Raw genomic sequence first — 107,587 nt, forward strand, 5'->3', positions numbered from 1 at the left:
GACCCGGCCAAACGCAGGGAACCCGCACCACAAACCTCATAGCGTCACGACCGTCTCACTGGACTTGAAATCTTCCGACCGGCAGTCCACTTCGGGTCTGGTCGCACGCCGTCCCTCTCCGTTTGTTCCGGTTACCCATCTGCCAGACAAGGCCGTGACCGTGCCAGCATCATTGGCAAGAAGATTGCCATTAAGTTGCCTAGTCTGGCAACCTTGTTGATCCGCACTGGGCGTGACACGAAGGTGGACAGATGACGCGCGACCGCTCCCTCGACATAGCCGTGACCGGGGTCTTTGGCCGGTTTCCCGGCTCAGCCGACCTGGCGGCGTGGTGGGAGGCCCTCGTCGAGGGACGGGTTCTTACCACGCGGTACGACGAGCGGAGGCTGCGCGAGGCCGGAGTGCCGCAGAGCCTGATCGACGACCCCGAGTTCGTACCGGTGCACGGGCACCTCGACGACGCCGACCGCTTCGAGAACGCCCTGTTCCGGGTGAGTCCGCGCGAGGCCGAGATGATGGACCCGCAGCACCGGATGATGCTCGAATGCGCGTGGGCGGCCCTGGAGGATGCCGGGACCAGCCCTCTCGGCACTCCGCTCACCACCGGCGTGTACGCCTCTGCCAGCGGCAGCGGCTACCTGCGCGCCATGCTGGCCGGCGGCGGGCTTGACCCCATCACCCTTGAGGACGCCATCCACGGCAACGAGCCGGACTTCATGGCGAGCCTCATCTCGTACAAACTCAACCTGACCGGCCCCGCGGTCGCGGTGCAGACGGCCTGCTCCTCCTCCCTGGTCGCCCTCCACACCGCCGTCCAGGCGCTCTTGAACGGTGAGTGCGACCAAGCCCTCGTCGTGGGCGCCGGCGTCGCCTACCCGCAGGCCGGCCACCTCCATGTGGCCGGCGGCATCCACAGCGCGGCCGGGGCCTGCCGGCCGTTCGACGAGCACGCCGACGGCGTGGTCGCGGGCTCCGGCGTGGCCTGCGTCGTCCTGCGGCGCCTGGCGGACGCGCTCGCGGACGGGGTGGAACCGTACGGTGTCGTCCTCGGCACGGCCGTCAACAACGACGGCTCGGCCAAGGCCGGCTACTACGCTCCCTCCGCCGGCGGACAGGAAGCCGTCATCCGGGCAGCCCTCGACGCCGCGGACGTCGACGGCGCGAGCATCGGCTACCTGGAGACGCACGGCACCGGCACCCGCGTCGGCGACCCCATCGAGTGGTCCGCCGCCTCGTCGGCCCTGCGCGCCGCGGGCGCCGCCCCGGGCCAGGTGGCCGTGGGAGCGCTCAAGGCGAACACCGGCCACCTCGACAACGCCGCCGGGCTCGCCGGACTGATCAAGGCCCTGTTCGTCGTGCGCGAGGGCATCGTCCCGCCGGTCGCCGGATTCACCCGGCTCAACCCCCTGCTGGACACCGAGGACTCGCCGCTGTACGTCCCCTCCGCCATGGCGCCGTGGTCCGGCCCTGAGCCCAGGAGGGCTGGGGTCAGCTCCTTCGGGGTGGGCGGCACGAACGCGCATGCAGTCGTCGAGGCGCCGCCTGCCCCCGCGCCCCGGCCCGACGGGCGGGACCAGTCGCGCGCTGGGCACCTCGCGCTGCTCTCCGCCGCGGACGGCGAGGCCCTGGCGCGCTCCGCCGACCGCCTTGGCCGCCACCTGGCCGCCCACGCCCCGGCCCCGGCCGACGTCACGCACACCCTTGCCACCGGCCGGGCCGCCCTGCCCGAACGCCTCGCCGTCGTGGGCGACGACACCGCGGACCTCGCGCACCGCCTCACCGCCGGCGCCGGGGTGGTCCGCGGCCGTGTCCCCGAGACCGGCCCCGCCCCGCTGGTCTTCGCCTTCCCCGGCCAGGGATCCCAGCGCCCCGGCATGGCACTCCCGTTCGCCGAGACCCTGCCCGGCTTCGCCGAGGCCCTCGCCGATTGCCTCGGTGCCTTCGAGCCCGGCCTGGCCGCCGAAGTCGAACGAGCCATGCACGACCCTGCGTTCCCCGAGGAGGAGCTCGCCCGGACCCGGCTCGCCCAGCCCGCCCTCTTCGCTGTCGAGTACGCCGTCGCCGTCGCGCTGCGCGGCCTCGGACTGGTCCCGCAGGCCGTGATCGGCCACAGCCTCGGCGAGATCACCGCGGCCTGCGTGGCGGGCGTACTGGAACTGGCCGACGCCGCCCGGTTCGTGGCCTTGCGTGGGCGCGCCATGCAGGACTGCCCGGAGGGCGCCATGCTGGTCCTCGGCTGCGGTGAGGACGCGACCCGCGAACTGCTGGCCGCCGGCGGCCTGCCCCTGGAGGTCGCCGCCGTCAACGCCACGGACAACACGGTGGTGGCCGGTCCTCCGGAGGCCGTCGCTGAGTTCGAGACGTGGCTCGCCGGACGCGTCGCCACACACCGGCTGCGCACCACGCGGGCCTTCCACTCGGCCCTCGTCGAGCCGTCCGTACCGCTGCTCACCGCGGCGCTGCCGGAGACTTCCGTGCACGCGCCGGCCGTCGCGTGGGCCGTCAACGACGGCCGGCTGCTGCTGCCCGGTACCGAGGTCGCCGCGGACTCCTTCGCCTCCGCCGCCCGCAACCCCGTCCGGTTCGCCGGGGCACTCGACGCCCTCGCCCGGCACCTGCCCGGCGCGCTGATCGTGGAGGCCGGGCCGGGCCGGGCGCTGTCGGCCATCGCGGAGGCCGCGGACCTGACCGCCGTCCCGCTCGCCGCCGGCCGCATCGCCCGCGCCGAGGACGTCCTCGCCGCTCTGGGTGCCTTGTGGACCGTCGGCCAGCCGCTCGCCGCCGACCGGCTGTACGCGGGGGGCCGACCCGTACGCCTGCCCGGCTACTCCTTCGAGGGGCCACGCCGGACCGCCCCCGAGGCCGCGCCGCCATCGGACACCCGTGGACGCGTCGCGGGCGCCCCCGGGCCGACGACCCCGCAGGCGGAGTCCACCGGCTCAAGGCAGGCGCAGGCCGCGGCGCCGGACCCCGCCGACGTGCCCGCGCTGGTCGCCGGGCTCTGGGCGGAGCTGCTCGGCCATCAGGAGATCACCGCCGACGCCGACTTCTTCGCCCTCGGCGGTGACTCCCTGCTCGTCACGCGCCTCGCGCGCAGGCTCGGCGCGGCACTCGGCGTCCAGACCCCGATCCGCGATCTGCTCCTCGCCCGTACGCTCGCGCGCCAGACGGAGGTCGTCGCCGCCCTCGCCGCCAAGGCGCCGGTCGCCGCCGGAGCCGGCTGACGTACGCCGCCCGAGCGCACGTAAGCCGCCCCCCGGATGATCCGGGGGGCGGCTTACGTGCGTGGGCCGGGAGCCGCGGAGGTCAGGCCTCCTCGGTCACCGAGAGCTCGGTCCGGGGGACGCCCGGAGCCTCGAAGCCGAACACCTGGCCGTAGACGGAGAGCTCGGCGTGAAGGCAGTCGATGACGGTCTGCGCCATGCGGAAGCCGTGCTGCTCCTCCTTGAACGCGAGGTACGCGTGCGGTACCCCGCTGTGCCGCATCCGCTCCAGGAAACGCTCGGCCTGGACTGGTGGGCACACGGCGTCCTCAAGCCCCTGCAGCAGCACGAACGGCGCGCGCACCCGGTCGGCGCGCCGCAGCGGCGACACCTCCGCGTAGCGGGCGGCGGCCTGCGGCCACGGGCCGATGAGGCTCTCCAGGTAGCGCGACTCGAAGTCGTGCGTGCCCTGCGCGCGCCACTCCTCGGGATCCAGGAGCGGGAAGTAGATCCCGGCCACCCGGTACAGCTCCGGTTCGGCGGCCAGCGAGGCCGCAGCGGTCCAGCCGCCCGCGCTGCCGCCGCGGATGCCGATGCGCCGGGGGTCGGCCTTCCCCTGCGCGACCAGGCCGCGGATCGCGGTTGCGCAGTCGCGCACGTCGACCACGCCCCACGCCTCCCGCAGCCGTTCGCGGTAGGCGCGCCCGAAGCCGGTGGACCCGCCGTACTGGACGTCCACCACGCCGATGCCCCGGCTGGTGAAGAAGGCGGTGGAGAGATCCGCCACCAGCTGGCTGCGGGTGGTGGGGCCGCCGTGTGCCTGCACCACGTACGGGGGCAGCTCCCCCTCCGGAGCGGTGAAGCCGGGGTTGTGCGGCGGGTACACGTACGCGTGCACCTCCTCTCCCTCCGGGCCGCGGAACACCGCGTGGTAGCCCGGGGGCAGGTGTGCGGCGTACGAGGTGTCCGCCGCGCGCAGCACCTCCGGCGCTGCCCCGTCCGGCCCGATCAGCAGCAGCTCGCCCCGGCTGCGCGGGCCGGCGGCCGAGGCCACGACCCGGCGGCCGTCGGTGGCAAGCACCGCCCACTCCGTGAGCTCCTCGCGGTCGTCCAGGTCCGTCAGTGTGCCGTCGGCCTCCAGGAGCGCGAGCCGCCGCGCGCCCACCCCGCGCGTCACGAACATCCGGCCGCCGCCCACCGGCAGGAACCACTGGGCGCCGATGCGCCAGAGCGCCTCGCCGAACTCCTCCTCCCGTGCGCACAGCGGGCGTGCGGAGCCGTCGAGGTCCAGCTCGTGGAGGTTCCACCAGCCGGTGGTGTCGCTCAGCACATACAGCACGCCGGCCCGGTCCGGGGCCCACTCCGCCTGGCTGACGGCGACGCCGGGTCCGCCCGCCAGTACGCGGGCGGGGCCCAGCGCACCGTCCCGGCCGACCGGCGCGACCATCAGCTCCGTGCCGTCCCAGGGCATCCGCGGGTGGTCCCACCCGAGCCAGCAGGCGTACCGGCCGTCCGGGGAGACCTTGGGTCCGGTCATCAGGTGGTGACTCGCGGCCAGGACCCGCACGGCCGCCGGGTCCGCGGCCGCGGCGCCGTCCAGCGGCAGGGCGACCAGGTCGCGGCGTACCTCGGTGCGGTCCGTGTCGAGGGCCACCTCGCGCAGGCACCAGACCTCATTCCCGACGAGGGAGAAGTCGGCATAGGCGGCCCCGCCCGGCAGCGCCGGCTCCGGACTGATCGGCTCCGGACTGATCGGCTCGGGACGTCCGCCGGGCACGGCCCGGTACACCCGCTGGTCGTCCCAGTGGGTGAACACGAACCCGGCGGCGGGGTCCGCCCCCAGGGGCAGCCATGGCCGGCCTCCGTACTCGATGACCCGGGTGCGCACGTTCCACCCGGGCCCCAGCGCGTCACCGACCGAACCGTCGGGCGTACGGCGCACCAGCGCCACACGTCCCGACTCGCCGGGGCGCCACTCGGTCCACCAGACCTCTTCGCCGATGAAGGCGGACCACTCGACCTTCTTCTGCCCTGCGGCGGCGGCGTCGGCGCCGATCGGCGAGGTCCAGGTTCCGTAAGGGGACGTGCGCACCTGTGTCTCCGTCATGTTCGAGGTCGGGATCTCCGTGTCCGAGCAGCGCCTGCCGCTCAGTCCAGGCCCGTGCTGTAGGCGGTGGTGTCACCGCGCAGGGCCACGCTGGGCCGGCCGTCCACGCCGACCGGGGTGGGGGCCACGACGGTGACGCGCTCGCCGCGGCGGTACTGGTTTCCGTAGTCGTAGATGGCGTAGTGCGCCGTCGACTGGTTGTCCCAGATGGCGATGTCGCCGACCCGCCACTGCCAGCGCACGGTGTGCTCCGGCTTGGTCAGGTACTCCTGCATGATCCGGATCAGGTCGCGGGAGGCCTGCGGCGGGTAGCCCACCACCCGGCGGGCGAACCCGCCGAGCAGCAGCGAGCGTTCGCCCGTCTCGGGGTGGACCCGGACCGCAGGGTGCTCCGCCTCGTACGGAGTCGAGATGTAGGCCCCGCGCTCGATGACGGTGTCGTCGGTGAAGTCGCAGTCGTTGCTGTGGACGATCCGCAGCTGGTCGGCGAACTCGCGCAGCTCTGCCGGCATGCTGGCGTACGCCGACGCGGCGTTGGCCCACATGGTGTCACCGCCCGCCGGGGGGATGACCTTGCTGTGCAGAAACGCGAAGGCCGGGGGGCGTTCGATGAACGTGAGGTCCGTGTGCCAGTGGTTGGCACGGGTGCCCTGCTTCGAGTCCATCTCCCGCAGGTTCGGGCGGCCTTCGGGGGCGTCGTAGATCGGGTGTCCGAGCGTCAGCTTGCCGAAGCGCGAGGCGAAGGCGGTCTGCTCGGCGTAGTCCAGGTCCTGGTCGCGCAGGAACACCACCTTGTGCTGGAGCAGGGCCGCGCGGATCGAGGCGATCGTCTCGTCGCTCAGTTCGGCGCCCGCGTCGACGCCGCCGATGACGGCGCCGATGTTGCCGGCGAGCGGAGTGACCGTCACATCCGTCTGCGCCTGCAGGGTTTCAGTCATGACTCTTGCCTTTCACCTGAGGATTCCGGACCACCGGCGTTCTGGTGTGCCGGATCAACGTGCCAAGTTTGACAAGAGGTTGCCATGAGTGTGACTCCTCTGGCAATGTCTCTGGCGTGAAGCTCCTGAAGACGCGGACCGGCCGTGCGCCGTCTCGACGAACAGTGGAGGACTCCTGATGGCCACGCCGATACTGACCGCCCCGCCCGGGCCCTCGGCCGGCACGTCCCGCCCCGCCGGAGAGGGCGAGTGCCTGCCCGCCGGTCCGCGGCCGCCGGTGCACGAACTCGTCGCCGGGCTCGCCCGGACCGGCCCCGCCCGCACCGCCGTCAGCTGCGGCGCGAGCAGCATCTCCTACGGGGGCCTCGACGCCTGGGCCGCCGGTGTCGCAGCCGCGCTCACCGAGACGGGCGTCCGCCGCGGCGGACGCGTCGGCGTGCTGGTCGAGCCGTCGCTCGCGATGGTCGCCGCCGTGCTCGGCGCGATGCGCTGCGGAGCCGCGTACGTACCCGTGGACCTCTCCAACCCCGACCTGCGCCTGGCCGAGATCCTGACGGACGCCCAGGTCGACGCCGTCCTCGTCACCGACGCCACCCGGCCTCGCCTCACCGGGCTCGACGTCCCCCTGGTCGATGCCGACTCCACCCGGGAACCGGCGGCCGCCCCCGCGGGCGGAGCGGCTCGCGCTCGCGAGCCGGAATCGCCCGGTGTCCCTGTCGCGGCCGACGACGCGGCGTATCTCATCTACACCTCCGGCAGCACCGGCGAGCCCAAGGGTGTCGTCGTCGAGCACGGCCAGCTGGCGGCCTCCACCCTGGCCCGCCGCATGGTCTATCCCGGCCAGCCCGTCTTCCTCCTCGTCTCCCCGCTCGCCTTCGACTCGTCGGTGGCCGGGCTCTGGGGCACCCTCACCGCGGGCGGCCACCTGGTCGTCGCCACCCCGGACGAAGTCCGTGACCCAGAGCGGCTGGTCGGACTCGTCGAGCGCCACCAGGTCACCCAGCTGCTGTGTGTGCCCTCCCTCTACAGCGTCCTGCTCGACGCCGCGCACTCCCTCGGCGGCGAGCGCCTGCGCTCCCTCGACACCGTCGTCGTCGCGGGCGAGGCCCTGCCGCCAGAACTCGTCGACCGCCATTTCGCCCTACGTACCGGCCCCACCGCGCTGGTCAACGAGTACGGCCCCACCGAGGCGACCGTCTGGGCCAGCTACCAGCGCTTCGACGCCCCCGGCCCCGTCTCCATCGGCCGGCCGGTCCCCGGTGCGACGCTCCACCTCCTCGACGAGAAGCTGCGCCCGGTGCCCCCCGGCGCCGAGGGCGAGCTGTTCATCGGCGGCGCCGGGGTGTCCCGCGGCTACCACGGCCGGCCGGAGGCCACCGCCCGCGCCTTCCTCGACGATCCGTTCACGGACACGCCCGGCGCCCGGATGTACCGGACCGGCGACCGCGTCCGCTGGAACGCCGACGGCACCCTCGCCTTCCTCGGCCGCCGCGACCACCAGGTCAAGATCCGTGGCCACCGGGTGGAACTCCCCGTGACCGAGGCGCGGTTGTCCGCCCTGCCCGGCGTACGCGAGGCCGTCGTCGTCCCGGACACCGCCGGGAGCGCCCTGACCGCCTTCGTCCTCACCGCGTCCGATCCCGCGCCGTCCCCCGAGTCGCTGCGCGAGCAGCTGGCCGCCCGGCTGCCGGCCGTCATGGTCCCCGCCCGGATCGTCCGGCTCGACGCGTTCCCCCGCACCGTCAACGGCAAAGCGGACAGGTCGGCCCTGCAAACCCGGGCCGACGAATGGCAGCCCCTGCCCGGCGCCGCGCAGGCTGCCGCGCACACCCACGCCGCTGAGTCGGCGCCCCAGGGTGATCTGACCGCACAGGTCTCCGCCGCCTGGGCCGAGGTCCTCGACGCCCCGCACGTGCCGCTGGACGTCAATTTCTTCGACCTCGGCGGCCACTCCCTGGCGATGTTCAAGCTCCGCGAGGCCCTGGAACGCCATACCGGCAAGCGGCCGCCGGTGATCGCGCTGTTCAAGCACACCACCGTCGCCGCGCAGGTCGCGATGTTGCGCGACGGCGACGGTTCATCCGAAAGCGCCGGCGCCGCCGCCTCGGCCGAGCGCCGCGCCGCCGCGCGCCGCGCCCGCGCCCTGCGCGCCCGCCGGCAGGACCAGACCCAGGAGGCCGCCAAGTGACCACCGACCTCACGACCGCCCCGCACCGCACGGGCGCCGACACCGACCTGTGGCTGCAGCGCACCGCTCCCGTGACCGACCCGGTCGCCCGCCTGATCTGCTTTCCGCACGCCGGAGGATCCGCGTCCTTCTTCCACTCCTGGGGCAACCGGATCCCCGGGGTCGAGGTGTACGCCGTCCGCTACCCCGGCCGCGCCGATCGCCTCGCCGAGCCGGTGGCGACCGACCTGCGCGAGCTCGCCCGCGCCGTCGCCGACGCAGTGGCCCCCCTGGCCGACCGCCCGCTGGCCCTGTTCGGCCACAGCATGGGCGCGCCGATCGCCCTGGAGACCGCGGCCGCGCTGGAGGCCCGCGGGATCGACCCGGTTCACCTGTTCGCCTCGGGCTCCCGCAACGCCCCGTACCCGTCCGCCGAGGACTGGGCCGACCCGGACGAGGACGACGACCCCGCTGTCGTCGAACGGCTCCTCACGCTCGGCGGCACCGATCCCGAACTGGCAGCCGACCCCGAGTTCCAGGAGCTGGTCCTGCCGTACGTCCGTGCGGACGCCGCCCTGTTCCACGCCTACACTCCCGGCGCCGATGCCGGCTCGGCCCCGAGCGTGCGGTGCCCGGTCACCACCCTCACCGGGGACGCCGACACGGACGCCGACTGCCGCCCCTGGAGCGAGCTGACCACGGGCGGCGTCCGTGAACATGCCACCCAGGGCGACCACTTCTACCTGGTGGCGTCCCCTCCCCATGCCCTGATCCGGAACACCCTGGCTCCTGTGCACCGGGTCGACTGACCGGCATCACCGACGGACGCCGGCTCGATCTGCCGGGCGCGGTGCTGGTGACGGCGGGGCTCGCGACACTGGCGTACGGGATCTCGCAGACCGAGGCCGCGGGCTGGACGGCGACGGCCACGCTGGTGCCGCTGGTCGCCGGGCTCGCCCTGATCGGGCTGTTCCTCGCCGTGGAGGCGCGGACGGCGGCGCCGCTGATGCCGCTCGGACTGCTCGCGCGCCGCCCGGTGTCCTCGGCGAACGTGTCGATGTTCCTGTGCGGCTCCTCCATGTTCTGCAGGCGGTTCTTCATGACGCTGTACGCGCAGAACGTGCTCGGCTGTACGCCGCTGGAGGCCGGTCTGGCACGCCGCGGAGGATCTGGTCCAGTCGACGCTCGAACAGGTCTATGTGGCCTCGCGCAGGGTCGGCTCGGCCGACGAACCGGAGGCGTACGTACGGCGCGTGATGACACGGACCTGCAGGCCGGCGCGATCCCGCTGGAGCCGGACACCGACGGTCCCCAGCGGCTGGTGATCGGCCAGGTGGCCAAGTCGGCCCAGCAGGTCCCGTGCCGGTGGGAGGACGGCTCCGCCACCGAGGTGAGCCGTGCACCTGAGGGCGAGGTGGTCAGCACCGACGAGGAACTGATCCGCTCCGCCGGGGGTTCACCGGTGGACTGGTTCGTGTGCCTGGCACCGAAGGGGACGTCGTACGAGTCGTCGGGGGTGACCAAGTGGTGAGTGGGGAAGCACCGGGCTCCCGCCAAGCCGCCCGCCGGCCTCAGTCCGACGGTGGTTCCGGGTCGGCGGTCCGGGCGGCGACCGCCTCCAGCGCCGGGTCGATCACCGTCTCTCCGGTCAGCACTCTGCGGATCGCCCTGGCCAGCTCCTCCACCGGACCGTCCTTCACCAGGAAGCCCGCGGCGCCTGCTGCCAGGGCCCGCCGGAGATGGCCGGGCCGGCCGTAGGTCGTCAGGATCAGTACCCGGCAGTCCGGCACCTGGTCGCGAAGGTCGGCCGCGGCGTCCAGGCCGCCGCGGAGGGGCAGTTCGACGTCGAGGAGGGCCACGTCGGGGCGGTGGACGAGGGCGGCGTCCACGACGGCGTCGCCCGCACCGACCTGTGCCACGACCTCCAGGTCCGGTTCCATCCCCAGCAGCAGCGCGAGCGCCCCGTGCGCCATCCCCGGGTCCTCGGCGAGCAGCACCCTGATGGACTTGGCCGGGCGGTGATCCCGGGACATCTCGTTCACGGCCCAAGGGTAGGGCGACGGGGCGGAACCCGCGCGAGGACCTGTTCTGACATGCCGTCAGGAGCCTTCACAACTGCAGGGCGCTCGGCTATAACGAGGGCGCCGGACTGGAACGCGTTCTAGGCCCTGTGGTCACATTCCCGTCGTCCGCCCAGCGTTCCGGATCCGCCCATGCGCGACCTCGGTGCGGCCGACGGTGCGGACGACCGCGCCGAGGTCTCAGACCCTCAGGAGCCCCATGCCCATCGACGCAGCGAAGGCCGTAGCCGCCGAACCCCGGTCCGGTGAGATCTCCTGGACCGCCAAGGACGTACAGCTCTACCACCTCGGCATCGGCGCAGGCCTCCCGGCCACCGACCCCGACGAGCTGCGCTACACCCTGGAGTCCCGGCTGCATGTGCTGCCCAGCTTCGCCACCGTCGCAGGATCCGGCGCACCCGGAGTGATCAGCGGACTGTCCATGCCCGGCGTCGAGGTCGAGCTGGCCCGCGTGCTGCACGGCGGACAGAGCCTGGAGATCCACCGCCCGCTGCCCGTCGAGGGCACCGCGACGACCACCTCGCGCATCGCCGCCGTGTACGACAAGGGCAAGGCCGCCGTCCTCGTCCTGCGCACCGAAGTCGCCGACGCCGAAGGGCCGTTGTGGACCAACGACTCGCAGATCTTCGTCAAGGGCGAAGGGGGCTGGGGCGGCGACCGGGGCCCCTCCGCCCGCCCGGAGCCGCCCACCGGTGAGCCCGACAAGACCGTCGAACGGCCGATCCGCGAGGACCAGGCGCTGCTCTACCGTCTCTCCGGCGACTGGAACCCCCTGCACGCCGACCCCGAGTTCGCCGCCAAGGCCGGATTCGAGCGGCCCATCCTGCACGGCCTGTGCACCTACGGCATCACCCTCAAGGCGGTCGTCGACACCCTGCTGGGCGGCGAGGTGGGCCGGGTGCGGTCGTACGCCACACGGTTCGCCGGGGTCGTGTACCCGGGGGAGACCCTGCGCATCCGTATGTGGGACCGGGGTGACGCCGTCCGGGTCGCCGTCACCGTCGTCGAACGGGACGACGCGCCCGCCCTCACCGACACCGTCGTCCACCACGCTTGAGTCCATCGAGGGGAGCCGCACCATGCGCGCAGCCGTACTGCACGAGACCGGCCAGGACAAACTGGAGGTCCTCGACGATGTCGAGGCGGTGGGTTTCGGTCCCGGCCGGGTGAGGATCCGGGTGCGGGCGACCGGCCTGTGCCACTCGGACCTGTCCGCGATGAACGGCGTCCTGCCCCAGCCGGCGCCCTTCGTGCCCGGCCATGAGGGCGCGGGGGAGATCCTCGAAGTCGGCGAAGGCGTCAGCAACCTGAAGCCCGGCGACCGGGTCGTGGTCTGCTGGCTGCCCGCCTGCGGCGCCTGCCCCGCCTGCAAGCGCGGCCAGACCGAGCTGTGCCTGGCCGGTTTCATGAACGCCGGCACCCCCAACTTCAAGCGCCCCGGCGGCGATGTCTTCGGCTTCGCCGGCACCGGCACCTTCGCCGAGGAGGTCGTCGTCGACGCCGGCTGCGCGGTGCCGATCCCGGAGGACGTGCCCTTCGACATAGCCGCCCTCATCGGCTGCGGGGTGACGACGGGCCTCGGCGCCGCGATCAACACCGCCGACATGGAAGCCGGTTCCTCGGTCGCCGTCATCGGCTGCGGCGGCGTCGGCATCTCCGCGATCCAGGGCGCCCGCCTCAAGGGCGCCGCCGAGATCGTCGCCGTCGACCCCGTGCTCAGCCGTCGCGAGGCCGCGCTCACCTTCGGCGCCACGAAGGCCGTCTCGCCCGACGAACTGCCGGGCGCCAAGCAGGAGATCACCGGCGGCGAGGGCTTCGACTACGTCTTCGAGGTCGTCGGCAAGTCCGCCACCGCCCGCACCGCCTACGAGAACACCCGGCGCGGCGGCACCCTGGTGATCGTCGGCGCGGGCGCCATGGACGACTTCCTCCAGCTCAACATGTTCGAGCTGTTCTTCGACGAGAAGCGGATCCTGCCGTCCCTGTACGGCGGCGGCGACGTGCTGCGCTCCTACGAGCGGACCATCGACCTGTGGCGGGCCGGCCGCATCGACCTGGCCGGGCTGATCACCCACCGGGTGCCCCTGGCCGAGATCAACGAGGCCCTCGACCAGATGCGTACGGGCAGCGCGCTGCGTACGTGCATCGAGCTGTGATGACCACGCCGCTGGCGGGGTTGACCGCGATCGTCACCGGCGCCGGCAGGGGCCTCGGCCGCGCCGAGGCGCTGGAGCTCGCCCGGCTCGGCGCGGCCGTCGTCGTCAACGACTACGGACAGCCCGGCCGGGACGGCTCCGGCGAGTCCTCCGCCGGGCCCGCGGAGGACACAGCCGCCGAGATCCGCGCCGCGGGCGGACACGCCCTCGCGCACACCGGAGATGTCGCCGACTTCCAACAGGCCGCCAGACTCGTCCAGTTGGCGATCGAGGAGTTCGGCAAGCTGGACATCCTCGTCAACAACGCGGGGATCCTGCGCGACCGTATGGTCTTCTCCATGTCCGAGGAGGAGTGGGACTCGGTGATCCGCGTCCACCTCAAGGGCCACTTCAACACCACCCGGTTCGCGTCCGCGCACTGGCGCGAGCGGTCCAAGGCGGCGGGAGGGCCGGTGTACGGGCGGATCGTGAACACCTCCTCGGAGGCGTTCCTCGCCGGATCCGCCGGACAGCCCAACTACGCGGCCGCCAAGGGCGGAATCGTCGGCCTGACCACCTCCACGGCCCTCGCCCTCGCCAAGTACGGGGTGACGGCCAACGCCATCTGCCCGCGGGCGCGGACCCGGATGACGGAGGACGTGTTCCAACCGCCGGGTGCCGAGGGCCTCGACCCGCTCGCCCCCGAGCATGTCGCTCCGCTCGTCGGCTACTTGGCCTCACCCGCCGCCGCCCGGATCAACGGCCAGCTCCTCGTCGTGCACGGCGGCATGGTCGCGGTCGTCGAACGGCCCCGGGTGCGGGCGCAGTTCGACAGCAAGCAGGACACCTTCAGCTACGACGAGCTGGACGCCGTACTCACGGAGCACTACGCGGACCGGCCACCGGGGGAGACGTTCGCGGCGGCGGAGGTGCTGGGGCTGAAACGGGCGTAGACGGCGTGGACGCGGACACAGAGCGACCCCCGCACCTCTCACGAAGTGCGGGGGCCGTTCAGGCCGCCGTCTCGGTCTGCTCCACCGGCTTGCGGTGGCGGCCGCGCGGGGCCGCCTCACCGTCGTGGGACGAGACCGGACCGCGGTGCCTGCCGTGACCGGCGTTTTCATGGGCCTCAGCGGGCTGCTGGGTCATAGTGGCGTCGCTCATCGGAAGAAATTCACCCCGTCAACATGATCTTTCAGACAGCCGGGCGAGTCTAACCGTCACACCTCGGGCCGAATCCAGCCGCACACGCCGACCGCCACTACTTCGTTACAAGGCGTCCCAATGGCGCCTGTTGCAAGGGCACGGGGCGTGCCGCGACGGGCTCCGGGGGATCCGTGTCCGCCGGCTCCTCGGCGCCCGGCGCACCAGCCGCCGACGACGCCGCACCGTCCCGGACCGGATCCCCCGAAGCGTCCTCCCCCTCCCCAGCGGGAGTCATGGGTGCCAGTCGGTCCACCCCACAGGGCACCTCGCCGGTGGCATACGGCAGCTGCAGCTCCCCCTCCCGCGTCCACAGCCCCGCCCCCGCCAACCACCCCTCGGGCGCCGGAAGATGACGCATCTGCCTCTCGGCGGGCCGCCACACGCCGAGCCAGCTGCCGAGCGGGCCGTGCACCCGCAGCGCCACCCCGCAGCTCTCCGGCATCAGCACCTGCCCCGGCTGGATCGCGAACGGCGTCACCGTGCAGTCGGGCACCCGCAGACACTCCGGGAACCGCACCGGCAGGGTGCTGCCCAGTACTCCCCACCCCAGCCGCGGCCGCTGCCCCGGCTCCGGCGCGTCCGAGCCGATCAGCAGCAGTCCGCTGTCCGGGTCCGCGAGCAGCAGCCGGTCGTCGCTGTCCGCCGCGATCTGGAGCAGCGGGGACACCTCACCGGCGCGCTCCAGGTCGACCACGACGGCCTTGGTCCGCCCGCCGACCTCCCGGTCCAGCACCAGCATCCGCCCGGTGCGGTCCAGCCACACCCCGCCCGAGCAGCGCCCGGGGATCTCGGCGACATGCTCGGGCCCGAAGGCACCGCCCGCCACCAGCCACACCGTGCTGGTGTGCCGGCCGACAGCGAGGGCGTACGCCTTGCGCCCGCACGGCGCCGGGGGCAGCAACCGCAGCCGGGAGCCGGGCTCGGGGCACTCCACCGCGCCGATCAGCAGCTCCCCCGTGCCGGGCCCGGTCGGATAGAGCAGCGTGAAGACATGCCGTCCGTCGGTGGGCCGCCGGATCAGGACACGTCCGTCGCTCATCGGCTGCACCTCGGTGCCGGGCTCCTCCGGCTGGTTGCCGGGCAGCGGCACCGCGTACGGCTCGGGTCCGTCCAGCGTCCAGCGCTCCGGGAACCAGCAGTCGCCGTCCAGTGCGAGGCGGGCGGCGTAGGCTCCGTCCGCGGTGATCGCGCACCCCGCCCGCGGCGCCTCGGACTCAGAAGCGGCGGGTTCGATGGCACAGGCCGTCATCGTCTGGTCACCTCCGGCGACGAAGCTAGTTTTCGTACGCACAGACGTGGGACCGGCAGGCTTCCGCTTCACACATAAGGGTGTTCAAGGAACGATTCGCCTGAGGAAACGGGGACGGATGTGCTGAGCGGGGGCCGTGACGCCCGGCGGGCCCCGCGAAGGCCCTGCGACGGTTCTCGGCGAAGACCCGGCGACGGTTCTGCGGCGCAGAACAGCCAGGTAGCCTTTTCCCCGTGCCCCCTCTGTCTGAAGTCATCGCCGCGCTGGAGAACCTGTGGCCCGCCGAGCGGGCCGAGGCCTGGGACGCGGTCGGCACCGTGGTGGGCGACCCCGGCCAGGAGGTCACCCGGGTCCTGTTCGCGGTCGACCCGGTCCAGGAGATCGTCGACGAGGCGGTGAAGCTGGACGCCGACCTGCTGGTCACCCACCACCCGCTCTACCTTCGCGGTACGACGACGGTGGCGGCCTCGCACTTCAAGGGCCGGGTCGTGCACACCCTGATCAAGAACGACATCGCGCTGCACGTGGCGCACACCAACGCGGACACGGCGGACCCGGGTGTGAGCGATGCGCTGGCCGGCGCCCTGGACCTCCGTGTTGTAGGGCCGCTGGTGCCCGACCCGACCGACCCGTCCGGACGCCGCGGCCTCGGTCGTATCTGCGAACTGGACCACCCGGTGACCGTCCGCGAGCTTGCGGAGAGGGCCGCCGCGCGGCTGCCCGCCACCGCGCAGGGCATCCGGGTCGCCGGCGCCCCGGGCGCCACCGTCCGTACCATCGCCGTGAGCGGCGGCTCGGGCGACAGCCTCTTCGACGCCGTACGAGCGGCGGGCGTCGACGCCTTCCTGACCGCGGACCTGCGCCACCACCCGGCGTCCGAGGCCGTGTCCCACACCCCTCTCGCGCTGCTCGACGCGGCGCACTGGGCCACCGAGTGGCCCTGGTGCGAGCTGGCCGCCGCCCAGCTCGACGAGATCTCCGACCGCCACGGCTGGGACCTTCGCGTCCATGTCTCGAAGACGGTCACCGACCCCTGGACCAGCCACTCCCCTTCACCTGGAGCCCCCAACTGAACGCCGCGCCCGCCGACCAGATCCGCCTTCTCGAAGTCCAGGCCCTCGACGTCCGCCTCCAGCAGCTCGCGCACAAGCGCCGGTCGCTGCCCGAGCACGCCGAGATCGAGTCGCTGACCAAGGACCTCACGCAGCTGCGCGACCTGCTGGTGGCCGCGCAGACCGAGGAGAGCGACACCGCCCGCGAGCAGACCAAGGCCGAGCAGGACGTCGACCAGGTCCGCCAGCGCGCCGTCCGTGACCAGCAGCGCCTGGACTCCGGCGCGATCACCTCCCCGAAGGACCTGGAGAACCTCCAGCGCGAGATCGCCTCCCTCGCCAAGCGCCAGGGTGACCTGGAGGACGTCGTCCTGGAGGTCATGGAGCGCCGCGAGTCCGCGCAGGAGCGGGCCGCCGAACTGACCGAGCGCGTCGGCTCCGTACAGGGCAAGATCGACGACGCGACCGCCCGCCGCGACGCCGCGTTCGAGTCCCTGGACGGCGAGGCGGCCACCGTGACGAAGGAGCGAGAGGTCATCGCGGGCGCGATCCCCGCCGACCTCCTCAAGCTCTACGAGAAGCTGCGCGAGCAGCAGGGCGGCATCGGCGCGGCCAAGCTCTACCAGCGCACCTGCCAGGGCTGCCGCCAGGAGCTGTCGATCACCGACATCAACGACATCCGCGCCGCGGCTCCCGACACGGTGGTGCGCTGCGAGAACTGCCGCCGCATTCTGGTGCGTACGGCGGAGTCGGGTCTGTAAATCGGGTCCGTAAGGAGCTTGGGGCGTGCGGGAGTTCATCGTCGAGGCGGACGGCGGGTCACGGGGCAACCCGGGGCCCGCGGGCTACGGAGCGGTGGTCTTTGACGCTGCTACGGGTGAGACGCTGGCGGAGCGGTCCGAGTACCTCGGCGTGGTCACGAACAACGTCGCCGAGTACCGGGGCCTGCTGGCCGGCCTGCGAGCCGCCTTCGACCTGGACCCGACCGCGACCGTGCATGTTCGCATGGACTCCAAGCTCGTCGTGGAGCAGATGTCGGGGCGCTGGAAGATCAAACATCCCGACATGAAGCCGCTGGCCATGGAGGCGTCACGGGTGTTTCCACCGGAGCGGGTGACGTACGAGTGGATTCCCCGGGAGCAGAACAAGAGGGCGGATCGGTTGGCCAACGCGGCTATGGACTTGGGGACTTCAGCCCCGGTGCCCTCCGCTTCCGCCGTGAAGGCGGAGGCCGATGTCCGCGCCGCGAAGACCGTCGCCGCCCCCGGCTGGGCTCCCGCCGACATGGGCGCGCCCGCGACCTTCGTTCTGCTGCGCCACGGCGAAACCGCGCTGACTCCGCAGAAGCGGTTCTCGGGGAGCGGCGGCAGCGACCCCGTGCTCTCCGACATCGGCCGGGACCAGGCCGAGCGGGTAGGAGCAGCGCTGGCCCGGCGCGGGACCATCCAGGCCATCGTGGCGTCGCCCCTCGCCCGTACCCGGGAGACGGCGGCGGCCGTGGCCAGGCGCCTCGGCCTTGAGGTGACCCTCGACGAAGGCCTGCGCGAGACCGACTTCGGCGCCTGGGAGGGCCTCACCTTCGGCGAGGTCCGCGAACGCTACCCCGACGACCTCAACGCCTGGCTCGCCGACCCCGAGGCCCGCCCCACCGGCGACGGCGAGAGCTTCACCGAGACCGCCACCCGTATCGCCGCCACCCGCGACAAGCTGATCGCCGCCCACGCGGGCCGCACGGTCCTCCTGGTCAGCCACGTCACCCCGATCAAGACCCTCATACGGCTCGCCCTCGGCGCCCCGCCCGAGTCCCTGTTCCGCATGGAACTCTCGGCGGCCTCCCTGTCGGCGGTGGCGTACTACGCCGACGGCAACGCGAGCGTACGGCTCTTCAACGACACGTCCCACCTGCGCTGAGCCCCGCCGCGGCCCGGGCCAGCGCCTCGATCCGCGCCCAGTCCCGAGCGGCGACCGCATCCGCGGGAAGCATCCAACTCCCGCCCACGCACCCCACGTTGGGCAGCGCCAGATACTCCGCCGCGGAGTCGGCCCCGATCCCCCCGGTAGGACAGAACCGCGCCTGCGGCAAGGGCCCGGACAGCGACTTCAGATACGCGGTCCCGCCGGCGGCCTGCGCCGGAAAGAACTTCATCTCCCGCACCCCGCGCTGCAACAGCGCGACGACCTCGGATGTGGTCGACACCCCCGGCAGGAACGGCACCCCGGACGCCCGCATGGCCTCCAGCAGTACGTCGGTCCAGCCCGGACTGACGAGAAACCGCGCCCCGGCGCCGACCGCCTCGGTCACCTGCTCCGGGGTGATGACGGTTCCCGCACCGACGACGGCGTCCGGCACCTCGTCCGCTATTGCCCGGATCGCGTGCAGCGCCCCCGGCGTCCGCAGGGTCACCTCGATCGCGGGCAGCCCCCCGGCGACGAGCGCCCGGGCGAGCGGCACGGCGTCGGCCGGATCCTCGATGACGACGACAGGGAGGACGGGGGCGAGGTCCAGCACGGAGGTCATGCGGACATCCTGCCGTCGCCATGCACAGTGCGCAAAGGTCATTGCGCAACGTGCAATGAAGCTCAGTGGATCTCGTCCACCAGCACATCCAGCGACCAGGCTGTCCCCGCCTTGTTCGGTGCGGTGGCCTCCACCTCGTACCCGAGGTCCCGCAGCGCCTCCACCAGCTCGGCAGGCCCGGCCGGCCGGGTACCGGCCGTCAGCAGACTCCGTACGATCCGCCCCTTCGTCGCCTTGTTGAAGTGGCTGACGACCTTCCGGGTCGGGGCGTGCAGCACCCGCACGCTGGCCGTCCGCCCGGCGATCTCGCCCTTGGGCTTCCAGGCAGCCGCGTAGGCGGCAGACCGCAGGTCGAGCACGAGCCCGTCCCCGGCGGCTTCGGGAAGGGCTGCCGCCATAGCCGTACGCCAATGCGAGCTCAGCGCCCCGAGCCCCGGCAGCTTCACGCCCATAGAGCACCGGTAGGAGGGGATCTTGTCGGTGACCCGTACGGCACCCCACAGCCCGGAGAACACGAGCAGCGACCGCGCGGCTCGCCTCTTCGCGGCGGCGTCGAGGGTAGCGAGGTCGAGGGCGTCGTAGAGGACACCGGTGTAGATCTCGCCGGCGGGCCGCGCACCGGCGTTCTTCAGATCAGCGTTCTTCGTGACCTCGCCGCTCAGCCCTTCGCTCAGCCCGAGGACTTCGCGCGCTTTCTCCTCATCCCCCGCACACAGCTCGACCAGTTCGTCGAGGACGGCCGCACGGGCCTCGGCGAGCCCCGGCAGCGACAACGACTCCAGCTTCAGCGGGGCGCCACGGCCGGAGGACGCCTTGCCTTCGGACGGCGGCAGCAGGACAAGCACGGGTGGATCTCCTTCTGTAGAGCTCGGCCACAGCGTACGGCGTGCCACCCGGCGGCCCCCGCCCTACGCTCGCTGTATGCCCCGCCGCCACATCCGCGTGACCGGCGCCCCCGAAGCCCCCCTCCGGGCCGCGCTCGCAGAGTTGCGCACCGAACTGGACGTATCCGAGACCTTCCCGCCCGAGGTCCTGGCCGAGGCCGAGAGGGTGGCCCGCGACCCCGCGCTACCGGTGGAGGACGCCACGGACGTCCCCCTGGTCACCATCGACCCACCCACCTCGACGGACCTCGACCAGGCGATGCACCTGTCCCGTCAGGGCACGGGCTACCGCGTCCGGTATGCCATCGCAGACGTGGCTGCCTTCGTCGTAGCGGGATCGTCGCTGGACCGCGAGACCCACCGCCGCGTGACGACCCTCTACTTCCCGGACACCCGCATCCCGCTGCATCCGGCGCTGCTCAGCGAGGGCGCGGCGAGCCTGCTGCCGGGCCAGACCCGCCCGGCGGTGTTGTGGACGATCGACCTGGACGCGGAGGGCCGCCCGCTGGCAGTGGACGTCCGCCGGGCGCTGGTCCGCAGCCGGGCGAAGCTCGACTACGCGGGCGTACAGAAGGAGATCGACGACGGGACGGCGGAGGAGCCGCTGGCGCTGCTGGCCGAGATCGGCCGATTGCGGGAGGGCCTGGAGGTCGACAGGGGAGGCATCTCCCTGAACGTCCCCGAGCAGGAGATCGTAGAGCGCAACGGCGGCTACGAGCTGACGTACCGCGCCCCGCTCCCCGCCGAAGGCTGGAACGCGCAGGTCTCGCTGCTGACGGGGATGGCAGCGGCGGATCTGATGCTCTCGTCCGGCACGGGGGTGCTTCGCACGCTCCCGGCGGCCCCCGACGGAGCGGTAGGCCGCCTCCGCCGTACCGCCCACGCCCTGCACATCGACTGGCCGCACCACGTCTCGTACGCGGAGCTGGTCCGCACCCTGGATCCCCGGGTCCCGCACCACGCGGCGTTCCTGCAGGAGTGCACGACACTGCTGCGGGGCGCCGGCTACACGGTGTTCAAGGACGGCAAGCTGCCGGACATCGCGACCCACTCGGCGGTGGCGGCGCCGTACGCCCACTGCACGGCACCGTTGCGCCGCCTGGCAGACCGCTTCGCGTCCGAACTGTGCCTGGCGGCGGTGGAGGGCGGCCCACCACCGGAGTGGGTCCTGTCGGCCTTGAACGCGTTGCCCGACGAGATGGCGACCGGCTCCCGCCGTGCCGGGACGGTGGAGCGGGCCTGCGTGGACATCGTCGAGGCGGCGCTGCTGAAGGACAGGGTGGGGGAGGTCTTCGACGCGTACGTGGTGGATGTGGACGAGCGGAGGCCGGGGGTCGGGACGGTGCAGTTGGAGACGCCGGCGGTGATAGGGCGCATCGAGAGCGGCGACGGGGCGTTGCCGCTGGGGGAGCGACTGCGCGTACGCCTCACGCAGGCGGATCCGGTGGCTGCGAAGGTGCGTTTCGCTCCCGCGTGACGATCTGGACGGTCCGCCGGATGGCTTCGGCTTGAGCCGGGGCGAAGTCGGCGTAGAGGGCGCGGAGGAAGCTGTTGTCGTGGTCGAGGGGAGCGGCGGGCATGAGTTCGCCCGGGAGGCAGTCGACGAGGGCACGAGCGGCCTCGTCGACACGGGGATCGTCGGGTTCGGCGTCGGCGAGGTCGTCGAGGAGGGCGTAGGCGGCACGGGCCCGCTCGACACCACCGGGGTCTTCCATGGCGGCACTCATGATCCCCGACAGCCGCTCGCGCTCCTCCGGACCGGCGGTGGTTTCGATGAGCGCGAGGATCTCCCGGTCCTTGGCGGCCATGGGGGAGTCGGAGAGATGGGCGGTACGCCGGAAGAGGGAAGCAAGCTCGGGCGAGACAGGCCCCTCGACGGAGATCCCACCCTCGGATTCCAGCAGCGCCCGCAACCGAGCCCGCCGCTCGCGAAGGGCGGCCTCCTGCCGGGCAAGATCCTCATCGAGCTCGCTCAACACCTCGGCGAGATCCTTCCCGACGTCATCGGCAAGCACATCCCGCACCTCGGCCAGCCCGAGCCCCAACTCGGTGAGCCGCCGAATCCGCGCGAGCACGACGGCGTGGCGCAGCGTGTAGTCCCGATACCCATTGGGGAGCCGCTCCGGCTCCGGGAGCAGCCCGAGGTGGTGGTAGTGCCGGACCGTGCGGGTGGTGACACCTACGGCGTCGGCGAGCTCTCCGATGCGCATGGGAACAGTAGAGACCTTGACGTGGCGGGAGGGTCAAGCACGCCGAGTCCTGACGGTGCCTGTGCTGGTGTGCCACGATCGAGGGAACGGTTCCCGATCTCACGTACAGGTGATCAGCCGATGTCCGAGTCTGGCGAGCGACCGAAGGAGGGGCGTGACATGACTGCCATGGCCCATGAGCCGCTCACGCAGGAACAGGTCCTGCTGGAGGGCTTTCTCGCCCTGGACACCCCGGAGGGATTCCGGGCGGAGCTGATCGAGGGGGAGATCGTAGTGACACCGCCGCCGGACGGGGATCACGAGAAGTACATCAGCCGGATTGTGAGGCAAGTGATCAAGCTGTCCCGGACCGAGATGGATTTCTCCGGGAACAAGGGGCTGAGGCTGAAAAGCGGGGAAGGGTGCCCGAAAAACCACGTGATCCCTGACGTCACCTTCGCTCGCATCGACGTAGACGCCTTTGGAGGCGCCGGTTCCTGGATGCCCTGCGATGGCGTTGCCATGGTTTTGGAGGTGACGTCCGCCAAGCCAAGGGCCGACAGGGAAGCCAAGCGCCGCTGCTACGCCCGAGGCGGCATCTCCCTCTACTTGCTTGTCGACCGTGACTCGTCCTCGATCACGCTCTTCAGTGACCCGGAGAAGGACGACTACCGGGAGCACTGCACCCGCCCGTTCGGCAAACCCCTCACGCTCCCCGCCCCCTTCGCCTTCGACCTGGAGACGACGGATCTCCTCTGAACGCCTAGTAGCATGGTCGACACGGCAGACGAGCCGGGCGGGCGGCCGCGTGGAGGTTCTTGGATCTCCCCGAGGAACGTCCGGGCTCCACAGGGCAGGGTGGTGGCTAACGGCCACCCGGGGTGACCCGCGGGACAGTGCCACAGAAAGCAGACCGCCGGGGACCGCAAGGCCCTCGGTAAGGGTGAAACGGTGGTGTAAGAGACCACCAGTGCCCAGGGTGACCTGGGCAGCTAGGTAAACCCCACCCGGAGCAAGGTCAAGAGGGAGCACCCCGGTGCTCCTGCGCGGACGTTCGAGGGCTGCCCGCCCGAGTCCGCGGGTAGACCGCACGAGGCCGGCGGCAACGCCGGCCCTAGATGGATGGCCGTCGCTCCGAGGTCCGCGAGGATCCGGAGTACAGAACCCGGCGTACAGCCTGACTCGTCTGCCGCTCCACATTTCCGCAGGTCAGATGCCATGTTTGCCAGCTGAACAAACCCTCGGGGTCGAATCCGGGGCGAATCCAACCGCAGGTATCGTCGTTTCTGTCTGTTGCCCATGCGGCATACCCTGACATTCAGGGTGTCAAATGCGGTCCTAGGTCGCTCTGCAGCAGACATCTCGGATTCTGATGCGCTCGGAAGTACATGTACGAGGTGTCCTCTTGTCGACCTGCTCTGGCTGAACTTGAGCACCGATGGTGCGTCCTCCGGTGAGCCGTGCCTGGGCCGGGAAGAGTGGCATTGCTCGCGGCATATCGAGACAGCCTTCGATGGCGCCCTCCCGGGTGGCGCGGGACGCGCCGGACTGAACCCCCCGTGCGGCGGTGAAGGCTGCCGTGAAGGGGTGTGTGGGCTTGTGCGCGGCGCGGGCTTGGTGCGGTGGTGGTCAGGTTCTCCTGCGTGACCGCCGCGATTTGCTGTCGGCGTACACCTGAACGCGGCCCTGACAAGATTTTCCGGGAAGCTGGGGTGTGCCGCCATGCACCGGTGACGCTCCATCACGGGGAGCGTCGCCGGGGCAAGGCCATGAGGATGACGCGGTGGCGGATCGGCGGAACCCCGCGTGGTCGGCCATGATCCGTTTCTGGAGCTTCAGATTTCTGTGATGCGGCCTTCGTCGGCGCCAGAGTTGAACGGGGTGGTGATGCCCTGCACGACTGGGGGCTGGTCCTCGCGGATGGCGTTGGCCAGGCTGGCCAGTGCGGGAAGACGGGATGTGACGAGTTGGTGGAGCCAGTCCGGTAGCGAGGTGGCATCGCGGGCGTCGAGCATGGCGGCGAACTGACGCGCCAGGTCATGGATTCGGTGCAGGTCCGGGCAGTGCTCGAACAGCCGCCGGAGTGCGTCGGCTGCGTGCAAGCTGGGGCGGGATGGCGCGGTGGTGATCCACCGGGCGACTTCACGGGGCGAAGGTGGCCCTTCGCGTGGGTGTCGATCTGCTCCTGCCGAGAACCACTGGTTCCTGGCGAATGCGGCGCCCGGTCACGCAGCCCGCGACTTGATCGTGGACGACACGCGCGTCATGCTGTGTGCGTGTCACTGGTTCGGTCGGCAGGTCTGCAGAAGTTCCGGCAGTGCGTCGAGGAGCTGGGTGGAGACGCGGAGGCGTATGCCCGGCGGGCGGGGCTGCCGGTCGAGGCGCTGGACAGCGATGAACTGCTCGTGCAGGACCACGCCCTGGCCCTGGTGCTGGAGCATGCCGCGGCCGACCTGGGCTGCCCGGACCTGGGGCTACGCGTGGGCGAGGCGCAGGACTTCCGGATGCTGGGCCCGCTGTCGGTGGCGATCCAGCACTCCCCCTCGGTCGCCGACGCGCTGGAGTGCACCTCCCGCTATCTGTTCGTGCACGCCCGCGATCTCAGTGTCTCGCTGGTCGACGACCCGGACGGCGCCCGCGGAGTCGTGGGGCTCAGGTATGCCTTCGACACGGGCGTGCGACCGCTGCCGCAGGCCACGGACATGACTGTGATGTTCGTGCACCGCGCGGTGATATTCCTGGTGGGCGGGCCTTACGGTCTGCGGTCGGTCGACCTGCCCCACCAGCCCGTGGCGCCGCGATCGCGCTACGAGGAAGGCTTCGGCGCCCGGGTCCGCTTCGGCCGCGATCACGCGCTGCTGAGGGTCCCGTCGAGCCTGCTCTCGCGGCCGCTCGAAGGGGTCGACGAGACGTTGCGCCGCCTGGCGATGGCCTTCCTGGACCGCCACTCCCTTGAGGCCGGGCCGGTGATGACGGCGAGAGTGCGCGCGGTGCTCGACCGGTCCCTGGGGACCGGATCCACCGAACTCGTCGATGTGGCCCGGGTGCTGGCCGTGCACCCGCGGACGCTGCAGCGGCAGCTCGCCGCGGAAGGGCAGTCGTACGCCTCCCTCCTCGACGGTGTCCGGCGGGCCCGGGCGCGGCTCTACCTCACGACGACGGACATGCCGCTCGCCCAGATCAGCCACCTCGTCGGGTTCTCCGAGCAGGCGGTGCTCACCCGGTGTGCCCGGCGGTGGTGGGGCCGGACGCCGAGCGTCCTGCGCCGCGAGGCGCGGGCGGGGCGCTGAGCCTTCAGAGGGACGGGGCGGGAAGGGTGAGCACGGCGATGTCGTCCTCGTGCAGGCTGCCGGCCACGACGGTGCCCTGGTGTTCGGCCACGCTGGTCACGAAGCCGTACGAGCCTCCCCCACTCTCGGCTTCGCTCGAGCGGGAGGTGCCCCCACCGGTGCGGAGGTCGTGGACGAGGCGGCCGTCGAGGTCGAAGGCCATCACCCAGGCGACCGGGGTGGGCTTGGGGCGTACGGCCTCCGGCAGGTTCCACAGCAGGAGGCGCAGGAACCCCGGCAGCGGCAGCAGCTTGTCCAGCAGGGTGTTGCGGGGCGCGGCGACGGACACCCACACGAGGCCGTCGCTGCCCAGGCTCATGTTGTCGGGCAGTCCCGGGAGGTTCTCGACGAAGGGTTCGACGGTGCCGGCCTTCGGGCCGGTGAGCCAGTACCTGCTCACCCGGTACCCGGCGGTCTCGGCCACCAGCAGGTGCGAGGCGTCCGGGGCGAGGACCAGGCCGTTGGCGAACTTCAGGTCGCCGCGCAGGACGGTGACGTTGCCGTCGGGGTCGCGGCGGACGAGCAGGCCGGTGCAGGAGTGCTCGATGATGTCGCCCAGGTAGTGCTCCAGGTTCCAGCGGCGGGTGGAGACCGTGAACCAGATGGTGCCGTCCGGGCCTTCGACGACGTTGCTGGCGAAGGTGAGCGGCCGGCCCGCGACCGTGTCGACGAGGACCTGCACCGATCCGTCGGCGGACAGGCGCAGCAGTCCGCGGTCGTGGTCGCAGACCAGGACACTGCCGTCGGCGGCCGGTTCGAGCCCCAGCGGCCGGCCTCCGGTGCGGCCCACGACCGTCCGGGCGCCGGTGGCGAGGTCGAGGCGTACGACGCTGCCGTCCCCGAGACCGGCGAGCAGACGACCCTGCCCGTCGAAGATCACGTCCTCCGGGCCGTGGTCCCCGGTCGCGACCCGGCGGGCGACGGTGAAGCGTGCCGTGACGCGGGTGCGGCCAGCATCCGCCGGGGCCGGGGGTGGCGTCCAGCGACGGGGCGAGATCAGACGGCGGTTCAGGCTCATGGACGGCTCCCCACCTGGGCGTCGGCGGCCTCGGCCGGCATCCGTGCGGCCGCGGCGATGATGCGCCGGCAGCGCAGCTCCAGCAGGACGACCGCGACGCCGAAGAAACGGAACTGCTTGTTCGTGGTCTGCCGGCTCAGGTACCGCTGGTAGACCTGCTGGGCGATGACGGCGACGCGGAAGAGGCCGAAGACCTGGTACCAGGCCCATTCGCGGCGGGTCACGCGGGCGCCGGTGCGTGCGCAGTAGTGGGCCACGACCTCCTCGCGGGTCATCATGCCGGGCAGGTGGGTGGGCTGGCGGCGGAAGGCCTGCATGTGCGGGCCGTCCTCGGCCTGTATCCAGTACCCGAGGCCGCTGGCGAGGTCCATGAGGGGGTCGCCGACGGTGGCGAGTTCCCAGTCGAGCAGACCGACGGGCCGTGTGGGGTCCTCGGGGTCGAGTACGACGTTGTCGAACCGGAAGTCGTTGTGGACCAGGGTGTGCGGGCGGTCGGCGGGCTGGTGGTCGGCCAGCCACCGCATCACCCGTTCGAAGGAGCCGACGTTCCAGGTGCGGGCCCTGCGGTAGCGCTCCGACCAGCCCTCGACCTGGCGGCGGACGTACCCGTCGCCCTTGCCGAGGTCGGCGAGTCCGGTGGCGGCGAGGTCGACGCGGTGCAGGTCCACGAGCAGGTCGATGACGTTGCGGCACAGGGCTGCGGCGCCTTCGCGGTCGAGCACCACACCGCGCGGCAGGTCCTTGCGCGGGATCGGACCTGCCAGCCGTTCCATGACGTAGAACGGGGTGCCGATCACCGACGGGTCCTCGCACAGTGCGACCGTGCGCGGCACGTACGGCAGGAACCATCCGAGCTGGGTCTGGATGCGGTGCTCGCGGCCCATGTCGTGGGCGCCCTTGTGGTGGCTGCCCTTGGGGGGCCGGCGCAGGATGAGGTCGCCGTCCGGGTAGGCCAGCAGGTACGTCAGGTTGGACACGCCTCCGGAGAACTGCCGTACCTCGGGAAGCGCGGACAGGTCGATGCCGGTGCGGTCCGGCGTGGCGTTCCCGGCGAGCCAGGCCGCCACGGTGGCGACGTCGAAGGCGTCTTCGTCGCGGACCGCACGGGTTCCGGAGATGCGATCCGAGGATGTCGGCCCGGCCATGCTGCTGTCGCTTTTCGTCACGTGAGCCTCCGTACGACGCTCAGGGGCAGGATCTTCAGGGCGATCCCGAGCGGCGCCCACGGCCACGCCGGGACGTAGGCCCTGACCCGGCGTTTTTCGATGGCCTCGACCATCGCGCGCACCCCGGGCTCGGTGTCGACCATGAACCGGGTCCTGTTCTCGACGTGGGCGTTCATCTCCGAGCGGATGTAGCCGGGATGGATGACCGAGACGTCGAGGCCCCGGATCCGCTCGGAGCGCAGGCCCTCGGCGAGGGAGGCGAGGCCGGCCTTGGTCGCCGCGTAGGTGGTCATGGACTTGCGCATGCCGCGCAGGGCGGACATGGACGAGATGAGCACGAGATGGCCACGGCCCTGGCGGCGGAAGATCTCCAGGGCGGCTTCCGCCTGGGCCAGCGCCCCGACGAAGTTCGTCATGGCCGTCGCCAGATTGGCGCTGGCCCACCCCGTCCCGAGGGGAGCCCCCTTGCCGATGCCGGCGTTGACGACGACCCGGTCGATCGTCCCGAAGGACTGGGCGAACGCGTGGAACACGGCCGCGACCGCGTCGCCGTCGGTGACGTCCAGGGCCGCGGTCTCCACCCTTCCGCCGGTCGCCGTGCGGATCTCCGTGGCGAGCGCGTCGAGCCGGTCGGTGCGCCGCGCACACAGGGCGAGGTCGTAGCCCAGTGCGGCGAACTGACGGGCCATCTCCTCTCCCAGACCCGAGCTCGCCCCGGTGATGAGGACGACACCCTTTCCGCTACGGCCGCTCATGCGCGCTCCTTGCTCAACCCGGTCGTCTCCTGACGCAGTTCGGTTCGCCGGATCTCTGCTCCAGAGGCGAGCATCTGGCGGTCGTAGAGGGGGCGCGCCAGCCGCTTCGTCCAGTGCGCCAGGCGCGCGGACCGGTCGGGCAGGACGAGGAAGCGGCGCGCGTCGATGCCTCGCAGCACCCGGGCGGCGACCTCGCCGACGCCCAGGGGCGCCCGGGTGATCAGCTTGGCCGCCACCGCCTCCATCAGCGGGTCCTCCCCTCCGAGCGAGTTCGCCAGGTTCGTACGGAAGAACGACGGGCACACCACACTGACGTCGACGCCCCACGGGCCGAGTTCGTGGCGCAGGCTCTCGGAGAGGGCGACCACGGCGGCCTTGCCGGCGCTGTACGAGCTCATCGCCGCCGGGTGGACCAGCCCTGCAAGGGACGCGATGTTGACGACATGGCCGTGCCCTTGCGTCTTGAACAGCGGGGCGAAGGTGCGGCAGCCGTGCACGGCGCCGAGCACGTTGACCTCCAGCACCCGCCGCCAGTGCGCGTCGTCCAGGCGGTCCACTCGGCCGCCGGCGGCGATGCCGGCGTTGTTGACCAGGACGTCGAGCCCGCCGAACTCGCGGCGGACGCGTTCCAGGGCCTCGGCCCAGTCCGCCGGTGAGGTGATGTCCAGCCGCTGGTAGAGCGCGCCGGCCGGAACCTCGGCCGGTGTGGCGCGGTCGGTGACGAGGACGCGGTCACCGCGCTCGGCGTACGCGGCCGCGAGGGCCGCTCCGAGGCCGGAGGCGCCTCCGGTGACGAGGACGGTGCGCCTGCTTGCGGCGCTGCTCGCGCGGCTCATCGGGTCGCCCCGTGCTTGCCGAGCTCGACGCGCGCGACCACGCTCTTGTGCACCTCGTCGGGGCCGTCGGCCAGCCGCACGGCCCGGGCCGCGGTCCAGGCGCCGGACAGCGGGAAGTCGCTGGACAGGCCGGCGCCGCCGTGGATCTGCATGGCGAAGTCGATCACCTGCTGGGCGACGTTTGGCGCGGCTACCTTGATGGCGCTGACCTCGCTCAGCGCACCCTGGATGCCGACGGTGTCGAGCTTCCAGGCCGCGTCCAGGACAAGCAGCCGGGCGGAGTCGATCGCGATCCGTGCCTCGGCGATGCGCTCCCGGTTGCCGCCGAGGTTCACCAGCGGCTTGCCGAACGCGGTGCGTGCCAGGCCGCGCTCGCAGGCCAGGTGCAGGGCGCGTTCGGCGAGGCCGATCATGCGCATCGCGTGGTGCACCCGGCCGGGGCCGAGGCGGCCCTGCGCGATCTCGAACGCCCGCCCTGGACCGGCGACGATGTTCGCCACCGGAACGCGGACGTCGGTGAAGGAGATCTCGCCGTGTCCGAAGGGCTCGTCGAAGAAGCCCATGGTGTCCAGCATCCGCTCGACCTTGACGCCTGGGGCGTCCCGGGGCACCAACACCATGGAGTGCTGTGCGTACTTGGGCGCGCCCGGGTCGGTGAGCCCCATGACAATGAGGACCTCGCAGTCCGGGTGCCCGATGCCGGTGGTCCACCACTTGCGGCCGTTGACGACGACCTCGTCCCCCTCGACGACGGCCGTGAGCCGCATGGTGGTCGCGTCCGAGGACGCCACGTCCGGCTCGGTCATCGCGAACCCCGAGCGGATCCGCCCGCCCAGCAGCGGATCCAGCCAGCGGTTGCGCTGCTCCTGGGACCCGTAGCGGAGCAGGACTTCGGCGTTGCCGGTGTCGGGGGCGTTGCAGTTGAACACGTACGGAGCCAGGAAGGACCATCCGGTGGCCTCGGCGATCGGGGCGTAGTCGACGTTCGTGAGCCCGGTGCCGCCGTGAGTGCCGTACCGCTGCGCGTAGGGGCCTTCATGGCCGGCGGGCAGGAACAGGTTCCACAGTCCTCGGTCCCTGGCCTTGCGCTGCAGCTCGCGGACCTCGTCGGGCACCTGCCAGAGGTCCGCCGCGCTGCCGGTCCGGCGGGCCTCGCCCTGTCGGCGGTGGAGCTCGTGCTCAACCGGAACAATCTCTTCCTGGATGAAGCTCCGCACGGCCTCGGTGAGTTCGGCCGCGCGGGGAGAGGGGCTGAAGTCCATGGCCACCACGGTAGGCAGAGGCGGCGGCATGCTCTTGACTCCACGCGACAGATTTTTGATCTGACACGACACCTCAAGAAGGGACCGAGTCCTCTTAGCTGGGCACTGGGCTACTGAACCGGTGTGGCGACCAGGACACCGGCATGACTCTCTCCGCGGACCGGACCAGCCTGGCCGCTGCCCCTCACCACCACCACTCCCTTCCCGAACGAGGAGGGAAACCGGAATACGCCGGAAACGTGCCATCGGCCGCCGTGATCAAGCCTGACGGCGAGCGGCGGGGTCGCGCTCGGCGACGTGCCGGGCGACGGCGTCGACGCCGGGGCGGGCGTAGCGTTCCAGGGAGCGGACGGAGGCGTGCCGGGAGCAGGCCAGCAGCATCGGGGTGAAGGTGCCGCCCTCGGCGTCGTGCGTGAGCGCGGAGTGCCGCAGCCGGTGCAGGGTCCAGCCGTCCAGGTCCTCGATGTCATCGTGCGAGGCCAGCGGGTTGGCCAGCAACCGGGTGGACTCCTCGAAGATCTCCTCGGCCCGCCGGTAGGAGAGCCTCGCCCGGCCGGTCTCCGGGCACATGTCCAGCGTCGGTGTCCCGGCCGGGGCCTTGCAGTCGGTGAGGAACAGGGGGCCGCGGGTGCGGCGGGCGATCAGGCGGGCAGGAGCTGGGGGTGCCGGACGGCAAGTGGATCCACTCGGTTGCCCCGCCCTTGGCGGTGATCTTCCCGCGCTTGTCCTGCGGGTACAGGTCCTCCACGTTCAGGCACAGCACCTCATCGGCCCGGGCCGCGGACTCGTAGAGCATCTTCCAGAACGTCTTCTCCCGCAGGGCGACGTCCAGGCGCCATAGGGCGGCGATCTGGTTCTCGGCCAGGGCCTTGGTGCGGTCTGGCGGTACCGGCCGCCGCTCGATGCCGATCGTCGGATCGCCTTCGATCCAGCCCTGGCGCTGCCACCAACCGAGCGCCTTGCGCACGATGGACAGCTCCCGGTTGACGGTGTCGGCGTCCATCTCGTCCGCCCGTGCCGCCGCCAGCTCAGCCAGCACATCCGGAAGTACTGGGTCGTCGATCGCGGCCACCGGGAAGATGGGCGGCTTCGCACCCCGGCGGGCCCGGCCGGTCGGCGCCGCCTCGCCGGCGAACATCCATCCCCACGTCGTCAGCGAGATCCGGTAGATCCGCGAGGAGGACTTCGCGATACCCGCACCGGTGAGGGACCGCTCGACCGCCGCGGTGTACGACGCGGGCGGGGCGGACAGGGGCACCACCCAGGCGCGCGGCAACCTGAGCGCGCCCCGGCCCCGAGTTCGGTCACTCGTTCGATCGCCATGCCCGCCCCGCCCTCCCGGCTCTGCCGCAGTAAATGCGTACACCTCGCCCCGGCGGCCGGAATGGCCCGTCGCTTGATCCCGATAGGAGGTCCGCCGCAGTAAATCCGGCATTTACTGCGGCTGACGTGGGGCTGCCGCCAAGGCCTCGGTCGCCTGACCGAACTGGGCTCTGCCGTGCGAACTACACGGACCCCCGAGTGTCGCTCTCGGCTGCTCGTCGCTTGGCCGTGGCTTCGGGAGCGGAGGGCCGGCTCGGTTAGACAGCCCGCCGGACAACTTCCCTGCTCAGCAGATCCCTGCAGAAGCTGCGCCCAAGGGGCAAGGTGTTTCAGGCTCGAGGTGTCCGTGATTCCGCCTCATCCCGGCCACGGTCAAGGCTGATCGTCCCTTCTGCCGCCAGACGTTCCACGTGGTCGTCCGCGTACCCGAGTTGCCTCACGATCTGGGCGGTGTGCTCGCCGACGCGGGGGACGTCCAGGTGCTGTCCCAGCCGGTTTCCCGCCATTTCCAGGGGCAGGGCCGGCAGTGGAGTGGTGCGTCCGTCGGCCAGGGTGACGTCGATCATCGCGCCGGGCGAGCGCAGCTGCGGATCGTCGAAGAGATCCTCGGGACGAAGGACGGGAGCGCAGGGGATCCGTATCCGCTCGCACTCGGCTATGGCCCGTTGGCGTGTCAGCCCCCGGAAGAGGGTGCGCAGTTCCGGAAGAACGGCATCACGTGCTTTGACCCGCTGCTCGTTGGAGGCGAGTGAGGGATCCGAACCCAGTTCGTGCAGCCCGAAGGCCGTACAGAAGGCGCGCCACTGCGTGTCGCTGACCACGCCGACGAAGATCTGCTCGTCGTCGGCGGTCTCGAAGACGTCGTACACCGCCCAGGCCGACAGCCTCGCGGGCATGGGGGAGGCCGGGGTGCCGGTGACGGCGTACTGGGCCATGTGCTGGGCGACGAGGAAGGCGTTGTTCTCGAAGAGGGAGCTGCGGACCAGCTGTCCGTGTCCGGTGCGGCCTCGTTCCTGGAGCGCCGCAAGGATCCCGATGGCGGCGAACATGCCTCCCATGATGTCGTTGACGGAGGCCCCGGCGCGCAGCGGACGGCCGGGCGGGCCTGTCATGTAGGCGAGGCCGCCCATCATCTGGACCACCTCGTCCAGTGCCGCCCGGTCCTCGTAGGGGCCGTTCAGGAAGCCCTTGAGCGAGCAGTAGATCAGCCCGGGGTTGGTCTGCTTCAGGTCGTCGTAACCGAGTCCGAGGGCGTCCAGCCGGCCGGGCCGGAAGTTCTCTGTCAGGACGTCGGCACGGTCCACGAGATCCCTGATCAGTTCCCGTCCTTCCGGGGTGGCCGGGTCGACCGCGAGGCTGCGCTTGTTCCGGTTGTAGGTGGGGAAGAACCCGGCGCCGGAGCCGGGCAGGCGGCGCGTCTTGTCGCCGGTTCGCGGAGGTTCCACCTTGATGACGTCGGCTCCCAGATCGGCGAGCACGAGGCCGCACGTGGGGCCCATGACCATGTGCGAGAACTCGACGACACGGATGCCCTGCAGTGGCAGTCCCATGGTCAGGCGGCCTTTCGCTGGGCGGCGTAGGCGAAGCCCTTGGGCAGACCGGCCTCGGCGACGTGTCCGTACAGCGGTTCGCCGGGCAGGCCTTCGGATATCAGCGCACGCGCAGCGATCAGCCGTTCAAGGTCGATGCCGGTGCGCAGCCCCATGGATTCGAGGAGGTGTACGAGGTCTTCGGTGACGATGTTGCCGCTGGCTCCGGGGGCGTAGGGGCAGCCGCCGAGGCCGGCGAGGGAGGCGTCGAAGGTGGTGACTCCCGCTTCCAGGGCGGCGACGACGTTCGCGAGCCCCTGGCCCCGGGTGTTGTGAAGGTGGGCGCCGCCCGCCTTCTCGCCCAGTTCCCTGCGAAGGCGGCCGAACAGCCGCTTGACCTGGGCGGGGTTGGCATAGCCGGTGGTGTCGGACAGGCCGACCGAGTCCGCGCCGGCCTCCGCCAGCCGGACGGCCAGGGTGATGACCCAGTCCTCGGACACCGGCCCCTCCATCGTGCAGCCGAAGGCCGTCGACACGCCCACCTCGACGTCGAAGCGCTGCCGGGCGGGCGTCTCGTCGCGCAGGGCACAGACGCGGCGCACCTCTTCGACCGCCTCTTCCGGGGTTTTGCGGATGTTGGCCATGCTGTGCTGTCGGGAGGCGGAGACCGGCATGGTGAGCTTGGGGGTACCGGCGGCGAGTGCCCGCTCGGCGCCCTTCAGGTTGGGCACCAGGGCGAGGACGGTCAGCCCCGGGATCCTGACCGCTTCCCGGACGACGTCGGCGGCGTCCGCCATCTGAGGCAGCAGTCTCGGGGAGACGAAGGAGCCCACCTCGATCTCGGGGAGTCCCGCCGCGGCGAGGGCGGCGATCCAGCCGTGCTTGACATCTGTCGGCATGGGCCTTGCGACGCTTTGCAGACCATCACGCGGTCCGACCTCGCTGACCAGGACATCTATGCCGGATTCGGCAGTCATCTGTACTCCTCACAGAGGGGTCGTCCGCTGCGCTGCGGACCGGTTGCGGTGTGGTGCGGGGCGCGCCCGGGCGCGGCAGGTGGCGGTCTCGGCGGCGCCGAATTCGCCGACTTCGCCCCCTTGCCAGTGCGGTGGCGGGTGCTTAACATCCCTGCAATGCGTTGTACCGCCTGATGAGCCGAATGTACCACCAGGCGAGTCGGCCGAGGCAAGGGTTCAGGTCTCCGGTTCTCGTCCGGCCACAGACACCAGCCGTCTTCGGCAAAGACACCAGCCGTCTTTTCGGGACGGCGGGAATCGCGAGGAAGCGATGGAAGGCCAGATGAACGTCACCACTCCCGCCGAGCCCGTTCCGGCGGCGCAATCCACACCACGCCCACTCGGCGACCCCCTCGTCGTCCTGCGGTCCGTCGACAAGCACTTCGGCGCGCTGCACGTCCTGCAGGACGTCAACCTGACGGTCCACCAGGCAGAGGTCGTCGTCGTCATCGGCCCGTCCGGTTCCGGCAAGTCGACCCTGTGCCGGACCATCAACCGGCTGGAGACCGTCGACAGCGGCACGATCACGCTGGACGGACTTCCGCTGCCCGCCGAGGGAAGGGAGCTGGCGCGCCTCAGGGCTCAGGTCGGGATGGTCTTCCAGTCCTTCAACCTGTTCGCCCACAAGACCGTGCTGCAGAACGTCACCCTCGGCCCGGTCAAGGTACTCCGGAAGAACAAGGAGCTCGCCGAGCGGCAGGCCCGTGAGCTGCTGGACCGCGTCGGTGTCGGCAACCAGGCCGACAAGTACCCGGCCCAGTTGTCCGGCGGACAGCAGCAGCGAGTGGCCATAGCCAGGGCCCTGGCCATGGAGCCGAAGGTGATGCTCTTCGACGAGCCGACCTCGGCCCTCGACCCCGAGATGATCAACGAGGTCCTCGACGTCATGACCACCCTGGCCAGGGACGGGATGACCATGATTGTCGTCACGCATGAGATGGGCTTCGCCCGCAGGGCGGCGGACCGGGTGGTCTTCATGGACGGCGGCCGGATCCTCGAGGAGGCCTCACCCGAGACGTTCTTCACCACCCCGCGCACCGAACGGGCCAAGGACTTCCTCTCGAAAATCCTCGCCCACTGAGCGCTCCGCGGGCTGTGCCGACCTCCGGCTCCGCCGCGATATGCCGTCGGTTCGTTGCGGCGCCGTTGTGGGTGGTCACGCGGTACCTGGCGCCCCTTTGGGGCGCTGCCGAACCGCAGCGGGATCAACCCCGACCCGCTGAGAGCCCCGCCGCCATCGTATGACCCCGTCCCCTCCCCATCAGACGAACGGAATCCCCATGAGAACGTCCCGCATCATCAGCGCGCTGACCGCAACGACGGCGCTGGCCCTGGTCGCCACCGCCTGCGGCGGGGGCAGCACGGCATCATCCAAGAGCGCCCCCCAGCCGGTCTCCGCCCCGTCGTTCGCCCCCGGCACCACCATGGCCGACATCGTCAAGGCCGGGAAACTGCGGGTCGGAGTGAAGTTCGACCATCCGCTGCTCTCGCAGAAGAATCTCAAGGGTGACCTCGAGGGCTTCGAGGCCGACACGATCCGCTACATCGCCGCCCAACTCGGCCTGAAGTCGGATCAGATCGAGTTCGTCGAGACTTCGGGCACCAACCGTGAACAGTTCATCGAGCAGCACAAGGTCGACATGGTCGTGGCGACGATGTCGATCACCGACGAGCGCAAGAGGGTCATCGGTTTCGCCGGACCCTACCTCTCGGTCCGGCAGGACCTCCTGGTGAAGAAGGGCAACCCCGAGGGCCTGAAGGACCCGCAGACCCCGGCGGGCAAGAAGATCTGCTCGACGCTCGGCGGTGCCGTCTCCCAGGTCACCCGGGAGCAGTACCCGAAGGCGAAGCTGGTGGAGTTCGACGTCTCGTCCAAGTGCGTCGAGGCGCTGAAGAACAACTCGGTGGACGCGCTCGCCACGCAGGATCTGATCGGTGCCAGCTATGTCGCGCAGGATCCGGACAGCTTCCAGATGCTGAACAAGCCCTACGGCGCGGAGAAGTGGGGCGTGGGTATTCGCAAGGGGGACAAGGCCTTCTGCGAGTTCATCGACGGGGCGCTGGACAAGTTCGCCAAGGACGGCTCGTTCAAGAAGGCCTGGGACAACAGCCTCGGCAAGTTCGTCGGGACCGAGCAGAAGCTGCCCGAGCCCGAGCCCTGCTCCTGACCCCCGCATCCGAGGAGGTGCCCGATGTCCGCAGTGCTCGACAATCTCGATGTCTTCTGGTCCGGGTTCCGCATCACACTCCTGCTCACCCTGCTCTCGTCGGCACTGGCGCTGACACTGGGGACGCTGCTAGCCGCGTTCCGTGTGGCGCCCGTGCCCGTTCTGCGCGCCGTCGGGGGCGGCTACGTCGAGACCGTACGCAACGTACCGGCCATCGTCGTGTTCTTCTTCGTACTCTTCGGACTGCCGCAGATCGGTGTGCAGCTGTCCTTCATGACCTCCGCCGTCACCGCGCTGACCGTCTACTACGCGGCGTTCTTCTGCGAGGCCGTCCGCTCCGGCATCAACGCCGTGCCGGTGGGACAGGCCGAGGCGGCCCGGTCCGTCGGCCTCACCTTCGGCGCCTCGCTAAGGCTGGTCATCCTGCCCCAGGCGCTGCGCAGCGTGATTCCGCCACTGATCAACGTCTTCATTGCCCTCGCCAAGACCTCCGCGGTCGCCAGCGCGTTCGGCGTGGCCGAGCTGCTCAACGCCATGCAGCGGCTCGCCAACAGTGAGAGCGCCTCAATCATCGCGATCCTGCTGACCACCGCTCTGCTGTACCTGGTCATCACCATTCCGGCAGGGCTCATCGCCCACCGGATCGAACGGAAGGTGGCGATCCTGCGATGACCGCCGTCCTGTACGACGCGATGGGCCCGCGGGCACGGCGCAGAGTCCATCTCGGCACCGCCGTGGGGGCGGTGCTGGCAGCCGGACTCCTGGCCGTCGTCCTCACCCGCCTGAGCAGCCACGGCCAGCTGTCGGCCGATCGGTGGAGCATTCTGTTCAACGCCGACCTGCGGGACCTGCTGCTGGAAGGGCTGCTCGCCACCGCGCGGGTCGCCGGCGTCTCACTGATCCTGTCGCTCGGCTTCGGCATGCTGCTGGCCTGCGGACGACTGGCGCCGCAGCGGTGGCTACGCGCGCCGCTGCGCGTCTGGGTGGAGGTCTTCCGCGGTCTGCCACTCCTGCTGCTGATCTTCTTCATCTTTCTCGGCGCTCCGGCGCTGGGTATGGACGTGTCGACCTTCTGGGCGCTCACCCTGGGGATCACCCTCTACCAGAGCGCCGTGATGTCCGAGATCATCCGGGCCGGCATCCTGTCCCTGCCGCGCGGCCAGTCGGAGGCGGCGGCGGCCATCGGGCTCGGCGGCGCCGCGACCATGCGGATCATCGTGCTGCCGCAGGCCGTCCGGCTGATGCTCCCCGCGCTGATCAGCCAGATGGTGGTCCTCCTGAAGGAGACCTCGCTGGGGTTCATCATCGGTTACACCGAGTTGCTGCGGAACGGCAGGATCGCGGTCGAGTATCTGGGTGGCGCGTACGCGATCCCCGTGTACACCGGGATCGCTCTCGTCTACCTCGTCGTGAACCTTCTGCTATCAGCGCTCGCCCGTACGGTGGACCGGCGCACGCGCCGCTGAGGCCGCCGCCATGCTTGAGCGGGGGTGCCGTCCCGGCCTGGGGACGGCACCCCCGCTCAAGCATGTGCCGGGAACCCGGACAGTCAGTGGGCGGGGGCGGGGCTGCTCAGCGGACGGCGGTGGCGTTGGCCGGCGAGCCGACTCCGCCACGGAGATTGAGGGGCTTGGCGGTGAGCAGGCACGTCCAGCGGTCGTCCCGCGCACACACCGCGGCAAGCGGGCCGAGCCGCCACAGTTCACCGACCGCCAGGCCGAGCAGCGCGATGAGCTGCTGGTGCATCATGCCGTGGTCAGTCTCCCCGCCGAACGGCGAGTCCGATCGGGCAGGAAGCATCTCGAAGGCGTAGGTGTCGGAGACCACGGCCGCGAAGTGGTGATCCCACAGCCAGGCCAGGACTTCATGAGTCTGTTCGACGCCGGTGAAGCGGCGCTCGGCGCGGACGCGCTCCTGCTGCCCGGTTCCAGCCGTCTGGTACCAGTCCGCCCAGCCGGTGTGCAGCAGCAGCACGTCACCCGGTTGGGGTGTCACGCCCTGCTTGTCGAGAGCGGACTGAAGGTTCGCGGCGCTCACACCCCTACCCTCCGCATGCTCCGCCGCGGCGGAGACGTCGAGCAGCAGCCCGCGTGCGACGATTCCCCGCTCGGCCCAGTGGTGTATGCCCAGATCGTCGCCGTCAGGGACACCATTGTAGAAACCGTGCACATGATGGCGGCGATGCCGCAGACCGTCGAGCTGGGTGGACGCCTGGAGGTAGAAACCGTCGAGCAGGTCGTCACGGTGATCCGCATGGCGGCTGAAGACGCGGTGAACGGGAGCGCGGCGGGTCGGGGCGAGCGGCGGGTCGAAGGCGTCGAGCGGATAGTCGAGCGTGAACGATTCGCCGGTACGCACGCAATCGGCGGCGGCCCGGGCCTGTTCGGGGCCGACCAGGTTGAGGGTGCCGATCCGGTCATCGGCCCCGAACAGGCCCCAACTGGAGCCGGGCGGGGCGTCCCCGCGTTCCAGCAGCTCGGCGTAACGGGGAAGATGCATGGGCGGTCTCCCAGAACAGGCTCCCGCGGCAGCGGCAGCGGCAGCGGCAGCGATGGCGGGAGTCAGGCCGTGCTGTCTCCCGTGACGACGGACAGTGGCTGCTCACGGAACACAGGTGCGTCGGCACGGCTGCGTCCGTCACCGCGTGGTACCGGAGTACGGGAGAGCACGCGACGTCCCCTCACGAACCGCCACCGATGAACCGCAGCTCCGACAAGCGCTTCGCGGCCTCGGTGAGCGGGGCGACGAATGCGGCGACCCGTTCCTCGGTGAAGCGAGTGGTCGGTCCTCCCAGACCCAACGCGCCGACCACCTGTCCGTCGGTGTCGGTGATCGGGGCGGCCACCGCGGAAACCCCCGCGGCGCGTTCGCCGTGGCTGACCGCCCAGCCCTGGGCGGCCGCCGTACGCACACGCTCCGCCAGTACGGTCTCGAATTCGGCCCCCAGACCGGACGCAACGGCGGTGCGGTCCACCTGCTGCGGCGAAACACCTGTCAGGAGCACATGCCCCGAAGCGCCGGCCCACAGCGGCATCTCCTCGCCGACGCGTACCACGTGTCGCAATTGCTGAGTCCCCTCATGCTGGGCGATGCACACCCGGGACGTGCCCTGACGGACGTAGATCCGTGCCGACTCTCCTCCCGAGTCCGCCGACAGTTGCTCCAGGCAGGCGAGCGCCTCGGGCGGCAGCTGCCAGGCGGCATGGGCCAGCCGAGCCCAGCGCAGCAGCCCCGGCCCGGGAGTGATCCTTCCGTCGCCGCGAGTCCACAGCAGTCCTCGCTGCTCCAAGGTGGCCACCAGCCGTACGACCGTGGACTTGGCCAGGCCGGTCGCGTCGATCAGCTCACGCACGCTGCGAGAACGATGCGTGTCATCGAAAAGCATCAGCAGATCCAGCGCACGCAGTACGCTGCGCACTCCATCGCCCTGCGTTTCCGACCCTGGGGCCTGCATGGACTGCCTCCCGTTCCAAGGACGTGGTCTTCGGCGCTACGCGGCGCATGACGTCCCTCGCGAGTACTCGCCCGCGCGCGTATCAAAAGACTCGATGTAGCCTACCTGACGGATCAAACGTACTGACAGGTGGTACTTCGAAGTCGTGGACGGGTGTTCAGCGGCCCGCAGCCCCGGTGAACGTCCCCGGGTTCGGTCCATGGTCATCACCTTGTTTCAGGCTGATCCTGCGGTTCCTGGCCGGCCGGTTCTAGACACCGGCTTCTCTGCGCTGAGGTTCTCGGCGGGTCTCGCACTGCCTCTCACCGATCCCGCTGCTGGTGCTGGACGGGCAGCACATGAACCACACCGTCGCTACCGGCGGAGTGCCGTAGCTGCTGGTTCTTGACCTCCAGGACGTGTACGACCCGAGCCAGCTGCTGGAAGTCGGTACGCAACTGGTCGTGCTCGGCGCGCAGGCGGGAGAGTTTCTGCTGCAGTTCGTCGTTCCTCTGCTTCAGGTCGTCGACGACCTTTGGGCGGGCGTCCTGCATCCGGACGAGGGCGTAGAACAGGTCTTTGAGCCCCGTGTGCTTGTGGGTGAGTTTGTTGCGCGTGAGGCACCGGTCACGCGGCCATCCGCAGCCGGCCCACTGCCTCGTTCTCGGGCGGCTCCATGTCCAGGTGCCAGGTCCCGAAGCGGCGGGTCTTGCTGGTGATGTACGGGGTGACGGTGGCCAGGTCCACCGCCTCCCACCCCTCGTCGATGAGGTCGTTGGCCACCTTCGTGATGTCCACGGCGGTATGAAAAATGAGGCAGTTTGCCAGCAGCTCGTTGAACTTGATGGTCTTCTCCTGGTGGTCCGGGTCGTCGTTTCCGGCGTATTCCGACTGCCCTCCAACGAGACCCTTCGGTCCTACGTTGCGCGGCTCGCTCTGCTCAACGCGGCAGGTCAAGGTGCCGGTCGGTGACCTGCTCACTCCCCTGGGGGACTCGGACAGGAAGAACTGCAGTCGCTGCAAGCCCGACATCCCCGCACCGGCCACCGGCTCCGCCCCGGCCAGGCAGGTGATCGTCTTGTTCCGCTCCCGCGGCGCCAGCAACCCGGCCAGATACTCGCGAAACCCCGCCGCTGGGCCAGGCTGAAGAAGAGGTCGTCGAACCGGGCCGCGTACTCCTCCAACGGCCCCGGCGCGGGCGGACACGTCTGGCGAGCAGTCATTTCGAGCCGCCAGAAAGGGCAGTTGGCTCCGTCTACCGGCCTACGGCCAACCCGGCCCGCCGTCAACCCACCCCACCGCCGGATTCAGCGAACTACCGGTGATCGGTCGCTCGCGCAGACGGTGCGGCAGCGGTCCGGGACATTGCCGGGGAGGCGTCGAACAGCGCGTGGACGGCCGAGTGGACCTGGGTGGCGACCACGTCGGCGGTGGAGATGTCGAGCTTGCCGTCGAGGTGCAGGAACGCGAGGCCGTGGACGAGGGCCCACACCGTGGTCGACAGGGCGTCCGCGTCGACGTGGGGGAAGGTGGCGCGGACGATGCCGCGCAGGTACTCCCGGATGGCCGCGGTGGCAGCGACTCGTTCCTCGCTGGTCGGGTCGCAGGGCTCGGCGAACATCACCCGGAACAGGGCCGGGTGATCGAGCGCGAACCGGACGTAGGCGACGGCGACCGCGGCGAGTTCGTCGGGCGTTGAGGGTGCGGGATGGGCCTTGGCCAGGTATCCGGCGAGTTCGCGGTATCCCTCGGCGGCCACCGCGGAGACGAGGGCATCCCGGTCGGCGAAGTGGCGGTAGGGGGCCGTCGCGGAGACACCGGCGCGCCGGGCGACCGCGCGCAGCGAGAGGCCGGCGCTGCCGTCTTCTTCCAGGAGTTCGCGTGCGGCATGCAGGCAGGCGGCGCGCAGATCGCCGTGGTGGTACGTGCTGGCCTGCGGCACAGGTCACACTCCCCAATGTTTACGGTGCTTACATTCTCGCCTAATGTGAACGGCGTATACATCGTAGGTTACAGACACGAAAGGGAGGACTTGGATGGCCAGCGAGCTGTTCTCGCCGCTGCTCCTGCGCTCCGGCCAGGTGTTGGTCAACCGGATCGCGAAGGCCGCGATGGAGGAGAACATGGCGGACGACGGACAGCTGCCCGGTCGGCGGTTGCTGACGCTCTACCGGCGCTGGGCCACCGGCGGCACCGGACTGTTGATCACCGGGAACGTCATGGTGCATGCCGAGGCGCTGACCGGCCCCGGAGGCGTCGTGCTCGACGAGAACGCGCCGTTGGAGCCGTTCACCGAGTGGGCCAAGGCCGGCAAGTCCGGTGGCGGCACCATATGGATGCAGATCAACCACCCCGGTCGGCAGGTGGCCTCCGACATGCCCGGCGTCGTGTGGGGCCCCTCCGACGTCGGCGTGGACCTGGGCCGGCACAGCGGTCGCTTCGGCCGTCCGACCGCCATGAGCGCCGCCCAGATCCATGCCACCGTCACCCGGTTCGCCGTCACGGCCCACCGTGCCGAGCTGGCGGGTTTCGACGGCGTGGAGGTCCACGCCGCCCACGGCTACCTGCTGTCGCAGTTCCTGTCTCCGCTGGTCAACAAGCGCACCGACCAGTGGGGTGGATCGCTGGAGAACCGCGCCCGGCTGCTGCTCGACGTCGTGCGCGCCGTCCGTGCCGCCGTCTCGCCGTCCTTCGCGGTCGCGGTGAAGCTCAACTCCGCCGATTTCCAGCGCGGCGGATTCGACGCCGATGACGCCCGCCAGGTCCTCGAGCTGCTCGCGCCTCTCGGCGTCGACATGGTCGAGCTGTCCGGCGGGAGCTACGAGAGCCCGGCGATGACCGGCCGCTCCGCCGACTCACGCACTCAGGCGCGGGAGGCCTACTTCCTGGACCTGGCGCGGGACCTGGTGAGGACCAGTCCCGTTCCGCTGATGCTCACCGGAGGTATCACGCGGCGCGCGACCGCGGAGGGGGTACTGGACAGCGGTGTGGCGGTCGTTGGCATGGGCACCGCCCTCGCCGTCACCCCTGACCTGCCCGACCGCTGGAGGAACCGACGCGAAGCCGACCGGCAGATGGTGCCGGTGAACTGGTCCGACAAGGCCCTCGCCTCGGCCGCGGGCATGGCACGGGTGCGCCACCAGTTGGCCCGGCTCGCCCGCGGAAATGACCCCAGGCCCGGGATCCACCCGATGTACACCCTGCTCTCCGACCAGTGGAAGCAGCGTGGGGCGCTGCGCCGCTACCGTGCCTGGTTGTCGGCCCTGCCGGACGCCGAGGCGGTGCGCCGCCCCGCGTAGCGGGACCAACGGTGCCGCCGGCCCCGGGAGAATCCCAGGGGCCGGCGGCAATCACCCGAGTACGTTCGCCAAGCCGTCACCAGCATCACCGCGCAGCGTCCGCACCGGCTCACCGCCTACAACATCACCGTCGTCCTCGCGGCCGAAGGTCCACACCATTAGCCGGCCGCCCAGTCACGGATGAGCCGTATCGTGCGCCCGGTCCGCTCCTCGTGCAGATAGTGGCCGGTGTCGGGCCAGTACTCGACGCGTGAGCCGGGCACCCACAGCGTGCCACGCTCCCACTCGGCGGCCTTCGGACACGTCCACACCGTCAGCGCGGGCTGCGGGCGGCGGCACAGATATGCCTCACTGTGCGGGCGGGCGCCCACGGCGCCAGGGTCGGTGTACATGCCCGCGTAGGCCTGGGCGACGACGTGGTCGGGGGTGCCGAGCATGGTGCGGACGTGCTCGGTGCGGAGGCCGGGCGGGGCCTGCGGCGAGAAGGCGCCCGCCACGAAGGAGGCGGCGGCACGGGCGCCGTGTTCCCGGTACTCCGCGAGACGCACGGGGATCTCCGTGACCTCGGCTTCGTGCGCGCCGTGGGCGGGGTCGAGGGCGATGACCGACCGTATGGTCCGCGGGTGGCGGATGGCGAGCAGGTTGACGACCTGGACGCCCATGGAGTGACCGACGGCGACGACCGGACCGGTGTCCAGGGAATCGATCAGCGCGGCCAGGTCCTCCGCCATCTCGGCCGGTGTGTTGCCCTCGTCCGGCACCTCGGAGCGGCCGTGGCCGCGCAGGTCGGGGACGAGGACGCGGAACCCGTCGGCCAGCGCTTCGGCGTGCGGCGACCACTCCCGGCCGTCGCCGCCCCAGCCGTGCACCAGCAGCAGCGCGGGGGCGTCGTCCGGACCGAGACTGGTGCAGAAGAGGCGGATGCGGCCGAGGTCGAGGAGTGTCATGCGTGGTCGTCCGGGGTGGTGCGGTAGGTGGCGTGGGTGAAGTCCGCGTGCACGCCGGAGCAGTCGAGGTCCTGGACCCACAGTCCCAGCATCGCGCCGGTGAAACCGAGGACCCTCAGCTGTCCGTCGTGGAACTCGTCGGCGTGCTCGTCCGACAGGACGGTCGCGTCGAGGTCGCGCCGCAGTGCCTGGGGACCGCTCGGGCCACCTCCGTCGGTGTCGTACGAGAAGTGCAGGCAGGGGCCGTCGAGTTCGGCGCGCAGTACGGTGGGGCGCCCTGGTTCCAGAGGGATGCTGGGCTGGTGTGCGGTGAGCTTTCCGGCCTCGCAGCTCAGCGCCCGCAGCACGGGGGAGCCGTCGTCCTCGGCCGTGACGTACAGGTAGTGCCAGTTGCGGGTGTTGTAGTAGGCGGTGAGTCCGGCCATGTGGTCGGGGGTGCGGGGCGCGAAGGTCAGCGCGGTCTCGAAGGAACAGCGCCGTGCGGTCACCCGCCGGGCGACCAGGCTGGGAGTCCGACGGCCCACAGGGGACTGACCGCCCCGGATGCGGAGCCGCCCGGGCATCGGTTCCACCCACTCCTGATCGGCCGGGCGGCGCAGGGTGGACCAGTCGGAGCCGAGCGCCGGGCCGTCGAAGTGGTCCGTGGCGGGTGGCTCCGGCACGGGGGCGGGCGGAAGGTCCGGCGCCGGTACGGTGACGGCGGGAACCGCGCCCGCGATGCGCGGCCAGCCGTCGTCGGTCCAGGTCACGGGCTGCAGGGAGGTCTCCCGGCCCAGCACGCACCGGCCGCGTTCGGTGAGGGGGCGGGCGGTGATGTGGGCCGCGTACCACTGGCCGGTCGCCGTCTCGACGAGCGAGCAGTGCCCGGCCTTCTGGAGCTCCAGAGCCGGATCGTGCCGGGAGGTCAGCAGCGGTCCGGACGGGTCGGGCTCGTACGAGCCGAACAGGTCCCGCGAGCGGGCGACCGCCGCTCCGTGCTCGTAACCGGTGCCGCCCTCGGCGTGGACGAGGTAGTACCAGCCGTTCCGGCGGTAGAGGTGCGGCCCCTCGGCGACCCCGGCAGCGGTGCCCACGGAGATCGTCCGGATCTCGCCGAGCAGCCTGCGCGCCACACGGTCGTACTCCTGGAGCTCGATCCCGGCGAACGACTCCCGCTCCGGGCGCCAGTCGAAGCGCATGTTGAGCAGCCAGCTGCGCCCGACACCGCCACCGTCATCGTCGTGGAACAGGGACACGTCGAAGCCCCGGCCGTGCAGCGGCACCGGTTCGGACCAGGGGCCCTCGATGGACGGGGCCGTGGCCAGGTAGTTGGGGAGGTCCTTCCATCCTTCGGCATAGGTGTCGACGACGGTGAAGACCAGGTGGAACAACCCGTCCGCGTAGGACAGGCCGGGCGCCCAGATCCCGCCGGAGTCCGGGACGCCGGTCAGGTCGAGCAGCCGCCGGCTGTCCAGGACCCCGCCCAGCGATCGCCAGTGCACCAGGTCCCGCGAGTGGTGGATCCGGACGCCCGGGTACCACTCGAAGGTGGAGGTGGCGATGTAGAAGTCGTCGCCGACCCGCAGGATCACGGGGTCGGGCTCGAAGCCGCGCAGGACGGGGTTGTGGATCACGAAAAGCTCCGCCGGGTGAGGGATCAGAGGGGAACAGCAGGGGGGCGAAGCCGACGTGGTCGCACTGGAAGACCGCGCCCTCCGGCCGGATCATCTGCCGAGGGTGAGCTGGGTGTGGGCCTGGTCGCGGCCGCTGTCCACGCACTGGCCGGTACCGCTCAGCACCCGGGTCAGCTTGCAGCGGCTGTGCCCGTTGAACGCTTGGCAGCGGCGTCGTAGCCCGAGGTGTCGGTTGCGGATCACCCCCATGGCCGTCATGGCCTTGCTGGAGTTGGTGCCCGAGCGGCGTCGCCGAAGGCGTTGATCAGTGGGATGGAAGACGTTCTTGAACGGGAGCTGGGTGTCCTTGCCGATGATGGACGTGAGCGCGGACGACCAAGGTGATTGCGTGAGCCTCGGGCGTGAAGGCGGCTCCGGTGGCCGCCGTCGCGATGCCGAGAGCGGTGAGTTGGAGGAAGCGGCGTCGGCCGGGGGCGGTTCCGTGCGGAGCGGACGCGCGTCACGCTCGGTGCGCCGACGATCCGCCCCTCGTCACGCGGGCCGATCCCGGAGGCAGTCGTCCTCACTTGAGGCTGCCCATGAGGATTCCACTACGCCAGTACTTCTGAAGCGCGAACATGAAGACGGCCAGCGGAACGATCGACAGCAGGGACCCCGTGAGGACGAGGGTGTTCATGTCACGCGCACTCTGGGCCTGCTGGAGCCAGGAGTAGAGACCCAGGGTCACAGGGAAGGTGCGCTCCCCGTTGAGCATGAAGAGGGGGATGAAGAAGTTGTTCCAGATGTTGACGAAGTCGAGCATGAAGATGGTGATGCCGCCGGTCCGCATCAGCCGCAGCGCGACCGAGGCGAAGATCCGGAACTCGCCGGCCCCGTCGATGCGGGCCGCCTCCATCAGCTCCGTGGGCACGGAGCTGTCGGCGTACACCTTGCCGAGGTAGACCCCGAACGGGTTGATGAAGTACGGGATGAGCACCGACCAGATGGTGTTCGTGATGCCGGCCTCGGCGAAGACCAGATAGAGCGGAAAGGCCAGCAGAGTGCTCGGCAGCAGGGAGGCGCCGACGATGACGGCGAAGAGCGCGCCGCGGCCGGGGAACCCGAATTTCGACAGGCCGTACCCGGCGGCGAGCGAGACGAGGGTGGAACCCGCCGCCCCGAGGGTGGAGTAGAGGACCGAGTTGCCCACCCAGCGCAGGAACACACCGTCGTGGTAGGTCCAGATGCCCTGGAGGTTGTCGCCGAGGTGGTTGGAGGAGAACCACAGGCCGAACGTCGAGTAGAGGTCGGTCTGGTTCTTGGTGGCGGAGACGATCAGGAACCAGGTGGGGGCGAGCGAGTAGAGCAGGAAGAGGATCAGCAGGCCGGTGGTGAGCGCCACCGCGCGGCGGGAGGGGCGCGCGCCGCCCCCCGAGGCTGCCGGGACCTTCGTCACGCTGGTCACCTCGGTGGCCCGCACGGCCTGGGTGGCGCTGCTCATGACACCTTCCTGTTCGTGATGCGGTAGAAGACGAAGGCGAGGATGCCGGTAACGACGGCCAGCACCAGCGATTCCGCGGCGGCGTACTGGTAGTCGCCGGTCTTGAAGGCCTTGTCGTAGATCTCCATCATCGGCGTGAAGTCGGTGTTGATGGATTCCGGTGCGATCTGCCGCAGAATCAGCGGCTCCCCGAACAGCTGAAGTCGGCCGATGAGCGAGAACATGCCGGTCAGAACCAGGATCCCGGTGATGTTGGGCACCTTGACCGACCAGGCGATCCGCCATTCCCGCGCCCCGTCGAGCCGCGCGGCCTCGTACAACTCGCGGGGCAGTGCCTGCAGCGCGGCGGAGATCAGGATCATGTTGAAGCCGATCCCCTGCCAGGTGAGCAGATTGCCGAGGGAGAGGTACGTGTTGAGGCCGCCGAAGAACTCGATCGTCGTGCCGGCGCGTTGTGCCAGGTCGAGCAGCGGGCTGCCCGTCGGGCTGTAGAGGAACAGCCACATGAGGGTGGAGACCACGGCGGGCACGACGTACGGGATGAGCAGCGCCGCGCGGAAGAAGCGCACGGCGCGGGCGGCGACACCGTCCAGCAGCAGGGCGAGCAGCAGGGCGATGCCCAGCATCACCGTGATCTGCACCGCGCCGAACAGCAGGGTGCGCCCCATGCTCGCCCAGAAGGCGTTGTCCCCGAGGACGGAGGCGAAGTTGGAGAAGCCGGTGTAGACGACCCGTGTCGGGCCGAAGCCGAGGCCGGTGCTCTTCTTCCGGTACATGCTCTGGTTGAGGGCATAGCCGATCGGCAGGACGTAGGTGGCCAGGAAACCCACAAGGAAGGGGAGCGTGAACAACAGCCCCTTGTAGGCCCCCTTCCGGCCGGCCCGGCGGGGGGAGGGCCGCCGGGCCGGCAGGTCGTTGGCGACCTTCGGCGGTCGCGTCAGGGTGGACACGGATGTCTCCAGGTGAGGTGCGTCGGCTGGCTCCGGGCGGGGTGGGTCAATTGGCCGCGACGGCCTTGATGCCCTTGCCGTCGAGGTCGTCGAGGGTCCACTTCTGGAGACTGGTCAGCATCTCCTTGACCGTGAGCTGCTTCTGCATGACCTTGCCCCACTGCTTCTGCATCTCGGAGTACATGGCCGCGTAGTCGGGGCCGTACTGCCACTGATCGCTGACCCGGGAGGCGGCCGTGGTGATCACCTTGGCGCTGTCGGACTTCCCGTCGAACATCTCCACAGGGATGATCTTGTCGACGTACGGGGAGACGTCGGTGACCGCGGGGAAGAGACCGGACTTGGAGGCGGGGTCGGTGAGCGTGGTCAGCGACTCCTTGCTGCTGGACAGCCAGGCGGCGAACTGCACGGCTCGGTCGGGGTACTTGCAGCCCTTGAGCACGGCAGTGGTGTCGAAGTCGCTGGAGGTCTTCGGGTCGGCGACGTCGAAGACAGGGGAGTCGGCGAGCTCCCACTTGCCCCGGGACTTCGGGAAGTTCTCGTTGTAGATGGGCAGTTGCCAGGTCGAGGTGCCCATCAGGATGGTCTTGCCGGTGTCCCAGGTCTTGAAGACGCCCGGGTCGGCGTAGGACGCGTAGGAGGAGATGCCGCTGTCGACCAGCTGCTGGACGACGTCTCCGGCTTCCAGGGCTTTCGGGGAGGTGAAGCCGATCTCCCAGTGGTCACCGGCCACCTTGTACCACTGGGCACCGGCCTGCCAGGACAGACCGACCAGGGTGCTCGGGTCCTCACCCGCCATGTTCCAGATCTTGACGTTCTTGTTCTCCTGCTGCGCCTTCTTCCCGACAGCGATCAGGTCGTCCCAGGTCGTCGGCACCTTGAGGCCATACTTTTCGAACAGGTCCGCCCGGTAGGCGATGAACCCCGGCGAGGAACCCATCGGAACACCGAACGTCGTGCCGCCCGGGCTCACCGCGTTCCACGCCGCGGGGATGTACTTCGACCTGTACGGCGCGGCGACCTTGGTGATGTCGGTGAGCAGGCCGTCCGCCGCGAAGCTCGCCAGGTTCATCCCGTCCATCTTGGAGAGGCACGGAGCGGTGCCGGCGTTCACCGAGGCGCGCAGCTTCTGGTACGCGGTGTCGCCCGCCGCGTTGACGAACTTGACCTGGGTCTCCGGGTGCTCCTTGTTCCACACCTTGGTCTGGGCCTCGACACCCTCGGTCCAGCTCCAGAACTCCAGGGCGACCTTTCCCTTCGTCACCTTCGTGGGCTTCGCGGCGGAGTCGGAGTCGTCACCGCCTCCACAGGCGGCCAGCAGGAGGGACAGGGACGCAGCGGCGGCCACCGAGGCGAGGGCTCTGGTACGGAACTGGGACATCGGGTCCTCCACGGAAGGGAACGGGGACGGCGCTCGCGGTGGGGACCGGCGCGGTCGGTGGTGAGACAGGGGAGGGATGCGATGGACCGCGATCCCGGACGGTAACCGTTTGCCGTGGACCGTAGGACGAGAGGAGCCAGAACCACAAGAGGCAGAGCGGGAATGTTTCGTCAAACTTTCAATAGCGTTACCTCTCACCCGAACCGACCTGCATATTTCACAGTAGACGTCACATTGAGTAGCGCGATGTCTCGCTGAGGTGCCCACCGAATGAGTATTGACCTGTACCGAGACGACTCCGTAGCGTGGAATACGTTTACTGCATCTGATACGTCTCCCCCTTCCCGTGCCCGAAGCAGGAGCACCATGCCCACGTCACCGCTGCCCCCTGCCGTGTTCGCGATGAACCCGGTGCATTTGTCGGAACTGTTCCCGCCGCACCTCATGGCCCGGCTGCGGGAGCTCGTGACGATCGACCCGCGCCTGATCGTCCGGGACTTCACCGATCCCGGGGCGGCCCTCGCGCTGGCGGAGACCGAGGTGCTGATCACGGGCTGGGGCTGCCCCCACCTCGGCGCCGCCGTGCTGGACGCCGTCCCACGGTTGCGCACCGTCCTGCACACGGGCGGCAGCGTGCGCAACATGATCGGGGACGCGTTCTGGGAGCGCGGGCTCACCATCTCCAGTGCCGTGTACGCCAACGCGCTGCCCGTGGCGGAGTACACGCTCGCCGCGATCCTGCTCACCGGAAAGGACGCCTTCAGGCTCCGGGAGCGCTTCCGGGCCGAACAGGTCTACCCCGCACCGGACGAGTACGCGGACGTCGGCAACGTAGGCCGTCGTGTCGGAATCATCGGCGCCTCGCGAGTGGGCCGCCGGCTGCTGGAACTGCTGCGGCCCTTCGACCTCTCGGTCAGCCTGTACGACCCGTACGTGGACGACGCCGAGGCGAGGGCGCTCGGTGCCGTACCGCTGCCCCTCGACGAACTGCTGCGCACGAGCGACATCGTCAGCGTGCACGCGCCCGAGATCCCGGAGACCCACCGGATGCTCAGCGGTGAACGGCTGGCGCTGATCCGCGACGGGGGCGTACTGATCAACACCTCGCGCGGCGCCCTCGTCGATACCGCCGCTCTCACCGACGAGCTGGTCGGCGGCCGGATCAGCGCGGTGCTGGACGTCACCGAACCGGAGCCGCTGCCCGCGGACTCCCCGCTCTACCGACTGCCGAACGTCTTCCTCACCCCGCACATCGCCGGCTCCCTCGGCAACGAGCTGGCACGCCTCGGAGGCACCGTCGTCGAGGAACTGGAACGTCTCGCCACCGGCCTCCCACCCGCCCACGGTGTCCGCCGCGCGGAGCTCGCGACCAGCGCCTGACCCTTGCGTCCGGCTGCCGCGCGTCTCGCTGCCGCGCGGGCGAACAGACGGGTCAGGACGCATCTTCACGGACCAGGCCGCATCTGAAAGGAAACCCGCACATGTCCGAATCTCTTCAGCGCAGATCCCTCCTCAAACTGGCCGCCGCCACCACGGGTGCCGTCACCGCGGGCTGGTGCTGGCAGGCCGATCCCGCCCGCGCCGCGGAGCGCGCGGAGTCCACCGCCGACGCGGTGAGCGGGACGGGCGCACTCGACACGCTCGTCCTCGGCGACACGGCATCGGCGTCGGCTCACGCACTCACCGCCACGCTCTCCGACGTCGTCACCGGCGGCCTCGGCCAGTCGGCGCGGATACTCAACCCGAAGGACACCGCGGACTTCTGGGGCGGCACTCTGGCCGTGACCATGGCCTGCCGTCCCACGGGCACCACCTACGTGACGATCAAGCTGTGGGGGTCGGACTCCGGCGAGGATCTGGGACGTCTGCAACTGTTCGCCGCGGGCAAGCAGGTCGGCCACTACCACCTGGGCGCTGTCGACCCTCTCGACATCGCCGCCGATGACCCCCGCACCCCGGAACGGTTCTACTTCCACACCCTGCCGCTGCCCACCGAACTCACCGGGGGCCAGGACTCCGTCAAGCTGGAGATCCGTTCCATGGGCCGGATCGCCGGATACGCGCAGTCCGCCGCCGACTACTACAAGCCCATGGAGCGCCCCAGCCGCGGCGTCTACCGCCTTTACACCCACCACGAGCCGTACTTCGACCTCACCGGGGACGACCTCACCGGTGTCCTGCCCGCCCTGGAGGCGCGCCCCTCTCCGGGCAGCGAGGTCGTGGACACGGTCGACGCCCGCGTGGTGGCCCAGGCCGCGGCCGAGGCCTCTCGCACCGCGCCGCAACTGGACCTCTGGTACCTGGAGTTCCTGGCCCGTGCCTACGCGATGCCGTCCACCGCCGCGTACCGCAACAGCGCCGTGCCCCTCCAGATCACCAGCAGCCTGGACGCCGTGTACTGGAAGTACCTCGCGGACCAGAAGGTGATGACGGACTCCAGCCAGCAGTGGATGGGACTGGGCCGGATGGGGCTCGTCCTGCTCCTGACCGGTGCCGACGCGCTGAATCCGCTGCTCGACGAGCCGGTCATCGGCTCACCCGCCACCATCGCCAACCCCGGGTTCGAGTTCGGCGGCTCCCTCCCCACCGGCTGGCGCGCTGTGACCTGGTCGGGCACGGGCACCGTCACCCGCGACACCACCGTCGCGCGCGGCGGCGCGGCCTCGGCGAAGGTGACCATCCCCTCCTCGGGCACCGTGGGCCTCGCCCCCGGCGCCAGGATCCCTCTGGAGCAGGGCACCTACACCTATGGAGCCTGGATCAGGACCGACGGCGTGGGCAGCAACGGCGCCTACCTCGACGTGCTCTTCTTCGACTCCTCCGGCGCCCTGGTCGGCGGCGACAACAAGTTCTTCGCCGCCGCGGGCACCCACGACTGGCAGCAGGTCACCGCCACCCTCACCACGCCCGCCACCGCGACCCAGGCCGAGGTGCAGGTACGCCTGGCGACCGCGGGCACCGCCTGGTTCGACGACCTGACGCTCACGCCGCCCGCCACGGCGACCGACAAGCCCGTCATACGCCGCGACGCGTGGACGAAGATGCTGCTGGACAGCCGCGAGTACTGGCGGCAGAGGTTCCCCCAGTACACGAACCAGGCCATCATCTGCGCCATCGGCCTCTACCTCGCCGACCGGGGTCTCAGCTTCCTCGGCTCCGCCGACGCGTGGGGCGAGACCAAGGCCCGCGACTACGTCTACCAGTCCGTGGGGCTGACCCCCTGGCTCGGCCCGGAGAACGCCGACGGCACCCCGAAAAAGCCCCTCGGCGGCTCCTACTACCAGGTCACCAAGGCCGGCATCTCCAAGGAACTCGGTTACGCCGGAAACTACGGAGAGCTTCAGGACTGGCTCGCCCTCCTCTATGACGCGGTCATCGGCATCGGCGGCGTCGAGGACGACACGCTGCGCGACCATCTGGTCAAGATGACGAAGGCCCGTACGCTCTTCCACCACCCGGCCCTGGACGCCGACGGCTACCGGACGATGCGCGTCGAGGCCGTCGTCGGCTGGCGCGACCCCGAGTACCCCGGGGCGGTCGCCTACGACGAGGGCAACAAGTGGGACGGACACCCACTGCGGCTCGCGGCACTGCTGAAGGACCCGGACCTCACCGCTTACGGGAAGCAGTCCATCGCGGACAACCAGTTCTTCCACGTGCTCCAGGAGACGTACGACCTGGGGTCCTCCTCGCGCACCAACCTCAACCTCCTCTCCACCGCCGACGACTACGCGTACATCAGCGGCGCCACCGGCAGCGGAGCCCTGCTGCCCATGACCCCGGGGCAGCCGGACTTCGTCTTCAGCGACGAGGAGAACGGCCTGGTCGCGGTCAAGCACGGGGACGAGATCCTCTACGCCTCGCTGTACTGGCGGGCGCGCTGGGGCGTCAACCGGCTCGCCCGCGTACACCACATCACCGCCGACGGCATCGAGCGTTCGGCGACCGTGTGGCAGGACGTCAAGTACATCGCCGACGGCCGGGCCCACACCGAGCCCGACTGGGTCAACTTCGAGTTCGCCGTGGGCGACCTGGTCATCCCCGACGGCGGCTTCCCGCCCCCCGGGGACACACTGCACCAGGCGTTCGCCGGACAGGTGCTGCCACTGGCCAAGGCGCCCGATGACGTGCCGGACTCCCCCCTCGGCACGGAGACCCCGTTCGCCGGGCGAGCCTCCTTCTACCGGTGCGTCTACGGCCCCTACCTGATCGCCATGAACACCACCGCCGACCGCAGCTACACCTTCACGACGCAGGGCTTCGGGGCGTCCGTGAACCTGGTCAGCGGGGCCAAGGTGGGAGGCAACACCCAGCTGTCCGTGAAGCCGGGCACGACGGTGGTGCTGCGCAGGCTCTGACGGTTCTGCCCTGGCCCGCGCGGGGGGAGGCCGTTGGGGGGGCTCGGGGCTGTGCGTGACGTCGGACTTCAGGACCCGCTTGCGGTCTTGAAGCCCGACGGTGCCCAGGCCGAGCAGTCTCACAGGCCCTGCGGGGTTGTGCGAAAGGGGCAGGGACAGGTGGCCGGTGCCCCAGCGCAGGTAGGTGACGGACATGGCGGCGGACTTCAGAAGGCACGAGGATAGAAAACGATTACTGCAAAGGGCCACTAGTGCCCACCTCTTTTCCCCGCAAGAGAAGTCTGATGCAGTAACGTCGAGCTGTGATGGTCAACGGAAACGGTCCTCAAAAGACCAACGAACCCAAACGGGCCAAGCGCCGCCGGAGCACCACCGACGGCAGCGACCGGCCCAGCACGATTCGTGATGTCGCCGCCCAAGCGGGCGTCTCGGTAGCAACCGTTTCCCGCACCCTCGCCGGCAACTACCCCGTCTCCGACACCACCCGCGCTCGCGTCATGGCGGCCGTGGAGTCGCTCCACTACGCGGTGAACGTCCACGCCAAGGCGCTGTCCGGCCGGGTGGCGGGCCCCATCGCGCTGGTCATCCGGGACATCACGGGGCCGTCGCTGGCCCATGTCGCCGCCGGGGTGGAGCAGGAGGCGGCGGACCGGGGCAGACTGAGCCTGGTCTGCACCACCCATGGCGACCCGGACCGCGAGAGCGACGTCGTGCAGCTGATGCGCGAACAGCACGCGGGCGCCGTCATCCTGGTCGGCGGAGCGGTACAGGACGACGCCTATCACGAGCGCATGGCCGTGTACGCCAGAGCCCTGCACGCCGCGGGATCCCGGCTGGTGCTGGTCGGCCGTCCACCGCTGCCCGACAGTTCTCCGGCGACGGTGGTCGAGTACGACAACCGCGGGGGCGCCTTCCAGGCAGCCGACCACCTGCTCACCGCCGGGCACCACCGCATCCTCTTCCTGGGCGGCACCCCTCAGCTGAGCACGGCGGAGCAGCGCCGGGACGGCTACCTGCACGCGCTGCGCGCCCACGGCGTGCCCCACGCCGGCGAACTCGACGTGCCGGGCCCGTACACCCGCGTCTCGGGCTACCAGCGCACCCGCCAAGCCCTGGACGCAGGCCTGGACTTCACGGCGGTCCTCGCGGGCACCGACATGGTGGCGACCGGTGCGCTGGCAGCCCTTCGCGAGGCCGGTCTCGACGTCCCCGGCGACATCTCGCTCGTAGGCTTCGACGATGTCCCCTTCGCCGCCGACCTCAGCCCCGCGCTCACCACGGTCCGTGTGCCCTACGAGGACCTGGGTCGCACCGCGGTCCGACTGGCGCTGGAACGCGAGGAACGCCTCGCGGCCGACGACCACGTGGTGCTGAGCACCCAGTTGGTGATCCGCCAGTCGGTACGGACGCTGCGATGACGAGATGCGAGGACCTCTCACCACGGACAAGCCGTCGGCTTCCTTCCGGCTCATGGCCATGACGCCCGACTCACCCGTGATCGCCCTGCTGGACGTGCAACACGACAGGCCAGGACCGCGCGTCGACCGCTGCGCTGTCGCGCGACCGGCAATCACCTCGCCATCGCGGCTCAGCGATGCTGCTCCCCCGTGTTAGGGCCCTCGTACGCCGGACCCCCGGCTCTGGCCAGGGCCCGGCCCACCAGCGTGTGCTACGCAGGCGTGGCGTGCACAGCGCGCCGGCGGCAGCAGACGGCTGTGCGGTGTGCCCATCGCTCGAGCGCCGTGTCCGACCTGCTCCTGTCGGGGCCGGTCGGACACGGTGACGTACGGAGAGCTCGCCTGGCTACACCTTGCCGTCCGCGAGCTTCCACTCCCGGTGCAACGTGCCGAGAGGGATGGGGTATTGGAGGACAGGGGTGCCGAAGACGGACAGCTGGAGCACCAGGGTGCCGCTCAGGTCGACGCCGCCGTAGAGCGTCCAGGCGCCGGTCGCTCCGATACCGGGCTTGGTCTCGGAGCCGACCGGGATGGTGCCGGTGACTGTGCCCGCGGCTTCGGCACGCAGGTACGGGGCCAGGTCGGCGGAGACGCCCACGGCGCCGTACAGGCCGACGGAGGGCTGTACTCCGAGGGCCGCCTTCACGCGTCCGGCGGCCGTGACGGACGTGCGGACCGGAGTGCTCGCCGTGTGGGATTCGCTGACTGGTGTCCAGCCCTTGCCCGTGACGAAGGTGCCGCCCGCCTTGAAGTCGCCCTTGAAGTTCTGCTGGACGTCGACGGTGACGCTGCCATCCGCACTGACCTCGAAGTAGCAGGTCAGATCGAGGTTCACCACGACGGGAATCGGGCCCACTTGGATCACGGGGTCGGCGTGCAGCTTGGCGAACGGCACCCGGAACGGCTTCGCGGAGGCGGCGACGCGTCCCTTGAGCGCCCACTGTGAGGACCAGTCACCAAAGACGCCGAGTGAGGCCGCTCCCGGTCCGGAACCGGTGGAGCCGGTCGAGGCCCCGCCGTCGTAGGAGAAGTCGACCTCGGGTGCGACCTGGACGAACCCGGACACCGATGCCGCCGCCGAGGCCGGTGCCCCCTCGGCCGTGGCGACCTTCGAGGCGACATCGACCCGCAGGCTGCCGAGCGGCACCTTCGTGCCCTCGGGACCGGAGTGGATGGCTCCCGTCTTCGCCCAGGAGACCTTCACGTCGGGCAGCAGGCGCTCGACGTCGAAGGAGGCGGGGTCGACGGGGACGGTGCCCTTGGCCTGGCTGTCCCCGAGCAGGGTGTCCAGGGTCGTCGGTGCGGTCTGCACCTCGGTGCCCTTGGCTGTCTCGCCGATCACTTTGGTGACCTTGACGAGGAGTCCGTCCGGTGCGCCGGGCGCGGGTGCGCTGGCGATGACGTCGCCGACGGCGGTGGGTCGGGGGGTCGCGGTGCCGCCGGGCGTCACGCTCGGCGACGGCGAGGAACCCCCGCTTCCGGTAGAGGATATGACGGCCCGTCGGGTACGGCTGTCGTACGACCTGACCTTGAGCGAGGTCTTGCGTGCTTTCCCGTCGCCCGTGCCGGGCCGCGCGACGGCGGTCGAGGCGGGCGCCGCCGCGGGGGCGCCCGCCACGGCGAGGCGCTGGTCCTTGTCCGCAGTCGCGGTCGCGGAGGTGCCGGCGTCCGGTATCCGTTCGGCGGCGGCGGCGGGGGAGTCGGGGTCTGCGGAGCAGCCGGTGGCGAGGAACAGGGCGGAGGCGGCGAGGGCGGGCACGAGGGCGCGCAGGGGCCGCTTGCGAATGCGCAAGATCAGTCCTGGGGAGTGGGGGGTATTTGGAAGTTACCGGCGGGTACGGTCAACCGGATGTGAGCATGCCATGAAGGTCTTCAGGTCACCACTTCATCCGGAGTGACCTGTGCCACGGCCACAGGGGCATCAACCCACCTTCCAAAACAGCGAGTTGGCACCTCGTCAGGCAGTGGCGTCGGGCGGGGTGACGGTTGACGAATCCGCCGGCCGGGCTGCACGGAGGAGGTGGGGCGCATTCGGCCGAACGCCTCCGGGGCACCTCAGTACCTCGGCATGCACCAGGACGTAGCCCCTTTCTTTCGTCTCCGCCACCTATGATGTGTGCGCCGCTTACATTAGACGACGATGTAAGCACCGTGAACATTGAAGAGAGTGACCTGCGTCACAGGCCAGCGCTCACAGTGCGGGCCTTCTAGACCGCGCCCTAGCCGGTCGTCGGCGGTACGACATTCGCGTTGGCCGGGGCGTCTGTCCTGCTGAGGATGAAGGCACCTCGGAGAGCGGCGTGAGAATGGGGCGAATTGCCCAAGCACAACTGCGTGAGGCTGTCGGCGTAGGCGAAGGCCACTCCGGAGACCACGGCCAGGGTGACATGGGAAAGGAGCACTTTCATGCGTCCCGCGCGGTGGCTGCCGGCCAGACGGCCGGCCGGCGAGAGCGGGCCGGTGCGGTTCTGGCTGTCCGACCTGCCCTCGGGGATGGCCCTGGCCACGCTGGTGCGGCCGGCCAAGCTGCGCTGGCGCATCGAGGACTACCGGGAGATGAAACAGGCCCTGGGGTCGGCCCACTTCGAGGACCGTACCTGGAACGGCTGGCACCACCACGTCGTCCTCTTCTCCGCCGCCCACCGGCCCAAGCCCTCCTGGCTGGCGCAATGGCCCGTATCAGCACAGCCGCCGCAGTTGGTCTCCCGGGCCGCGGACCCACGGCTACTCTGTATACAGAGGGATGTGCGACGGAATGGACAGGGAGTTTCATGGCTCGGGCGACCGGCAAGGCTGAAGTGGTCTACGAGCGGCTGAGGGGTGACATCGAGTCGTTTCGTCTGCGTCCGGGGGCGAAGCTCAGCGAGATCCAGCTCGGTGAGGAATTGGGTGCCTCACGGACGCCGGTGCGAGAGGCCATCCGGCGGCTGGCACGGGAAGGGCTGGTCGACTTCGTGCCGGGCGAGGTGGCCCGTGTGGCCCCGATCTCTCTGGGCGGTGTGCGCGCCCTGTTCGAGTTCCGGATGTTGCTGGAGCCCCAGGCAGTGTTGTCCGTCGCCGCGGCGGGAGCCGGCGACGAGCGGGTGCTGCCTCCCTTCCGTGAGCTGGCGCAGCGCCTGGAAGACTTCGACGCGTCCTTCCGTGCGCGTGATACCGGCGAACAGGCCCGTTCGTACCAGGAGTTCTACGACATCACCGAGGCTTTCGACCAGGCGGTCATCGCCGCGTGCCGCAACCCCTATCTCGCCCGGACGATCCGCGACCTGCGCAGCCAGACCGTGCGCCTGCGCCACCTCTCGCACAGCGGTCCACTGCGGATGCTGACGTCGCTGGAGGAACATCGCGCGATGCTGAAGGGGATCACGCAGGGGGACGCGCAGACCGCGGAGGCGGCCTGTCGGCACCACCTCGCACAGACTCTGCAGGCGCTGATCGACAGCCTGACCACCCGGGATCTGCCGTTCAGCAACGATGTCCAGCTGGACGTCGTCGGCTGAGTCGCCGCTCGGTGTTCTGACCAGCCGCTGAGTTCTTCACGACCTGCGGCTGTATTCCTGCGGCCCATGATGTATACAGGTATGGATACAGAACCTCTCGAAGGTGAGGCCGTCAGATGCCGCATACCGTCGCGTCAGTGGACTTGCTCCAGTTCGCCTCCGCTGCCACCGAAAGCCACGGAGTACCGGCCGCCGACGCCCGTCTGCTCGCGGACACGCTGGTGACCGCGGAGCTGTGGGGGCACGCGTCCCACGGGATGTTGCGGCTGCCGTGGTATCTCGGCCGTATCGCGAGCGGCGCCACCGCGAAGGTCGCCGCCCCCGAGGTCGTGAGCGACAACGGGGCGGTCCTCGTGGTCGACGGTCGCGACGGTCTGGGCCAGGTGCTCACCGACCGCGCGGTGGCCTGGGGTGTGGAGCGTGCCCGCGAGCACGGGATCAGCGCGGTGGCGGTGCGCAACTCCGGCCACTTCGGCACGGCCGCCTACTTCACGCGCAAGGCCGCCGAGCAGGGATGCGTCGCGATCCTGGCCACCAACGCCAGCCCGGCAATGGCTCCCTGGGGAGGCAAAAAGAAGAGGATCGGCACCAACCCGTGGTCGATCGCCGCGCCGGCCGGCCGCTACGGCATCGCGGTGATGGACATCGCCAACACCGCGGTCGCGCGCGGCAAGATCTACTACGCCAGGGAGCGGGGCGAGCCCATCCCCGAGGGATGGGCCGCGGACGCCGACGGCGTACCGACCACCGATCCGCGGCGCGCGATCGAGGGGCTGATCCTGCCGATGGCCGGCCACAAGGGCTACGCCATCTCCTTCATGTTCGACGTGCTGGCCGGAGTCCTCACCGGCAGTGCCTTCGGATCCCAGGTCGTGGGCCCCTACCAGCCCACCGGCCGCAGCGGAGTCGGCCACCTGCTGCTGTGCATCGACATCCGCGCCATGGCCGACCCGGCCGAGTTCGCACAGCGCATGGAGGTGCTGGTCGAGGAGGCGAAGTCCACCCCCTCCGCGCCCGGCACGAGCGAGATCTTCGTCCCTGGCGAGCCGGAGATCCGCACCGCCGAACGGCTGTGCCAGGAAGGCATCACCGTCGCCGACGAGACCTGGACCTCCCTGGCCCGTATCTCCCAGACCACGGGCGTCCCCCTGCCCGCCACCGTGACCGATTCCACCCCGACCTCGCAGGAGCTTTCCGCATGATCGCGCTGACCGTGTCCCTCCAGGTCGTCCCCGGACTGAGGGACGAGTTCCTGGCCGCCATCAAGGAGAACGCCCAGCGCTCCTTCTCCGATGAGCCGGGCTGCCGCTACTTCGACGTGGTGTGCGATCTGCACGACGATCACCACTTCGTCTTCCATGAGCTGTACGACGACGAGGCGGCGGTGGAAGCCCACCGCGCCGCCCCGCACTTCACAGTGTGGCGCGAGGCCGCGGCGAAGTACGTCGTGCCCGGGAGCCAGGTCAACACCCTCTCCCGCCGACTGTTCCACCACTCCTGACGCGCCGAACGGAGCCCTGTTATGTGCACCCAGCCTGCCGAGCCGAACCTGCTCATCCACCCCGACCAGGTCGAGCGCTTCGACCGCGGTGGTGGCGTGGCCACCATCCCGTACGTGGGCAAGTGGAACTCCGAGAAGGCCGTCATCACCACCGGCCAGACCGTTTTCCAGCCCGGCAACGGCCTGCCCCTGCACAGCCACAACGTCGAGGAGTCCGTCCTGATCCTCGAAGGCGAGGCCACCGCCGAAATCGACGGCGAGTACTTCGACCTCGAGGTCGGCGACGCCACCTGGGTGCCGGCCGGCACCCCGCACCGCTTCTTCAATCGCGGCGAGGGCGTCATGCGGATCTACTGGGTCTACGGCGGTCGGGACGTCACCCGCACCATCACCGCCACCGGCGAGACCTTCGAGCACCTCTCCGCCAGCGACAAGGGAGGGGCGCCCACCACATGAGCACCATCCAGACCGTCAACCCCGCGACCGGGCAGCCGATCACCAGCTATGAAGCGTGGGACGCCGAACGCATCGAGACCGCTGTCCAGCGCGCCCACACCGCCAGCCGCGCCTGGGCGCTCGTACCGGTGACCGAGCGGGCCCAGCGGGTCACCGACCTCGCCCAGACCCTGCGCGCCCACGCCGACCAACTGGCCCACCTCGCCGCCCAGGAAATGGGCAAGCCGCTGGCCGAGGCCCGTGGCGAGGTCGAGAAGTCGGCGCTGACCGCCGACTACTACGCCCGCAACGGGCCGGGCATCCTCGCCGACGAACGCGTCGCCATCGACGGTGCCGAGACGTGGATCGCCTACGAGCCCGCCGGCCTGGTCCTGGCCGTCATGCCCTGGAACTTCCCCGTCTGGCAGGTCATGCGTTTTGCCCTGCCCTCCCTGGTGGCGGGCAACGGCATCCTGCTCAAGCACGCTTCCAACGTCACGGGCAGCGCGCTCGCCCTGCAGGAACTGTGCGTCCAGGCAGGACTGCCCGAACACCTGGTCACCACCCTGCTGATCGCCGACACGGACGTCTCCGAGGCCGTCGCACGCCTGATCGAGGACGACCGCATCGCCGCCGTCACACTCACCGGAAGCAACCGCGCCGGCGCGGCCGTGGGCTCGGCCGCCGGACGCGCCGCGAAGAAGTCGGTCCTCGAACTCGGCGGCTCCGACGCGTTCGTCGTCCTCGCCGACGCCGACGTCGAGAGGGCCGCCGCGGCCGCGGTGAAGGCCCGCTTCACCAACTCCGGCCAGAGCTGCGTGTGCGCCAAGCGGTTCATCGTCCACCAGAACGTGGCCGACGCCTTCACCGACGCCTTCGTCGCTGCTGTCCAGGCCCTGCAGACGGGAGACCCCCGCAAGCCCGGCACCCAGATCGGCCCGCTCGCCCGGGACGACCTGCGCAAGGCCATCCAGCGGCAGGTCGAGGAGTCCGTCGCCGCCGGCGCCCGCCTGCTTACCGGAGGCAAGCCGCTGCCGGGCGAAGGCTTCTTCTACCAGCCCACCGTCCTGGCCGACACCAAGCCCGGCATGCCGGCCTTCGACGAGGAGACCTTCGGTCCTCTGGCCGCCATCGCCATCGCGGCCGGCGACGACGAGGCCGTCCGGCTGGCCAACGCCACCAGTTTCGGCCTCGGGCTGAGCGTGTGGACCGCCGCGCCGGCACGCGGCATCGAGGTGGCACGCCGCATCACCAGCGGTGCCGCGTTCGTCAATGCGATCGTCGCCTCCGACCCGCGCCTGCCCTTCGGCGGTACCAAGCGCAGCGGTTACGGCCGCGAGCTGGCGAGTGCGGGGATCCGGGAGTTCACCAACACCCGCACCTACTGGGTCAGCGACTGACCAAGGCTCAACCCCCGCACGACCACGACGACCTGTCCGCCCGCCGGCAGACACGTCGTCGTGCTGCCCAAAACCGGCCGTGCACGCCTGGCGACGGTTCGCCGAAGTCGCGCCAATTGATGTTTCGCCACATACCGAGTGAGCGCCGACGGAACCCTGCGCCACCCGCAGTGGACGTCCAGCGGCGGCCGGCAGCCCCGCTTTCTTGCTGTTGATCCGGCAGGCACCACCCTCTACGTCGCCAATCAGGCGACGGACACCATCAAGGCCTTCCAGATCACCGCCGACAAGCATCTGCAGCCCGCCGGGCGGACCGTGACCACCGGGTCGCCCGTCTGCATCGTCTTCCGCACCCGGCGCTGACAACAGGAGAAGGTGTCGCACGGCTCCTTCCCGGTGAAGGTCAAGAGCGATTCGTCTGTGGGCAAGCCCGCGTTGTCGGTGGCGGCTTCAAGGCTGGACGAGACGGACAGCGACGACGGGCAGCTGCTGCGCGGCCGGGTCTGCGGCACAATCCCGGCGGGCCCATTCCGGCCCGATGCCGGGACAGCGCTACGCCGAACTGGGAGGCGGACCCCTGGACGGATTGTTGCTCGACAACACCGGCTGGACGCAGGACGAGATCGGCCAGTTCGGAGGTGCATCTCCGGTATGCCCTCCATGCCGCCACGTGCGGTGTCCGCAGCGTTTGATGACTCCAACCTGGTCGCGGACGCGGCCTGGTCCCCATGGTGCGCCTTGCCGCACGAGGGCGGCTCTCGCGGCTGGTCCGTGAGACCGTACGCATCGAAGGAGCGGACAACAGCGGCGGGGCGAACCCGGCGGCCAAGGTGACGTCGCTGATCGCGGCGATGTGTGCCGGGCCGACAGCATCGAGGACGCCGACCGGATGCGCCACGGGGCGATGCCCGTGCTCTTCGACGGGATCCGCGCCCCGTCGACGCTAGTTCCTCAGCCTGCTCGCCACGCACACCCCGCTGCTGCCCGATGCCGGGCAGGTCGCCTTCATCGACGTCGACTCCACCCACGGGCGCGTGTTCGGCCCCGCCAAGCAGGGCGCCCAGGTCGGCCGGTTCAAGGGCATCCGTACCCTGCAGCCGCTGCTGGCCACGCTCTACACCCCGACCGAACGGCCGGTCATAGCCGCCGTCCGGCTGCGACAGGGCAAGGCGGCCGACTCCCGCGGCGCCAAACGGTTGGTTCGGCTGATCGGCGGGCGGTCGCCCGCACGGGGTCAGGCTGCCTTCTTGCTGATCTCGTCGATGAGGAGGTGCGCGAGCTTCTCGGAGGAGGCCGGGTTCTGGCCGGTGTACAGGTTACGGTCGCTGGTTACGAAGGGAAGCAGCGGCAGTGTGCCCTTGACGTAATCGGCGCCCTCCTCGCGAAGACGGTCCTCCAAGAGCCAACGCGCCTTGCGGGCGAAGCGGTTGAACAGTTCCTCACGGTTGGAGAGCCCTGTCAGTCGGTAACCCTTGAACGGCCAGGTGCCGTCTTCGTTGTGCGCCGCGAGCATCGCCGCCGGGGCGTGGCACAGCAGAGCCAGCGGCCTGCCCGAGGCGAGACGGTCCGTGAGCAGTCGGCCGGAGGTCTCGTCGTAGGCGAGGTCCTCCATCGGGCCGTGGCCGCCGGGGTAGAAGACGATGTCGTAGTCGTCGTGGTCGACGCTCTTCAGGGAAACGGGGTGGTTGAGCTGATTGCTGATCGAGTCAAGGTAGCGCTCGACCGTGCGACGCTTCCACGGTGTGCCTCCGGCGAGGCCGAGGCTGTTGCGGTCGAGGGTGGGCGCGACGCCACCTGGTGTCGCGATGGTGATCTCCCAGCCGGCCTCGGTGAAGATCTTGTGGGGCATCGCCACCTCCTCGGCCCAGTAGCCGGTGGGATGGGTGGTGCCGTCGTTCAGCGTCCAGCGGTCTGCTGCTGAGACCACAAAAAGGATCTTGGTCATCTCTTACTCTCAGTTCGTTGCTTTGCTGTGCCGGACTGGATCGCCCGGCAGATCGTGGAGCGGATGCGTCACCGGAGGGCGCAACCGCTGGGTGAGTGTTTGCCGACGTGTCTGGAAATATCATCTCAGCCCCGGTCGTCCCTGCCATCAGCTTCAGGAGCGATGGCGGGTCGGCCTTACGCGGTGTCAGACAGCTTGTCGAGCATCTCGGCTGCGGCGGGTCCGGCGGAGGCGGGGTTCTGGCCGGTGACCAGGTTGCGGTCGACGATCACGTTCGGGGCCCACGGGTCGCCCTCCTGGTAGTCGGCGCCGATCTCGACCAGGCGGCCCTGGAGCAGCCACTTGGCATTGTCCGCAAGGCCAGTCTGGGTCTCCTCGGCGTTGCTGAAGCCGGTAAGCCGGTAGGCGACGAAGGCGTTGCCGCCGTCGGCCGTGGTGGCGGCCAGCATCGCCGCCGGGGCGTGGCAGACCACGCCAAGCGGCTTGCCCGAGGCGAGGGCGTCGATGAGAAGCCTGCCGGAGGCGGCGTCGACGGCCAGGTCCTCCATCGGGCCGCGGCCCCGGGGAGGTCGACGTCCTCCAGCTTGACAGGATGCTGGATCTCGCTGATCGAGGCGAGGGCGTCCGCCACCTTCTTCGCGCCCTCCTCGCCGCCGTTGGAGTGCGGCGCCGGGCTGCCCTCATCCAGCGGCGGTACGACGCCGCCCGGTAGTGCGCGACGCCGACCTCGTCGTCGGCGGCCGTGAACGCCTGGTACGGGGTCACGGCTTCCTCGGCCCAGAAGCCGGTCGAGCGCTTGGAGCCGAACGCCAGCGTCCAATGGGTGGCGCCGGTCATCACTAAAGGATCTTCGACATGGTGCGGCTTCCTAGAGGCGGGTTGATCGGGCGGCGCCCTGCGGATGCGGGCGCCGGTACCCCGTACTGGTTACTCCACTGGCCGACCATTCAGCCAATGTTGACGCTGTACACATTAGGAGGCGGGAGTGTGCAGTGTCAACATCGGCCGGTGACCGGTACCACCACGGCGATCTGCGGGCGTCGTGCATGAGCGCGGCCCTGGCCATCCTGGAGGAGAGTGATGAAGCCGAGCTGTCGCTGCGCGCGGTCGCGCGCCGGGCGGGTGTGTCGGCCAATGCGCCCTACCGTCATTACCCGGACGAGGGCGCCCTGCTGGCTGCGCTCGGTTCAACGAGTTGCGCGTCCGGCTCGTTGATGCGCAGGATTCGGGGCCCGCTGGGCAGGAGCTCGTCTGCCTGGCCCAGCCGTATGTCCGGTACGCGGTGGAGCACCCCGCCGTGTTCCGGCTCATGTTCAACCGGTCCTGCGATCCGTCGCACTCCGGGGTCAAAGCGGCCGGGGACGCGGCCTGCGCCGTCCTTTCCCCGCACGTCGTCGCAGGCGTACCCCCTGAACTGCACGAGACGCATGTCACCGGATGGTGGTCGCTCGTCCATGGCCTCGCCGCACTGGTCCTTTACGGCAAGATTCCTCGCGACGACGGCGCCATCCAGCAGGTCGACGAGCTGGTACGCAGCACAGTGACCGCCATGAGCCGCCCGTAGCCCACACCCGCGCGAACCACGTCCGCAGTGCGAGGTGGTGACCCCGGAGCAGACCGTGCCGACAGGAACCAGGCGCCGGGACCAGTCGCCGACGTCGGCTGCGGTCCCGGCCGCATCACCTCACTTCCACCCACTTGGACGCTCCTCGCCCACATCGGAGTGTCGCGCGGGCTTGGCCGGGCGGACTTTGGGCGGCGGAGCTGGACGGCAGGTGGCGAAAGATGTCCTCCCGCGCGCGACAGGCGACACAAGCTGATGGTGAGGGCCGGGTCCCCGCCGACGGGAAAGAAGCAACCCCGGAACCTCCGACGGTCCTCGACCTGTGCCGGCGCTGCCGGGCAATGACGCCGCGCGTCGGCCCTGCTCCTGGCGGTGATGGGCCGGCAGCCGCAGTTCAGCGCCGTGTACACGGACATGCCTGCGGTGTCCGCCTCGGCGACGACGGTGATGACCTTGCTGTCACTCTGGCTACGGTGCCGGCCATGCAGTGGAGTTTCTCGGCCCGCCTGGGGCGGGCGTTGGTGCCGGACAGAGAATCTGATGCCCCGTCAGCTATGTGCTCAGCCACGCGGTCCTGCGCCGTGCAGCATGGTGTCGATGACGAGTTGGGCTAGTACGTCCGGGTCCTGTGCGTTCGGATCCTGGTCCGCCCCGGGCTTGTCGAGGGCCTCGCTGAGGAGGGCGTAGTACACCTGTCGCGTCCACTCCAGGTCCGCGTCTGGAGTGATGAGCCCCTCGCCCTGCGCCCGTAGGAGAAGTTCGACGGTGTGGGCGTCGATCTCGGCCCACAGGGCGGCTGCAGCGCTGGTGTGGGTCGCGGCGTGGCTGAGGGTGTACCGCCAGGAGCTCTTGACCCGCAGCACGTTCGCGGTCACCCGGTAGAGCGCGACGAGCGCGGGAGCGGAGGCGGGGCGCGCGTCCTCGATGGCGTCGAGGAGCTGCTGTTTCGCGGAGACGGCGAGCGCCTCCAGCAGCGCCTGCCGGTTCGCGAACCGGCGGTGCACAGTGATCCTGGTCAGTCCCGCCGCCTCGGCGATCTGCTCCATGGAGGCGCCGGCGTCCTGGGCGAGGACCCGCTCGGCCGCCTCCAGAATCGCGCGCACACTGCGCTCGGCATCAGCCCGCAGTGCTCGGCCCATGACTGTCTCCTGTTCCATCGGCTCATGTCTTGACTCTTTGTAGAGGATACATAAACGCTGCACGTTACTAATTATTTGATGCTCTAGTGTTGCGTGTACCTCTAGATCTGATACGTTAGTGAAACCGATTGGGGGTTGCCCCGATCCCCGGAACTCAGGAGCCCACCATGACCACGACCAAGCCGGTAGCCCTCGTGACGGGTGCGTCCTCCGGCATCGGCAAGACGGCCGCCCTGGCGCTGGTGACAGCCGGCTACGAGGTGGTCGGCACCAGCCGCAACACCGCACACGTCACCCCGCTCGGCGGCGTGACCTTCCTCGACCTCGACGTGACCAGCGATACCTCGGTGAGCGCCGCGGTCGGTGAGGTGATCGACCGGTTCGGGCGGATCGACGTCCTGGTCAACAACGCCGGCATCGGCTCCGCGGGCGCCGCCGAGGAGTCCTCCGCCGCCCAGGCGCAGCACCTGTTCGACATCAACGTCTTCGGCGTCATCCGCATGACCAACGCCGTCCTGCCGCACATGCGCGCGCAGGGCAGCGGACGCATCGTCAACATCTCCTCCATCGTCGGGTTCATGCCGCAGCCCTTCATGGCCGTCTACGCCGCCTCCAAGCACGCCGTCGAGGGCTACTCCGAGTCCGTCGACCACGAGGTCCGCGAGTACGGCGTACGCGTCCTGCTCGTCGAACCCGCCTGGACCAACACCGCGTTCGACGCCGCCAGCGTTCGCCCCGACCAGCCCCTGGACGTCTACGCCCAGCGACGGCAGGTCTTCGAGGAGTACATGGCCGGCGCGGTCAGGGACGGCGACGACCCCGCCGTCGTCGCCAAGGAGATCGTCGCGGCGGCCACCGATGCCAAGCCCAAGCTGCGCTACACCGCCGGCGCCATGACCGGACGCGTCCACACCATGCGCCGCATCGTCCCCGCCCGCATGTTCGACCAACAGCTGCGCAAACTCAACCACCTGCCCGCCTGACCACTTCCAGAAGGCGCCCACGAGACACAACGAAAGGCAGCGAAGCCCGCCATGAGCACCTTTCTGGCAGACACGGCCGAGAATCTCACCGTCGAAGGTCCTTCCGCGACGTTCACCTACCGCCGCATCGGCCCGCGCGGCGGCATCCCCCTGGTCCTGCTGGGCCGGGTGCGGGGAACCATCGACTGGTGGGACCCCGAGCTCCTGGACCACCTCGCCGCCGCCCACGACGTGATCGTGTTCGACAACGTCGGCACCGGCTACACCACCGGCACCCCGGCCGACTCCGTCGAGGGACTCGCCGACGGCGCCGTCGAGTTTCTCGACGCCCTCGGCCTCACGCAGGTCGACCTGCTCGGCTGGACGCTGGGCGGCACCGTCGCCCAGCACATCGCCCGCACCCGGCCCGACCTGGTCCGCAAGCTGGTCGTGGCGGCCGCCAACCCCGGCGGCACGGTGCCCGGCGCTCCCGACCCGGACCCCAGGGTGCGGGCCACCATGACCAAGCCCGAGGTCACCGGCGACGACCTGGTGTTCCTGTTCTTCCCCGAGACCGAGACGGGGCGCGCCGCCGGGTACGCGCACCTTGCCAGGGTGGCCACCCGGCTGGCCACCGGCATCCCCGACGTGTCCGAGGCGGCGGCCATGGGTCAGATCGCCGCGATCGCGAAGGACGCAGCGATCCCCTTCGACCAGGTGCGAGCGGACCTGGAGAGCATCAGGCAGCCTGTCCTGTACGCCACCGGCATGCAGGACGCGATGATCCCCGCCCTGGCCTCGTACACCGCCGTCCAGCACCTCGCCGACGCCACGCTCGTCGCCTACAGTGACGCCGGCCACGCCTTCCTGTTCCAGCACGCCAAGGACTTCGCCGCCCAGGTGACGACCTTCCTCGCCAACTGAGCAACGCCGCGAAACAGCCAAAATAGGAGATTCGTCGTGCAGTCGACCAGCGTCCCGGCGCGCCGGGAGGTCACACCGCTGGAGTTGTTCTTCGACCTGGTCTACGTCTTCGCGATCGGCCAGCTGTCGCATCAGCTGCTGGCCCACCCGACGTGGACCGGCGCCGCTCAGACGCTCGTGCTCTACCTCGCCGTCTACGCCGCGTGGGCCTACACCACCTGGGCGGTCACCCTCGTCCCGGCCGAGGACCCGAGGACCCGGCGGATGCTGCTGGCGGTCATGTTCGTCGGGCTGTTCATGAACGCCGCCATCCCACGTGCCTTCGGTGACGCAGGGTGGTTCTTCGTGGTCACCTTCCTGCTGATTCACCTCGGCCGGACGGTGTGGCTGCTCAGGGCGGGCCTCGACCGGCGTGAGCAGGAGCATTGGCGCCGGGTCCTGGTCTGGTTCGCCGCGGCCGCCCCCTTCTGGCTGGCCGGCGCGGCGGTCGACGGCGGCGCACGCTTGGCATGGTGGGCCGCGGCGACCCTGATCGAGCTGGCGGGCACCTGGACGGCGCATCCCCTGCCCGGCCGCAGGCTGGACTCCCGGCAGGTCGGCTTCGCCGGGGGACATCTACTGGAGCGCGGCCGCCTGTTCATGATCGTCGCGTTCGGTGAGGCGATCCTGACCACCGGCACGGCGCTCACCGCGGCGCCGTACGAGCCTATGACTCTGCTGACCAGCGGCGTGGCTCTCGCCGGCACGGTCGCGTTGTTCTGGCTGTTCTTCAGCCGCTCCGAGCACATCGTGCGCCACTACGAGCGGACCGAGGACCCCATACGGGCCGGGCGCAGCGGCGTCTACAGCCTCATGGTCTCCGTCGCCGGGATGATCGCCGCAGCCGCGGGTGACGAACGCGTCATCGCGCACCCGGCCCATCACGCAGGCATCACCACGAACCTGCTGCTGTACGGCGGCCCGGCCCTCTTCATCGCGGCGCAGACATGGCACGGCAGAACCCTGTTCGACGACCTGCCCCGGGTGCGGCTGGTCGCGATGTCCGCTCTGATCGTCGGATGCGCGGTCACGTCAGCGGCCCCGGCCTCCCTGTCGGCCGTCATCGCCGCCGCGATCGTCGTCACTCTGGCCGTGTTCGAAGAGCGCCGTCCGTCCGGGGACGCCAATCCGCAGCCGATCTCGTCAGGCCGCCCACGTCCCTGACCTACGGCACCACTGCGGCCGGCCCACGATCCCGGCCAGGAACAACGACAGGCCGTCGGGTGAGACGCGAGTACGCCTTCCCGATCTGCCGCATTCGTCATATCCGTCCATCACCTAGGAGCTATTCATGGACTTCCCCACCAGCGATGTCCTCGCCACCGGTGCCGACCGGCGTCCGGGCCGGGACCTCACCGCCCGGTTCCTCCGCTGCGGGCACGGCTTCCACGCTGGTGCCCGCACCCCCGACCGGCTCTACGAGGGAGGGACACCATGGCGGAGGCCGGTGTGCTGATCTGTGACGACCAGGAGTTGATGCGGGCCGGCCTGCGCATGGTGGTGGACAGCCAGTCGGACCTCACGGTCGTCGGCGAAGCCGGGGATGGCGAGACGGCCGTGGCGCAGGCGCTCACGCTGCGCCCGGACCTCGTTCTCATGGCCGTGCGGCTGCCGGGCTTGGACGGCATCTCGGCCACCGCACAGGTATGCGCCGCACTGCCTGGGACACAAGTCGTGGTCATCACCGCCTGCGACCGCGACGAGTACGCCTACGCGGCCCTGCGTGCCGGAGCCAGTGGCTTCCTTCTCAAGGACACGCCGACCGCCGAGATGCTCGTCGCCATCCGCGGCGTGTTGCGCGGCGACATGATGATCGCCTCCTCGGTGACCCGGAGGCTGATCGACCGGTATGTCACGGGCGCCATCGCTCCCCTCACCGACCAACGCCTCGGCGTACTGACCGACCGCGAGCGTGAGGTGCTGGCGCTGGTCGCCCGCGGGCTGAACAACACGGAGATCGCCGAGAAGCTGCTGCTCGGCGAGACCACCGTCAAGACCCACGTAGCCCGCATCCTCACCAAACTCCACATCCGCGACCGGATAGAGGCCGTCGTTATGGCCTACGAGAGCGGACTGGTTCGCCCTGGCGGATGACACGGTCGGGCGCCCGGGATGACTCCCGACGACGCAGCCGCTGCCTAGCTTCAGAGCATGTCGATCATGCGCGAGTTTCTCCGCAGCCTCCGACTCACCGGCGCCATCGCGCCCGGTTCCCCCGCACGAGCCCAGGCCATGACCGCCGGTCTGAACTCTTGCACCGCGCCGACGTCGTGGCGGAGCTTGGGTCCGGCACCGGCGCGATTACCGGAACGATCCTGCGGCAGCCGGCCCCGGGCCCGCGGCTGATCGCGGTCGAGTTCAACCCGGGTGTTTTGCCCGCCGGCTCGCGGACCGGTACGCCGATGACAGCCCGTCGAGGTGGTCCAGCGCAGCACCGAGGACCCGGCGACGCTCGTCCCTTCCCGCACGCCAAGGACTCACCGTCCAGAGGACCAACGTCCTCACCGGCTGACGAACGTCAGCCGGAACCAGACCCCGCACCCATCCCCCTCAGTACTGGAGCACAGCATGACCCAGCACGGCATGTTCACGATCGAGACCCTGGCACCGAAGATCCGCAAGGTCACCTTCTCGAATCCGCCCGTCAACGTCGTCGGCGCGGACACCGTCGTCCAACTGCTCGATGTCGTGAACGAGTTGAGCCGGGACGAGGAAGTTCAGGTCGTCGTCTTCGACAGTGGCACGCCCGGATACTTCTACAACCACGCCGATCTCGCCCAGGTGCCCGACCTTCTGGCGCTGAACAACGCGGACGGGACTCCGACATGGGTCGAGCTCGTCACCCGCCTGTCCAGCGCCCCGTTCATCAGCATCGCCTCCATTCGCGGGCGCACCCGGGGCGGAGGGGACGAGATCACCCTGGCCTTCGACCTGCGGTACGCCAGCCGTGAGGAAGCGGTCTTCTGCCAGCCCGAGGTCGCGATCGGGATCGTCCCCGGTGGTGGCGGCAGCGACCGTCTGGCCCGGCTGCTGGGGCGGGACCGGGCACTCGAAGCGGTCCTCACCAGCCAGGACTACGACGCCGATACGGCCGAGCGGTACGGGTGGGTGACCCGGGCCGTCCCCGACGCCGAACTCGACGACTTCGTCGGCGGCGTAGCAGCACGCATCGCGTCCTTCGACAAGGAGTCCGTCCTGGGCGCCAAGGCACAGATCAACCGGTCGACCCTGCCGCCGGTGGCCGACCTGCGCGCCTCCTGGGCGGACTTCGCCGAGTCGGTCACGTGGCCGGGATTCCAGGCCCGCGTGCCGCAGCTCGGCAAGCTCATCGCCGAGATCGGCGTCGAGGAGATCGAGCGGAACCTGGGCGACTACCTCGGCATCGCGAACCAGCAGGCATAGCCGGCGCCGACGTCCTCGGGGCGAGGAGGACCTTGATGAGCAGGGACCGTGTCCCGCCCGTCGGCACATCCGTGTCGGCAGCGGACCGACTGCCAGGCGGCAGGGACAGCCACCAGGCAGGAAACGGCAGAGGAACTGCCGTACGGCGCAGAGAACTTCTGACGCTGACGGCGATGTGCCTGGGCGTGATGATGACGTTCCTGCTCGTCACCGCCACGATCTCGGCACTGTCGGCGATCCAGGACGATCTGCACGTCGGCCCGGGTGCACTGATCTGGATTCCCAGCGCGTACACGCTGGTCGTGGCCAGTCTGGTGCTGTCGGCCAGCACCCTGGGCAATCTCCTGGGCCGCAAGAGGATGTTCTGCGTCGGCGTGGTGATCATGATCGCGGGAGGCGTGCTGGCCGCGACCGCCGACACCACTGCCATGGTGATCGTCGCGCAGTTGGTCTCCGGTGTCGGCGGCGCGCTGATCCTGCCCAACAGCCTGGCCGTGCTGGGCGCGTCCTTCGCCGATCCGCGGCGGCGGACCGAGGTGATCACCGTGTGGGCGGCGTCGTCGGGCATCGGCCTGGCCGTCGGCCCGCTGCTCGCCGGTGTCCTGCTGGACCGTTTCAGCTGGCACGCGGTGTTCGTGTCGAACCCCGTCCTGGGTGTGATCACGCTCCTGGTCGCGGTCCCGTTCGCCGCGGAGTCCCTGGCCCCCGAAGGCCGTCTGGACGTGACCGGCGCACTGCTGGGCACCGTCACGATCGCGAGTGTCGTGTACGCGCTCATCCAGGGCGGCCAGGACGGGTACACGGCCGGTCCCGTCATCGCCGCCTGGTTCGCGGCAGCGGTCGGCGCGGTGGTGTTCGTCGCCGTCGAGCTGCGGGTGGCGGCGCCGATGCTCGACGTGCGCCTGTTCGCCTCGCGCTCGTTCAGTGCCGTGATGGTCATCGCCGCGGTGTCGCTGTTCGGCTTCACCGGCGTGGCCGTCCTCGTGGTGATGTTCTACAACAACGTCCAGCAGCTGAGCGCCCTGGACACCAGCTGGCGCATGCTGCCCCTGTTCGGCGTCTACGTCGTCTCGGCTTTCCTCACCGGCAGAGTGATCCGCCGTACCGGCTTCAAGGCGCCCCTGACGGTCGGTCTGCTGCTCGGCGCGCTCGCCGTCCTCGGTCTGACCACGGTCGCCGCGGACACCCCCTACCACCGAGTCTGGCCGCTGTTCGCCCTGTTCGGGGCCGCATGCGGCATGGTCATCTCGCCCAGCACGGCCGCCGCGCTGGTCAGCGTCGCCCCTGAACGCGCGGGCATGGTCTCCGGCGCGGTCAACACCGCCCGGCAGGTCGGCGCGGTCATGGGCACCGCGCTGCTCGGCTCGCTGTTCACCGGCCGCGTCACCGCGGACCTGCCCCACCAGCTCGCCGCGCACGGCGTCCCCGCCGCCGCCCGCGCACCCGTCGAGCAGGCCATCGCCTCCGGGACGACCAGTACCACGGCGCCGCCCGACGCTGTCCGCGCGGCGATCGAGGACGCCTTCACCTCCGGCGTGCACGCGGGTCTGGTCGTCGTCGCCGCGGTCTTCTTCGCCGCCGCTGTGCTCGCCCTGACCTCCGTACACAACCGCCCCCACCAGAACGGAACGCAGATGTCCACCCCCACGACCACCCCCGCCACCTCATGACTACGCAACCCACGCCCCAGCACAGGACCTACACCTGGTCCGACCCCCGCCCGATCGTCGAGGCCGTCCAGCGGCTGAGCGGCCTAGAGGTGCTCCAGGACATCGGCAAGGGAACGCTGCCCGCCCCTCCGGCCATAGCAGCCCTCGGCATCGAGCTCATCGAGGTCGAACCGGGCCGCGCCATCTTCGAGTTGACCCCCGCGGGATGGCATTACAACGCGCTCGGCACCGTCCACGGCGGCGTCCTCGCGACCCTCGCCGACAACGCACTCGGCGCCGCCGTCTACACCCGCCTCTCCGCCGGAACCGGCTACACCACACAGGGCATCAACATCACCTTCCTGCGCCCGGTCACCATCGACACCGGCCCCGTCCGCTGCGAAGGCACCGCCCTGCACGTCGGCCGACGTACCGCCTACGCCACCGCCACCGTCACCGACCTCACCGGCAGGCTGCTCGCCCACGCCACCACCAACTGCCAGATCTTCCCGGCCGGCGGCGAGCGGCCCGCGCGCACGGGTCAGCACGCGGCCCAGGGCACCGGTCCGATCGCCTGACCCGCCATTGACCGTCGGCTGCCAGACACGCCCCCCGCCCCGATTCGACCAGTACTCCTTCCCCCATTCATCACCTGCACCAAATCGCCAGGAGCATTCTCGTGGACCTCTCCACCAGCACCGTCTTCGTCACCGGAGCCAACCGCGGCCTCGGCCACGCACTCGCCACCGAACTGCTCAGCCGGGGCGCGACCGTCTACGCCGGTGCCCGCAACCCCGACCAGGTCGACCTGCCCGGTGCCACGCCGATCGCGCTCGACATCACCGACCCCGCATCCGTCGCGGCCGCCGCCAAGGCCACGGGCGACGTCACTGTCCTGATCAACAACGCCGGCATAGCCACCGGCGGCAACCTGCTCACGGGCGACCTGGACAACATCCGCCTGGAGATGGACACCAACTATCACGGCACCCTCTCTGTGGTCCGGGCCTTCGCACCGCAGATCGCGGCCAACGGCGGCGGCGCGATCCTGAACGTCCTGTCCGTCGTGGCCTGGTACAGCTCCCCGCAGCTCGGCGGCTACTGCGCCGCCAAGTCCGCCCAGTGGTCGCTCACCAACGCCTTGCGCGTCCAACTCGCCGACCAGGGCATCCGGGTGGCCGGACTGCACGTCGGCGGCATGGACACCGATATGTCCCGGGAGCTGGACGGGCCCAAGATCGCCCCCGCCGACGTCGCCCGGCTCGCCGTCGACGGTCTCGCTGAGGGCGCCTACGAGATCCTCGCGGACGACATCAGCCGCCAGGTGCTCTCCGGTCTGTCCGGAGGTGTCGCCGCGCTGTACCCGCAACTGCCCTGACCCGGCAGTCCTCCGCACGCCGATGAGTGAGAACACCGACCCCTCCACCCAAACCGCCGCCGAACGAAGAGAGTGGCCATGTCCACCGAGCTTCCCGAGTCATACGGTTCTCCCCCTGACGGGCCTGCGTCGGCCCCGTCCCGACGAACGTTCATCGCCACGACGACCGCCGTCGGTGGGGCCGTGATGGCGGGCGGCCTGGTCGCGGGAGCCTCTTCGTCCGGCGCCGCGGAGGCGTCCGCCGCCGAAGCTCCGCCCAGCGGTCGAGTGTCGCTGACCGTGAACGGCGAGCGGCACACCGTCACGGTCGACAACCGGACCTCACTGCTGGACCTGTTGCGCGAGCACTTCGCTCTGCCCGGCACGAAGAAGGGCTGCAACGCCGGTGCCTGCGGCGCCTGCACGGTCCACGTCGACGGGCACCGGGTCAACTCCTGCCTGACGCTGGCCGTGCGCCTGGAAGGCGCCGAGGTCACCACCATCGAGGGCCTGGCCGACGGCGACCGACTGCACCCGTTGCAGGCGGCGTTCGTCGAGCAGGACGCCTTCCAGTGCGGGTTCTGCACACCGGGTCAGATCATGTCGGGCGTCGGCTGTATCGAGGAGGGCCACACCGGTTCGCCGGAGGAGATCCAGGAGTGGATGAGCGGCAACATCTGCCGCTGCGGCTGCTACGTGAAGATCGTGCGGGCAGTCGAGCAGACCGCCCGCGGGAAATGAGGCTCGGCCACCATGTATCCCTTCTCCTTCACGAAGGCCGCGGACACCCGGAGCGCGCTCGCGGCCGGGCAGCGCGGCGGGCGCTACATAGCCGGCGGCACCACTCTGGTCGACCTGATGCGCGAGACGGTCGAACGCCCGGACACGCTCGTCGACATCAGTGATCTGCCGCTGCGGGACGTGACCGTCACCGAACGCGGCGGCCTGCGTATTGGTGCGTTGGTGCGGATGGCCGAGGCCGCCGCCCACCCCAAGGTGCGCACCACCTACCCGGTCATCTCCCAAGCGCTGGAACTGAGTGCGTCGGCGCAGCTGCGGAACATGGCCACGATCGGCGGCAACATCATGCAGCGCACTCGGTGCACGTACTTCCGTGATGTGACGGCCGCCTGCAACAAGCGCGAGCCGGGCAGCGGGTGCGCGGCGCTCGAAGGCTTCAACCGCACCCACGCGATCCTCGGCACGTCCGACGCCTGCGTGGCCACGCACCCGTCCGATGTCGCCGTGGCCTTCGCGGCGCTGGAGGCGACCGTGCACCTGATGAACCCGAACGGGCAGGAGCGCAGCGTCGCCTTCGCCGACTTCCTGCTCAAGCCCGGCGGCACCCCCAGTCGCGAACAGGCCCTGCGGCAGGGTGAGTTGATCACAGCGGTGGAGATCCCGGCCCTTCCCCGTCCGCTGAAGTCGGGCTACCTGAAGGTCCGCGACCGGCAGTCCTACGAGTTCGCCCTCACCTCCGCGGCCGTCGCCCTGCACATCCGCGGCGGGGTGATTCGGGAGGCGAAGGTCGCCGCCGGGGGAGTGGGCACCGTGCCGTGGAAGCTGCCCGCGGTCGAGCGGCACCTCATCGGCGAACGCCCCTCGAAAGCCCTGTGGACAGCGGCCGCGGAGCGGTCGGCGGACGGAGCCCGGCCCCTGCGGCACAACCGCTTCAAGGCCGACCTCCTCAAACGCACAATCGAACGCCAGCTGCGCATCGTAGGAGGCACCGCATGAGCCCGCAGCCACAGGCAGCCGTCGGCGCCCCGCTGTCCCGAGTGGACGGCCGCCTGAAGGTCACCGGGAAGGCGCGGTACGCCGTCGACCACCACATCGAAGGAGCCGTACACGCCGTCATCGTCGACAGCAGCATCGGCCGGGGCCGCATCACCGGAATCGACACCCGCGCCGCCCTCGCCCACTCCGGCGTCCTGAAGGTGATCAGCCACCTCAATGCTCCCAAGTTGCCCTATCAGCGCAACCCGCTCCCGGTCGCTCCACCCGGCGAGCGGCTGCACGTCTTCCAGGACGACAAGGTCCTCTTCCACGGGCAGCCGGTCGCCGCCGTGGTGGCCACCACACTGGAGGCCGCCCAGCACGGCGCCACTCTGGTGAAGGTGGCCTACGACGCCGAGCAGCCGTCGACCGACATGGCCGACGCACCGGCAGGCGAGCCCCAGACATACGCCCGGGGTGACGCGGACAAGGCGCTGAACTCGGCTGCCGTCCGCATGGAGATGACCTACCACCTGGCCCGCAACAACCACAACGCGATGGAACCGCACGCCACCACGGCCCGCTGGGACAGCGGGAAGCTCACCGTGTGGGACAAGACCCAGTGGGTGTTCGGCACCCAGATAGAACTCGCCACGGTGTTCGGGGTGGCGCCGGAGTCGGTGCGTGTCATCTCGCCGTTCGTCGGAGGCGGCTTCGGCAGCGGACTGCGGGCCTGGCCGCACGTCACCATCGCGGCGCTCGCCGCCCGAGAGACGAAACGCCCCGTCAAACTTGCCCTGACGCGCAGGCAGTTGTACTTCGGAACCGGTTTCAGGCCCGCGTACGAGTACACGCTGCGCCTGGGCAGCGACCGGCGCGGACGCCTGACCGCCATGACCCACGACGTGCGCGCCGAGACGTCGTCGTACGAGACGTTCATGGAGTCCGTCCTGACCCCGGGCCAGATGCTGTACAGCATGCCCAACGTCAGCCAGGAGTACCGGACGGTACCCCTGGACGTGCACACCCCGCTGTTCATGCGCGGCCCCGGGTACACCACCGCCTCGTACGCCATCGAGTCGGCGATGGACGAACTCGCGCACAAGCTGGGCATCGACCCGATCGAGCTGCGGCGGCGCAACGAACCGAGCGAGGACGAGTCGTCGGGGCTGCCGTTCTCCACCCGCAAGCTGCGCGAGTGCTACGCCGTCGGCGCCCGCGAGTTCGGCTGGCACCGCCGCAATCCCACACCGCGCTCCACCCGGGACGGTGACTGGCTGATCGGCACCGGCATGGCCACCGGTGTCTACGACACCGCCCGCAACGACGCGTCGGCGTCGGTCCGGCTGGACGCCGACGGCACCGCGCTGATCCAGTCCGCGGCCAGCGACATGGGCCCGGGCACCTACACCTCCAACACGCAACTCGCTGCGGACGCCCTCGGCCTGCCCATGGGCAGCGTGACCTTCCGCCTGGGCGACTCGCTCATGCCGCCCGCCCCGCCGCACGGCGGCTCCTGGACCATGGCGAGCGTCGGATCGGCCGTCCAGGACGGCTGCGACAAGCTGCGGAAGCAGGCTGTCAAACTCGCCGTCGAGGACGAAAAATCGCCGCTGCACGGCGTCGACCCCGACACTGTCGTGGTCCGCGCCGGCCGGCTGCACGTGAAGCACACCCCCGCACGCGGCGAGACCTATCGGCAACTCCTGACCCGCAACAAACGCACCCACCTGGAAGCAATGGGCTCCTTCACCCGCCCAACGGGACCGGAACGGCACTCCCTGTTCGCCTACGGCGCGGTGTTCGCCGAGGTCGCTGTCGACGCCCGGCTGGGTCTGGTGCGGGTACGGCGGATGCTCGGCGTGTACGACGCGGGCCGCATCATCAGCCCCAAACTCGCCGACAGCCAGGCCCTGGGCGGCATGGTCGGCGGCATCGGGCAGGCCCTCCTGGAGCACACGGTCACCGACCACCGCGACGGCCGCATCGTCAACGCCGACCTGGCCAACTACCTCGTCCCCGTCAACGCCGACGTCCCCGCACTGCGGGCGATCTACCTCGACGGCGACGACCGCGAGGCCGACCCCATCGGCGTCAAGGGCCTGGGGGAGATCGTGCAGGTCGGGGTGGCACCGGCCATCGCCAACGCGGTCTTCCACGCCACCGGCCGCCGTATCCGCGAACTCCCCATCACCGCGGAGGCCCTGCTCTGAGCACCAGCCTCCCTGGGGTGCCCCTCCGGCCGTCCGGCGGTAGCTGAGCGACCTGCCGCCGGACACCAGGGCCGTCGCCGTGTCACCTCTCCCGCGCCGACACGGCGGCGGCCCGCCCGAAACCGTCCCCTATGGAGACCCGTCCATGCTGAACATCGCAGACACACTGTACGCCTGGTGCCGCGAGGGCCGCCCCTTCGCCCTCGCCACCGTCGTCCAGGTCAGCGGCAGCGCACCCCTGCCACCCGGCACCGCGCTCGCCGTCGACGCCGACGGCACGGTGGTCGGCAGCATCTCGGGCGGCTGCGTGGAGGGAGCCGTCTACGAGCTGTGCCGGCAGATGCTTCAGGACGGTGGCGGCCCGGCACGCGCCCGGTTCGGCTACTCCGACGACGACGCCTTCGCCGTCGGCCTGACCTGCGGCGGCGAGATCGACGTCCTGGTCCAACGCGTCGAGCCGGCACGCCTGCCCCACCTGGCCGCCGCCCTGGAAGAAGCAGTACGGGGCAGACCCGCCGCCGTGGCCCACGTCGTCGACGGCCCCGACGAACTCCTCGGCCGCACCCTCACCCTCCTCGGCGACGGCAGTACGTACGACGGCACCATGGGCGGCGAGAACGAGGACCGGGCGGTCGTGGCACGGGCCCGCGCCCTGCTGAGAGCGGGACGCACTGCCAGAATCGACGTCGGCGGGGGCCCCGACACCTGCCGCGAACGCATGTCCGTCCTCGTCCACACCCATGCCGCCCCGCCCCGCATGCTGATCTTCGGCGCCGTCGACTTCGCCGCCGCGCTGAGCCAGGCCGGGAGCTTCCTCGGTTACCGCGTCACCGTCTGCGACGCCCGCCCCGTCTTCGCGACCGCCGCCCGCTTCCCGCACGCCGACGAGGTCGTCGTCGACTGGCCCCACCGCTACCTCGCGGCTACCGAGACCGACGCCCGCACCGCGATCTGCGTTCTCACCCACGACGCCAAGTTCGACATCCCGCTCCTGCGCCTGGCCCTCGGCGTCCCCGTCGGATACGTCGGCGCGATGGGCTCCCGCCGCACCCACGACGACCGCAACCAGCGGCTGCGCGAAGCCGGCGTCACGACAGCGCAACTCGCCCGCCTCAACTCCCCGATCGGACTCGACCTCGGCGCCCACACCCCCGAGGAAACAGCCATCTCCATCACCGCGGAGATCATCGCCCACAGCCACCGGGCCACCGGCCTGCCCCTGTCCCACGGCACCGGGCCCATCCACCACTCCGGCCCGACGGCGCCATTACCTGACGAACCATCAATTAGTTTTCGAATGAGGTGAGTTGATGGCTCTGCGGCCGGTGGCGCTGAACGTCGCGTGCCGCGTCCTGCTCGACCTCGACGCCCAGGCCTCCGGTACGGCCGGCCGTCAGCCGGCTGACAGCTGCGGACTGCCGCCACCGCGTGTCTGGCCTCCTGGCCGGCCCCGCCGCCTTGGCGATCTGCTCCACAGGTGCCGACGTCCCGGGCGAGGATCCGCTCCGCAGCCTCCGAAATCGCGCGTCTCCCGTCCGGTTAGCGCGTCTCCTGCACCCAGTAGGGGATGCGTGTGCGTTACGCATCACCAATTATTTGATGCTCTCATGTTGCGGGTATCCCTAGATCTGATACGTTAGTGAAACCGATTGGGGGTTGCCCCGATCCCCGGAACTCAGGAGCCCACCATGACCACGACCAAGCCGGTAGCCCTCGTGACGGGTGCGTCCTCCGGCATCGGCAAGACGGCCGCCCTGGCGCTGGTGACAGCCGGCTACGAGGTGGTCGGCACCAGCCGCAACACCGCACACGTCACCCCGCTCGGCGGCGTGACCTTCCTCGACCTCGACGTGACCAGCGATACCTCGGTGAGCGCCGCGGTCGGTGAGGTGATCGACCGGTTCGGGCGGATCGACGTCCTGGTCAACAACGCCGGCATCGGCTCCGCGGGCGCCGCCGAGGAGTCCTCCGCCGCCCAGGCGCAGCACCTGTTCGACATCAACGTCTTCGGCGTCATCCGCATGACCAACGCCGTCCTGCCGCACATGCGCGCGCAGGGCAGCGGACGCATCGTCAACATCTCCTCCATCGTCGGGTTCATGCCGCAGCCCTTCATGGCCGTCTACGCCGCCTCCAAGCACGCCGTCGAGGGCTACTCCGAGTCCGTCGACCACGAGGTCCGCGAGTACGGCGTACGCGTCCTGCTCGTCGAACCCGCCTGGACCAACACCGCGTTCGACGCCGCCAGCGTTCGCCCCGACCAGCCCCTGGACGTCTACGCCCAGCGACGGCAGGTCTTCGAGGAGTACATGGCCGGCGCGGTCAGGGACGGCGACGACCCCGCCGTCGTCGCCAAGGAGATCGTCGCGGCGGCCACCGATGCCAAGCCCAAGCTGCGCTACACCGCCGGCGCCATGACCGGACGCGTCCACACCATGCGCCGCATCGTCCCCGCCCGCATGTTCGACCAACAGCTGCGCAAACTCAACCACCTGCCCGCCTGACGGCCGGCCCGCATACCCACACAGCCAATCGGTGACCCTGCGTCTGACCGACCGCGAGCGTGGGGTGCTGGCTCTGGTCGCATGCGGGCTGAACAACACGGAGATCGCGGGGAAGCGGTTCCTCGGCGAGACCACGGTCAAGACCCACGCACCGCTCATCCTCGCCAAACCACGCGTCCGCGACCGGATGGAGGCCATCGTGTTGGCCTCCGAGAGCGGACCGGTTCGCCCTGGCGGATGACACGGTCGGGCGCCCGGGATGACGCCTGACGACACAGCCGTTGCCTAGCTTCTGGGCATGTCGATCATGCGGGAGTTCCTTCACCGCCCCCGGCTCACCGGCGTCGTAGCTCCCAGCTCCCCCACACTCGCGCAGGCCAGGACCTCAGGTCCGGATCCGATCGGAAAGTCACCGGACCCATCGGAGTCTTCAGCCCCATACGGCGGCGGGCCCGGCTCGACGAAGTCGCCGGGTCAGGGATAGCTCCACTTCACTTCCGCGCGCCCCGCAGAACATCCGTACACGGAGCACACGGCAGGTTCAACGCGCCGGGGAAGACCTCCGGCCCGACCCAAGGAATTGGCATGTCCTCAATCAATCGTCGTACCCGTGTCTCCCGGCGCACAGCCGTGGTGTTGGCCGGCGTGTCGGTCGTCGCGGCTGTCGCCGCCACGGCACCGAGCATGGCCAGTGCCGTGAGTGACAGCTCCAGCAGCACGCGGCACTCGGTCACCCGGACGCAGAACGCGGAGAGCGCCAGCACCGCCCCCAACCTGCGCGTCACGGCCGCCAACGGCGTCACCTACCAGTACCGTCGCTTCGGCCACCCTGGCGCCGGCAGCGTGCCCCTGGTCTTCCTGCAGCACTTCCGCGGCACCCTCGACAGCTGGGACCCCAAGCTCATCGACACCATCGCCGCCAAGCGCGAGGTCATCCTCGTCGACAACGTCGGCGTCGGCGGTTCCACCGGCACCACCCCCAGCACCGTGCAGCAGATGGCCTTGGATGCCATCGAGTTCATCGACGCCCTCAAGCTGCCTCGCTACGACGTGTTCGGGTTCTCCCTCGGCGGCGAGGTCGCCCAGGAGGTCGCGCTGCGCCGTCCCTGGCAGGTCCGCCGTGTCGTCCTGGCCGGGACCGGTCCCCAGGGTGGGGTGGACCAGCGCGCGTCCGACCCCAAGATCCTGGGCAGCGCGCTGAGCGACAACCCCGGCCCCGCCGACTACCTCTTCCTGTTCTTCAAGAACACCCCCTCCAGCCAGGCCGCGGGGAGGGAGTTCCTGCAGCGCCTCGGCCAGCGCACCACCGACCACGACGCCCCCTCCAGCCTGGCCACCCGTGACCGCCAGATGACCGCGTGGTCGGAGTGGGGCATCCCCGACAAGTCGAAGCTGGTGCGTCTGAAGGCTCTCTTCCAGCCCACCCTGGTCGCCGACGGGGAGAGCGACATGCTGATGCCCGCCAAGAACTCCCACCTGCTGGCCAAGTACCTCCCAAACGACCAGCTGCACATCTACCCGGACGCCGGCCACGGCTTCCTCTACCAGTACGCCGTCAAGTTCGGCACCGAGGTGAACACGTTCCTCGACCGCTGACCACACGTCCGCCGCGCGACGGTCGCCCGCACCGACAGGAACGGTGACCGCCGCGCGGCGGAGTTTCGGACCAGCTGTATCTTCTCGCGACAGAACAGGGAAATGACTTCCATCGAGAACTACACCGTCACCGTGCTGGACCGGCTGAAGGCGACCGGCAGCCGGGATGCGATCGTCTCCGGGACGCGCCGGATCAGCGGCACGGAGGCCGTCGACACGATTCTCCGGTACGCCGCAGCGCTGAGGGACACCAAGCTGGGGGACGGTGACGGGGTCGCCCTCTTCGTGAAGAACTCGCCCGAAGCTGTGCTGCTGATGCTGGCCGCGCACTTCGCGGGCTGTCGGCTGGTCTTCGTACCGCCCGAGCCCGGCAACAGCGAGCTGGAAGCCTTCATCCAACGCGCCCAGATCAAGGCGCTGTTCTTCGATCCCGCCTTCGAGGAGCGGGCCGGGCAGATCACCAGCCGCGTCGATGTCCCGCACGTCTTCAGTATCGGCCGGTCGTCGTCGGCGACGGACTTCCTCGCCGCCGTCCCGGACACCACCGACCTCGTGCCGCACAAGGCAGCCGACGGCCGCCATGTCGCGACGCTGCTCTACACCGCCGGCACCACCGGGACACCCAGGCTGGTCACGCACCGCAGCGGTTACTACGAGGCGCTGACCCGGGTGTCGGGCAGGTACGGCGACGAGGTCTCAGCCGAACCCAAGTGGCTCGTCTGCACATTGACGACGCACACCAGTGGCCACCTTGCCTTCCTCATCGGCACCTTGACCGGTGCCACAGTCATCCTGCTGAGGACATTCGACGCCGGCACCGCCCTGTCCGTGATGCGGAGCGAGCGGGTCACCTCGATGATGGCGGTGACGCCGATGCTGTACGAGCTTCTCGACCATCCGGACTGTCCCGCTGAGGGTTTCCCGTCGCTGAGAACCCTCTTCTATACCGGCGTGGCCGCGGCTCCCGCCCGGCTACGGCAGGCACTCGGACGTTTCGGTCCCGTGCTGTACCAGATCTACGGTGCCTCCGAGAACGGCCTGGTCGCCGAACTCACGCCGCAGGAACACGACCTGACCCGGCCCGACTCTCTGGCCAGCTGCGGGCGTCCGCGCCCCGGAGCCGAGGTCGAGCTGCGGGACACAGACGGCAGACCGGTGCCGGTCGGGCAGGTCGGTGAACTGTACGTGCGCAGCGGTACCGTCATGGAGGGCTACTGGAACGACCCTGAGCGCACGGCCGAAGTCCTGGGCGCCGACGGCTGGTTCCGCAGCGGTGACCTGGCCCGCCAGGATGACCAGGGGTACCTGTACCTGGTCGACCGGGTGAAGGACATCATCGTGACCGCGCGGACCGCCGGTAATGTCTACTCCCGCCTGCTCGACGATTTCCTGATCTCGCTCCCCGAGGTGAAAGACGCGGCCACCATCGGCCTGACCGGGGAGGACGGCGGAGAGAGGGTGCACGTGGTCCTCGTGCCGCAGGACCCTGCCCGTGTCCCGGACCCCGACGTGCTGACCCGCCAGATCACTCATGCGCTCGGGGACCTCTACGCCCCTGCCTCCTATTCGGTTGCCGCGGCCCTTCCCCAGACCGCGGTCGGCAAGACCGACAAGAAGGCCCTGCGCGCGGCTCTGCTGGCGGCCCAGCCGTAGGGCGCTGACGGCAGCGGTCGCCGCGAACTCGCGCTCGATCCACTGGAATCGAAGCAACCGTTTCCGCCGGTCCTCGGCATCCGCGCACTCCCATGCTCAGGAGAATCTCCGTGCCACCCCCCACACCCCCCACCACACGCTGGCCCGGAAGGCGGTGGAGACTGGCCGTCACGGCCGCGGTCACCGCGCTGTTCGGCCAGTTCCTCGCCGGAACCGGGGCCGCCGAGCCTGCGCGCACCCCGGCCCCGCAGGCCATCAACTGGCAGCCCTGCGCCGACGCGGACCCCGATTCGGGCACCTTCGAATGCGGCACCGTCAAGGTGCCCCTCGACTGGAACCGGCCCCGAGGCGAGACCGTCGACGTGGCGGTCGCCCGCCATCTGGCGGACGATCCGAAGAAGCGGATCGGCTCGCTGATGTTCAACCCCGGCGGCCCGGGCGCCTCCGGCGTCTCCTGGGCGATGGCCCCCTGGGTCTTCCCGGCCGAACTCACCTCCCGTTTCGACATCGTGGGCTTCGACCAGCGCGGCGTCCGCCGCAGCAAGCCCACGATGAAGTGCGACCGGGACCTGACCGATAGACAGAGGGCGCTGTCGTACCCGAAGAGCGCCGCCGCCTTCGCCGACCTGCGCGACGTCACCAAGGCGCTCGCCGACAGCTGCCGAGCTCTCACCGGGCCCCTCGTCGACCACATGGACACCCTGAGCGTGGTCCGCGACATGGACGCCGTCCGCGCGGGCCTCGGCGAGGAGCAGATCAGCTACTTCGGCTTCTCCTACGGCACCGGGGTCGGCCAGCAGTACGCCGAGACGTACCCGCACCGGATCCGCGCCATGGTGCTCGACTCGAACATGGACCACAGCCTCGATCCCTGGAGCTACCAGAAGACCGGGGCCGTGGACATGGAGGGGGCCTTCGGCCAGTTTGCCGACTGGTGCGAGCGGACCACGTCCTGCGCCCTGTACGGCCGTGACGTGCGTGGGTACGTCGACGCGCTCTACAAGCGGGCCGAAGCCGGTGACCTGGAGATGCCGGGCAAGCCGCCGAAGCCGTATACCGGCGCGGAACTGCAGGACCTGCTCGTCGGCGCCATGTACAGCCCGGCGGACTCCTGGTTCGGCCTCGCCGACGACCTGAACGCCTTCGAAAGCGGGGGCTCGGACACGACCGAGACCCCGCCGCCGGTGCAGGGCCAGGCAGGCTCGGACGCATACCTGCCAGTGATGTGCCAGGACTACTACCACGACGTGCCGTCGTACGCAGTCCTGGCCGGCTTCGAGAAGGAGCTGGCCCGAATCGCCCCGGTGACCCGGCTCAACGGGGTGGAGTGGACCGACCTGACCAACTGTCAGAACTGGCCGGCCGAGGTGGCCAACCCACCGCATCCGCTGCGGGTCCACGGCACCCCGAAGATCCTGGTCGTCAACAGCCGTTACGACGTGTCCACGCCGTACGCCTGGGGCGCCAACGTGGCCCGGCAGATGGGCCGTTCGGCCGTGCTCCTCACGTACGACGGCGTGGGCCACCAGGTCTACTGGCTGAGCCCCTGTGGTGCGGACGCGATCGACACGTACCTGACCACGCTGAAGACGCCGCCCGAGGGCACCCACTGCCCGGCCATCTGGCCGACCGGCGAAACACGCAAGCAGGCAACGAGCGACGGCCTGGCCAACCCACTGCCGGAGCTGCTGGATCAGGGCGCCCACCACTGACGCTGTGAGCGTACGAGAACCGCGTGTCCCGCGCCCCGCGGTGACCGACGAGACCGCAACTCGTTCGTACTCTGACCTCGCTGTTTCGGTTGGGTGCGGCGGAAAGCGCGCAAGTGCCTTCCCGACTTGGGACAAGCGGGTCAAGGTGAGGTGGGCGGCGTCGAAGCCCGTGATCACGTTCCGGGCTCCGCGTCACCCGTAGATGGCTTGAGCGGAGTCGCCGACCATGAAACAGCTGGGCATGACCGCGTTGGGCGGCGAAGACCCACTCCAGGACGGGGTTGGTGTCCTGGGCCTCGTCGTGGAGGAGGCGAACGGCATGGCTTCGTCGGCAAGTTGAGCGCGCTCGTCTGACCCCTCAAGCCTGCGGATAGGCGGTACGTCATGGGGTGTCAGGGTTCGGGCGCGGAAACGACAGGAGAAGCGCACGCGCCATGAGGCTCCAACGCACGGAGGCTCCGTTCCCCGGATGAGGGGAACGGAGCCTCGTGGCCGTTTCGGCAGGCCAAGCGGGGTCACGCCTGCTGTGCTACCACCCCTACGATGCTGGCCAGTTGGAGCGAAGGGCCGACCGGCTCACAACCAGGCGCCAAGATCGGCGCCCAGGCATGCTGTGCCGGGGCTCGAGTGGCTCTACGCCCCCGTCGGCCGGGGAGGCGTGTACGATCCGCAGCGACAGGCCGTGCAGGCAATAGGCCGCCGCGCCACCAGGCGCGACGGCCCATCGCTAGGCTCACCTTCGGTCAGTGCCCGTTGCCGAGCCACCGGTAACTCTCCGCGTCGCACCGGAGCAACCGAAGTCGGACCGGGACCGAACCGATTTGCATGGTCCGGTTCGTGATCTTCTGCTCCGCGGGTAGTTTCCTTACGCCAGAGTGTTGGCGGCCCGGAGTCATGACGGAGTCCTGGAGTCCGTCCCACGATCACGCCAGTCAGAGATTCGGCGGGTAGGACGCGATCCAGGGAGTATGCCCGCCGTCAGGGGTAGCCGTGCGACCCGCCACAAGATGCTCCGGAGCTGCGGCCTGCGCCGCGTGGACGTGGACGATGCCGAGCATGCTGGTTGCCGCGAGGGCAGTGCCAAGCACTGCCGCCGCCATTCGTTGTCCCCGTGAGATTCTTTTCATCAAGGTTCTCCTAAATCAGCAGGGATGGCGCGGGAGGAGGTTTCTTCCGCGTGTATGTCCAGTGGGTAAGCCGCAAGGCCGAGCCTGGGCTGACCCATCCGCCTTCAGGCGCGGACGTCAGTTGCGGGGATGGCCCCGCCGCGAGGGACGGCCCATCTGCCCGCCAAACCGGATCGATTCCACATGATCGACATGTCCAGACGGTAGGTACTGATGTCGTCGTCGGGGATCATCCCTGGGGCTCGACGGGTTCATCCCCCAGGGCGAACCAACCCGCTCCCGTAGGCCACGACGAAGGCCTGTATCCGGTCGCGAAGGGGTGGTTTGCTGAGGACGCGGGTCATGCGGGTCTTGGCTCCCGTGCTCTCGCTGAGGAACAGCTTCTCGGCGATCTCCACGCTGTTCAGCCCGCGGGCAATCAGCCCCAGCACCTCAGGCTCGCGGTCGGTCAGTACGTCGAGGTGTGCGTCGGTGAGCGGGGCGACGCCGGCCGCGACGTACCGGTCGGCTGAGATGCCGCTGCGCCCGCCCGGATGAGGTCCTCGGTCCGCTGGTAGCGGCTCATGACGCGCTCGGTGCGACAGTGGCAGCCGCACTACGCCACTCGCGCCAGCGTCGAAAGCACCATCGCCCGAGGGCTACGCCGCTGTGGCCTGCGCAGAACCCGCTACACCGGCCCGAACCAGACCCGCCTTCAACACGTGCTCACCGCCGCTGCCCTCAATCAACCTCATCCGAACCGACGCCTGGCGGACGGGGACACCGCACGCCAGCGTCTCCCGCTTCGGCCGCCTGAGCCGCGCAAAGACACCGCCGAATTCGCCAACCGCTTCAGCGGGGTGACATGGGCGGTGTTGCGGCTGGTGCCGACGACCTCGTAGCAGGCTTTCACCAGCGCGAGGGCGGCTGTCTTTCCGGTGCTGGAGGACGCACCCGGGCGATCGGGGGGCCGGTCGCCGATGACGGCCTGCTCAGGCCGACCCCGTCGGTCTGGCGATCTCCTACCCGTTTCATTGATGTATCAATTAATGTGAGAACAACAACATGAGTGAAGCTATTTATGGGTGATCCGTGACTTTCGCGTATCTTCTATAGAGACCAGGAACCGACGACGCGACAGGAGACAGTCATGGGCCGAGCACTGCGGGCTGATGCCGAGCGCAGTGTGCGCGCGATTCTGGAGGCGGCCGAGCGGGTCCTGGCCGAGGACGCCGGCGCCTCCATGGAGCAGATCGCCGAGGCGGCGGGGCTGACCAGGATCACTGTGCACCGCCGGTTCGCCAACCGGCAGGCGCTGCTGGAGGCGCTCGCCGTCTCCGCGAAACAGCAGCTCCTCGACGCCATCGCGGACGCGCGCCCCGACTCCGCTCCCGCGCTCGTCGCGCTCTACCGGGTGACCGCGAACGTGCTGCGGGTCAAGAGCTCATGGCGGTACACCCTCAGCCACGCCGCACCTCACACCGAAACCACAGCCGCGCTCTGGGAGGACATCAACGCCCGCACCCTCCGCCTCATCGCCCGGGTACAGAGCGAGGGGCTGATCGCACCGGGCGCGGACCTCAAGTGGACGCGGCAGGTGTACATCGCCCTCCTCAGCGAGGCCATCAACCGGCCTGACGCCGACCAGGACCCGGCCCTCCATGAGCCGGACGTCCTTGCCGCCCTCGTCATCGACACACTCCTGCACGGCGCGGGGCCACACGACTGAGCCCCACCCCGCGACCAAACCCGCCGCCAGACGCGCACCAGGCCCAGACGCCCGCAGCGGACGACGACAGCGCCCCGCGGCTGACCGTCATGAGCTGCGGAGCGGACAGCTCACCGCACACCAAGTCGCCTTACCGTCCGGAGCGGGCACCTGTGCCAGGGCGGTTCGCGTCGCCGACTCGGGAGTGTCATGAATGAGGCTCTGTTCCGTAGTCGGCCGACTACGAAACAGAGCCGAAGACCGTACAGACCCGGCCGCGCTGCCCGTACGACGCGGCGGCGCTACGCGCCTGGCAGCTTCTGTGGTGAACCAACGGAGCATCTCAGCGGAGGATGAGGAGAAGAGCGTTGCCGAGGCGTTAACGGTTCAGGTGGTTGAGGGCGCTGCCCCGTAGTTCTACATGTAGTAGGCGTAGCGGGTGGCGATGCGGGCCTCGGTCGGGACGTGTTTGAGGATGGAGCCGACTCGGTAGGCGGTGCGCAGGGTGAGGGGGTCGCGTTCGTCGAGTTGGGCGTTGTTCCAGTTCATCTTGGTCAGGGCGAGGATGTCGGTGGCGGCGGTCAGAAGATCTGTGCCGTGTGTTGCGGGCCGGATCAGCAGGGGCTGGGGGACGTACAGGCCGGGGTAGGTCCGGAAGTAGGGCACTGAGCCGCGGGTGTACAGGAGCAGGGAACGGGCGTCCAGTTGGACGCTGGTGCCGCGCAGCGGCGGGAGCTGCCCGGTGCGGTAGATGTGCGGGGCGCCGCGCCGCTGGATCCACAGCAGGTCGACATGGTCGATGTCGCGCTTGTCGGCTGCCTCGTGGAAGCCGTCGATCTCGCCGGTGGTGAAGTTCGAGGTCTTGTGTACGACGATGCGTGCGGGCTGGTGGCCGTGGCTGGTGCGGTACTCGGTCAGTGCGTCCAGCAGGAGTTGCCGGGCGTCGGGGAGCGTCAGGTGGGGCTGGCGGTCGGTTTTGGAGATCTGCGCGGTGCCGCCGCGGACGACGACGCCGTCGCCGCGTTCGTTGAACACCTGGGCGACGGCGGTGTGTAGCTCGTTTCCCTTCGTGCTGCGGTAGAAGCTGACCCCGACGTAGCAGGTGGCCAGGTCGGAGCTGTGGCGTTTCATGCGCCAGGGGGTTCCGCCGGCTTTGTAGTACAGGGCGGTGTGCAGGTTCCAGGCCCTGGTGGCCTCGTCCTGTAGCGGGCGGAGTGTTTGCCCGTTGGTCCTGGCCGGGATCCCGGTCCAGGTCTCCTTGCGCATCAGTTGCAGGGGAGCCGGCAGCGTGAGCGCGGTGGCCTTGAGCAGGTCGTGGAAATCGCCTCCGGTCTCTCGCTCGTCCTGGTCCTGTTCGCGTTCGGCCTTGCTCTCCTCCGACGGCGGCTGTTCTTCGCGGTCCTGGAGTTCTTCAGGGCGGGCGCAGATTACGACGCGGCAGCGTCCGGTCTCGGCCAGGGACCGGGCGGCGTCTGCGTACATCTCGACCGCGTCCTTGGTGACGGAGGCTGTGTTGGCGCGGGCCAGGCGGCGCAGTTGGCGTTCGGGGATCTCGCGGACGAGGGCGTCGTCGAAGACGAGCTCGGCGCCGAATGGGGAGTCGGTGCTGAAACCGGGGAACGGCTGGTGCAGGTTCTCCTGGCCGGGTTTGGTGTCCTTGGCCTCGATGTGGTTCTGGCAGCGCTGGAGCCAGCTTCGGATGCCGTCGACCGCATGGGCGGGGCCGACCAGAGCGATGGCGATCTGGCTGGGTCCGGTAGGGGAGTCAGCGTCGGCCGGGCCGAACACGCTGATGCCGTAGCGGGGATCGATGTGGCGGTTTCCAGCGCGGAACTCCAGTTCCGGCTCGTGCAGCACTGGTGCTTTCATTGCGGCAGCTCCCATAGTCCCTCTGCCAGCCCGTTCACGCTCGGTTTCGGGGCTGGTTCTTGCGGGATCCAGACGCTTTCGTCGATGGCGGCATCGCAGTCGAGCTTGAGGAGCTGGCCGAATCGGATGCGCTCATCTCGGCTTCTGAACAGGGTGTCGTCGCCTTGTAGATAGTCGGCCCAGGAGCGTACGAGCTGGTAGACGGCGTTGTTGCGTTCAAGCCGCTTGATCTTCTGGACGTACTCGGCGTCGTACAGGGAGTCGCGTCGGCCGTCGATGGTGAAGTGGTATGTGGGGTTGATCTCCAGGAACCACTGTTCGCTCCAGCGGCGGAAGTACAGGCTGGCGGCGTAGTGACGACAGAAGCTGATCTTGGTTGTGTCGTCCTTGCCGAAGTACGGGGTGAAGAAGGCGCGTCCGCGGCTGCCTCGGTAGCGGCCTTTGATCTTCCGGCTGGATCGGTCCGGCGGGGCCTGCATGTAGACCATCTTCTTCGTGGGATGCCAGACCAGCTCGGGGTGGTGGGCGGAGCGCAGGGTGAAGTTCAACAGGGAAACGAAGCGCCGCTGTAGATCCGGGTCCTCGGTGGTCGCCCAGTTCTGCGTCGGGATGGAGGTGACCGGTCCGTTGCACAGCACGGCGAGCGGGCCCTCGTCCAGTCGGCACAGCGAGAAGATCCGTCCGGCGGACAGGATGAAGCCGCTCTCGAACTGGTTGCCGTTCGAGCGCATCCGCTCCCAGGCATCGCCGCGGTCACGACATGGCGTGGACGCCTCGTGGATGAGCGGTGCGAAGCCCTCAATCGTGAGGAGGTTCGAGACCAGCTGTTCGCTTCCCTCAAGCCGTGGCAGCGGCTCTCCGGCAGGCACGCCCAGGGCCGACAGACGGCTGAAGGCATCGAGGTCGAAGCGGTCTGAGGCCTTGTCGAACTGAACGACGCGCCGTGCCTTGCGTTCAGGGTCGGCGAACCAGGTGTCGACGCGCTTCCACCACGCCTGCTGGACACGCAGATCCACGCAGATGAGCACGACCGGGCGGCCCAGCCGAAGCCAGTAGGCAATGTGGTCGGCCTTGCACGTGAACTTGAATTCGGTCGCGGTCTCGCCCCGAAACCCGACTTCTGTGCCCTTCACCTGGGCCAGGACGGCGACACCGGTGACTTCCCGGTCAGCGTCCACGAACTCGATCTGACCGTCGATGGCGAAGTCACGTTTGGTGTCGTTCCACACATGGCCGGCGTCGGAGACGGCCTTGTCGACGAATGCCTCGCCCCGGAACCCGGCCCGCTGCTGGACGCTGCGCTGCGGCATCCGATCAGTGCTCCGAGAAGGACACCGAAGTGTCCGCCGTAGCCCGGCCGGATCTGCGAGGCCGAGACCGCGCGTTGTTGTCCCACCCCATGCAGTGATCCTCCGTCGTTCACGCGCGGTCCAAGTCACTTCAGGATAGGAGGGACCACTGACAACGACCGGTACACGAATGCGGGAGGAGATCCCGAGGCTGGGCATCTGGACACTACGAGGCCGTCACTTACTTCGCCCAAAGTGCAGGGCATCGCGGGCCGGTGGTGTGATCACTGTTCTTCGGCCTTGGGCGAGGTGTGGTCGGGAGGGTAGCCCTTGGCGCGAAGGAAGGCGTCGAGCCCGATGGCGACGATGTCGCCGTGCTGGACACCGTAGTCCGCGTGGTACTGGCGGATGCGCCGCTGCAGTTGGAGAGCGTCGGGGACGGCGCAGTTGATCAGCTCACGACTGGCATGGCGGCCATTGATGACTAAGTGCGGCCGGGCGTGGTCAGGGGTGGGCTCAGCGGCCTTCGCTGGCCGCGTTCGCATCAAGGATCTTTGAGACCGGGCAGCCCCATGCCGCACCCGGTGTGTCGGGTCCGTAGAGCGTGAGCCCGCACGCCTGGAAGAACCCCTGCCGGCTGAGCGCGTCGTCGCCGTCCTGGGGGACCAGGGCCAGGAAGGTGTGGCCTGCTTCCTGGGCCCGGTGGGCGATCTCGGTGAGAAGCGCCCGGCCGACCCCGCTGCGGCGATCGGTATCAGCGACGGCCACGGTCAAGACGAACGTCTGCTCGCCGGGATGCGCCTCCCGGCCTTCGTCGTGTCCGAAGTCGCAATGGAGCTGGAACTCGGCGACCCCGACGACGGATCCGTGGTGTTCGGCCACGATGACGTCCAAGCCCTCGGGGTCGTAGAACCTGCCGTTTCCCAGATCGTTCGAGTACAGCAGGTCCTCCACCACCGAGTAGTCGACGTGGGTGATGTCACGGATGAGCGGCATGGACCGAGTATCCCCGGGCAGCAGCGTGTACTCGCTCTCATGGCAGGAAGTTGGCGGGCATTGCCCGCCACTGGATGTCGTGTGGTCTCGTTGGAGGAGGGCGTCGGCCACCGGTTCGCGGTTCGGGAGCGACACGACGTAGCGCGGCGGAGGCGAAGGTTCCATCCCTGCACCAGCGCAGCACCCGCGGATGGCAGCGGCGACCGGAGTTGTTGCCGCGACTGAGTGAGGGCGCCACTCGTAGCGGGGCGGGTGCGCCTTGTAGAGCCGGATGTGCCTCAGGAGCTGGAAATCCGGGTTTCTCTCCGGGAGGCACGGCGACCGTGCTGCAACTCACCCCCGGTTCTGCTGTATTGAACGGAAGGCATCGCCGAACGCGGTTACGCGCAGGCCTTCTACCGCCCTCGGTGGGCGCGCATAGGTGTCCCATGTTTCGGTGAAGCGGGCGTGCCGTGAGAGCGCTTGGACGGTCTTCGGGTCGTGCTGGCCTGGTCCGCCGAGTGTGGTGGTGTAAAACACCTTGAGATCGTGGAAACGGGTGCCTTCCGGTAGGCCGGCCAGGGCGACAACCCGTTGCCACTTTTCGTTGAAATCACTGCTCTGAACTGGCCTTCCGTATCGGTTCGTCACGATGAGGTCTTCGTCGATTGGCCCGACGTGCCGCCGAGCCCGACGCTTGCGCGCGGCGGATTGGGTGACGGGTTCCGGCTCGCTGAAGTGAGCCACATGGGTCGCCAAGCGTTCGATCAGGAAATGATCCACAGGCAGCGTCGCGTAACTGGCTTTGGTTTTGAGCGGTGCAGCTTTGCCGCGCTGACGCTGCTCTTGAACGTACAGGAGATCCTCCTGCCAACCGACGCGTGTCCGTGTCAGCCCCAGAGCCTCGCCGGCACGCAGTCCTGCGCACGCGCCGAGCCACACCAGGATTTCGTAGCGCGGCTCGATCGTCCGCATGGCAAGGGCTGCTGCGGCCACCTGTTTGGGGATGAGGGCGTCTCCACCGTCGTCGCTGATCTCGGGAAGCTCGATGCGGGACACGATGTTTGCGGGCAGCGGAATGTCTTCGTCCATCATGTAGTGGATGAGAATGCGCCAGGTCTTAAAAATCTGGACAATCGTGCGAGGGGATCTGAGGTTGGGTTTTTCTAGCAGATGATCCACGAAGGCCATGGAGTCGCTACGCCGTAGCGATTTCGGTATGCGATTGCCTGCGAACGGCAAGATGTGATTGCGAAGGTGACTCTCGTACGTATTGATCGTATTCGCTCTCTTTTTCTTCTTCCGCTTTCGGTCGATCATCTGCGCGCCGAAGAAGGCTACTCGCGCACTGTGTGCTGATTGGCTGCCTCTCGTCGTGGCCGCAGCCTCGGCGGTCAACTCGCCGAGCCGGTCGAGAGCTTCCTGCCATGTATCGAACGACTCTCTGCGCTCTTTTCCGAGGTGATCGACATGGCGAGCCTGCCAGCGGAGCCCTCGTTCGTGATCTGCTGATGGGTAAAGGGGGCGGTTTCTGGTCCCGCACTTGCATGGGCTGTCGCCCCGGTCTGGTTTCGGATATGACTTGTGCCATCGGTCGAATGGCAGGATTGGTCTGGCCATATATTCTCGTTCGTTGCTTGTGGGCTAGCGACCTCGTTGCCGCCGTGGTCTATCCGTTTGTGCCGAGCAGGTCGTACGAGTGATTGGGTCTCGTAACCGCCGGGCTGTTCCCGCGTGCTCACGTGCAAGATTTCCAGCCTGGGACTCGATTATGCACAGCTGTTCATGGTCTGGGGGAAGTCGTACCGGTCGAGTCGCTGTGTGCCAGCACGCGAACCATCACCAGACCCACGGCTCCTGTCCCTCGGTATGCAGATCCGGCGACTCCGCGAAGAGCGGGGCTACAGCCTGGAAGAACTCGCAGAGCGCAGTGGATTGAGCTTTCGCGGCCTCATCTACATTGAGCACGGTCAGCGCAGCCCCAGTGTGCTCACGCTCTTGGACATTGCAGCGGGGCTCGACGTGGAGCCGGGGGAACTCGTTAATCACATCACGCGGGAAGAATTCGGAAAATCAGAGCCCCGGTAATGCGGATCGGCGATCAAACGACCGTGTTTCTTCCAATGCTTCGATGAGTCCGTAAGATCTGCTGATCGGGCCCCGCGCAGGAGGTGCGCACGAACCCGTAGAGGCGTTCACTCCGCGCGGTGCCGACGCGCCCGCTGCGTAGGAGGCGCCCTGCTGTGGCACCTCCCGGTCGTGAGGGTCCGTCTCCCCCTTCCGGCTGTGCCGCAATGACGGTCGCGCACCGCTGTCTGGAGTTGGTGACCTGACGTGTCCATTTCCAGCCATGGGGAGGGATTCGTCTAACGAGGCACCAGTGTCGCGATGAATCGTATGATGCGTCAGAACCGCATGCGGGTGGGGCACTTGAGGCGGTTACAACCGCCTGTGTCGTCGAGGGCGCGGGCCTCATCGCTCGGGGGATGTCGGTGTACCTTGCCTGTCTGTATGCGGAAAACTTCCGGATCTTCGGCGCGGCGCCGCAGAAGGAAGGCGACAAGGACGCCAGCCTGAGCCTGGACTTCGGTCCCGCCACAAACGTCCTCGTCGGCGAGAACGACAGCGGCAAGACGGCCATCATCGACGCGATCCGCCTGTGCCTGCTGACGACCGCGGCTGACTTCTACCGCATCACACGCGACGACTTCCACGTCGGACCCGGCGGCCGCGCGGGCACTTTCAAGATCACATGCGGATTCAAGGACCTCACAACGGAAGAACAGGCCGTCTTCCTTGAGTTGCTCACCACGGACGTAGAGGGCAACGTCGCCCTCTACGTCACCGTCAAGGCGGAGTTGATGGACCCGCTGCGTCCCCACCGCGTCGCGATGACCACCCGCACCGGCCGCGATGGGCAGGGACCAGCCCTGGACGGTGCCGCACGTGAACTGCTGAAAGCCACCTACCTGCGGCCCCTGCGGGACGCCGAGGCGGAGTTGCGCTCCGGCCGCGGATCACGGCTGTCGCAAATCCTGGCCGGCTACCCAGCCATGCGCGCACAAGGTGAGGACGACTTCGACGAGGAGGACGACAGCGCCTCCACCCTGGTCGGCATCCTGCGCCGCGCGGAACGGCACATCAGCGACAACGAGGCCATCAAGACGGCCCGGGACGACATCAACACCGGTTACCTGCAGAAGTTCTCCATCGGCTCCGACGTCCTGCGCGGTGAGATCGGCGTTGCGGGTGATGCGACGCTCGCCCGCGCGCTGGAGCGGTTGGAGCTCACGCTGTTCGCGGGTACGGGGGAGTGGACCAGACACGGTCTGGGTTACAACAACGCCCTGTTCATGGCGGCTGAACTGCTCCTGCTCGGCAACAGCGTCATCGCGCCCCTGCTGCTGATCGAGGAACCCGAAGCCCACCTCCACCCGCAGCTGCAGACCCGCATCATGGACCTCCTGCGGGATCGCGCCGAGACCGCGAACACAGTGGAGACGCCGCCGGTCCAGGTCATCCTCACTACCCACAGCCCGAACCTGGCCTCGGCCATCCCGGTCGAACACCTCACCCTCGTCGCCCGCGGATCCACCTTCCGCCTGGCCCCGGGCCTGACCAAGCTGGATGAGGGCGACTACGCCTTCCTCACCCGCTTCCTCGATGTGACCAAGGCCAACCTGTTCTTCGCCCGCAGCGTCGCCATCGTCGAGGGCGACGCCGAAGCCATCGTTTTGCCCGCCCTCGCACAGGCGGTCGGCCGGTCGTTCAGCGAATGCGGCGTCAGCGTCGTCAATGTCGGCGGCGTCGGCCTCTTCCGCTACAGCCGGATCTTCCAGCGCGAGGGCGAGCAGATACCGGTCGCGGTGGCCTGCATCCGGGACCGGGACCTGGTTCCCGCCGGCACCTCCGCGGAGATGCGCAAGAAGCTGAAGTGTTCGGTGGAGATGACCAAGCAAGAGATCGACAAACACGTCGCAGGGTTGAAAGAGGAGGACAGCGGCCACGTACGCACCTTCGTCTCCGACCACTGGACGTTGGAGTACGACCTGGCCGCCGGTTCCTGGACCATGGCGACCCTGATGCACCAGGCCGTTCGTGCCGCTGTCGCCTCCAAGACCACCTGGCCCACCGCGGACAGACTCGCCGACCTGGACCGACTGGCGCAGGAGGAGGTCGAGAAGTGGCGAGAGAGTAACGTTCCCCTGGAAAAGGCGGCCTTGGACATTTATGAGCCGCTGCGCATGGGCCGGGGCAGTAAGCCGATCGCCGCCCATCACGCGGCCCGGCTGCTGCAGAGCACGCCCGTGACCGATGAAGACCTGCCGCCCTACCTCGTGGCCGCCTTCACGTACCTGTGCAGCGAGGTCTGAGCGATGACATCCCTCTATGCTCCCGACGCCTTCATCAAGGACAAGGTCGAGGCACTCGCACACCAACTCGGCCTCGACCTGCCCCACCGGGAACAGTGGAACTTCATCCAGAGCCTGGAATCCCTGGACCTCCAGGCAGCTCCCGGCTCGGGAAAGACCAGCCTGATCGGTCTGAAGCTCGCCCTCCTGGGCCAGGCATGGGCTTCGCCCACACGCGGCATCTGCGTCCTGTCCCACACCAACACAGCCAAGGACGAGATCACCCACCGCCTCACCGCCACACCCGCGGGACGCCGCCTGCTGCAGTACCCGCACTTCATCGGCACGATCCAGGCCTTCACCAACACCTACCTCGCCCTGCCGGCCCTACGATCCCGGGGCGTTGAAGTCCAGGTTGTCGACGACGACACCTACGCGGACGCCGCCCTGCGCATGCTGGAACGCCACCCCGCCTTCCGCACGCTGAACACCTCACTCGGCCATCGCCGCAACGGCCCCACACTCGTGGCCGAGGCCCGCTACGTGTGCGACGCCGGAAAACTCACCACGACGGCACCGGACGGCACCCAGCCGTTCACGTCGGACAGTCCCAGCGGCCGGCAATTCGCGGATCTCAAGGAAAAGCTCACCGAGCAGGGCATCTTCCGCTACCACGACATGTTCGCCCTCGCCGAGCACCACCTCTTCCACCACCCACAGCTGGCCCAAGCCGCAGCCCACCGCTTCCCCTTCGTCCTCCTGGACGAAATGCAGGACACCAGTGACCTCCAGCAACGCCTGCTCGACAAGGTCTTCGGCTCCCCGAGCACGGTCGTGCAGCGCGTGGGTGACATCAACCAGCGCATCTTCACCGACGGACCGAACGCCGCACAGCCTTCGTCGTTCCCCCTGCCGCGCGCTGCCCAACTGCCCGTCAGCCGCCGCTTCGGCAGCAAGATCGCAGCACTCGCCAGCGACCTCACGATCCACCGCCGCCAGCGCATCGACGGCGCCGGTCACGAGGGGACCATCGCCCTCCTGCTCTTCGACGACGACTCCGTCGCCGACGTCGTGCCGGCCTTCGAACGGATGGCAGCAGCCACGGTCCCCCGCCAGCTGCTGCTGGACAGCCCGCCCCGCGTCCTGGGCGCCCGCCTCACCCGCGGAGGCGCCAGGGCCTTCCCGCAATCCGTCTCCTGCTACGTGCCCGGCTTCACCACGGTGCCCAGCCAGGCAACCGGCAGCTTGATCACGGCGGCACGAGCCGCCCAGGCCCAGCGGCAATCCGGCGACAACCACGCCGCCGTGACTCTCTTGTGGAAGGCCATCCGTGACCTGGCCCGACTGGCCAGCTCAGGCGGCCTGCCCCCGCTGAGGCGACTGGACCGAGACCCCGCCACCGCCGGAGGCCGGACACGGCTGCTCCTGCACGACATGCTGACCAGCCCACTCGACAGCCATGCCGAATGGGCCGTTTTCACCGCCCGGCTTGTGCGGTTGCTGCCCGACCTGACCCAGACTCCCCTGAAAGGGGTCGCACGCCTCGCGGACCCCCTTGCTCACATTCCGTACGTTGCCCAACCAGCCCCCGCGCTGAAGGCGCCGACTGATACGGAGCAAGAGGTGGTGCTGTCCGTCGCAGGATCGATCCAGAGCGCCAAGGGCGAAACCCACGCGGCCACGCTCATCCTCGAATGCCTGGAACGCAGCGGCAAGAAGTACGACGTACACGAGGTCCTCGGACTCCTGAGCCGACAACAGGACGCCTCCAAGGCCCTGGTCACGATCCAGCGCGCGGCACAACTCGTCTTCGTGGGCGCCACCCGCCCCACCCACCTGCTCGCCTTCGCCGCGCACCGCACACGAGCCGAACCGCACATCGAGGCGATGACGGCTCGCGGCTGGTCGGTCCATGAGATCCACGCGCGCAAGGCGATCCCCACCGTGTGATTGGAGCTCAAGCACCTGCACTCCGAAGCGCGCTGCCGTGGTTCCGGTTCAGAAGTTGCATAGCCGACAGGCTCCGGCCTGCCTCGGCGCACCTTAGGCACGGCCTTGCCTGCTGCCCGGCTCGGAGGCTGAGTGGTGTGGCCAAAGTCGGCAATCGGGCTGGGTGGTTCAGTTTGATGCGCGAACTGCTGGATGCAGTGTAGGTTGGCTGCTGTGACTGAACAGCAGGATGTTATCGCGGAGTTCGGCGGTGCTGGGGTTCTGGGTGGCGCGCGCTGGGCGTACGTCTCGGCTACCGCTCGCGCGTTGGAAACCTACTCCGAGGATGACGGCCACGACGCGGCCTGGCTCGGCAACACCAGGTTCACGCTGTTCCGCAACCGGCTGGACCGTGTCTTCGCCTGCGAGCGCTACGCGGTGAGCTCCGGCGACGCCGATACTGACCTCGACCTGCTATATGCCGAACTGTCGGATCAGGACATCGACAGCATGCCGCGCCTGGATCCTGGCCTCGTCCGCCGTTCCAACCTCAACGGCAGCCCCGGCTGGGCATACGGGCAGCGGCGGTTTCTGCTTGCTTCGAGCGAGTTCGGCAAGCTCGACGAGCTCCCATGGCCTCAGAAGAGCCCTACGAAGCAGCGTGTCGCGCGTCAGCACAACCCGTCACCATCCCAGCCCTCGTTGTTCGACGGTCTCGCGCTGGAGGAAATTGCCGGCCTGGAGGCGCTCGAAGCCGAGGAGGACCTTGACCTTGCGACGTTCGTGGTCGGCCACAGCCTTGACTCGCTCAGCGGACAGGTCGAGCTGGTATTCGGCCGCCCCAGGCTGAATTCCGGCGGCGGACAGGCCTGGCACTGGCGCCAGGACCTCCTTGGCACCCCGCCGGCCGGAGGAGCCCGTCGTACTGATGGCGCGCCACTGCCCACTGGCCCGAACTCTGTCCCGGACGCCCCCGTGCGTCTGCGTCGCCCCGCGAGCGAACAGCGTGATATCCGTGCTAGTGGTGAGTGGTGAACCCTCGCACGTCTACGAACAACCGAACGGCCGACGTTGCTGCCTTCTTCGACGGGGCCCGCCTCACGCTGGCCCGGCACTTGGCAGGGCTGCGCAAGAGCGACCTTGCGGCGTTGGTCGACAAGAGTCCCACCGCCGTGGCGGGCTGGGAGTCCGGCGCCAAACGACCCACCGCTGCCACTGTGGCGCAGCTGGCAGTCAGCTTGTCGGTAGACCCCGGGTTCTTCGCGGTCCGACCGGATGATGTTGCCGCGCTCAGTACCACCCCGCACTTCCGGTCCTTGCGTTCCACGAGCCAGCTCGCCCGCGATCAGGCTTTCGCGTATGGCCAGTTGGCCGTGGATATCGCGAGCAGTTTGGAACGGCACGTTGAGTTTCCGGAGGCGGAGGTGCCGAGCTTCCCGGTCGCGGTCGATGATCGCGACGGGGACGGCCCGGAGCGAGCCGCGCAGCAGGTGCGCGGAGAGTGGGGGATTGGACACGGACCCGCCGGTCATCTTGTCCGGCTGCTGGAGAACCACGGCGTGCTGGTGGTCTTCAGCCCGCCGCAGGCGTCCTCGGTGGACGCCTACTCCTTCGACAGCCGGTTGAGGCCTGTCGTCGTGCTTAACCCGATCAAGCGGGACTACTACCGGCAGCGCTTCGATGTGGCCCATGAGCTGGGCCACCTGGTCATGCACAGCGATGCCGAGCCGGGCGGCAGGATCGTGGAGGAGCAGGCTCACCGCTTCGCCGCCGAGTTGCTGATGCCTGCCGAGCAGATCCGAGATCTGCTGCCCTCCAGCATGGGCGCCAACGCTTGGCGAACGCTTGCTCGTCTCAAGGAACAGTGGGGAGTGAGTATTCAGGCACTGCTGTATCGCGCTCGCTGGCTTGGACAACTCAGTGACGTCTCTTATCGCAATGCCATGACGACCATCTCGACCCGTGGCTGGCGTCGCAACGAACCAGGTCTGGTCAGTGTTATCGAGCAACCGTCGCTCCTGCCGAGAGCAGTGGAGCTGCTGACTCAAGAGGGCATCGACGAGGCACAGCTGATCGAGCAGTGCCGTGTGCCGCCAGACCTGTTCCATACCGTCACTTCGCGTACGCCACACCACGACTCGGCTACGTCGGCTGCGGCACGAACCGACACACAACCAACCGGCGGCCGGGTGGTGTCGCTGTTGGAACGACGCCAGGCAGGAAGGGAACTGGCGCGAAGGCGCTGAACTCGGTCAACCGGCGATGGTCAAGACGGCGGGCCGTGCCCATGGTTGCGGTAGGGCACCTCGTCGGGGTGCAGCCGTAACCGGGCCAGCCGCCAGGCTGTGTCCGGGGATATTTCGTGATCCCTGTTCTTGCGGATGCGGCGCGCGAGCAGGCTCGTGCGCGGGTCCAGTACCCAGCGCAGCAGACTGAGGTTCACTCCGCTTCCTCGGCGGCCGCGATCTCCTCGGCCAGGTGCCGGTGGCCGAGTGTGGTCATCGCGCTGCGCAGGATTTTCAGGAAGTCCTGCGCGTTGTCTTCAGTGAGCCTGGCGACGAACGTGTGCAGTGTCTGGGCGATGAGCACCCAGCGGGAATGCGGATGCCACTGATGGATCTGCCGAACCAGCTCTTCGGGATCGCTCCCCTCGGGTGGGCCGCCGATGCGGGAGGAGTGTTGGAGCAGCATGTACAGACGTGCCGCTGCTGGATTCGCGAGGAGTTCGTCGCGCAGGAACTCCACGCGGGCGCGAGCCTGACGGCGGTCCATCTCGTCGAGTTCGAACTCATGCCGGGCGCGTTCTATGAGGCGAGCGCGTTCCGCTGCGTCGTCGTCGACGCGCAGGGTCACGCTGACGTTGAGTAGTTCAATGCCGTCACGGTGGAGGGGCAGTTGGTCACGTAGCGTCGCTGCGAGTTCCTGTTCGGCGGCTGCGATGCGGAGCACTGAGTCGCTGGCCAGTTGCTTTTCCACCATGAGCCGTGCGACGCGGCTTGCTGCATGGCGGGCGTCCGGGGTAGTCGGACCCTGCGGTGAGTGACGCCATTCGACGCGGATGACTGCATCGAATGACAGGCCTGCATCACGGCTTTCCGGGCGGTCGTGGAAGACGGACTTCCACGACTGACGGGCCAGCTCGGAAGGGTTGTCGCGGCGCGTGCGGCGTCGCATCATGCAGGCTCTTCCTCGTTGCCGGCCTGAGTCAGGGCTTGCTGGAAGGTCTCGATGATGCCGTCGTCGAGTAGTTGCGTGAGCTGCGTGTACACGTCACGGTGGGCCAGCCCGGCAGACGGGAGCTCGATGCGGCCTGCCGATTGCTGGAGGGCGGCGGTCTTGGCCCATTGCCGTGCGATGGCCCGCAGCCGGTCGCGGGGGCTCTCGCCTGGCGTGTCGGTCTGCTCCGGGAGCTTCACCGCTGTGCTCAAGACCTTCAGCACGTCAGCGTGTATGTGGGGATGACTGAGCGCTGCGTCCAGCCACAGACGCACGACTGCTGATGCCTGGCCGTCCCGCTCGAATCCTTCCGTACCTTGAAGGAGCGCTCGCCAGCCGACGATCAGCTCGGCGACGGGAGCCGTGAATTCCGCCTCGTCGCTGTGGGGGAGCAGGGCTGGGAGCGTGGGAGCATCAGGGTGTGTCGACTCGGCCAGGGCCCTGAATGCTTCCTGCCCGGCTACCAGCTTGGTCCCACCATCCCTGCACCAGTCGATGACGTAGCCGAAGAGAGTCCGACGCGCGCTGGGATCGCTCCACAGGCCGTGCACGGCTTTTTGTAGGGCTTGGCGTACTTCCGGGTCTTCTGAGCCGGCTGCGTGGCGCAGCCGCCGCAGCGCCTTGCCGGTGTGGAGGACGCCGAACTCCCCGGCGCATACCTCTACGGTGGCCAGCTGTTGGGCTGCGTTGTCGGTCCTGGCCCACTGCAGCAGCATTTCGTGGATGTAGGAGGCGCTGGCGGTCTGCAGGCAGGCTGACGTGAGGAGTTCCACGGCCGTTGTCCAGAGCGGGGTGTTGTGCCAGCGCCGGACCAACTCGCGCAGGGGTTCTTGGCGGCGGTGACGTACAGCCCACCGCAGGGCGAAGCTCCCGATGCGCTCAGCCATCGTCTGTCGTTCTGCGTCAGTGAGCGTTTCCAGCGCGGACTTGGGCTTCTTCAAGGGGGCGTCGGCCAGCCACTCCAGGAATTTCACCCGCGACAGGGGCCGATCGACCCAGAAGTACTCCAGTGCCGCGTCGTCCCACTCGGGGCGGTTGAAGGTGACGGTGTCGTCTGCCTGCAGTTCGGCCTCGATTGAGTCGACCATCTCGATGACGCCGGCTTCCTGCTGTCCCTTCAGGGATGGGTCACCGTCCCCGAAGACGGATGCCAGGTCAGCCGTGCTGGCGTAGACGTGCGCAACGGACGCTCCACGCAGGGTGGCGCAGGCCAGCAAGAAGTTGCGTTGGAAGCTGGTGCGGCCGGGCTCCTTGTGCCAAGTCAGAAGCTGAGGACGCCAGTTGTTACGGGCCGCAATTACGCTGAGGACCTGTCGGTCGAACGGCGTGTCGCCGCCGTTCTTCCGTTTACGTGCCAGCGCCTCCAGGTTGGGCAGGTTGCTGTCGCTGGCATGGTGCGCGTCCAGAATGAGGCTGACGATCTCCAGGGCCTCGACCGGTGGCTGCCCGTTCAGCAAGGCGACGATGTCGTCATCGGCCAACCATCGGTCGACCGGCAGATCAGGTGGCCCCTCCGCGCCTAACCACTTGCGGGCGATTTCCAACGACGACGGCACCCCCAAGGAGGGTTTGATCCCGTCAGGTGCTCCACCGCCCACGCGGCGCCACTGCTCCGGTGTGGTCAGCACCACGAGCCGGGCACTGCGACGTTTCAGCGTGTACTGCAAACGCTCGATCGTTGCACCGAACGTCTTGGCTATCTTGAAGCCTTCCTCGTCAGGCGGGAGTTCGAGCAGGTAGCCGCGGTTCTCCGCCTGCGGCAGGCGGCGCAAGGGGAACTCCAGACCACCGCCGAATCCGAGCGGCCCTACCCGCACGGCCGGGAATTCATGACGCAATTGCGCGAGGAGCGCGCACGCGGTAGTTGTGCGCCCTGTGCCAGGCTTCTGGGCGAGTACCACGACAGATCCGGGGTTCTTCCACCGCTGATAGATGTCGTCGAACGAGTCACCTCCCTCCGGGCGCACATAAACAGTGCGGAGTGCATCGAGGTAGGTGTCCGAAAACTCATTGTGGTCAAGCGGGTTTTCGAAGCTAGCCGTGACTTTCAGGGCGTTCATTTCGCCCAGGTTGAGCAGGGCCATCTGCCGGAGACGCTTAACCGCCTCGGTGTCCAGAAGGTATTTGAGGCGCTCCTGCAGCTCCTCATCCAGTTGCTCATCCGCGTCCGGCGGTACCCTGTTCGGCGTCAGCGATGTGTCCGTGGATGTGAAAGAGCCGGTCTCGCCCCAGCGCGGGCCTTCGGACCGCTGGCCGTTCGCGTGAGGTGGCCTCAGCCCATAGTCCTGCCGATCGTTCACCCATACCCCCGTGGTGTGCCGCCCGGCTCCCACTCAGACTGCGAGAGCTATCCGAGCGTGCCGTCGATTTCGAGTGCAGTGACCTCGCCGCCCTGGCGCACAACTCTGGTCCGCTGTTCGATGTCGGCTGACGCTTCGGCGGTCACCCGTCCAACCTTGACTGCCCGGGCCACCCCGTCTGCCTCGACTTCGTCAAGGATCTGCCTGACTCTCACGCCCGGCGCAGAACGCCGTTCGCCCATGAAGGACAGAGGCTGTCCGTAGATCGCCTCCAGGTCGTCGCGCAGTTCACTCATCGCTTGCAGCAGGTGCTCGTCATCGTGTCGAATCAGAGCGGGGTTGCGGTGGTAGACGGCCAATTCCCGGGCCACAGCTTCCAGCCGGCGAATCCGCTGCTCGGTCAGCTCCTCGTCGTGGATGAGCAGGGGAGCTTCCGGTTCAACCAGGACTGGGCAGGTCACCGGCTCGGTCGAGGCCGCGGTGTCATTTCCGCTACGGCGGTCGAGTACAGCACCGAGGCGGCCAAAGAGAAACGCGAATATCTGAGGCATGGCTGACGTGGCCACTGTCGCGAGCGACAGCTGATCTCCCATTGAATCCCCCCGACGGTGAACTTAGGTCACGGCAAGGCCGCAAGATCCCACAAGGCTACGAGCGTCCAGGAGGCGGAGACAAAGGCGTATTCCCGCCAAACATGCAGCTGCCATATTCGGTCAGGCGAATTCGTGCCCCCGGAGGCGGAATTCAATTCGCACGGGTGTTCCTGATTTGTGGCGGGAGTCAAGTACTGAGTCACCTGAGGTTGAAATTCCCCGACGGCGGCACGCCCGGTGGGTGCACTTCGAGAAGCGGAACATGGGCAACAATGGTGCAAGCGATCCTCAATGAATGGCGCAAATGGCGCATCGTAGCCGCCGACTTGCAGGGTGCGGTCATGGGGATGAGAGATCGGGATCGGGTGGGTAGCCTTTTTCCCGGAGCCAGGTGTCGAGGGCCAGGGCGACGATGTCTCCGTGGGCGATGTCGGTCTCGGCGTTGTAGCGGCGGATGCGTCGCTGGAGCTGGAGGACATCGGGGACGGCGTAGTTGAGTTGTCCGCGTTTGGTGTGCCGGTTGCTGATGATGTCGAGCGTGTCCGGGTGGGGCGTGAGAGCGTCGTCGGCTGGCTGGAACTCGGTGTCGAGAGCGTCGGCGATTTCACGTAGTAGGCGTGCGTGACGGGAGTGATTGGGCACGAGAGCTGCTCCGGTTGATCCTCCTAGGCGGATAGCTATCCGCCTATTGGGCTATTGGAATAGTCGGCAGGGAAGGTGGCCGCGTCCTGGCGTGGATGCGGCCACCTTGTGTGCTGCGGTCGTGTTCAGAAGCCGCGGGCGGTAAGCCACTCATCCAGCGCGACCGAGACGATGTCGCCGATGGGCAGGTGATCGAGTTCGTTGTCGAGCGCGAAGCGCTTGATCCGCTTCTTCAGCTTCAGTGCAGCGGGGACCGACGAGTCGAGGCTCTCGCGCGCGATGATGCGCTGGTTGAGAACGACGGCGGCGTCGGGAACGTCCGAGGGGCGACCGGGCCCGTGCGCATACGGCGTACCCTCGCTGGGCGCCTCCTGCGGTCGAGCGCTCTGTTCCTGGTATCCCGGGCCCTCGGTCCTCACCGGGAACGTCCTGCCGCCTGACATCGGAGGAACTGCCGGGCGAATGGCCACCTCGGCAGCCGGGACCACAGGCTGGGCCTGCTGCTCCACCGGCTCGCCAACGGCCCCGGCCCCCGCTTCTGGGGCGACGACGGCCGGGCGAACCGGCTGACTCGCGGCCGGCTCCGGCACGGGGCCGCTCCGCGTGACCTCAACGGTCGGCTGGGCAGAGGGCTCCGCCACTTCCGGGGCCGTCTCGGTCCGGCCTCGTGCCGACTGCCCGATGGGAACCGTCGAAGGAGCGGGCTGAACCTGCGGCTCGCCGACAGGGGGACGGCCTTCGCCCTGGGCGGCGGCCTCTTCAGCAGCGAACTGCTCGGGGGTGAGCTCAGCGGCCGGGGGAGGAGGCGGGGCCGCCTTCCTGGCCCCGCCCAGCGTGCGACCGGCGCGGCGGGCCGGGGGCTTCATACGCTCGGTCATGCCGTCAGCTCCTTCATCAGTTCGGCGTACTCGCTCAGCTCGGTCGGGATCTCGCCGAAGGCCTCCATGTAGTGCACCCAGGAATGGATGACGGTCTCGGCGAGCGGGAACGGCTCGTCGCGGTCCGGGCCGATGCCCTCACCCTCGGCGGGCTCCAGGAGCCTGTCCTTCGCGTTGCGGGGCAGGCTGGTGCGGTCGTCGGCCTTGACCAGCACGACGTGGGCGGTGACGCCGCGGTCGTTGCGGGCGGCGGCGCGCTCGGCCTCGTCGAAGGTGGCCACGAGCTTGCGGCGCTCGATCTTGGTGGGGGCAACCGGCACGAGCAGCAGGTTCGCCTCGGTAACAGCCTCGTGGAACAGCTTCGCGCTCCCGCCGCCGGCGTCGACCACGATCGCTCCGAACTCGGCACGCTTCTCACGGATGTACTCGGCGATGTCATCGAACGGGTACCGCTCGACCACCAGGTTCTCCGG

Annotated in this window: 96 protein-coding genes, 1 other RNA gene and 7 pseudogenes; 57 read left to right on the top strand and 47 right to left on the bottom strand. The window is 69.4% G+C overall.

Going from position 1 to position 107,587, the window contains the following annotated elements; genetic code table 11:
• The first annotated feature begins 251 nt into the window (after positions 1-251).
• The gene (locus tag RMT89_RS18795) at positions 252-3,224 is read left to right on the top strand and encodes a beta-ketoacyl synthase N-terminal-like domain-containing protein (protein ID WP_315884888.1); all 2,973 of its coding nucleotides are present in this window, start codon (positions 252-254) and stop codon (positions 3,222-3,224) included.
• Positions 3,225-3,306: 82 nt separating this feature from the next.
• Here RMT89_RS18795 and RMT89_RS18800 read toward each other — a convergent pair whose 3' ends face one another.
• Both RMT89_RS18800 and RMT89_RS18805 read right to left on the bottom strand, forming a co-directional pair.
• The gene (locus RMT89_RS18800) at positions 3,307-5,295 is read right to left on the bottom strand and encodes a prolyl oligopeptidase family serine peptidase (RefSeq protein ID WP_315884889.1); all 1,989 of its coding nucleotides are present in this window, start codon (positions 5,293-5,295) and stop codon (positions 3,307-3,309) included.
• A 56-nt stretch (positions 5,296-5,351) separates the two neighbouring features.
• Positions 5,352-6,248 carry a TauD/TfdA family dioxygenase gene (locus RMT89_RS18805; protein ID WP_315884890.1) on the bottom strand — a complete coding sequence of 299 codons (897 nt, stop codon included), beginning with the start codon at positions 6,246-6,248 and terminating at the stop codon, positions 5,352-5,354.
• Between the two features lie 178 nt (positions 6,249-6,426).
• On the opposite strand from RMT89_RS18805, the gene RMT89_RS18810 reads away from it, so the two are divergent.
• The 4 genes and pseudogenes from RMT89_RS18810 to RMT89_RS18825 all read left to right on the top strand — a co-directional run.
• A complete protein-coding gene (locus RMT89_RS18810) occupies positions 6,427-8,436 on the top strand; it encodes a non-ribosomal peptide synthetase (RefSeq protein WP_315884891.1) in 2,010 nt (669 codons plus the stop codon).
• Positions 8,433-9,224, top strand: a complete 792-nt coding sequence (locus tag RMT89_RS18815) for a thioesterase domain-containing protein (protein ID WP_315884892.1) — start codon at positions 8,433-8,435, stop codon at positions 9,222-9,224. The genes RMT89_RS18810 and RMT89_RS18815 overlap by 4 nt, the downstream gene beginning before the upstream one ends.
• 11 nt (positions 9,225-9,235) lie before the next feature.
• Positions 9,236-9,571: pseudogene (locus RMT89_RS18820) on the top strand (MFS transporter); the annotation flags it as partial.
• A pseudogene (locus RMT89_RS18825) lies at positions 9,570-9,674 on the top strand (SigE family RNA polymerase sigma factor); the annotation flags it as partial. The pseudogenes RMT89_RS18820 and RMT89_RS18825, both read left to right, overlap by 2 nt.
• A 324-nt stretch (positions 9,675-9,998) precedes the next feature.
• On the opposite strand, the pseudogene RMT89_RS18830 reads toward RMT89_RS18825, so the two are convergent.
• Positions 9,999-10,448: pseudogene (locus tag RMT89_RS18830) on the bottom strand (response regulator); the annotation flags it as partial.
• 247 nt (positions 10,449-10,695) lie between these two features.
• On the opposite strand from RMT89_RS18830, the gene RMT89_RS18835 reads away from it, so the two are divergent.
• From RMT89_RS18835 to RMT89_RS18845, 3 genes are read left to right on the top strand one after another with little or no spacing between them, the layout of a single operon-like run.
• Positions 10,696-11,553, top strand: coding sequence for a MaoC/PaaZ C-terminal domain-containing protein (locus RMT89_RS18835; RefSeq protein ID WP_315884893.1), 858 nt, complete (start codon positions 10,696-10,698; stop codon positions 11,551-11,553).
• Positions 11,554-11,575: 22 nt separating this feature from the next.
• Positions 11,576-12,652 (top strand): Zn-dependent alcohol dehydrogenase, encoded by a 1,077-nt coding sequence (locus tag RMT89_RS18840; RefSeq protein WP_315884894.1) that lies wholly within the window; start codon positions 11,576-11,578, stop codon positions 12,650-12,652.
• Positions 12,652-13,584, top strand: a complete 933-nt coding sequence (locus RMT89_RS18845) for a 3-oxoacyl-ACP reductase (RefSeq protein ID WP_315884895.1) — start codon at positions 12,652-12,654, stop codon at positions 13,582-13,584. Before RMT89_RS18840 ends, RMT89_RS18845 begins: the two co-directional genes overlap by 1 nt.
• A gap of 58 nt (positions 13,585-13,642) precedes the next feature.
• On the opposite strand, the gene RMT89_RS18850 is transcribed toward RMT89_RS18845, so the two are convergent.
• Complete coding sequence (locus RMT89_RS18850; RefSeq protein WP_315884896.1) at positions 13,643-13,795, bottom strand: hypothetical protein; 153 nt, start codon at positions 13,793-13,795, stop codon at positions 13,643-13,645.
• 97 nt (positions 13,796-13,892) lie between these two features.
• Positions 13,893-15,086 carry a hypothetical protein gene (locus RMT89_RS18855; RefSeq protein WP_315884897.1) on the bottom strand — a complete coding sequence of 398 codons (1,194 nt, stop codon included), beginning with the start codon at positions 15,084-15,086 and terminating at the stop codon, positions 13,893-13,895.
• A gap of 233 nt (positions 15,087-15,319) precedes the next feature.
• Between RMT89_RS18855 and RMT89_RS18860 the strand changes: the two genes are divergently transcribed.
• Genes RMT89_RS18860 through RMT89_RS18870 form a run of 3 tightly spaced genes read left to right on the top strand, consistent with a single transcriptional unit; the run spans position 15,320 to position 18,049 of the window.
• Entirely contained in the window at positions 15,320-16,159 is an 840-nt protein-coding gene (locus RMT89_RS18860; RefSeq protein ID WP_315884898.1) for a Nif3-like dinuclear metal center hexameric protein, read from the top strand.
• Positions 16,156-16,899 (top strand): C4-type zinc ribbon domain-containing protein, encoded by a 744-nt coding sequence (locus RMT89_RS18865; RefSeq protein ID WP_315884979.1) that lies wholly within the window; start codon positions 16,156-16,158, stop codon positions 16,897-16,899. Before RMT89_RS18860 ends, RMT89_RS18865 begins: the two co-directional genes overlap by 4 nt.
• A gap of 25 nt (positions 16,900-16,924) precedes the next feature.
• Positions 16,925-18,049 (top strand): bifunctional RNase H/acid phosphatase, encoded by a 1,125-nt coding sequence (locus RMT89_RS18870; protein ID WP_315884899.1) that lies wholly within the window; start codon positions 16,925-16,927, stop codon positions 18,047-18,049.
• On the opposite strand, the gene RMT89_RS18875 is transcribed toward RMT89_RS18870, so the two are convergent.
• Together RMT89_RS18875 and yaaA are read right to left on the bottom strand one after the other, a co-directional pair.
• Complete coding sequence (locus RMT89_RS18875; RefSeq protein WP_315884900.1) at positions 18,024-18,656, bottom strand: bifunctional 4-hydroxy-2-oxoglutarate aldolase/2-dehydro-3-deoxy-phosphogluconate aldolase; 633 nt, start codon at positions 18,654-18,656, stop codon at positions 18,024-18,026. The genes RMT89_RS18870 and RMT89_RS18875 overlap by 26 nt on opposite strands.
• A 62-nt stretch (positions 18,657-18,718) precedes the next feature.
• Positions 18,719-19,501: a peroxide stress protein YaaA gene (gene yaaA, locus RMT89_RS18880; RefSeq protein ID WP_315884901.1), complete on the bottom strand. Its 783-nt coding sequence runs from the start codon at positions 19,499-19,501 to the stop codon at positions 18,719-18,721.
• A 76-nt stretch (positions 19,502-19,577) separates the two neighbouring features.
• On the opposite strand from yaaA, the gene RMT89_RS18885 reads away from it, so the two are divergent.
• Complete coding sequence (locus RMT89_RS18885) at positions 19,578-21,017, top strand: RNB domain-containing ribonuclease (protein WP_315884902.1); 1,440 nt, start codon at positions 19,578-19,580, stop codon at positions 21,015-21,017.
• On the opposite strand, the gene RMT89_RS18890 is transcribed toward RMT89_RS18885, so the two are convergent.
• Positions 20,968-21,750 (bottom strand): MerR family transcriptional regulator, encoded by a 783-nt coding sequence (locus RMT89_RS18890; protein ID WP_315884903.1) that lies wholly within the window; start codon positions 21,748-21,750, stop codon positions 20,968-20,970. The two genes, RMT89_RS18885 and RMT89_RS18890, sit on opposite strands and share 50 nt — an antisense overlap.
• Positions 21,751-21,909: 159 nt before the next feature.
• Here RMT89_RS18890 and RMT89_RS18895 point away from each other — a divergent pair, with 159 nt between their 5' ends.
• Together RMT89_RS18895 and rnpB are read left to right on the top strand one after the other, a co-directional pair.
• Positions 21,910-22,488, top strand: coding sequence for a Uma2 family endonuclease (locus RMT89_RS18895; RefSeq protein WP_315884904.1), 579 nt, complete (start codon positions 21,910-21,912; stop codon positions 22,486-22,488).
• A gap of 29 nt (positions 22,489-22,517) precedes the next feature.
• Positions 22,518-22,918: RNase P RNA component class A (gene rnpB, locus RMT89_RS18900), an RNA gene on the top strand.
• Between the two features lie 646 nt (positions 22,919-23,564).
• Here rnpB and RMT89_RS18905 read toward each other — a convergent pair.
• Positions 23,565-23,831 carry a hypothetical protein gene (locus RMT89_RS18905; protein WP_315884905.1) on the bottom strand — a complete coding sequence of 89 codons (267 nt, stop codon included), beginning with the start codon at positions 23,829-23,831 and terminating at the stop codon, positions 23,565-23,567.
• Positions 23,832-24,005: 174 nt separating this feature from the next.
• On the opposite strand from RMT89_RS18905, the gene RMT89_RS18910 reads away from it, so the two are divergent.
• Positions 24,006-25,019 (top strand): AraC family transcriptional regulator, encoded by a 1,014-nt coding sequence (locus tag RMT89_RS18910; protein WP_315884906.1) that lies wholly within the window; start codon positions 24,006-24,008, stop codon positions 25,017-25,019.
• Positions 25,020-25,023: 4 nt separating this feature from the next.
• On the opposite strand, the gene RMT89_RS18915 is transcribed toward RMT89_RS18910, so the two are convergent.
• The 9 genes from RMT89_RS18915 to RMT89_RS18955 form a co-directional block, all read right to left on the bottom strand.
• Complete coding sequence (locus tag RMT89_RS18915) at positions 25,024-26,076, bottom strand: SMP-30/gluconolactonase/LRE family protein (protein ID WP_315884907.1); 1,053 nt, start codon at positions 26,074-26,076, stop codon at positions 25,024-25,026.
• Positions 26,073-27,242: a phosphotransferase family protein gene (locus RMT89_RS18920; protein ID WP_315884908.1), complete on the bottom strand. Its 1,170-nt coding sequence runs from the start codon at positions 27,240-27,242 to the stop codon at positions 26,073-26,075. The genes RMT89_RS18915 and RMT89_RS18920 overlap by 4 nt, the downstream gene beginning before the upstream one ends.
• A complete protein-coding gene (locus RMT89_RS18925; RefSeq protein WP_315884909.1) occupies positions 27,239-27,997 on the bottom strand; it encodes an SDR family oxidoreductase in 759 nt (252 codons plus the stop codon). The genes RMT89_RS18920 and RMT89_RS18925 overlap by 4 nt, the downstream gene beginning before the upstream one ends.
• Complete coding sequence (locus RMT89_RS18930; RefSeq protein ID WP_315884910.1) at positions 27,994-28,833, bottom strand: SDR family NAD(P)-dependent oxidoreductase; 840 nt, start codon at positions 28,831-28,833, stop codon at positions 27,994-27,996. Before RMT89_RS18930 ends, RMT89_RS18925 begins: the two co-directional genes overlap by 4 nt.
• Complete coding sequence (locus RMT89_RS18935; RefSeq protein ID WP_315884911.1) at positions 28,830-30,095, bottom strand: acyl-CoA dehydrogenase family protein; 1,266 nt, start codon at positions 30,093-30,095, stop codon at positions 28,830-28,832. Before RMT89_RS18935 ends, RMT89_RS18930 begins: the two co-directional genes overlap by 4 nt.
• A 258-nt stretch (positions 30,096-30,353) precedes the next feature.
• Positions 30,354-30,593 carry a hypothetical protein gene (locus RMT89_RS18940; RefSeq protein WP_315884912.1) on the bottom strand — a complete coding sequence of 80 codons (240 nt, stop codon included), beginning with the start codon at positions 30,591-30,593 and terminating at the stop codon, positions 30,354-30,356.
• Positions 30,562-31,371, bottom strand: a complete 810-nt coding sequence (locus RMT89_RS18945) for a hypothetical protein (protein ID WP_315884913.1) — start codon at positions 31,369-31,371, stop codon at positions 30,562-30,564. Before RMT89_RS18945 ends, RMT89_RS18940 begins: the two co-directional genes overlap by 32 nt.
• A 376-nt stretch (positions 31,372-31,747) precedes the next feature.
• Positions 31,748-32,968: a CaiB/BaiF CoA-transferase family protein gene (locus RMT89_RS18950; RefSeq protein WP_315884914.1), complete on the bottom strand. Its 1,221-nt coding sequence runs from the start codon at positions 32,966-32,968 to the stop codon at positions 31,748-31,750.
• Between the two features lie 2 nt (positions 32,969-32,970).
• Complete coding sequence (locus tag RMT89_RS18955; protein WP_315884915.1) at positions 32,971-33,924, bottom strand: hydroxymethylglutaryl-CoA lyase; 954 nt, start codon at positions 33,922-33,924, stop codon at positions 32,971-32,973.
• A gap of 322 nt (positions 33,925-34,246) precedes the next feature.
• On the opposite strand from RMT89_RS18955, the gene RMT89_RS18960 reads away from it, so the two are divergent.
• The 4 genes from RMT89_RS18960 (at position 34,247) to RMT89_RS18975 (ending at position 37,597) form a co-directional block, all read left to right on the top strand.
• Positions 34,247-35,044, top strand: a complete 798-nt coding sequence (locus RMT89_RS18960) for an amino acid ABC transporter ATP-binding protein (RefSeq protein WP_315884916.1) — start codon at positions 34,247-34,249, stop codon at positions 35,042-35,044.
• A gap of 199 nt (positions 35,045-35,243) precedes the next feature.
• Positions 35,244-36,131 (top strand): glutamate ABC transporter substrate-binding protein, encoded by an 888-nt coding sequence (locus RMT89_RS18965; RefSeq protein ID WP_315884917.1) that lies wholly within the window; start codon positions 35,244-35,246, stop codon positions 36,129-36,131.
• Between the two features lie 24 nt (positions 36,132-36,155).
• Complete coding sequence (locus tag RMT89_RS18970) at positions 36,156-36,803, top strand: amino acid ABC transporter permease (RefSeq protein ID WP_315884918.1); 648 nt, start codon at positions 36,156-36,158, stop codon at positions 36,801-36,803.
• On the top strand, positions 36,800-37,597 hold the full coding sequence (locus RMT89_RS18975) for an ABC transporter permease subunit (RefSeq protein WP_315884919.1): 798 nt from the start codon (positions 36,800-36,802) through the stop codon (positions 37,595-37,597). Before RMT89_RS18970 ends, RMT89_RS18975 begins: the two co-directional genes overlap by 4 nt.
• Positions 37,598-37,703: 106 nt before the next feature.
• On the opposite strand, the gene RMT89_RS18980 is transcribed toward RMT89_RS18975, so the two are convergent.
• The 5 genes from RMT89_RS18980 to RMT89_RS19000 form a co-directional block, all read right to left on the bottom strand.
• Positions 37,704-38,630, bottom strand: coding sequence for a cyclase family protein (locus tag RMT89_RS18980; RefSeq protein WP_315884920.1), 927 nt, complete (start codon positions 38,628-38,630; stop codon positions 37,704-37,706).
• Between the two features lie 181 nt (positions 38,631-38,811).
• Positions 38,812-39,585 (bottom strand): IclR family transcriptional regulator, encoded by a 774-nt coding sequence (locus RMT89_RS18985; RefSeq protein WP_315884921.1) that lies wholly within the window; start codon positions 39,583-39,585, stop codon positions 38,812-38,814.
• 302 nt (positions 39,586-39,887) lie between these two features.
• Entirely contained in the window at positions 39,888-40,118 is a 231-nt protein-coding gene (locus RMT89_RS18990) for a hypothetical protein (protein ID WP_315884922.1), read from the bottom strand.
• A 73-nt stretch (positions 40,119-40,191) separates the two neighbouring features.
• The gene (locus RMT89_RS18995) at positions 40,192-40,668 is read right to left on the bottom strand and encodes a Tn3 family transposase (RefSeq protein ID WP_315884923.1); all 477 of its coding nucleotides are present in this window, start codon (positions 40,666-40,668) and stop codon (positions 40,192-40,194) included.
• A 211-nt stretch (positions 40,669-40,879) separates the two neighbouring features.
• Entirely contained in the window at positions 40,880-41,506 is a 627-nt protein-coding gene (locus tag RMT89_RS19000; protein ID WP_315884924.1) for a TetR/AcrR family transcriptional regulator, read from the bottom strand.
• Positions 41,507-41,600: 94 nt separating this feature from the next.
• Between RMT89_RS19000 and RMT89_RS19005 the strand changes: the two genes are divergently transcribed.
• A complete protein-coding gene (locus RMT89_RS19005; protein ID WP_315884925.1) occupies positions 41,601-42,863 on the top strand; it encodes an NADH:flavin oxidoreductase/NADH oxidase family protein in 1,263 nt (420 codons plus the stop codon).
• Between the two features lie 158 nt (positions 42,864-43,021).
• On the opposite strand, the gene RMT89_RS19010 is transcribed toward RMT89_RS19005, so the two are convergent.
• From RMT89_RS19010 to RMT89_RS19035, 7 genes and pseudogenes are all read right to left on the bottom strand, one after another.
• A complete protein-coding gene (locus tag RMT89_RS19010; protein WP_315884926.1) occupies positions 43,022-43,810 on the bottom strand; it encodes an alpha/beta hydrolase in 789 nt (262 codons plus the stop codon).
• Complete coding sequence (locus RMT89_RS19015) at positions 43,807-45,423, bottom strand: glycoside hydrolase family 43 protein (RefSeq protein WP_315884927.1); 1,617 nt, start codon at positions 45,421-45,423, stop codon at positions 43,807-43,809. Before RMT89_RS19015 ends, RMT89_RS19010 begins: the two co-directional genes overlap by 4 nt.
• A gap of 90 nt (positions 45,424-45,513) precedes the next feature.
• Complete coding sequence (locus RMT89_RS19020; RefSeq protein WP_315884928.1) at positions 45,514-45,666, bottom strand: hypothetical protein; 153 nt, start codon at positions 45,664-45,666, stop codon at positions 45,514-45,516.
• Positions 45,667-45,727: 61 nt separating this feature from the next.
• Positions 45,728-45,877, bottom strand: a pseudogene (locus RMT89_RS45985) (hypothetical protein); the annotation flags it as partial.
• A gap of 108 nt (positions 45,878-45,985) precedes the next feature.
• Positions 45,986-46,903 (bottom strand): carbohydrate ABC transporter permease, encoded by a 918-nt coding sequence (locus tag RMT89_RS19025; protein ID WP_315884929.1) that lies wholly within the window; start codon positions 46,901-46,903, stop codon positions 45,986-45,988.
• Positions 46,900-47,853, bottom strand: a complete 954-nt coding sequence (locus RMT89_RS19030; protein ID WP_315884930.1) for a sugar ABC transporter permease — start codon at positions 47,851-47,853, stop codon at positions 46,900-46,902. Before RMT89_RS19030 ends, RMT89_RS19025 begins: the two co-directional genes overlap by 4 nt.
• 46 nt (positions 47,854-47,899) lie before the next feature.
• The gene (locus tag RMT89_RS19035) at positions 47,900-49,234 is read right to left on the bottom strand and encodes an extracellular solute-binding protein (protein ID WP_315884931.1); all 1,335 of its coding nucleotides are present in this window, start codon (positions 49,232-49,234) and stop codon (positions 47,900-47,902) included.
• 366 nt (positions 49,235-49,600) lie between these two features.
• Between RMT89_RS19035 and RMT89_RS19040 the strand changes: the two genes are divergently transcribed.
• From RMT89_RS19040 to RMT89_RS19050, 3 genes are all read left to right on the top strand, one after another.
• Entirely contained in the window at positions 49,601-50,614 is a 1,014-nt protein-coding gene (locus RMT89_RS19040) for a hydroxyacid dehydrogenase (protein WP_315884932.1), read from the top strand.
• Between the two features lie 101 nt (positions 50,615-50,715).
• Complete coding sequence (locus tag RMT89_RS19045) at positions 50,716-53,592, top strand: Tat pathway signal protein (RefSeq protein ID WP_315884933.1); 2,877 nt, start codon at positions 50,716-50,718, stop codon at positions 53,590-53,592.
• Between the two features lie 302 nt (positions 53,593-53,894).
• Positions 53,895-55,010: a LacI family DNA-binding transcriptional regulator gene (locus RMT89_RS19050; protein WP_399498423.1), complete on the top strand. Its 1,116-nt coding sequence runs from the start codon at positions 53,895-53,897 to the stop codon at positions 55,008-55,010.
• Positions 55,011-55,395: 385 nt separating this feature from the next.
• Here the strand turns inward: RMT89_RS19050 and RMT89_RS19055 are convergent, their stop codons facing one another.
• Positions 55,396-56,835 carry a hypothetical protein gene (locus RMT89_RS19055; protein ID WP_315884981.1) on the bottom strand — a complete coding sequence of 480 codons (1,440 nt, stop codon included), beginning with the start codon at positions 56,833-56,835 and terminating at the stop codon, positions 55,396-55,398.
• 626 nt (positions 56,836-57,461) lie between these two features.
• Here RMT89_RS19055 and RMT89_RS19060 point away from each other — a divergent pair.
• From RMT89_RS19060 to RMT89_RS19090, 7 genes and pseudogenes are all read left to right on the top strand, one after another.
• Positions 57,462-57,692, top strand: a pseudogene (locus RMT89_RS19060) (IS701 family transposase); the annotation flags it as partial.
• Between the two features lie 128 nt (positions 57,693-57,820).
• Positions 57,821-58,546, top strand: a complete 726-nt coding sequence (locus tag RMT89_RS19065) for a GntR family transcriptional regulator (protein WP_315884934.1) — start codon at positions 57,821-57,823, stop codon at positions 58,544-58,546.
• A 137-nt stretch (positions 58,547-58,683) separates the two neighbouring features.
• Complete coding sequence (locus RMT89_RS19070) at positions 58,684-59,748, top strand: Ldh family oxidoreductase (RefSeq protein ID WP_315884935.1); 1,065 nt, start codon at positions 58,684-58,686, stop codon at positions 59,746-59,748.
• Positions 59,745-60,047, top strand: a complete 303-nt coding sequence (locus tag RMT89_RS19075; protein WP_315884936.1) for a putative quinol monooxygenase — start codon at positions 59,745-59,747, stop codon at positions 60,045-60,047. Before RMT89_RS19070 ends, RMT89_RS19075 begins: the two co-directional genes overlap by 4 nt.
• A 21-nt stretch (positions 60,048-60,068) precedes the next feature.
• Positions 60,069-60,503 carry a cupin domain-containing protein gene (locus tag RMT89_RS19080; protein WP_315884937.1) on the top strand — a complete coding sequence of 145 codons (435 nt, stop codon included), beginning with the start codon at positions 60,069-60,071 and terminating at the stop codon, positions 60,501-60,503.
• Positions 60,500-61,882: an aldehyde dehydrogenase family protein gene (locus RMT89_RS19085; RefSeq protein ID WP_315884938.1), complete on the top strand. Its 1,383-nt coding sequence runs from the start codon at positions 60,500-60,502 to the stop codon at positions 61,880-61,882. Before RMT89_RS19080 ends, RMT89_RS19085 begins: the two co-directional genes overlap by 4 nt.
• Positions 61,883-62,020: 138 nt before the next feature.
• Positions 62,021-62,245: a beta-propeller fold lactonase family protein gene (locus RMT89_RS19090; RefSeq protein WP_315884939.1), complete on the top strand. Its 225-nt coding sequence runs from the start codon at positions 62,021-62,023 to the stop codon at positions 62,243-62,245.
• An 871-nt stretch (positions 62,246-63,116) separates the two neighbouring features.
• On the opposite strand, the gene RMT89_RS19095 is transcribed toward RMT89_RS19090, so the two are convergent.
• Together RMT89_RS19095 and RMT89_RS19100 are read right to left on the bottom strand one after the other, a co-directional pair.
• On the bottom strand, positions 63,117-63,827 hold the full coding sequence (locus tag RMT89_RS19095; protein ID WP_315884940.1) for a type 1 glutamine amidotransferase domain-containing protein: 711 nt from the start codon (positions 63,825-63,827) through the stop codon (positions 63,117-63,119).
• A gap of 176 nt (positions 63,828-64,003) precedes the next feature.
• Positions 64,004-64,684 (bottom strand): annotated as a pseudogene (locus tag RMT89_RS19100) (type 1 glutamine amidotransferase domain-containing protein).
• Positions 64,685-64,873: 189 nt separating this feature from the next.
• Here RMT89_RS19100 and RMT89_RS19105 point away from each other — a divergent pair.
• Together RMT89_RS19105 and RMT89_RS19110 are read left to right on the top strand one after the other, a co-directional pair.
• Positions 64,874-64,951 (top strand): annotated as a pseudogene (locus RMT89_RS19105) (TetR family transcriptional regulator); the annotation flags it as partial.
• 71 nt (positions 64,952-65,022) lie between these two features.
• Positions 65,023-65,391 (top strand): TetR-like C-terminal domain-containing protein, encoded by a 369-nt coding sequence (locus RMT89_RS19110; RefSeq protein ID WP_315884941.1) that lies wholly within the window; start codon positions 65,023-65,025, stop codon positions 65,389-65,391.
• A 560-nt stretch (positions 65,392-65,951) separates the two neighbouring features.
• Here the strand turns inward: RMT89_RS19110 and RMT89_RS19115 are convergent.
• Positions 65,952-66,530, bottom strand: a complete 579-nt coding sequence (locus tag RMT89_RS19115) for a helix-turn-helix domain-containing protein (RefSeq protein WP_315884942.1) — start codon at positions 66,528-66,530, stop codon at positions 65,952-65,954.
• A 167-nt stretch (positions 66,531-66,697) separates the two neighbouring features.
• Between RMT89_RS19115 and RMT89_RS19120 the strand changes: the two genes are divergently transcribed.
• The 18 genes from RMT89_RS19120 to RMT89_RS19205 all read left to right on the top strand — a co-directional run bounded on the left by RMT89_RS19120 (position 66,698) and on the right by RMT89_RS19205 (position 86,257).
• Positions 66,698-67,513, top strand: a complete 816-nt coding sequence (locus RMT89_RS19120) for an oxidoreductase (RefSeq protein ID WP_315884943.1) — start codon at positions 66,698-66,700, stop codon at positions 67,511-67,513.
• A 51-nt stretch (positions 67,514-67,564) separates the two neighbouring features.
• Positions 67,565-68,416: an alpha/beta hydrolase gene (locus tag RMT89_RS19125; RefSeq protein WP_315884944.1), complete on the top strand. Its 852-nt coding sequence runs from the start codon at positions 67,565-67,567 to the stop codon at positions 68,414-68,416.
• A gap of 36 nt (positions 68,417-68,452) precedes the next feature.
• Entirely contained in the window at positions 68,453-69,619 is a 1,167-nt protein-coding gene (locus RMT89_RS19130) for a low temperature requirement protein A (RefSeq protein ID WP_315884945.1), read from the top strand.
• Between the two features lie 127 nt (positions 69,620-69,746).
• Positions 69,747-69,911, top strand: coding sequence for a hypothetical protein (locus RMT89_RS19135; RefSeq protein WP_315884946.1), 165 nt, complete (start codon positions 69,747-69,749; stop codon positions 69,909-69,911).
• A complete protein-coding gene (locus RMT89_RS19140) occupies positions 69,890-70,549 on the top strand; it encodes a response regulator transcription factor (RefSeq protein ID WP_315884947.1) in 660 nt (219 codons plus the stop codon). The genes RMT89_RS19135 and RMT89_RS19140 overlap by 22 nt, the downstream gene beginning before the upstream one ends.
• A gap of 474 nt (positions 70,550-71,023) precedes the next feature.
• The gene (locus RMT89_RS19145; protein ID WP_315884948.1) at positions 71,024-71,857 is read left to right on the top strand and encodes an enoyl-CoA hydratase/isomerase family protein; all 834 of its coding nucleotides are present in this window, start codon (positions 71,024-71,026) and stop codon (positions 71,855-71,857) included.
• Positions 71,858-71,892: 35 nt separating this feature from the next.
• Positions 71,893-73,527, top strand: a complete 1,635-nt coding sequence (locus RMT89_RS19150) for an MFS transporter (protein ID WP_315884949.1) — start codon at positions 71,893-71,895, stop codon at positions 73,525-73,527.
• Positions 73,524-74,084 (top strand): PaaI family thioesterase, encoded by a 561-nt coding sequence (locus tag RMT89_RS19155; RefSeq protein ID WP_315884950.1) that lies wholly within the window; start codon positions 73,524-73,526, stop codon positions 74,082-74,084. Before RMT89_RS19150 ends, RMT89_RS19155 begins: the two co-directional genes overlap by 4 nt.
• Positions 74,085-74,185: 101 nt before the next feature.
• Positions 74,186-74,884: an SDR family oxidoreductase gene (locus RMT89_RS19160; protein WP_315884951.1), complete on the top strand. Its 699-nt coding sequence runs from the start codon at positions 74,186-74,188 to the stop codon at positions 74,882-74,884.
• A 78-nt stretch (positions 74,885-74,962) separates the two neighbouring features.
• Entirely contained in the window at positions 74,963-75,604 is a 642-nt protein-coding gene (locus RMT89_RS19165; RefSeq protein WP_315884952.1) for a 2Fe-2S iron-sulfur cluster-binding protein, read from the top strand.
• A gap of 12 nt (positions 75,605-75,616) precedes the next feature.
• Complete coding sequence (locus RMT89_RS19170) at positions 75,617-76,600, top strand: xanthine dehydrogenase family protein subunit M (RefSeq protein ID WP_315884953.1); 984 nt, start codon at positions 75,617-75,619, stop codon at positions 76,598-76,600.
• Positions 76,597-78,792 carry a xanthine dehydrogenase family protein molybdopterin-binding subunit gene (locus RMT89_RS19175; RefSeq protein WP_315884954.1) on the top strand — a complete coding sequence of 732 codons (2,196 nt, stop codon included), beginning with the start codon at positions 76,597-76,599 and terminating at the stop codon, positions 78,790-78,792. The genes RMT89_RS19170 and RMT89_RS19175 overlap by 4 nt, the downstream gene beginning before the upstream one ends.
• 145 nt (positions 78,793-78,937) lie before the next feature.
• Positions 78,938-80,098, top strand: coding sequence for an XdhC/CoxI family protein (locus RMT89_RS19180; protein ID WP_315884955.1), 1,161 nt, complete (start codon positions 78,938-78,940; stop codon positions 80,096-80,098).
• Positions 80,099-80,480: 382 nt separating this feature from the next.
• Positions 80,481-81,296, top strand: a complete 816-nt coding sequence (locus RMT89_RS19185) for an oxidoreductase (RefSeq protein WP_315884943.1) — start codon at positions 80,481-80,483, stop codon at positions 81,294-81,296.
• Positions 81,297-81,327: 31 nt separating this feature from the next.
• Complete coding sequence (locus RMT89_RS19190; protein ID WP_315884956.1) at positions 81,328-81,537, top strand: LuxR C-terminal-related transcriptional regulator; 210 nt, start codon at positions 81,328-81,330, stop codon at positions 81,535-81,537.
• A gap of 344 nt (positions 81,538-81,881) precedes the next feature.
• Positions 81,882-82,892: an alpha/beta hydrolase gene (locus tag RMT89_RS19195; protein WP_315884957.1), complete on the top strand. Its 1,011-nt coding sequence runs from the start codon at positions 81,882-81,884 to the stop codon at positions 82,890-82,892.
• Positions 82,893-82,994: 102 nt separating this feature from the next.
• Positions 82,995-84,545 (top strand): AMP-binding protein, encoded by a 1,551-nt coding sequence (locus RMT89_RS19200; protein WP_315884958.1) that lies wholly within the window; start codon positions 82,995-82,997, stop codon positions 84,543-84,545.
• Positions 84,546-84,655: 110 nt separating this feature from the next.
• Positions 84,656-86,257 (top strand): alpha/beta hydrolase, encoded by a 1,602-nt coding sequence (locus RMT89_RS19205; RefSeq protein WP_315884959.1) that lies wholly within the window; start codon positions 84,656-84,658, stop codon positions 86,255-86,257.
• Between the two features lie 1,378 nt (positions 86,258-87,635).
• Here the strand turns inward: RMT89_RS19205 and RMT89_RS19215 are convergent.
• Positions 87,636-87,980: a helix-turn-helix transcriptional regulator gene (locus RMT89_RS19215; RefSeq protein WP_315884960.1), complete on the bottom strand. Its 345-nt coding sequence runs from the start codon at positions 87,978-87,980 to the stop codon at positions 87,636-87,638.
• Here RMT89_RS19215 and RMT89_RS45990 point away from each other — a divergent pair.
• Both RMT89_RS45990 and RMT89_RS19225 read left to right on the top strand, forming a co-directional pair.
• A complete protein-coding gene (locus RMT89_RS45990) occupies positions 87,948-88,265 on the top strand; it encodes a transposase (RefSeq protein WP_399498428.1) in 318 nt (105 codons plus the stop codon). The genes RMT89_RS19215 and RMT89_RS45990 overlap by 33 nt on opposite strands.
• A 248-nt stretch (positions 88,266-88,513) precedes the next feature.
• Positions 88,514-89,092, top strand: coding sequence for a helix-turn-helix domain-containing protein (locus tag RMT89_RS19225; protein ID WP_315884961.1), 579 nt, complete (start codon positions 88,514-88,516; stop codon positions 89,090-89,092).
• Positions 89,093-89,488: 396 nt separating this feature from the next.
• Here RMT89_RS19225 and RMT89_RS19230 read toward each other — a convergent pair whose 3' ends face one another.
• From RMT89_RS19230 to RMT89_RS19250, 5 genes are all read right to left on the bottom strand, one after another.
• Positions 89,489-90,940: a hypothetical protein gene (locus RMT89_RS19230; protein WP_315884962.1), complete on the bottom strand. Its 1,452-nt coding sequence runs from the start codon at positions 90,938-90,940 to the stop codon at positions 89,489-89,491.
• Positions 90,937-92,448, bottom strand: a complete 1,512-nt coding sequence (locus RMT89_RS19235; RefSeq protein WP_315884963.1) for a DUF4365 domain-containing protein — start codon at positions 92,446-92,448, stop codon at positions 90,937-90,939. Before RMT89_RS19235 ends, RMT89_RS19230 begins: the two co-directional genes overlap by 4 nt.
• 65 nt (positions 92,449-92,513) lie before the next feature.
• A complete protein-coding gene (locus RMT89_RS19240) occupies positions 92,514-92,774 on the bottom strand; it encodes a hypothetical protein (protein ID WP_315884964.1) in 261 nt (86 codons plus the stop codon).
• The gene (locus RMT89_RS19245; protein WP_315884965.1) at positions 92,746-93,225 is read right to left on the bottom strand and encodes a GNAT family N-acetyltransferase; all 480 of its coding nucleotides are present in this window, start codon (positions 93,223-93,225) and stop codon (positions 92,746-92,748) included. The genes RMT89_RS19240 and RMT89_RS19245 overlap by 29 nt, the downstream gene beginning before the upstream one ends.
• Before the next feature lie 333 nt (positions 93,226-93,558).
• Positions 93,559-94,602, bottom strand: coding sequence for a tyrosine-type recombinase/integrase (locus tag RMT89_RS19250; RefSeq protein WP_315884966.1), 1,044 nt, complete (start codon positions 94,600-94,602; stop codon positions 93,559-93,561).
• Between the two features lie 471 nt (positions 94,603-95,073).
• On the opposite strand from RMT89_RS19250, the gene RMT89_RS19255 reads away from it, so the two are divergent.
• The 5 genes from RMT89_RS19255 (at position 95,074) to RMT89_RS19275 (ending at position 101,731) form a co-directional block, all read left to right on the top strand.
• Positions 95,074-95,292, top strand: coding sequence for a helix-turn-helix transcriptional regulator (locus RMT89_RS19255; protein WP_315884967.1), 219 nt, complete (start codon positions 95,074-95,076; stop codon positions 95,290-95,292).
• A gap of 398 nt (positions 95,293-95,690) precedes the next feature.
• Positions 95,691-97,577, top strand: coding sequence for an AAA family ATPase (locus tag RMT89_RS19260; RefSeq protein WP_315884968.1), 1,887 nt, complete (start codon positions 95,691-95,693; stop codon positions 97,575-97,577).
• Positions 97,578-97,580: 3 nt separating this feature from the next.
• Positions 97,581-99,506, top strand: coding sequence for a UvrD-helicase domain-containing protein (locus RMT89_RS19265; RefSeq protein ID WP_315884969.1), 1,926 nt, complete (start codon positions 97,581-97,583; stop codon positions 99,504-99,506).
• 213 nt (positions 99,507-99,719) lie between these two features.
• A complete protein-coding gene (locus tag RMT89_RS19270) occupies positions 99,720-100,520 on the top strand; it encodes a hypothetical protein (protein WP_315884970.1) in 801 nt (266 codons plus the stop codon).
• Positions 100,517-101,731 carry an XRE family transcriptional regulator gene (locus RMT89_RS19275; RefSeq protein WP_315884971.1) on the top strand — a complete coding sequence of 405 codons (1,215 nt, stop codon included), beginning with the start codon at positions 100,517-100,519 and terminating at the stop codon, positions 101,729-101,731. Before RMT89_RS19270 ends, RMT89_RS19275 begins: the two co-directional genes overlap by 4 nt.
• Before the next feature lie 20 nt (positions 101,732-101,751).
• On the opposite strand, the gene RMT89_RS19280 is transcribed toward RMT89_RS19275, so the two are convergent.
• The 7 genes from RMT89_RS19280 to RMT89_RS19310 all read right to left on the bottom strand — a co-directional run.
• Entirely contained in the window at positions 101,752-101,928 is a 177-nt protein-coding gene (locus tag RMT89_RS19280) for a hypothetical protein (protein ID WP_315884972.1), read from the bottom strand.
• On the bottom strand, positions 101,925-102,662 hold the full coding sequence (locus RMT89_RS19285) for a hypothetical protein (protein ID WP_315884973.1): 738 nt from the start codon (positions 102,660-102,662) through the stop codon (positions 101,925-101,927). Before RMT89_RS19285 ends, RMT89_RS19280 begins: the two co-directional genes overlap by 4 nt.
• Entirely contained in the window at positions 102,659-105,001 is a 2,343-nt protein-coding gene (locus tag RMT89_RS19290) for a hypothetical protein (RefSeq protein ID WP_315884974.1), read from the bottom strand. Before RMT89_RS19290 ends, RMT89_RS19285 begins: the two co-directional genes overlap by 4 nt.
• Positions 105,002-105,048: 47 nt before the next feature.
• A complete protein-coding gene (locus RMT89_RS19295; RefSeq protein ID WP_315884975.1) occupies positions 105,049-105,594 on the bottom strand; it encodes a hypothetical protein in 546 nt (181 codons plus the stop codon).
• 339 nt (positions 105,595-105,933) lie between these two features.
• Complete coding sequence (locus RMT89_RS19300) at positions 105,934-106,236, bottom strand: hypothetical protein (protein WP_315884976.1); 303 nt, start codon at positions 106,234-106,236, stop codon at positions 105,934-105,936.
• A gap of 125 nt (positions 106,237-106,361) precedes the next feature.
• A complete protein-coding gene (locus tag RMT89_RS19305) occupies positions 106,362-107,114 on the bottom strand; it encodes a hypothetical protein (RefSeq protein WP_315884977.1) in 753 nt (250 codons plus the stop codon).
• Positions 107,111-107,587 (bottom strand): ParA family protein (locus tag RMT89_RS19310; RefSeq protein ID WP_315884978.1); only part of this gene is annotated, 477 nt, incomplete at its 5' end. The genes RMT89_RS19310 and RMT89_RS19305, both read right to left, overlap by 4 nt.

This window comes from Streptomyces sp. P17 (genome assembly GCF_032436805.1).
Taxonomy (GTDB): domain Bacteria; phylum Actinomycetota; class Actinomycetes; order Streptomycetales; family Streptomycetaceae; genus Streptomyces.

Bases quoted from the DNA above. Each gene is read 5' to 3' on its own strand.
- RMT89_RS18890 (WP_315884903.1), bottom strand. From the start codon at position 21,750: ATGCGCATCGGAGAGCTCGCCGACGCCGTAGGTGTCACCACCCGCACG.
- RMT89_RS18975 (WP_315884919.1), top strand. From the start codon at position 36,800: ATGACCGCCGTCCTGTACGACGCGATGGGCCCGCGGGCACGGCGCAGA.
- RMT89_RS19150 (WP_315884949.1), top strand. From the start codon at position 71,893: ATGAGCAGGGACCGTGTCCCGCCCGTCGGCACATCCGTGTCGGCAGCG.
- RMT89_RS19225 (WP_315884961.1), top strand. From the start codon at position 88,514: ATGGGCCGAGCACTGCGGGCTGATGCCGAGCGCAGTGTGCGCGCGATT.
- RMT89_RS18795 (WP_315884888.1), top strand. From the start codon at position 252: ATGACGCGCGACCGCTCCCTCGACATAGCCGTGACCGGGGTCTTTGGC.
- RMT89_RS19085 (WP_315884938.1), top strand. From the start codon at position 60,500: ATGAGCACCATCCAGACCGTCAACCCCGCGACCGGGCAGCCGATCACC.
- RMT89_RS19170 (WP_315884953.1), top strand. From the start codon at position 75,617: ATGTATCCCTTCTCCTTCACGAAGGCCGCGGACACCCGGAGCGCGCTC.
- RMT89_RS19235 (WP_315884963.1), bottom strand. From the start codon at position 92,448: ATGCCCAGCCTCGGGATCTCCTCCCGCATTCGTGTACCGGTCGTTGTC.
- RMT89_RS18950 (WP_315884914.1), bottom strand. From the start codon at position 32,968: ATGGGACTGCCACTGCAGGGCATCCGTGTCGTCGAGTTCTCGCACATG.
- RMT89_RS19245 (WP_315884965.1), bottom strand. From the start codon at position 93,225: ATGCCGCTCATCCGTGACATCACCCACGTCGACTACTCGGTGGTGGAG.
- RMT89_RS18965 (WP_315884917.1), top strand. From the start codon at position 35,244: ATGAGAACGTCCCGCATCATCAGCGCGCTGACCGCAACGACGGCGCTG.
- RMT89_RS19035 (WP_315884931.1), bottom strand. From the start codon at position 49,234: ATGTCCCAGTTCCGTACCAGAGCCCTCGCCTCGGTGGCCGCCGCTGCG.
- RMT89_RS19260 (WP_315884968.1), top strand. From the start codon at position 95,691: ATGTCGGTGTACCTTGCCTGTCTGTATGCGGAAAACTTCCGGATCTTC.
- RMT89_RS18875 (WP_315884900.1), bottom strand. From the start codon at position 18,656: ATGACCTCCGTGCTGGACCTCGCCCCCGTCCTCCCTGTCGTCGTCATC.
- RMT89_RS19005 (WP_315884925.1), top strand. From the start codon at position 41,601: ATGGCCAGCGAGCTGTTCTCGCCGCTGCTCCTGCGCTCCGGCCAGGTG.
- RMT89_RS18915 (WP_315884907.1), bottom strand. From the start codon at position 26,076: ATGAGCCTGAACCGCCGTCTGATCTCGCCCCGTCGCTGGACGCCACCC.
- RMT89_RS18850 (WP_315884896.1), bottom strand. From the start codon at position 13,795: ATGAGCGACGCCACTATGACCCAGCAGCCCGCTGAGGCCCATGAAAAC.
- RMT89_RS19305 (WP_315884977.1), bottom strand. From the start codon at position 107,114: ATGACCGAGCGTATGAAGCCCCCGGCCCGCCGCGCCGGTCGCACGCTG.
- RMT89_RS19285 (WP_315884973.1), bottom strand. From the start codon at position 102,662: ATGATGCGACGCCGCACGCGCCGCGACAACCCTTCCGAGCTGGCCCGT.
- RMT89_RS19175 (WP_315884954.1), top strand. From the start codon at position 76,597: ATGAGCCCGCAGCCACAGGCAGCCGTCGGCGCCCCGCTGTCCCGAGTG.
- RMT89_RS18970 (WP_315884918.1), top strand. From the start codon at position 36,156: ATGTCCGCAGTGCTCGACAATCTCGATGTCTTCTGGTCCGGGTTCCGC.
- RMT89_RS19295 (WP_315884975.1), bottom strand. From the start codon at position 105,594: ATGGGAGATCAGCTGTCGCTCGCGACAGTGGCCACGTCAGCCATGCCT.
- RMT89_RS19125 (WP_315884944.1), top strand. From the start codon at position 67,565: ATGAGCACCTTTCTGGCAGACACGGCCGAGAATCTCACCGTCGAAGGT.
- RMT89_RS18980 (WP_315884920.1), bottom strand. From the start codon at position 38,630: ATGCATCTTCCCCGTTACGCCGAGCTGCTGGAACGCGGGGACGCCCCG.
- RMT89_RS19115 (WP_315884942.1), bottom strand. From the start codon at position 66,530: ATGGGCCGAGCACTGCGGGCTGATGCCGAGCGCAGTGTGCGCGCGATT.
- RMT89_RS19075 (WP_315884936.1), top strand. From the start codon at position 59,745: ATGATCGCGCTGACCGTGTCCCTCCAGGTCGTCCCCGGACTGAGGGAC.
- RMT89_RS18990 (WP_315884922.1), bottom strand. From the start codon at position 40,118: ATGCAGGACGCCCGCCCAAAGGTCGTCGACGACCTGAAGCAGAGGAAC.
- RMT89_RS19240 (WP_315884964.1), bottom strand. From the start codon at position 92,774: ATGCGAACGCGGCCAGCGAAGGCCGCTGAGCCCACCCCTGACCACGCC.
- RMT89_RS19230 (WP_315884962.1), bottom strand. From the start codon at position 90,940: ATGAAAGCACCAGTGCTGCACGAGCCGGAACTGGAGTTCCGCGCTGGA.
- RMT89_RS18845 (WP_315884895.1), top strand. From the start codon at position 12,652: ATGACCACGCCGCTGGCGGGGTTGACCGCGATCGTCACCGGCGCCGGC.
- RMT89_RS19165 (WP_315884952.1), top strand. From the start codon at position 74,963: ATGTCCACCGAGCTTCCCGAGTCATACGGTTCTCCCCCTGACGGGCCT.
- RMT89_RS19095 (WP_315884940.1), bottom strand. From the start codon at position 63,827: ATGACCAAGATCCTTTTTGTGGTCTCAGCAGCAGACCGCTGGACGCTG.
- RMT89_RS19155 (WP_315884950.1), top strand. From the start codon at position 73,524: ATGACTACGCAACCCACGCCCCAGCACAGGACCTACACCTGGTCCGAC.
- RMT89_RS19120 (WP_315884943.1), top strand. From the start codon at position 66,698: ATGACCACGACCAAGCCGGTAGCCCTCGTGACGGGTGCGTCCTCCGGC.
- RMT89_RS19180 (WP_315884955.1), top strand. From the start codon at position 78,938: ATGCTGAACATCGCAGACACACTGTACGCCTGGTGCCGCGAGGGCCGC.
- RMT89_RS19255 (WP_315884967.1), top strand. From the start codon at position 95,074: ATGCAGATCCGGCGACTCCGCGAAGAGCGGGGCTACAGCCTGGAAGAA.
- RMT89_RS18930 (WP_315884910.1), bottom strand. From the start codon at position 28,833: ATGAGCCGCGCGAGCAGCGCCGCAAGCAGGCGCACCGTCCTCGTCACC.
- RMT89_RS19140 (WP_315884947.1), top strand. From the start codon at position 69,890: ATGGCGGAGGCCGGTGTGCTGATCTGTGACGACCAGGAGTTGATGCGG.
- RMT89_RS18855 (WP_315884897.1), bottom strand. From the start codon at position 15,086: ATGACGGCCTGTGCCATCGAACCCGCCGCTTCTGAGTCCGAGGCGCCG.
- RMT89_RS18885 (WP_315884902.1), top strand. From the start codon at position 19,578: ATGCCCCGCCGCCACATCCGCGTGACCGGCGCCCCCGAAGCCCCCCTC.
- RMT89_RS19200 (WP_315884958.1), top strand. From the start codon at position 82,995: ATGACTTCCATCGAGAACTACACCGTCACCGTGCTGGACCGGCTGAAG.
- RMT89_RS19080 (WP_315884937.1), top strand. From the start codon at position 60,069: ATGTGCACCCAGCCTGCCGAGCCGAACCTGCTCATCCACCCCGACCAG.
- RMT89_RS45990 (WP_399498428.1), top strand. From the start codon at position 87,948: ATGACGCGCTCGGTGCGACAGTGGCAGCCGCACTACGCCACTCGCGCC.
- RMT89_RS19265 (WP_315884969.1), top strand. From the start codon at position 97,581: ATGACATCCCTCTATGCTCCCGACGCCTTCATCAAGGACAAGGTCGAG.
- RMT89_RS19045 (WP_315884933.1), top strand. From the start codon at position 50,716: ATGTCCGAATCTCTTCAGCGCAGATCCCTCCTCAAACTGGCCGCCGCC.
- RMT89_RS19010 (WP_315884926.1), bottom strand. From the start codon at position 43,810: ATGACACTCCTCGACCTCGGCCGCATCCGCCTCTTCTGCACCAGTCTC.
- RMT89_RS18985 (WP_315884921.1), bottom strand. From the start codon at position 39,585: ATGCAGGCCCCAGGGTCGGAAACGCAGGGCGATGGAGTGCGCAGCGTA.
- RMT89_RS19025 (WP_315884929.1), bottom strand. From the start codon at position 46,903: ATGAGCAGCGCCACCCAGGCCGTGCGGGCCACCGAGGTGACCAGCGTG.
- RMT89_RS19185 (WP_315884943.1), top strand. From the start codon at position 80,481: ATGACCACGACCAAGCCGGTAGCCCTCGTGACGGGTGCGTCCTCCGGC.
- RMT89_RS19065 (WP_315884934.1), top strand. From the start codon at position 57,821: ATGGCTCGGGCGACCGGCAAGGCTGAAGTGGTCTACGAGCGGCTGAGG.
- RMT89_RS18935 (WP_315884911.1), bottom strand. From the start codon at position 30,095: ATGGACTTCAGCCCCTCTCCCCGCGCGGCCGAACTCACCGAGGCCGTG.
- RMT89_RS18810 (WP_315884891.1), top strand. From the start codon at position 6,427: ATGGCCACGCCGATACTGACCGCCCCGCCCGGGCCCTCGGCCGGCACG.
- RMT89_RS18840 (WP_315884894.1), top strand. From the start codon at position 11,576: ATGCGCGCAGCCGTACTGCACGAGACCGGCCAGGACAAACTGGAGGTC.
- RMT89_RS18955 (WP_315884915.1), bottom strand. From the start codon at position 33,924: ATGACTGCCGAATCCGGCATAGATGTCCTGGTCAGCGAGGTCGGACCG.
- RMT89_RS19135 (WP_315884946.1), top strand. From the start codon at position 69,747: ATGGACTTCCCCACCAGCGATGTCCTCGCCACCGGTGCCGACCGGCGT.
- RMT89_RS18895 (WP_315884904.1), top strand. From the start codon at position 21,910: ATGACTGCCATGGCCCATGAGCCGCTCACGCAGGAACAGGTCCTGCTG.
- RMT89_RS18835 (WP_315884893.1), top strand. From the start codon at position 10,696: ATGCCCATCGACGCAGCGAAGGCCGTAGCCGCCGAACCCCGGTCCGGT.
- RMT89_RS18960 (WP_315884916.1), top strand. From the start codon at position 34,247: ATGAACGTCACCACTCCCGCCGAGCCCGTTCCGGCGGCGCAATCCACA.
- RMT89_RS18925 (WP_315884909.1), bottom strand. From the start codon at position 27,997: ATGAGCGGCCGTAGCGGAAAGGGTGTCGTCCTCATCACCGGGGCGAGC.
- RMT89_RS19145 (WP_315884948.1), top strand. From the start codon at position 71,024: ATGACCCAGCACGGCATGTTCACGATCGAGACCCTGGCACCGAAGATC.
- RMT89_RS19040 (WP_315884932.1), top strand. From the start codon at position 49,601: ATGCCCACGTCACCGCTGCCCCCTGCCGTGTTCGCGATGAACCCGGTG.
- RMT89_RS18805 (WP_315884890.1), bottom strand. From the start codon at position 6,248: ATGACTGAAACCCTGCAGGCGCAGACGGATGTGACGGTCACTCCGCTC.
- RMT89_RS19195 (WP_315884957.1), top strand. From the start codon at position 81,882: ATGTCCTCAATCAATCGTCGTACCCGTGTCTCCCGGCGCACAGCCGTG.